Raw genomic sequence first — 115,343 nt, forward strand, 5'->3', positions numbered from 1 at the left:
AAAATTAAAGATTTCAGGAGATCTTTAAGAGGTGTCGTAGATATTGACTTCTTCTTATTTCGGTTAACAAAAATATTCGCCTAATTAGAATCATTATAGAATTAGACCCAACTTTTACCAGTGATCCATAATACTGACGCTTTTTTTTGAATATCAAATTGAGAAAATGGGGTATAAAAAAAGCTCCGATTAAAAATCGAAGCTTAAATAGTGGTTGTCCCATAAGGACTCGAACCTTAAACGTCTGGACCAAAACCAGATGTGTTACCATTACACCATGGGACAATTCCGTCGCTCATTTTCCTTAGAGCACTGCAAATGTAAACATTTTTTTCATTGTGCAAATAAAAAAAATATTTTTTTCAAAGCTTAAGGATCTAGGTGCCTAAAAATGACTATTTTCAGACCTTAAATATTTTTACAAACAAAGTATCCTATTGGCTTAACTATTCGAAGATGAGAAATTTCAATAGAAAATATGCCATCTTTGTTTGTTCTAAATTCAGAAAAACAATAAAAAGAACTCATCGTTCCAATAAATTTTTAATAAAATATGTCGGGAAACAATAAACTATCGAATACAGATTATCGTCGGTATAACATTATTCTGGGCTGGTTAGCTTTTGCTATTGCTGCCATTACCTACGCTTTAACCATAGAGCCTTCTGCCAGTTTATGGGATTGTGGTGAATTTATCACAACGGCATATGGCCTGGAAGTTGGTCACCCACCAGGAGCACCACTCTTCATGATTATAGCTCGTTTCTTCGCACTATTTGCTCCCGAACCATCACAGGCAGCACTTATGGTCAATCTGATGTCTGCTTTGGCTTCTGCCTTCACCATCATGTTCTTATTTTGGACCATCACCCACCTTGCCAAAAAACTTTTTGTGAAAGATGGCGAAATCAGTTTATCAAACGCTGTAGCCGTTTTAGGAGCAGGAATGGTTGGTGCTTTGGCCTACACTTTTTCTGACACCTTCTGGTTTTCAGCTGTTGAAGGTGAAGTTTATGCCCTATCCTCTTTGTTCACAGCCGTTGTCTTCTGGGCTATCCTAAAATGGGAAAATGTTGCTGATGAAAAATATGCCAATCGCTGGATTATTCTGATTGCCTATTTGATGGGCCTTTCAATCGGGGTTCACCTACTAAACCTTCTAGCCATCCCGGCTATCGTCTTTGTTTATTACTTCAAAAAATATAAAACAACCCGAAATGGCGTGCTTGCAGCGCTAGGAATCTCACTTATCCTCTTAGGTTCGATCATGTATGGAGTGATTCCTGGTGTGATAAAAATTGCATCCTGGTTCGAATTAGCTTTTGTCAATGGAATGGGAGCACCTTTCAATACCGGGGTTATGATTTATGGCATTGCCATGATCGCTCTTGTGGTTTGGGCTATTAACTACTCAATCAAACACAATAAGGTTATCCTGAACACCATTGTCACTTCCTTTGTTGTGATCATGATTGGATATTCTTCATTTGCCATGATTGTTATTCGCTCATCAGCTAATCCGCCAATGGACGAGAATAATCCGGATAATGTTTTTGCTCTTCTATCTTACCTAAACCGTGAGCAATATGGCGACAGACCTCTGGTTTTTGGTGAATATTACAATGCCCCTGTAAAAGATGTTAAATACACAGACCCTGTGTATATCCAAAAGGGAGATAAATATGTTATCGCTTCACGCAAGCCCTCATATGAATTCGACTCTCGATTCAACACCATTTTCCCACGAATGTACAGTTCGAATGCAGGACACGTTCGTGATTATGAATATTGGGGAGGCATTTCAAAGAATAACCCAATTACAGTTGATAATGGAAATGGTCCTGAAACAATTTACAAACCAAGCTTCGGCAATAATCTGGCCTTCTTCTTCAGCTATCAATTCAACCACATGTATTGGCGTTATTTTATGTGGAACTTTGCCGGGCGTCAAAATGATATTCAAGGTCATGGTGATTTCCGATATGGAAATTGGATCTCAGGCATCAAGTTTTTAGATGAAATACGACTTGGCAATCAGGACAAATTGTATTCTGAACTGAAAAATAAGAAATCGAGAAATGCCTACTACTTCCTGCCTTTCATTCTGGGATTAATCGGTATTTTCTTTCAATTAAATGCCGGAGAAAAAGGCAAAAAAGATTTTTGGGTTGTCATGTTGCTTTTCTTACTTACCGGTCTGGCAATTGTGGTTTATCTGAATCAATACCCACATCAACCTCGTGAACGTGATTATGCCTACGCAGGTTCGTTCTATGCTTTTGCTATTTGGATTGGATTTGGCGTATTAGGACTCTACAATTTCTTACAAAAGAAAATGCCAAAGCTTGCTTCTTCAGGATTGGTGAGCTTAATTTGTCTTGTTGCAGTTCCTGGCCTTATGGCTCAACAAAACTGGGATGATCACGACAGAGGCGGCCGATATGCGACACTAGCCTACGCCAAAGATTATCTGAACTCATGTGCTCCTAATGCAATTCTGTTCACATACGGCGATAACGACACTTTCCCTCTTTGGTATGCTCAGGAAGTTGAAGGCATCCGTCGCGATATTCGTATTGTCAACATCAGCTTATTGGCTGGCGATTGGTATATCAATCAGATGCGTAGAAAAGCCTATGATTCCGATCCTGTACCAATGAGCTTATCAGCTGAAAAGGTTGAACCTGGTATACGTGACCAGATTCCTGTAATGGATCGCCTGTCAAAAGCGGAAAATCTGGCTGACATGATTAAGTTTGTAGGAAGTGACAATAAAGCAACCCGACTTGAAACCCAATCAGGAAAAATGCTCGACTACTTCCCTGGCAAAAATATCTACTTACCTGTTGATTCTACTAAGGTGATTAATAATGGAACCGTTCAAAAAGAAGACGCTGATCTTATTCTTAATCGTTTAGAGTGGAAATTAAACAACAACTACCTGTACAAGAACAGCATGATGATTTTAGACATCATCGCCTCCAACAATTGGGACCGTCCTATCTATTTCTCAATAGGAATGGGACCTGAAAACTATTTAGGTTTGGAAAAATTCTTCCAATTAGAAGGTGCTGCATATCGTTTGGTTCCAATAGAGGCTGATAATTCATATAATGAATATGGACGAATCAACACGGATCTTCTATATGACAACCTGATGAATAAATTTGAATATGGACGCATTAAAGAACCGGATGTTTATATGGATCAGTTCCACATCATCACCTGTGGTATTATGTCGTTCCGTTCAAATCATGTTCGTTTGGCTGCCCAATTGAATGATGAGAATAAACCAGAAAAAGCAATTAAAGTTCTTGATAGATGCATGGAAGAATTGCCAATTGAAAAATTGCCTATCGAATATTCTTTAGTTGGTTTTATTCAGGAATATTACCGTGCAGGCGCAACTGAAAAAGCCAATAATTTGCTTGAACGTATTGCAAAGAACTCATACGAAAAAATTGAGTATTTCCTTTCGCTGGAACCGATGTACTTCGCTAGTATTGAATCGGAACAACAACGTGAAATCCGAATTGTTCAGATGCTGTTAGGACTTGCTGATTCAGGGGGGCAAAAAGATCTCAAAGAAAAAATCCAAAAAGATTTTGAAACCCTATTTGAGTCCTTTAAACAAAACAGTGGGAAAAACAGATAAGACAAAGGCTGCGAAATTCGCAGCCTTTTCTTTTCAGGACACATTCAAAAATGGAGTATAAACTTAATTCAAATTATTCCTTATTTTTAGTCTATGAAAACATTCAAACGAATTCTACTAGCCATAGTTGTTGTTGGCTTAACCTACTTTATTTACGACGCAAGCCTGAAACTCCCTGTTGTCACATCATATGCAGCCAAAGATGTTTGCTCTGGCCTCTTTGTCGCAAACAGAAGTTTGGAATCCTTAATCAACAACGATATCAATTACTCCTTTATGAGTAAAACCTCTGTTGAAATTAACGAAGATGAAAAATCAGTAACAGCACGTATTTTCGGACTCTTCCCCAGAAAAGCAATTTATCGGGGTGCATTGGGGTGTTGTGTGGCTGATGGCTACAATGAGAATGAATTAAAAAAACAAGCTTTTGATAAACCAGAAATTGACAATATTCCTTTGGATACAAGCATAAACGACATCAGAAATGAAATCAATTTTAAGCTTCTAAATACAGCTCTTGATTCCATTTTCGAACATGAAGAAAGAACCCGAGGTGTTGTTGTTCTTTACAAGAATAAACTGATTGCCGAACGATATGGTGAGGGTTTTAATCAGTCAACACCCCTATTGGGTTGGTCGATGAACAAGAGCATTATCAATGCGATGGTTGGCATCATGAAACAACAAAATCGCCTTGATCTTTCAGATAAAAGCCTATTTAAAGAATGGCAACAGGACGAAAGAAAAAACATCAGCCTAAACGATTTGATGCACATGAGCAGTGGTTTGGAATGGAACGAAGGCTATGGTGATTTATCTGATGTAACCAAGATGCTTTACAAAACAGGTAGCGCTTCAAATTATGCCATAGCAAAACAATTTTCAGTAAAACCAGATTCCATCTGGCTCTATTCGTCTGGAACTTCGAACATCATCAGTAAATATATTCGCAACAAAATAAACAACGATGAGGAATACCACAATTTCCCTTATATGGAGCTGTTTAAGAAAATTGGAGCTAGCTCTTTTTGTTATGAAACCGACGCAGAAGGAACATTTGTGGGTTCTTCATTTGGATACGCAAACACCCGCGACTGGGCTAAGTTTGGTTTATTGTATTTAAATGATGGTATGGCAAACGGAGAACGTATTTTACCCGAAGGCTGGGTCAAATATTCATACACCCCTGCAAAGGCTTCAAATGGCGAGTATGGGGCTCAATTTTGGCTCGATCCTGATTCTGATATTAATGAATTTATATGCATTGGTCATCACGGCCAGATGATAGCCATTATTCCATCCAAAAATCTCGTGATTGTTCGCTTAGGCTTATCGATAGACAAACATTTCAACACCAATAAATTTATTCAGAATGTTGTGAATGCTATAAAAAACCAGAACTAATCACCTCCCGAATTGTTTGAAGCGTAAAAAGTATCAATGGATAAAATGCAAGTAAAAATAAGAACGGAGATAACAGAACATCAATTCGAATCCAAAGCTTTCTGCTGACAAAAGCCATACGATCAATATTTAGCGATACCAATCGATAAAGAAACTGAAAAGTAAAGAATAAATAGATATTCAGAGCATATGGATTAAATTGTTCAGCTAAACTAATTTGTCCTCTCACAAGTGCTGAGAATGCTCTTGACAGGCCTAAAGAGGGACTTGATTGGTGCGTTATATCTGTATAGAAAGATGGGATGAGATGATTGCCATTCTCAGGCAAAAAAAGGCAGGAGTAAATGAACACCAGTCCAATTACTCCTGCAAATATGATATTGATGATTCTATAGGAATCAAAAGCCTTCATAAAAACTATTTTCTCTCAATATGAACTTCAATTTTCGTTGAATCAGTTTCAATATGTATGGTTTTATCAACTTTAATACTATCCAGTTGTTTCTCAAGCTGATTCAATTCATCCTGCAAATCGGAATTACATGAATTTGACTCACGCACAACCTCTTCAATCACATCTTTAACCACTCCTTCAATCTGTTCGTCGTCAAGGGAAGCGATGCCCACAAAAACAAATAACCATACACAGGCAATTAAAGTACCCAAAGCCGATACAACCAAAGCAGCAATATTGATACCTCTGGCACCATTGTTATTATTGGCTTGAACAAGTCCCACTATTGATAAAACAATGGCAATAACACCTGGTCCAATTGCAATTACCCCTATACAAGGTATGAAAGCCATAAACAAACATAAAATACCAAGAATTAGCCCTGCCACGCCAAAACCTTGTCCTGCATTCGTTTTAATCATTTCCATTTTAACTGTATTTATTCGAACATGTTAGAATCCTGATAAAGATAATAAGATTTTCTGTACCTAAAACGCATGGTATTTCAAACCATAAAAAAAGACCCTCAGTTAATTGAGGGTCCTTTTACCGTTTCGCTAATTTATTTGAAAATTAATATAAATCAATCTGGTATGGAATTCTAGCCTGAATACCACCCAAATTCATAATTTCTTTTGTTTTTTCGTAATACTGGTAATTCACACCCAACTCATTCTTAAGAATTCTAACCTTAACATTTCCGGTTAAATCATCAATTATAGCTTGGAATGGGTCTTTTTCTTTAGGCAGTGAACTGATTCTATAATCTTCGATACCAGCTTTTTCTTTTGCAATGGCAATGGCCGTTTCCAGACCTCCCAAAACATCAACCAAGCCATTCTTTTGAGCATCTATTGCATTCCATACACGACCTTGTGCCACTTTATGAATCTCTTCAACAGTCTTATGACGGCCATTCGCTACACGGCTTAAAAACGTATCATAACCATCATTCAAGTACTCCTGAAGAATCAGACGCTCTTGCTTGTTAAACTTGCGAGATGAGAATGGCATAAATGGAATTGGATACCCACCACCAAAAGAAGAATATTTATGTGTTCCAATAGGATCTGTTGTTATCCCTAACTTATCCTTAATTAACTCTTCGCCTGAGAAAAACAAGCCATAAATACCAATAGAACCAGTGATTGTGTTCGGATCAGCAACAATAGTATCAGCAGCACAAGCAATATAATAACCTCCCGAAGCAGCAACATTACCCATTGAAGCAACAACTGGTTTTTCTTGTCTTGCCAAATCTACTTCTCTCCAAATGATATCAGAAATTAATGCACTTCCTCCTGGCGAATTAATTCGCAACACAATCGCTTTAATTGTAGAATCTTGTCTTGCTGTACGAATCGTTTCTGCCAATTCTGGACCAATAGATGTAGATGATTGTTCAAAACCAATCCCTCCCGTTGCATAAATAACCGCAATCTTATTTTTAGAAAAAGTTCTATCCAATTTTGGAGCCTTGATATATTTCTCAATACCAATCTTATTTAGTTTTTTCTTCGATCTTGTACCTGTTAGATCTTTAAGCTTGGCCAGCATCTGATCTTCGTAAATAATCCCATCAATAAGTTTATAATCCAAAGCATGCTGAGGTTTACGAACCGCTAATTCATTGGTCAAATTATTAAAGGCATCAACAGTTATATCACGCTCCTGAGCAATTCCTTCGGCCATCTGATTCCACATTGCTGAAGTGTATGCTAAATTCTGCTCGCGAGAAGCCTCACTCATTTTCTCCAAAAAGTAAGGTTCAGTTGCTGACTTGTATTTACCAACTCTTACAACCTGAGCCTCAACGCCAATCTTCTTCAAAAAGTTTTTGTAAAAGGTCATTTCACCTCCCATACCTGTAAACCAGATATTAGCTTGTGGGTTAAGAAAAATACTATCCGACACAGAAGCTAAATAGTATGCCTTTTGCGAAAATCCCATATTGTTATAAGCAACAATAAACTTACCGCTTGTTTTAAACTCTTTAAGCTTATTACGAATTTCCTGAGCCACCGCATAACCTCCAAAACTTGAAGCAATATCACTGATGTTCAAATAAATTCCTTTGATTTTATCGTCTGTCTTTGCTTTTTCTATACAATCCAATATATCGTTTAGTCCCAATTTAGGTTTAGATTTCAAACTCATAAAATTAAAACCATCCAATGGGTTATCCGAACCTCGATCCATAATCTCTTTATTCAAAGTGATTTCGAGAACAGTATTATTCTTTACAGTAACGGGCTGATCCCCACTGGCTACAATAGCTCCAAATATCCCGATCCCAATAAACAAAAGCAAAACACTGCCAATGATAAAAGCCAAGAGAGAGGCTAGAGTAATTTTAAAAAAATTCTTCATAAATAATTAATTTGATCGTTAGTTTTCTTTTCGGTCAGTTTCAATGTATAAAAGACTAAATTCTCACTTTAAAATAAAGATTTTAGACTCCTAACAAATATATCCATTTTGTAAAAGAAGCTGACTCATAACACTTATTTTTCGACGTATATTTTGCTGAGTAAGATTTCTTTAGTTTTTTTACCGTTTAAATGGATAAATTATGACTAGAGTATATTTTTTATTGGGGGGGAATATTGGAAATCGTGAAGAATTATTGGCTGAAGCGATCAGGAAAATGACAAATCATGTAGGCAAATTTATCAAAGCTTCATCGCTTTACGAAACTGAACCCTGGGGCTTTTCACATGAACAAAATTTTCTGAATCAGGTTGTTGTTTTTGATTCTGAATTTTCTGCCCTTGATATTCTTGACAAAACTCAGGCTATAGAAAAAGAACTGGGGCGCGTTCGCAAAAAAACACAATATTGCGAACGAACCATTGATATTGACATTCTATTTTTCGGCAACGAACAGATTGAGAACGAGAGGCTATCTATTCCTCATCCCAAAATTCAGGAACGTTCTTTTGCACTTCACCCTCTGGCAGAACTTATCCCAAACTTTAAGCACCCTGTATTAAAAACGAGTATTCAAATGCTTAAAGATGAGTGCCCTGATAAACTAAAAGTCATCAAATTCAGTTAATTCTGGCAGACTTTGGCATACTCCAAGGCATGATTGAATGAATCAAAGATTTGATCCTCTCCAATCTTTGAAATCAGGTCATATCTCTTCATATCCTGTAGTACTGACTCATTGACGCCTGACAGAATAATAGTTACATCAGAATTCTGAAGAGTTTGAATCACCGATTTAAAGTTGTGGAAACCCGTTGCATCAATAAAAGGCACATGACGCATTCGAATCACTATCGTTTTGCTCTTTAAACCAATTTGCTGAATCAGCTGTGCGTATTCCTTAGCCGAAGCAAAAAAGAAGGGGCCGCTAATTTCATAAACAGAAATATCTTTGGGCAAGTCGCTGTAATCTTCTATCAGATCGATATTAACATCCTTTTGAATTTGTTCTCCCTTGTCAGCCATCCTTTTCATGAAAAGTACAGCTGATAAAACAACGCCCACCTCAATTGCGATGGTCAAATCAACCAAAACAGTGAGGAAGAAAGTGGATAAAAGAACCAAAATATCAAAACCTGAGCTTTTTAGAATAGATCGGAAAACACGCCACTCACTCATATTGTAAGACACCACAATCAATACTCCTGCCAAACACGACATCGGAATCAATTTTGCCCACTTACCAAAGAAAAGCATAATCAACAGAAGAGTTGCAGCATGAACAATACCTGCTATTGGACTTCTACCTCCATTTTTAATATTGGTTGCAGTTCGGGCAATTGCGCCTGTAGCAGGAATTCCACCAAAGAAAGGGGTTACAATATTAGCAATTCCCTGAGCAATCAATTCAGTATTCGAACGGTGATTTCCCCCAATCATCCCATCAGCTACCACTGCCGACAAAAGCGATTCAATTGCACCAAGCAAAGCAATCGTAACTGCCGGAGCAATATATTGTGGCAAATTGGCCCATTCAATGGCCGGAAAACTAATACTTATACTTGTTGGAATCTCACCAAAGAATGATTCAATTGTGGTAACTGGTAAATCGAACAACTGAACAGACAGCGTAACAACAATAATGGCAATAAATGAGCCTGGAATTTTACTGGTAATTTTCTTTGAATAAATAGTAATTAATATGGTTGCAACAGTTAATATCAACGCGGTTAGATTTAAACTATCAATATGGGTAAAATACATCTCCCATTTTGCCAGAAAATCAGAAGGCACCTTATCTATATCCAAACCCAAAGCATCTTTTATCTGTGTTGAAAAGATAACTAAAGCAATTCCGGAAGTAAACCCAACGATTAGCGGATGAGGAAAATATTTCAGAAGTGTACCCAATTTTAAGCAGCCAAATATGACCAAAAGAATACCGGCCATGATGGTCGAAATAATTAAGCCACCTATACCATGCGTCTCAACAATCCCATAAACAATAACAATAAATGCACCCGTTGGTCCACCAATCTGCACACGACTACCTCCCAAAAATGAAATAATCAAACCCGCAACAATTGCCGTTATCAAACCCTTATCCGGCGATACCCCGGATGCAACAGCAAAAGCAATTGCAAGAGGAAGTGCTACAATACCAACAACAATTCCAGCCATTACATCATTGGAAAGTTGTTTTCTATCTAGACCTGCTTTTAAAAGGCTAAACAGTTTAGGATTAAATAATTTTGACATTGTGTGTTAATTTGATTTTAGACCGCAAAATTAGTTATAATCAAAACAGATTATTCTACAAACAATATGTTTTATGACTTCAATTCTGAAAAATAGAGGAATAAAAAAAGCTTCGAATATAAATTCGAAGCTTTAATATTGGTTGTCCCGTAAGGACTCGAACCTTAAATGCCTGGACCAAAACCAGGTGTGTTACCATTACACCACGGGACAATCACTTTGTCTGTCATTTCTGACTAAGACGCTGCAAATATATGAGATTTTTCTTTCACAGCAAAGACTCTTACTGGAAAATCATCGTTTTTTTTCATCATTGTTTTGTATCTTACTGAGACAAAATATTTTCGTGTCTGCAAAAAAAATTAAGCTTCTGTTATGGATAACCTCAGTGGGAAATGGCTCTATGAAGAGGATTATAGCTATGGGAAAGCTAAAGGGGAGCTCTTTCTCAAGCAGATAGGGAAACGACTTATTGGAAAAATTATTTTCTTAGAAAATATTGATTCTTCCGATTCGATTATGGTGCAGGAATTTCTCGAAGGTGAAATTAATGGGAGTCATATTATCTTACAGGCGACTGAATACGATATCATTCATTCTGACCAAACCGTCTCCTATGAATTAGACTGTTGGAAAGGAATTCTCTTAAACGAATATACAATTGAAGGTGAAAGTCTGGATAGTCAAGGAACATATGGTAGTTTTGTTTTTCAAAAAATCAAATAAAAGAGAGCCTTGTTTCTAAAAAACTAATCCACAAAAAAATACTATTTTTGTTGCATTATTAAGCTTAAAATTTTTCTGTATTCAAAACACAGATCTTAAATAAACAAAGCCAGGGAAAAAGCGATTCAGCCTTTTCCGCAAAAACAATAAACTGTGAAAGAAGGATTAGTCATAAAATCAACAGGTAGCTGGTACACCGTTAAAACCAATGATGGTGAGGTTCATAATTGCAGAATCAAAGGTCGCTTTCGTATGGATGATATACGTACGACTAACCCAATTTCTGTTGGCGATATTGTTGAGTTTAATCAAGAAAAAGATGCCAATGTCATTGTAAAAATCAACGACAGAAAAAATTACATCATCCGAAAATCGACCAATCTCTCAAAAAGCAGTCAGATTATTGCTGCCAATATCGATCACGCTTTTTTAATTGTGACTGTTAACTACCCGCTCACCACCAGCACCTTTATCGACCGTTTCCTCGCTGCAGCTGAAGCCTATGGTATTCCTGTCAATCTGGTTTTCAACAAAATTGATCGTTACAAAAACGGAGACCTGACACAACTGAATGAACTTAAAGACATCTACCAAAAAATTGGGTATAAGTGTTTCGAAGTTTCAGCACGAACAGGATTGAATATAGATCTTCTTAAAGAAGAAATGAAAGATAAGATCAATCTTCTCTCAGGACATTCCGGAGTTGGTAAATCAACACTAATCAATCTCATTCAGCCTGGCTTGGAACTCAAAACGGGTGAAATCTCAGAATCACACGCTTCCGGTAAGCACACCACAACATTCTCAGAAATGTTCGAGCTTGATTTCGGTGGCTATATCATTGATACACCAGGAATTCGTGGCTTTGGAACTTACAATATGGAAAAAGAGGAAATGTTCCACTTCTTCCCTGAAATTTTTAAAATTTCTGAAAAATGCCAATTTCATAATTGCACGCATATGCACGAACCTAAATGTGCTGTTAAAAAAGCTGTCGAAACAGGTGAAATTGCCGAAAGCCGTTATGACAGTTATTGGGGTATGATGTCAGAAGATGAAGAGTTGAAATACAGATAGACTTTAAACCCAAGAAAAGCTATTAAACGTTAAAAATTGAAGTCCTCACTTTAATCCTTTTGACTTTTAGCTAAATCCTTATATATTGAACCTTTATTTCTTTAATCTTAATTTTAAAAATATGCGTTCACACGAAATAGATTATAAAATATATGGCAATGATATTCAATTGGTCGAAATTGAATTGGATCCAAACGAAACGGTAATTGCAGAAGCCGGAGCCATGGCTTATATGGAAGAAGGCATTCAATTTGAAGCCAAGATGGGTGATGGTTCAGAACCCGAAGCAGGTTTGTTTGGCAAATTATTATCTGCAGGCTCCCGAATGATAACCGGCGAATCACTTTTCTTAACGCATTTTACGCATAGAGGTTACGGAAAATCTAAAGTTGCTTTTTCGGCACCTTATCCTGGAACAATTATGCCTATTGATTTAAAACAAGCAGGAGGAACCCTAATTGTTCAAAAGGATGGATTCTTATGTGCGGCTCTTGGAACCAAGGTTAGCATTGCATTTAATAAAAGACTGGGAGCAACATTCTTTGGAGGTGAAGGTTTCATTTTACAAAAACTACAAGGTGATGGGATGGCCTTTGTTCATGCCGGAGGTACCGTTATCGAAAAACAACTCAATAACGAAACCTTAAGAGTAGATACCGGTTGTGTGGTTGCTTTTGAAGAGGGAATAGATTTCTCAATAGAAAAAGCAGGGGGATTAAAATCGATGGTTTTCGGTGGCGAAGGTTTATTTTTGGCGACACTTCGTGGCACAGGGAAAGTCTATTTACAATCGATGCCAATCCGAAAACTGATTCAAGCCATTTCGCCAATGGGAAGCAACACTAGCAAAGGTGGACGATCAATATTAGGTGAATTTCTTGAGGGATAAATCAGACTAGCTCAAGAAAAATATGATTGTCAATCCCGAATATTATTATCTCATAATCCCGCTCTTCAATTAAATGAAGACGGGACAATTTTTATCTAAAAACATGGTCACTAAATTATCAGCACAAGACTTTCTTGAAAAAGGAAAAACAATTCCAATAATAGATGTCAGAACACCTGCTGAGTTTGAACAAGGGCACATTCCTGGTGCCATAAACATCCCAATTTTCACCAACGAAGAACGTGCTCAAGTCGGCACAAAATATAAACGTTCAAGTAAAGATGCCGCAGTACTTTTGGGCTTGGAACTCGTTGGACCCAAGCTGGCTGTGTTTGTCCGTAGAGCAAAGAAAATTGCTGTAGAGGGTGAAATCCTAATCCATTGCTGGCGTGGTGGCATGCGAAGTGGCAGTATGGCCTGGTTATTCGAAACAGCCGGTCTGAAACCTTCTTTATTGGTTGGCGGCTACAAAGCTTACCGCCACCACATCCGTGAATCCTTTGAAAAACCGACGCATTTAGTGGTAATTGGTGGCTATACAGGCAGTGGCAAAACAGAGGTTTTGCATCAACTAAGCAATTTAGGCCAACAAGTTCTCGATCTGGAAGGTGTTGCAAATCATAAAGGATCTGCCTTTGGCGCTTTGGGACAAGCCGATCAGCCTACGACTGAACAATTTGAAAATGATTTGGCTAAAATCTGGTCTGAATTTGATCATACTAAACCTATCTGGACTGAAGATGAAAGTCATTCGGTTGGTTCCGTTTGGATCAACGATGCACTTTTCAATCAGATGAGAAAAGCGCCCCTCTTGGCCATTATTATCCCTAAATCGGAACGGATCAAACGCCTTGTTAAGGAATACGCTTGTTTTGATATCGATTTATTAAAACAGATGGTTAAAAAAATTGAAAAGCGATTGGGAGGCCTGAGAGTCAAACGTGCCTTAGAAAGCTTAGACCTGGAAGATTTTGCAACAGTAGCTGACATCACGCTTGATTACTACGATAAAGCCTACGGACATGGTCTTGATACCCGTAAAACACAAAAAGTTTATCGACTGGAAATTGAAAAAGATGAACCCGAAGCAAACGCAAAATTCCTAATCGACTATTTGAAAACAATCTAATAATAAACATGAGGCTATACGACAGGTACAATAATTAAGGCTAATTCCGGTTTTATATTGTGCCTGTCATTTTTTACAACGAGCTATAAGAAAGATGCAATTTGGAAAATAATGCTCATCTTTAAATGACATTTATACCACGATTTCAAAATGAACTAATTGCTATCAGATGAAAATTTTTCTCAAAAAACGACAATGGAATATCGGTTTTCTGCTTTTTGCAGGATTCATTGTTTTGGGGTCTATTTTCTATACCAGTCGCTTAGTTAAAAAACTTGCTAAGGAAGAAGAAAAAAAGGTTAAGCTATGGGCCGATGCTCTCAACAGTCTCAATTCAGACCTAAATCAGGACATTACTCTTCTCACTGAAATCTTACAACAAAACGAAACCACCCCTATCATCTTAATCAATGAAAAAGGTGAAATCATCGAACATCGCAATCTTAAACTTGCCGATCAAAAATCAAAAAAAGACTTAAAAAAGGCACTGGAAAAAATGAAAAATGGAGGGCTGTTTTTCGAAATTAAGAATGAACATTTTAAGCAAACACTTTATTACGATGATTCGCTACTTTTAAAACAACTTGCTCTCTACCCCTTTATTCAGCTCGGATTAATCACTTTTCTAGCCTTACTGGCATATCTCGTTTTTTCCATCACAAAGAAAGCTGAACAAAATCAGGTTTGGGTAGGCATGTCGAAAGAAACGGCTCATCAACTGGGCACCCCTATTAGTTCCCTTTTGGCATGGATGGAACTTCTCAAAGAATCAGATATAGATAAAAGTCTGACACAAGAAATGGGCAAAGATGTGGAACGACTGGAAGTCATTGCCGAACGATTTTCAAAAATAGGTTCAAAACCGATTCTTCTTTCTCATGATATCAAACAAATATTAGAGGATAGCATTGCCTATCTTAAAAAGAGATTATCCAACAAAATTGAATTCTCGGTGAATATTGATGAGAATATTAAAAGCAAACCAAACCTAAATAAGGAACTGTTTTCGTGGGTAATTGAGAACACCACTAAAAATGCAATTGATGCTATGAGTGGTGAAGGGCGTTTGAGTTTTAATCTTAAACAATTACCTCCCAACTTATGCTTAGATATATGTGATACAGGGAAAGGTATCCCCAAAAAACAATTTCAAACCATCTTCGAACCCGGTTACACAACTAAGAAACGTGGCTGGGGTTTAGGGCTCTCACTTGCCAAGCGTATTATTGAAGAATATCATGGTGGAAAAATATTTGTTTATCGTTCTGAACCGGGCAAAGGCAGCTGTATTCGGATACTATTGCCTACAAATTAGAGCTTTTGCATATTAAAACTTCTCAAAAAGTTTTTGTATCAGTATTTTCTGCCTATTTTTGCACCCCGTTTGAACGAAAAGAAACCTCTTTTTATGGCTTTTTATAGCGTTCAAATAACTAAAATAAATCCATTAAACTGAACACTAAGCCATTTCGGCTTAATCTCTTTGGTCAAAAAACCATTTTTTTTAAGAAAAAAGATGAGCGAGTTTGAGGATAGATATTAGAAATTATATACTTTTGCAAAGTTTTATTTGAGCATTTTGGATTATTTAGCAAAATACACGATTCCTTACAAAGGATTAAAAGACGGCAGTCATGAATTTGAATTCACTGCTGACGGGAAATTCTTTGAGCATTTTCAGTTTGAGAATGATTTTCAGGGTGATATTTCAGTAAAAGCAACGCTTTTAAAGAAAACCCTTGTTATGACACTCGCCCTTGAGGTTGCCGGAGAGATTCAAGTGATTTGCGATCGTTGTTTAGATCGTTTCCCATATCAGGTTGAGGGTGCTTCCACTCTTTACATTAAATTTGGTGAAACATATGAGGAATTGGATGATGACGTTGTTGTTGTTCCGGAATCAGAAAACGAAATTAAAATTGCTCAATACATTTACGAGTTAATCCTGTTGAGTTTCCCTATCAACTTTATCCATCCGGATGACGAAGATGGTTTCAGCACTTGCAACGAAGAAATGATGCAAAAACTAGAAGAACACTCGGAAAAAGAAGAAATTGATCCGAGATGGAATGATTTAAAAAAATTGATTGATAATAAATAGTTTAATAGGTTGAAAAATGGCACATCCAAAACACAGAACATCGAAGCAGAGAAGAAATAAGAGAAGAACTCATATTAAAGCGACTCCTGCTACTTTAGCGTCTTGCTCAAATTGTGGAGCTACAGCTAAATACCACACTGTTTGCCCTGAGTGCGGATACTATAGAGGCAAATTAGCGATTGAAAAAGAAGTTACAGCATAACCTAATTCTTTCGGATAAGGTTTAACGCAATAGTAAATTTGCTCCTTAGACTATTCTTTGGGGCAATTTTGCTTAGTAGTATTTTTGTGTTTAATTCTTTTATCCCCTATGATTATGGGCTTTGCAATTGATAGTCATTTTGATTATTATTGTGGGCTAATTTGATCAAAAGAATAATAAGTAAGCATAGTAATGACAAAAATAAACGCAGTAATTACGGGAGTTGGGGCTTATCTTCCTGACTATATCCTTACCAATGAAGAACTGAGCACCATGGTTGATACAACCGATGAGTGGATCATGACCCGAATTGGTATTAAAGAACGAAGAATTTTAAAAGGTGAAGGCCTGGGTTCTTCTGATTTGGGAGCAAAAGCAGTTGCAGAATTGCTTAAGAAAACCAATACGTCTCCTGAAGAAGTTGACTTGGTGATTTGCGCTACCGTAACACCAGATATGCAATTCCCTGCTACAGCAAACATTATTAGCGACAAATTAGACATAAACAATGCTTTCAGTTTCGACTTGAATGCAGGTTGTTCTGGTTTTCTTTTTGCTTTAGCTACAGGTTCTAAATACATCCAATCCGGCATGTATAAGAAAGTGGTTATTGTTGGATCTGAGAAGATGTCCTCAATAGTTGATTATACTGATCGTCAAACCTGTCCTATTTTTGGTGACGGAGCAGCTGCGGTTCTTCTTGAACCAACAACTGAAAACGTAGGTATCATCGATGAGATTTTGCATACTCAGGGATTTGGTCGCAAACACTTGCACCAAAAAGCCGGAGGCTCTTGCAAACCAGCTAGTCACGAGACCGTTGATAATCGTGAACATTTCATCTACCAGGAAGGTAACCACGTTTTCAAACACGCGGTATCGAACATGGCTGATGTTTCTGTTGAAATGATGGAAAAACACAACATGACTGCCGATGATTTGGCATGGTTGGTTCCACATCAGGCAAACAATCGTATTATCGAAGCCACTGCCAAGCGTATGGGCTTAGCTAAGGAGAAAGTGATGATTAATATTGAAAAATATGGCAACACGACTTCAGCAACAATTCCATTGTGTTTATGGGAATGGGAAAACCAACTGAAAAAAGGCGACAACATTATCCTATCAGGATTTGGTGCCGGTTTTACCTGGGGTTCAATCTTCATCAAGTGGGGATACGATCCTAAATAAACCCAATCTATACCATATAACAAAAAGGGCTTCCAAGCAGGAAGTCCTTTTTTTATACATCAAATCTCTATCATATTACGAAACGGTTTCTTCAGCAACAGCTTCCTCTTTCACATCTTCAATCACAGGTACAGGCTTCGTTTTAATAACAACTGGAGCCTTGGGCTTACGAACTAGCTTTATAATATGAGTAAACATGTAATCTTCACTTTTCTGCTTATCAGCCTTCATTAGCAACTTACCCGTTTTCGATAGATCTGATAATAAGTTCCAAAGCTTATCAAACTCAATATGATTATTCAAAACCAACTCCTTTTTCTCTCTGATTTTCTCTTCCTGAAGCAGATTCAAATCATAAGCTTGTTGGCTCATATCGGCCAGTTTTGTTCCCAAACTTTCCTTATAACCTTTTGCTTTTAAAGCCTCTAAATTATTGGCAATATTCTGCTCAACAACTTTTACTTTCAAGCAATAGCCCTCAATATTTCTTCTTTTGATTTCTTTTTTAGCTTGTTTTACGCCTATGTCAGAAGCTTTTATATTTAAAGCCTTATTGGCGCGTTGCGCATAGGCAGCTATCAAATCGAGTTTGGGAATTATACCATCAACACACTCGTACAGATCTGCTGTGATTCTCTTAATTTCGGCACTTAAGCTTGGGGCTTGAGTCAAATCATTCACTTTTTTAATTTGATTGCCTACTTCACTTAGGAATTCATCGTTGTACTCAGCTGAAAAATCTTCGAAGGCACTACGATCTCTTGTAAACATTTGCAGTAGAATCTCTCCCACTACCGGAAGTTCTTCCTGTCTAAATTTAAAAAAAGTACTCATCTTTTAATGATTAGTTTGATTTATACTATGATGATGAAAATAATTCCAATCGAAATCCTAGTCTCCAATCTCCCCTACCAACATGTTACTTTATCGTTCTTTTCCTTAAAAACGTGCTATATATCAATAATTTTAAAACTTATTTACATTCCCTTTGCCTGGTTCAACATTCCCCCGGAGGTTTACGGCATTCCCCTAATCGTTTTCTGCATTCCCTTTTTGCTTTATTGCTTTCCCCCGATGGTTTTCAGGATTCCCTTAAACAATTTCAGCTTTCCCCCTTTCAACTTCTCTCCTGTTTTAGCCAACTTCCAGAAGTTTAAAGTAAAAACAAAGAAACGAAAGCGAAATAAAAACCCTCGTTTCTTTATAAGCAACTAACATGTTTAACTAAAATCACTCTCTAATTTAGAAAAATATAATTTAATATGTCAACTTTTATTTGTTTTTTTTCAATCGGTTTGTAAAAACACAACTCAATACCATAAACTTATATTACAACCAGGCCTTTATGCCAGGCAAAAGATGTTTCTAAATAAGCTTCAGGAAAAGGGAATACGCTCAGGAAGGAAAAAACATCCTCCTTATAAAAATAAGATGAAAAAAAAGGACTGGTCTAGTTCTCTTTTGGAGTAAAAACGAAGCTCGCACAGATAGGATAATGATCAGAATAACGCTTGCGAATACGATTATATTTCGTGCAAGTAATTCCTTCAGTATGGAGAAGGTAGTCGATGCGGAACGAAGGGAAATCACCCGAATAGGTTGTGCTTATCCCTACCCCTTGTTCCACAAAAGCATCTCTCATACCCTTTGACAATTGATGATAGGTATACGAATTGGGCGTATCGTTAAAATCACCACAAACCAAAGTTTCGTAAGGCGACTGTTTAACCTGCTTTTTAATTTGAAGAGCTTGTTCGGCTCTGCGAGCAAAAGCCTGACTCAAACGTAATGAAATATCTTTAATATCAGCCAGATCTTCTTCATTCCCCTGATATTCTTCTTTTGTAATAAACTTGTAATTTTTCCCAATAAAACGGTTCGATTCCAAATGCAAGTTATAAACTCTAATCGGTTTCCCTTGCACAAGAATATCTGCATATATAGCCTTACACAGATGTCCTTTTCCAAAAGTCAAGCTTTCCTTTTTAATTATTTTATATTTCGAGAAAATAACGACCCCAGTTTTTTTATTGCTGTAATGCACGTATGGCATCCCCAATTCCTTAATTAAACTCTGAAGAGATAAAAAACCAGCGGGGGTACTTCGGTATTCCTGCAAACAAACCACATCGGGCTCCTGCGAATTAATCAATTTAATGATGTTGTTGGGTGTATTGGGGTCTTTTGTCCACTTATACCGATCAAACGAACGTACATTATAGGACAAGACTTTTATGGGCTTTAAATCGGCTGAGAGACTCTTGTCTCCACGACTCAATTGAAAAAAATCGCCCATACTATCATAACCAATCAGAATAATAGCAAGAGGAAGTAAAAAACTCCATTTTCGGCGAAACATCCAATAAAAAACAAAAAGAAGATTGGCAAACAGAAGATAGGGATAAGCCAAACCAAAAAAAGCCGGGAACCCAAGTGTTGCCGGATTGATATGAGCGGCAGAATAGGAAATAAGTAAAGCTCCTGAAAAAATCAGGCTAAACACAACCAATCCTTTATGAAGCAGCTTCTTCAAATTTTGTCTTTTGTATATATTCGGTATAAATACTTAATGTGCCTTGAGTTAAAAGAGCCAAAAGTAATTTCCAACTTATAAATACGCGTAAATACTTTTATACTTCAAGTCCTGGTCCTAATCCTTACTCGACTTGAACAAAATTTCTTTTTCCTCTTTCGATAAACTATCGTAACCCGACTTGGAAATTTTTTCAAGAATCTTATTTAAATTCTCTTGATTTTCTTTCTTAGCTTTATTGTAAGCCCTATCATCCATCGTACGGGCACGCTTATGTGTCACCTTCATCTTTTTTCTCGATTTAAACCAAGAAAAAACGGTATCCATCATTTGGTTAAAACCTGAAGATATATCCTTTCCCTTACGCAGTTGAGTAATAAACAACCAACCATAAAAAGCACCGCCTAAATGTGCCAAATGCCCGCCAGCATTGCCGTTAGGCAATTGAATGATATCTGTTAACACAAAGAAAAGAGCAATATACTTGATCTTAACTGGACCAATGAATACTAAATTTACAATATAATTTGGGGAATAACTAACTGTTGCAAACACGATGGCCATAACTGATGCTGAGGCGCCCAAAGCCACTGCAAAAGGCAATGCATTTTCGAAAACCGGAAAGATATTATATGCAAAAACAAAAATAGCGGCACCAGTTAAACCTCCTATTAAATAAACACTTAATAGTTTTTTCTGATCCAAAAAACTCAGGAAAATTCGTCCAAACCAATATAACCAAAGCATATTGAACAGGATATGAAGAAAGCCCTCGTGCAAAAACATATAAGAGAACACCGACCAGGGTCGATAAAGTAGTTCTGAAGTATCGGCAGGCAGGGTCAACCAATTCAAGACAAAATTTCCCTCAGTAGGAGCCAAACCAAAAAGAAAAGCAAGAACAGCAGCAATCTTCACCAATAAAAACACAGCCAAGTTAATATAAATCAACTTACTAAGATTACTGCCTTCTTTAAATGAATTCTTGATGCCTTCCCAAATACTTTGATGAGAATAGGATTGATATGGATTGTTAAAATTCATGATTTTTTCGGATATCAAATGAGACTGCAAAAAACAAATAAAGCAATTTACAGGCCTTTTAAATGAACGTTAGTTATCGTTTATTAGTATCACTCTCAACTAATAAAATCGATTGGAATGTTTATTCCAGTATTTTATCAGGATAAAACCAAAGAGCATACCGCCCAGGTGAGCAAAGTGAGCCACATTGTCGCCAGCACTCTGTTGGAATCCCAGATAAAGTTCAATGGCACCATAACCAATCACGAAATATTTCGCTTTGATTGGAATAGGAGGAAACAACAACATCAACTCGGTATTGGGGAATAGCATCCCAAAAGCCAGAAGAATACCAAAAACAGCTCCCGAAGCTCCAACTGTTGTTACATTAATACTCTCGGTTATCGCACGACGCGCAATCTCAATTCCTTGATTGGCATAAGCAATACTATCCGGATTGTCAGCCCATTTATCTGCGAATTCGTAGACCCAGGCAGATGGTCTTCCCAATGCATCTTTAATAATAGATGAGAACAATTCAGGCGTAGGTGTGTTTGAGAAAGCTGTGAAAGCCTTCATCATTGAAGCATAATCCAACCACAACACGAAGGTGTGCAAGGCTGCTGCGCCCAGACCCGTTAGCATATAATAGATTAAAAATCGCTTAGGTCCCCAAACTGACTCCAATACCCGCCCAAACATGAAAAGGGCAAACATATTAAAAAACAAGTGGGTAATATCTGCATGCATAAACATATGCGTGACAAACTGAAAGGGCATAAAATACTCCGACTTAAAAAAGTGCAGGCCCAATATCTTGGATAAATCAACCCCTGTTTGGCCTAAAACCCATGTACCCAAAAGCATGAGTGCATTTATTATCAGCAGGTTTTTAACCACTGGTGGCAGATTTAACATTGATGATCTAAAATTACTCATATCTACTATGTTTTTTAATGAAGCTTCAATTCCTCTTATCAAATTGAGACAATCTGAAGCCAAAACTTATTTCTGAAACAGATTATTAGTCTTACAAGAGCCATACCAAGAAATAAACAAGCCGAATTGAAGCCAAGTTGTCAGTATTTATCTGAACCGTTTGTCAAGTTCCTGAGTTTCCAAAACGGAAACAATGGTTTTACCATCAGGCGTGTAATTGGGTGTTTCACAAGCAAAAAGCTGATCGATGATAGCACTCATCTCAGCTGATGTCAACGATTTGCCATAATTGACAGCTGAAGCCTTAGCCAAGGCTTTAGCCAAATTCTCACGAACCTTCACCTTCACATCCAATTGGTTCACCTTGTAGTTCTCCAATAGGTTCTCCAACAGTTCTTTCGGATCGCCATTCTGAATATCAGCAGGTGTTCCATTTATCACAAAAGTTTTCTTACCAAACTCCCTGATATCAAACCCCAGAGCTTTTACATCCTCTAAAATCACTTGTAAAAGCGTGTAATCAGAGGCATTCAATTCCACGGTTTGCGGAAAAAGAGTTTGCTGTGCCACCCCCTGATTATTTTCAACTGAACTTCTGAACTTTTCGAAAAGAATACGTTCGTGTGCCTTTCGTTGATCAATAATCATTAAACCTGAACGAACAGGAGTTAAAATATATTTGTTCTTTAACTGAAAGAAATCTTGTGCCTTAACACTATCCTCGCGCTGAAAAATCTTTTGCTGCATTTGATTTTGAGGGGATTCCTGTGGCTGAAAATAATCAGGTACAGGTGGTCGCTTCACCTCAGTTTGTCCACCAATGGGATAATCAGGAATCAAATCGGGTTCTCTATCCTGATAAAGTTTATCCCAATCCTTTGGCACCACTTTCTTCTGACTTGCCCCGCTTGAAGAACCTGGTTTCGATTTAAATTCCTGATAAAACTGATTATTCTCAATGGAATTCTGCTCATGTTCAAAGGGATTAAAGGTCTTTTCGGCCTCAAAAGGATTGTATGAAGTATCAGCCTCAAAAGGATTAAATTCATGATTCACCTTAATCATTGGCATTTCAACTTCTGTTGAATCCTGATTAGCTACCGGAATTTCAAGACTCCTGTCTTCATCAAAATCGATAGAAGGTACAATGTTGAATTTTCCCAAAGCCTCACGGATTGAAGCCTGAATAATCTGAAAGATTGCCTGTTCATCCTCAAACTTAATTTCAGTTTTGGTTGGATGAATATTGATATCAATAATCTTGGGATCAACTTCGAAAAAAATAAAATATGGTGGTACCGTATCGGGTGGCAGAATTTTATCGTAAGCCAGCAAAACCGCCTTATGAAAATAAGGATGGCGCATATAACGATTATTCACAAAGAAGAACTGCTCATCCGTCTTTCTCTTGGCATTTTTGGGTTTACCAATAAAACCGGAAAGTTTCACAATACTCGTATTGGTATCGATCCCAATCAATCTGGTATTGATACTCCGACCAAACACATTAACAATCCGCTGACGGGTGTTACTCGGGACCAAATTATAAATCTCAGTATCGTTATGAATCAACTTAAACTCAATATCCGGATTGGCCAAAGTGATTCGATGAAATTCAGTGATAATATTTCGTAATTCAGTCGAATTTGCTTTCAGGAATTTTCGTCGGGCGGGTACATTAAAAAAGAGGTTCTTCACTATAAAATTACTCCCCGATGGACAAGCAATCGAATCCTGCGAAACCAACTCCGACCCATCAATAACGATATGGGTCCCCAATTCATCTTCAACACGTTTGGTTTTAAGCTCAACATTGGCAATCGCTGCAATTGATGCTAAAGCCTCACCACGGAAGCCCATAGTGCGGATAGCAAAAAGGTCGTTGGCTGCCTTTATCTTTGATGTAGCATGACGCTCGAAAGCCAATCGGGCATCTGTAGCAGACATTCCGCAACCATTATCAATGATTTGGATTAGCGTTTTACCCGCATCCTTAAGATTAATCTTTATGGAAGTACTCCCCGCATCAATAGCATTCTCCACCAATTCCTTAACAACAGAAGCTGGTCGTTGAACCACCTCGCCTGCAGCAATTTGGTTAGCTACTGAATCCGGAAGTATTTGTATAATATCGGACATATAAAGTTAAATGTGAGATAAATATTCCTTATTCCTACACTTATAAAGGAAAAAACAAAACGAAGCTTTAAGATAAAGTTTCGTTTCAAAATAGTTCGCTAAAATTTTATTGGCAAACTATCCCAACCAAATAAATAAACATAAGCAATAAACAAGAGAATAGCTAAGATTACAACGAGACGAATATTCGACTTTTTGTTCGACCTTCTCACATCAGTATGTTTGTGGCGTAATGATCGTTTCAACTGCCCCTTGATATTGGGAGTGTACTGACCGTTCTCATCTGTTATTCCCAACTCAGCCTTAATGCGATTTTCTCTCTCCTCACGCTCCTCTTTTGCTGGATCCCAATAACGAGGTTGAATATTGAACCTCTTATGCTCTGGCTTTTTAAAAAAACCTGGTAACGCCATAATTCCTTGTGTTAATGCTTTTTATATTTTCTTCGATTGTTAGGCAAATATAAAGATAAATACTGAATTTTGCTCTAGAAATACAATTCAGACATGAAGGTATTTATGATATATTAACACAGTTATTACCAATCAATTCAGTATTCCTTTACAGTTTAAATCAAGCTTTTACAATCAGTATTTTCAGGCTTACTGCAACTTTGCTCCGCAGTATCTGCAATATTGATCATCTATATCATGACCTTCAGACAAACAGTTTTCACAAACCTGACCTGAAGGTTTCCCCCTTGAAGACCTGGATAATTCTGCTGTAACAATCCCGGTAGGTACAGCAATAATGGCATAACCAATGATCATAACAAAAGAGGCTATAAACTGGCCTAAAGCAGTGCCCGGAGAGATATCACCATAACCAACAGTAGTAAGCGTTACTATGGCCCAATAAATTCCTCGTGGTATACTGGTAAAGCCATTCTCAGCCCCCTCAATCAAGTACATTAAAGTTCCAATGATTATAACCATTGTCAATACTGCGAAAAGAAAAACCGAAATTTTTATCCGACTTCGTTTCAATGCTTTGATAATAATAGTGCCTTCGTTCATATAACGGTTCAACTTCAGTATTCGGAAGATCCGTAATAACCGAAGAGCTCTAATGACTATAAAGCCATGTGTTCCCACGAAAAATAAACCCAAATAACTGGGCAGAATCGATAAAAAATCAATAATCCCATAGAAACTAAAAATATACCTCTTTGGTTTTGATACAATCCATATTCTCAAACAATATTCCAAGCTGAAAATCAGTGTAATACTCCACTCCATCAATTGCAATGAAAATCGATATTGTTTCTCAATTGAGGGAACACTCTCAAGCATAACCAGAAGAATGCTGAGCACAATCACAATCAACAAGAGCACATCGAACAATTTTCCTGCTTTTGTATCCGATTCAAATATAATTTCGTAAAGTTTTGATTTAATTCCCATAAGGTTTGGCACTATTGTAAAGTAGAATATTGAAACTGATTCGAAGTTAATTAATTCCTGTGATCTTCGCTAAGTCATTATCTAAAATGCCGTTTACAAAATACGATTTTACTTTTCTTATTGTAAGTTGGCAATTGTTATTGTAGTTTTGAGAAAAATTGAAGCTTATGATTCTTGAAGATATAAAAAATAGTTTTAATGATGCTCACCGGGTTTTGGAAGCATTTATCAACAAAGAGGAAAATTTCATAGCCATTGAAAAAGCCGGTACGGCTATGTCTGAAGCGATTAAGAATGGTGGGAAAATTATTTCATGTGGCAACGGTGGGTCCATGTGCGATGCCATGCATTTTGCAGAAGAACTTACCGGACGTTTTAGAAACGATCGTATTTCGATGCCTGCTGTAGCAATTTCAGATCCCAGCCACATCACCTGCGTGGGGAACGATTATGGTTTCGATTACATCTTCTCCCGCTATGTTGAAGGTATGGGCCAAAAAGGCGATGTTTTTTTAGGAATTAGCACGTCCGGTAATTCGAAAAACATTATTAATGCTATCAAAGCTGCTAAAGAAAAAGGAATGACAGTTGTTGGTCTGACTGGAAAAACCGGAGGCGAAATGGCAAAGCTTTGTGATGTTGAGATCAGAGTACCCTGGACAGGTTATTCAGATCGGGTTCAGGAAATTCACATCAAAATTATTCACTGCTTGATTCAATATATTGAGTCTCAATTTTAGATTCAGGGAAACTGCAAAAAAAATCCAAACTCTCTAAGTTTGGATTTTTTTCATTCTATACCTTAGGTATTTCTGATCGCTTTTACCCGATCGGCAAAACCAGCATCTTCTTCGAGCAACATCAACCTTGTGACACCACTGCCACATTTAGCACATTTCCCTTTAATCAAGACCTCATCAGCATCAGTCAGAACCGGAATAACATTCACAACACCATCGGGGCAAATATTACTACAACTTGGGCAAAATACAGTGTGATTTAATAAATAGCTAAAAGCTTCTTTTTGTTCTTCGTTCAATAAATCTTCGAATTGCTGACTCGCTAATTCGATTTCGTCGTCTTGAGGCATTCTTTCTTTTTATTCTTAATACAGGTTTACTTATCTCTAACGTGGTTTAATTTTCGCCATATAACAACTCATACTCTCGATATTTAGCCTGCTGCCACCATTCTTCAGGGCTCACATTCCAATTGTTATTGCAGCTCACTTCCACCACCTTTTTTTCTTCAATCCACTTCATTAAATAGAAGCGTAAATCTTTTGTTGTCGAATTGACTAATCGCTTAGACAATTCTTCTTTTGATAGACCGGCCCCTTCAGTTAAATGACCGCCGCCGCCATTCCCACGATAGGAATTCAAAGCGACCTTATACATCTTTTTCAAATCAAATGGCTGTCCATTCGTCATTTCATTAATCGTGATTCGATTTCCTTTATCTGCCTTCAAATTCAGAGTATAATCAATTCCTTCAGCCGAATCGTAATTAAAAAACATCGTGCTTAATCGATTTCTATTTTCTGAAGATTCAATAAATAGCATTGGATCATCCTTCTTTTCCATCTGACGAAACCACTTATCGTAACTAAATTCCAGAAAATCTTTGATTTCCTGCCCGGTCAGATTCATGGTATAAAGCAAGTTTTCGAATCTGTACAATTTAAATAAATCCCGAACCTGAAGCATACCCGAATCGATTTGTGCATTAAAGGATAAGGGGGCAGTAAATGATACATCTGCTCCAGTTAAATCGAGTTGAATGTTGTGAATCAGATCCGCAAAAGGAGAATCGCCGAACATGGCATCACTGGTTTTAATACTTCTTGTAAAACGTCCTACCGGGCGTGAAACGTAATTGTTAACCTCGTCAAAATCTGACTGAAAATGTGATTCAAAAGCTTTCGACACAGGTAATGTTTTAACATCTTGTAATTTGGCATCAAGCTTTTTAGTGTAAGTTTTTTTATCCGCGTTTAATTGAAAATGAACCGTCACATCAGCTAAAAACTGAGCTTTTGATTTTGAATTGATGATCAAAACTTTTTGTTTATCAACATTATCAACCCACTTGATTGCTTCCTGGTGATCGTGACCACAAACCATCACATCAAATCCAGGAATCGTTTTTGCAACCTGCCAAACCGCATTTTCTCTTATATCTGATTTTACCTCACCCAGCTCTCCCATACCCGAATGAAACAATCCAATAACAAAATCCGGATGTTCCTTTTCTTTGATGATTGCCATCCATTTTTTAGCAGAGATTTCTAAATCCTCAAACCGGATACCTGACCAAATTTTCTCTGGCAACCAATTTGGTATAGCCGGCGTTATAAAACCAATAACCGCTATCTTAACCCCTTCTTTTTCAAGTATTGTATAAGGCTGAAAATAGGGTTTCCCGTCTGTGACCCGAGTCGCATTAGCTGCCATCCAGGGAAAAGCAAACTCCTTTACCAAACGATCGTAAACCTCATGCCCGGGTTCAATATCATGATTCCCTACAACTCCGGCATCATATCCCATATAATTCATCACCTCAGCACAAATATGCTTCTGTTTGGTTTTCTCAAAATTTGAATAATAGACCATCGGATCTCCCTGAAGAATATCGCCATTATCCAATAACAAAACATGTTGATCTGTCTTGATGCGTTCCTGAGTAATATAAGAATAAGCCTGAGCCAACGAACTTTTAGCTTCTCTGTCATTTACCAAATCGTAAGGAAACAAGGCGCCATGCACATCTGTTGTAGCTAATATTTTAAGAGTCAGATTTTCTTTTCGATCTGTCTGACAAGCAGAAAAGAACAGTAAAATAAGTAGTATATAAAAAGGAGTTGACTTCATATCTTTAATTTAGAATCATAATATTAACATCTGATTTCAGACTAAGCTTTATAAATCAGAATGTCAGAATTTTAAAATGAATCTTCAAAAATAGAAAAAGGTTTCGGAATACCGAAACCTTTTAACAACAGAGAAATTAAGTTCTTATTTAAAACATCTTTGCATTCTTGCCTTACCGTTTTTATGCATATTATATGGTCTCGACAAAAACAAAACCAACTGATCCTTATCTAAAATATCCCGAATCTCTTTCTGATTTTTAACCCGTTCTTTAGCCAATTGATTTTGAATGGCTGAAATTCGATTAAGATTGGATAATATCGCATTCTTATTAGGCTGCTCATCATTTAATAAATGTTTTTGCTTCAAACGAAGTTCCTGCATTTCTTCCCTTAGGTTTTGAGTTGCATTTTGATGTGCCATCCTCAAATCCTTCATTTGGTCCTGCTGTTTTTCTGTCAAACCTAAAGCATTGCAAAAACCTTTTCCTTTTCGGGACATTTGAGGAGCTCCTTCTCCTCTGTGCATTTGACCTCTTCCAGACCTCATGTGCTGATCTTTCATCATTGGGCAGTCTCCTCCCCAATTATTGATATTACACTGCTCATCACTCCAAAGGCCCTTAGTTGCTAATTTCATATTGATTTGCTCTTCCATCAACTGCTTTTTCAAAGCTGTTATTTTATCAATATTTTCAAGAATCTTGCTTTCGTCCAGATTCTCTGCAGACATCAGTGTTCTTTGATAAGCTTTAAGTTCATTCAATTCATTCTTTACATCAATAGTAGCCTTGGCGAACTCAATCCTGGCGGCTTTGAGCTCCTGTTTCTGCTCATCCGTCAATTGAAGACACGCTCTCTGTGGTCTATCCGCTCTATTTCTTCTTTGTGCCTGACTCATGCCGCTAAAAAGCATCAGGGCCACAACAATACAAGTTGTTATTTTAGTTTTCATATCACTATAATTTTACACAGTTGTTCTTCTTAAAAACAAAAGAGCCAACTATCATGAAACATGGATTATATTCTTCGTGATCCTTGGAGATTTAATTATAATGGATCCACTCCCCGTGTATCACACATTTGGAATTTAGACTTTAAGCCTTTCAGAAGGTTTAATTTCTAATCAAAAAAAAAGATCTACCCGTTGGGCAGATCTTAAACTATTAGATTTATTTGAATACGATTAGTCTTTCATATTAATCACATAATCAATGGTATTATCTAATTTTCTGATAATAGGATAAAAACCTTCATCATCAATTAAATCGCGGGCAATGTAAGCCTTGGTCTGAGTTTCAATAATCTCTAATGAACTATTTAAACCTTTTTTATCCGTTTTAACCCCTGCCTCCTGACAATATTTTGTCAATTCTTTTATCAAAGGTTTATTTTTTAGATAGGCTAAAATCTCTTCAAGTTTAGTAAAGTTTTTCATTTCTGATCGATGCACGTCCACATAATGGAATGCAAATCGATAAATCAGACCTTTACGATTTAACTCACGGAAATAGTTGGAATATCCATTGGTGTCAACCGGAATAAAAACATCCGGCATAATACCACCCCCACCATATACAATATGACCAGCTGGGGTTTTAAATTTCAAGGAGTCTGCAAAATGAATGGAGTCTTTCTTTTCGAACTCTCCGTGAACAAATCGTTTTGTTATATCATTATCGTAAGCCTCTTTTCCTTTTGAATAAGACTTTTGAATACAACGACCTGTTGGTGTGTAATATCTGGCGACAGTTAATCTCATGGCTGAACCATCGGGCAACATGCGCTGTTCCTGAACCAAACCTTTTCCAAAAGATCGACGTCCAATAATTTTTCCTCGATCGTTATCCTGTATCGCACCGGCAAAAATCTCACTGGCTGAGGCTGAAAATTCATCGATGAGAATAACAATCGGTAAATCCTGGCAATGTCCTCTTCCCGTTGACACATAGTCGGTTTTGGCTTGAGATTTCCCTTCGGTATACACAATCATTTTACCTTCAGGCAAAAATTCATTAATCATATTGGTTGCGGCAGACAGGTAACCACCTGTATTCCCTCTAAGATCAACAACTAATTTCTTTACGCCTTGACTTTTCAGTTTCTCTAATCCTTTTGAAAATTCATGAAAAGTTGTTGCCCCAAAACGACTCACTTTGATATAACCCAATTCATCATTAATCATATAGGCCACATCCACACTGGCAACAGGAATTGAACCCCGAATAATATCCAGTTCTATTAAATCTTTAACACCACGACGAACAATACTAACTTTCACCCCTGTACCTTTGGGTCCTTTTAGCTTGTCCATTATAAAATCATCATTTATATCCGGCCCAACTATTGAAATACTGTCAACCTTCACAATTCTGTCACCAGCTAAAATCCCACCATACTCAGAAGGTCCGCCTTCCACAACTCTGACAACGGCAACCGTATCACGGTAACGAATAAATTGAACGCCAATCCCTCCAAAATTTCCTTTCAAATCTTCATTGAAACGCTGCAGGTCTTCAGCAGGTATGTATACCGTATGCGGATCTAAATCTTTTAATATAGCAGGTATAGCTTGTTCTACCAATCGCTTGGCAGAAACAGTATCTACATAATCTTCGACAATCATATTCAAAACAGCATCCAATTTATGGCTAGCAGTTGAAGCCGGCGATTTAAAAACACCTGATGTTGAATGAGGCTGAAGAAAAGAATTAATAAACATCCCTAAGATAATAGCCATTGCCAGTAAAATAGGGAGAAACATCTTCATTTTATTATTCATCCTTTATGGTTTTATAAGTTCTTACTATCTATAAATTTAACCTCAATCCCTGCTCTTATCAACAAATCTTTACCATCATTACAATGGTAAGCTTCAGAATAAACAACCCGATTGATACCTGCTTGAATAATCAACTTAGCACACTCAATACAGGGAGTTGCCGTAACATACAAAGTTGCCCCTTCACTACTATTACTTGATTTAGCAACCTTGGTTATAGCATTTGCCTCGGCATGAAGCACATAAGGCTTTGTTTTATTCATATCGTCTTCGCAGATATTTTCAAATCCGGAAGGCGTTCCATTATAACCATCAGAGATAATCATCTTATCCTTCACAATTAAAGCGCCTACTTGCCGACGTTTACAATAAGAATTTTCAGCCCATACAATAGCCATTCTCAGATATCTACAATCAAGCTTCTCTTGCTTTTCTAAAAGTTCCGTACTCAAAGTTTCCTGCATGTTATGGTTTTTATTTAGTAGGTATTAAACAAAAATAGAAAAAATTTAAGCTTGCTGAATTTATTAAGCTCCAAGTTTCCTTATTTATTTTTATCTGCTTAACGAAGTATTGTTTACAAAGACTAAAAGATAAAATAAAAGTCTATTAATCATTACAAAATCATAAGTAAAATCTAAAATCAAGTCTCTTCAAAAAAGAGTCTTCGACAAATTTAATTCTAACGATTTTAATTATATTAGCCAACCAAATATCCGGAAAAAATACGCTTTTTAGAATGGAAATAGTCCCCAAACATTCTTTTAAAAGTAAATTAAATCAATAAAATATGAACCCCAAACACCCAATGATAAGAATCATAACAAACAGCTAAATATATGCCCCTAAATATACGCCTATCCTATACTTTTAAATTTTGCATTTTTCTATTTTATCTAATCTTCCCAGACGCTGAAATCTTCGCTTCACAAACCAAACCCCTGACCTCAATAAGCGTGTCTACAACTGATTCAAAATTATGCCTTGGAGAAACGTGTACTATTCTACTAAACACGACCGAGACAGGTGTGCAATATCAATTGAAAAATATAAATACAGGTAGTTTTGTTTCAAACACAATTACAGGAAACGGTTCAGAAGCAAATTTCAATCCTATTACACCATCTGAAACAACAACTTACACTGTAATAGCAACCCATATTGCCAGTTCTGAGTCTGTAAACTTAAATGCAAACATCAATATTCAAGTTGTACCCTTGCCTATCACGAGCTTAGATGTAATACCCACACACAATTCTTTGTGCGTTGGAGAAAGTACCAGCATTCGAATTGCTGATAGCGAAACTGATGTCTTATATCAGATTGTAGGTGGAGCCAACACCAATGAAAATACACTTTTAGGAAATGGATCAACCCTTTTGATCGAAAATTTTGAACCCTTTCGAAGTGCTACTTACCATGTTAGTGCCATAAAAGAAGGCTGTGAAACAAAGGTTGCATTGACAAAAAATTTCTTATTGGATGTTCGACTTCCACCTGAAACGCAACTACATATCTATTCTGACAAAAGAGCAATTTGTGAAGGTGAAGAAGTTCAACTCTCTCTTTCTCCATCTGACCCGGAGGCTGATTACCAACTGCTTGATAACGCAACACGTATCGGAAAAGCAATAACGGGAAATGGTGGTTATATCGATTTTAATTTAATTAAACCTTCAGCAACCACCACCTACAGTGTGAATGCTAAGGGACATTTTTGTATCGATCCGATTAAAGTAGATTTTACATTTAAGGTAGATGTTCATCTACCTGCTAATCCAAACAAAAATCTGGTTAGTAACAAAACCGAAGTTTGCCAGGGAGAATCTTTAATTATAGGTGTTGAAGATAGTCAGGAAGAGGTCATTTACCAACTTCACGATGGAACTAAATTTCTTGATGCTCAAATTATTGGAAATGGTGAAGAAGCCAATTTCCCGGAAATCTATCCTGAAAAAGACGCTTATTATTTTGTTTACGCAAGAGATATGGTTTGTCCGGATAAATTAAGATTAAATGATCAAATTCATCCAAGATTAATTAAAACCAGAGAGTTTCCGATCGATAACTTTGCCACCCCCGGAGAGATTTGTCTTGGGGAAATGGTTGATATTGAATTACCACTAACCGAAAATCAAGTCACTTATCACCTATACGATAAAAATATCAGTGTAGACCATATTACAAGTAATGGAGGGCCTATTGTTTTTGAAAACCTCTTGGCTGATATTGATTCCAGATACAAAATCTTAATTGACAATTGTGTTGATGAAGTGATTGCGGCAGAGCCAAAATTAGAAATCCATTCTACCCCACATGTTCATATCACCACAAATGATGAAGTCAATGGCTCTGACGGAAAAGTAGATATCCTTGTAAATGGCGGAGTTGCTCCCTATACGTATATCTTTGAAAATTATAAAACAATTGTAAGCGACGAAAACCTTATCGAGCTTAATGAAATGAAAGCGGGCAACTACAAATTAGCTGTTGTTGATGCTAATTCTTGCAAATCAACAGATGTCGGAGACGACTTTACAATTGAATTTAACAACCCGAAAAATTACGAAGTCAATGGTGTGCTTACTCCCAATGGGGATGGTCGGAATGATACCTGGTCAATCAGTTACAATCCTGAATGGGATGCTCCTGAAGTTAGAGTATTCAACATTTACGGACAAAAGGTCTTTCATGCTCATGGCTACCAAAATGATTGGAAAGGAACCTTTAATGGTTCGAAACTCCCCAATGGCTCCTATTTTTATCTCATCAAATTTAACAGAAAAAATGTCGCTCCCATAAAGGGAATACTATCCATTCTTGGAGATTAACACGTATAAAGCTTAATGAATTTGATTTAAACACAAGCCTCATCCATGAGAAAACGCTATACCACAACCCCTCTCTACCGATTTTTATCAACTAGCTTTGTACTGGCATTCTGTTTTTTATTTCAGGTTGATGCCCAGCAGGTTACTCTGGTTGATCAGTATTATATCAATCCTGGTATTTATAATCCTGCTGCTATTGGCTTCAATAATCAATTTCAGGCTTACTTATTAAGAAACGAGAAATTTAGAGATTTTGATGGCGGGCAAACCTTTCATTCCTTTACCCTTGATGCAGGATTGAAAGATGGTAAATACGGTGTTGGCATTAACCTTTTCAACAATAATATTGACATCTTTAATACAACTCAAGCCGAATTTGCATATGCATACCAAATCAAGATAGATGATAATCAATTCCTGCGTTTGGGACTTTCAGTCGGACTTTCAGATTTTCGTCTGAATTTAAGCAAAACCAACGCTGACATGAATGATGTTTTTTTGCAAGCAGGGCATTACAACAATACCGAATTTGTTGCCAACATAGGTGCCTTTTACACCAATAAACAACTCACACTGGGTTTTGCCATACCGCAACTGATCAATCAATCCAATCTTTCGAAATATGATGCCAACGATCTCTACAGACAATCTCGTCATTTTCTTCTGTCAGGAAGCTATGAAATTCCGATATCCCAAATCAAAAATCTCTCATTTGTGCCCAATTTTATGATGCGCTACATCAAAAACAGCCCCTTGCAATTCGATGTTAATACCTTGCTCAAACTTAAAAACAAAGGCTGGTTTGCTGTCAATTACAGGAATAAGTATGCCATCGGTCTGAACCTTGGGGTCAATGTTTTGGAAAACTTCAAAGTTGGCTACTCATACAATGTAAATACCCAGAATACCGCACACATTTCAACAACCAATCATGAATTCCTTATCGGATATTCTTTTAGTAAAACGTCTCATCAAAAAGAAAAAAAAGAAGTGGAATATTTAAGGGATATTCTCAAAGAAAAATATCAGCGAATCAATCGCTTAGAGGAAGAATTAAAGAAGTATGCTGAAGATAGTCGATTTAATGATCAGGACAGAGATGGCGTATTAGACGAAAATGACGATTGCCCCAATACGCCTCCCTTTTATAAAGTTGATGACAGGGGCTGCTCTTTAGACACCGATATGGATGGTATTGCTGACAGTGAAGATATGTGCCCTGACAAACCTGGAAGCTACACCAACAATGGTTGCCCGGAACAAACAGAAATACGTATTCCTCTTGACAAAAATTTAGAAAATTTATTCTTTGAATTTGGGAAAGCCACATTGACTGAACTTTCAAAAGAAAAAGCTGATGCTGTTATTTCCATCATGAAGGAACATAATGACTATGTCTTAAAACTGCATGGGCACACCGACGATATTGGCTCAGAAAAACTCAATAGAGAGTTAGCCTACAAACGCTTGATTACCCTTCACGATTATCTGATTAAACACATTGTCACTGAAAATCGAATTATCATTATGCCACATGGAGAAGGTTCTCCATTAGTTGAAAATACAAATGAAAAAAGTCGTGCGTACAACCGAAGAGTTTACCTGGAAATGTATTCGTATGAATAAAGTTTTTTAGACTAAAAAATCTATTGCAGAATTTCAAGTAAATCAGCCTCTAAGCTTACTTTGGGACTCTCAACAATTCGCCCTATTTCTTTTGTCCCCTTGTAAACAATTAGAGTTGGAACCAATTTCACATCGATAGATTTGAGATCAATCCCCAGAGCTTCCTTGTAGGTGTCCATGGCAAACATTTCCAATTTTGACATTGGAAATTTCATGGTCTCTAACAACTTTATCAAACGTGGTACTTGTTGATGACTATCGTGGCACCATGTTCCCAAAACAAGGGTCATTTTAAGACCGGAGAAGTTCTTTTTCTTTAAATCTGACAACAAGTTGGTATCTATCTTATAAGCCTCAAATTCCGGCTTAAACCAATCCGCACAAAGCGAGTCTTTCAAACCATCTAAGTTGATCTGTCCACAAAGAATTTCACCTTCAACACGATCATCAATTTTAATCTGATTCAGATTTTGTGCCATTCCGGCTAAAGAAAAAAAGCTTAATACAAAAAATATAATTTGAGTTTTCATTAATTATAAATTTGAGTTGTTAGTCAGGTAGCAAGATAATTAAATCCATAAAAAAACCTGCCAGAGAACTGACAGGTTTTTAATATAGTGAATCGGGAGTTGCTTACTCCTGATTGTTTTCGATAAGAAGTTCCAACATTTGGATGGCACAACGTGATACTTTGGTACCAGGACCAAATACACCAACAACACCAGCTTCATATAGGAAATCGTAATCCTGAGCTGGAATCACACCACCTGCAGTCACCATGATATCCTCGCGTCCAAGTTTCTTCAATTCCTCGATAATAGCAGGAACCAAAGTCTTGTGACCGGCAGCCAATGAAGAAACACCAACAATGTGAACATCATTTTCTACAGCTTGCTTAGCAGACTCTTCAGGAGTTTGGAACAATGGTCCCATATCCACGTCGAATCCTATATCGGCAAAACCAGTCGCAACAACTTTACCACCACGGTCGTGACCGTCCTGACCCATTTTTGCAACCATGATACGAGGACGACGTCCTGACATTTCTGCAAATTTATCAGCCAACTCTTTCGCTTTAGCGAAGTCAGCATCTTGTTTTGATTCTGATGAATACACGCCTGATACAGTTCTAATTACAGCTTTATATCTTCCACATACTTCTTCACATGCATCTGAAATCTCACCTAATGAAGCACGTAATTGTGCAGCCTTAACAGCAAGATCCAATAGGTTACCTTCGCCACCATTTGCACATGCAGTAATCGCTTTAAGAGCAGCTTGAACAGCAGCCTCATCTCGATTCGCACGAAGTTTCTTCAATCTTTCGATTTGAGCAATACGTACAGCAGTATTATCTACTTCAAGAATATCCAATGGATCTTCTTTCTCAAGACGATACTTGTTAGTTCCTACAATAGTTTGAGTATTAGCATCAATCTTAGCTTGGGTACGAGCAGCCGCCTCTTCGATACGAAGTTTTGGAATACCAGACTCAATCGCCTTAGCCATACCACCTAATTTCTCAACCTCTTCGATATGAGCCCAAGCTTTATCTACCAACTCCTGAGTCAATGACTCAACGTAATATGAACCAGCCCAAGGATCTACCGCCTTACAGATAGTTGTCTCATCCTGAATATAGATCTGAGTATTACGAGCAATACGTGCAGAGAAGTCAGTTGGCAATGCAATTGCCTCATCCAATGCATTGGTATGCAATGACTGAGTGTGACCCAATGCAGCAGCCATCGCCTCGATACAAGTACGTCCAACGTTGTTGAAAGGATCCTGCTCTGTTAATGACCAACCTGAAGTCTGAGAGTGAGTACGCAATGCCATTGACTTAGGATTCTTAGGATTGAATTGTTTTACAATCTTAGACCATAATAAACGACCCGCACGCATCTTAGCAATCTCCATGAAGTGATTCATTCCAATCGCCCAGAAGAAAGACAAACGAGGTGCAAAAGCATCAATATCCATACCTGCGGCTACACCTTTTTTCAAGTACTCAAGACCATCAGCAAGAGTATAAGCCAACTCGATATCTGCTGTAGCACCTGCTTCCTGCATGTGGTAACCCGAGATCGAAATAGAGTTGAACTTAGGCATCTTCTGTGAAGTAAATTCGAAGATGTCAGCAATAATTTTCATTGAGAACTCTGGTGGGTAAATATATGTGTTACGCACCATGAATTCCTTAAGGATATCATTCTGAATAGTTCCGGAAAGTTGATCCAATCGAGCACCTTGCTCTAAACCTGCAACAATGTAGAAAGCCAATACAGGAAGTACAGCACCATTCATTGTCATAGATACTGACATTTGATCCAATGGAATTTGATCGAAAAGGATCTCCATATCAAGAATAGAGTCGATAGCAACCCCTGCCTTACCCACATCACCAATTACACGAGGATGATCTGAATCGTATCCACGGTGAGTTGCCAAGTCAAATGCTACAGAAAGACCTTTCTGACCAGCAGCAAGGTTACGACGGTAGAATGCATTTGATTCTTCAGCAGTAGAGAAACCTGCGTACTGACGTACAGTCCAAGGACGCAATGGGTACATCGCTGAATAAGGTCCACGTAGGAATGGTGGCAAACCTGAAACATAGTTCAAGTGCTCCATACCTTCTAAATCTTCCTTGTTAAAAGCTGTTTTAACCGGAATTTGCTCTGGTGTCATCCAAGATTTTTCGATGCCGTTTTCCTTTTCCCATTCCTGAGAAGTCGCAGCAGCTCTTTGAGATGACTTGATATTTATATCTTTAAAATTTGGTTTCATTTTCTTCTTTTTTGCAATTAGTGTTTCCTAATAATTAAAATTCACTAATTAAATTCCTAACTCAGCTTGATATGCTTTCAAAGTTTCAAGAACGTTAGATTTCACGTTAACGAAATTCTCAATACCCTTAGCTTTTAACTCGTCAGCACATGCAGGAGCTCCTGCAACAACAAGAATTGCTTTTCCTTCAAGTGCTTCGAAAAGCTCAGGAGCAATAGTTGCGTACTCATCATCCGATGAACAAATCACAACAATCTTAGCATTCTTTTCTGTTACGAATTTCACACCTTCTTCTACTGAAGTAAAACCATTATGGTCTTCAACATCAAATCCGGCACAAGCAAAGAAGTTACACGCAAACTGTGCACGAGCCTTACGCATATTCAAGTTACCGATAGGGAACATCATCACTTTAGGACGACCATTTTCTTTAGCGTAAATATCAGTCTTGTTACGAAGAATTTCAAAAGCCTGAGCACCACGGTATGGCTTCAAAGTTTCGCATACTGCATTCTCAGCAGTTTTATCTTCTGGTGTCAATACTGATTCAGGAATTGTTTCCAAAACTTCACCGAAGTTAGGGAATTGGTTTGTTCCTAAGAAGTTTTCTTTACGAGTCGCAATAGCTAAATCTCTTTTCTGAGCTGTCGCTTTAATCGTTTCCTGAATAAATCCAGCTTTGAAAGCAGCAAGGTATCCACCTTTATCTTCAACAGCTAAGAATAATTTCCATGCCTCATCAGCAATTGATTCAGTTAATGACTCAATATAATATGAACCAGCAGCAGGGTCAGCAATCTTACCCAAGTGCGATTCTTCTTTCAATAATAATTGTTGGTTGCGAGCAATTCTTTCTGAAAATTCAGTTGGTTGTTCGTAAACTGAGTTGAAAGGATTTACGGTGTATGAATCTAAACCACCCAATACTGCAGACATAGCCTCAGTTTGAGTACGCAACATGTTTACATATGGATCGTAAACCGACTTGTTCCAGTTTGAAGTCTCACCGTGTACAAACATTTTGCAAACAGCTTCGTTTGAAGCACCAAATGCTTTTACAATGTTTGCCCAAAGCATACGACCAGCTCTTAGCTTCGCAATCTCCATGAAATACTTAGAGCTTGTTGCAAAGTTAAAACGGATTTTAGGAGCAACCTCATCAACTGAAAGACCAGCTTCGATCATTCGTCCAAGGTATTCAGCACCTGCTGCTAAAGAGAAACCTAATTCTTCAACAATTGAAGATCCTGAGTTGTTGAATAAACTTCCACCAACTGCAATAACCTTATAGTTAGGAAGGTCTTTCGCTGCTTCAATAGCTTCTTTAAGATAGTTGAAAGAGCTTTCTTCAGACTGGCAAAAGTTACCAACTGTACTGAATCCAGAAAGAATGTCAATAGAAACACCACCTTTAACTTTATCCAAAGCGATTCCTTTTTCAGTAGCCAAAGCTTGTAAGTTTTGAATCAACTCAACTGAAGAATGAGATTTTGTGAAGTTAATTTCAACACAATCCATATAGATACCATCCAACAAAGTCGCTAATTCTTCTTTGCTAATTGATTTCCAGTTAAGAACGAATCCTACTGAATCGATACCTTTGTTCAAGATATCAAGTGCCTTTGCATTGGCTACTTTTACATCTTCAACACTAATATCCTGGCGAACTAACCAATCATTGTTATCCTTCTTATTACCACGAACATATGGAAAGTCTCCCGGATAAGTATTCATGAAGGCTTTGTCATCCATGTTCTCCAGTCTGTAGAAAGGCTGCACATTGAATCCTTCATTCGTTCTCCAAACTAACTTTTTATCAAAGTCAGCCCCTTTAAGGTCTTTAGTGATTTTGTCAATCCACTCTTGAGTTGATTGAGGAGCAAAGTCACTAAAAAGTTTATTATCTGCCATAACTGTAACTGTTAATGTAACTGTTTTAAAATTAGAGCCTAAAAATAAGGCCTTTTTATCATTTAGGGATTGAAAAATTTAATGTTTTGTATCATGTTTATCAAACAGCTTATTGATTCCGAATTTTTAATTACGAATAACAAAATAAATTCAACCAAATACAGATCTATTTCACTGACATTGAAATTCTTTTGAAACGCACATTAATTACCTGGCAATTCATAATTAACTGTGATAGGTGCATGATCCGAAGCTTCCATCCAATCCTGAATCGTTGTTCCGGAACCCGAAACAAAATTCCTATTTGTGAAAATATAATCCGTTTTGCGATTCCAAAAGCCGTTTTTATCAGTTGTATGTGTAAAGTGTCTGGCATTATCATTGGAATATTCACCCAAACAAATTGCCGACTCGTAAACTTCATAATAGGGCGTCATCCAATCAGTTTCAGCACTGTAATCATCCGCTTCGTAATCAGCATCCTCACAAACTGAATCATCAAAATTCCGGGTTTGCTTTGTATTTGGAGGTAAAGCATTAAAATCACCTGCCAATATAAAAGGCAATCCCTTAGAGTTTAAAGAATCGGCATAATGCTTAATTATTTCAAGCTGCTGCTTCTTTGTGTTGTCCTTTGCGTAAGCTGATGCATGTGTATTGAGTAAATTCAATTCCCCGCCTGAATATTTCAATTTTGCATGCAAAAGATTCCGCTTCAAATAAAAATAACGAACAATAAAATTCTGTTCGTCAATAAGAGGTAGGGCTATTCTTTTAGCATCTGAAAGTTCCCACTTAGTCAAAATTGCATTACCCGAATTCATCTTACCAATCCCATCGCTGGGAATATACTTCGCCTTCCATTGCGAGGCATAAACGCCATAATTCAGAGCTGTATGATCCAATAAATACTGAACCTGATTGATAAAATCCGACCGTTTGGCATCAATATCTACTTCCTGCAAAAAAAGAATATCAGGATTTACCTCCCGAATCTTTTCAGCCAAAATAGTCAGATTCTGCTCAACCTCCCCCTTTTCCATAATTACCCTATCTCCATGGCAATCGAAAAAGAAATCAATTCTCCCACCACCAAACTTTACATTCCAGGTCATCACTTTAAGTGTATCCGGAAGTGAAACATTTTCAGATTCAGAAGCCTCAAAATAACTGACCTCACGACCTATCCTTGTTCCAAAAGGATCACAAGCAGCCGACAGCATGGATAGAACAACTAAATACATTTTTCCTAAAGTCCTCATCTTATTACTGATCTTTAATTTTAGCATGAATTTTAAAGCTTGATATGGTACCTACCCTCTCACGGGTTAAATCATTTTTTTAGGATCAACCCATTTGTCAAATTCTTCCTGACTGACATAGCCCAATTCAAGAGCTGATTCTCTAAGGCTTTTATTCTCAGCATAAGCTTTTTTAGCTATTTCTGCTGATTTTTCATAACCAATATGCGTGTTTAAAGCCGTTATCAACATCAAGGAATTATCCAGATATCCCTTTATTCTTGCTTTATCAGGACGAAGCCCCTCTACGCAATTCTTAGTAAAGGAAACACAGGCATCACCAAGCAATTGAGCCGATTGTAAGAAATTGTAAATGATAAGGGGTTTAAAAACATTCAACTCAAATTGCCCACTTGATCCGGCTATAGTAATTGTTGTATCATTCCCCATAACCTGAGCACAAACCATACTTAAAGCTTCAACCTGTGTGGGGTTTACTTTTCCGGGCATAATAGACGACCCGGGTTCATTTGATGGAATAATAAGTTCCCCAATACCTGCTCGCGGCCCCGAGGCCATCAATCGAATATCGTTTGCAATTTTCAAAAGTGATACAGCAGTTTGTTTTAGAGCTCCGTGAGCCTCAACTAAAGCATCGTGAGATGCTATGGCTTCAAATTTATTTTCAGCCGACCTAAAAGACAATCCTGTAAATTTTGAAATATAATCAGTAACAATCTCTCCATAATTCGCTGGAGCATTCAATCCTGTACCAACCGCTGTCCCCCCAAGAGCTATTTCACGTAAATGAGACAAACTGTTATGAATCGCCTGTATAGCATGATCCAATTGAGAAACATATCCCGTGAACTCTTGTCCCATAGTCAATGGGGTAGCATCCATCAAATGAGTCCGCCCAACTTTAATAACATCACTCAGTGCTTTTGCCTTATCATCAAGAGCATTTCTTAAAGACTTTATGGATGGAATCGTGAGATTAACCAATTTAATATGGGCTGCAATATGCATTGCAGTTGGAAAAGTGTCATTTGATGATTGAGATTTGTTAACATCATCATTGGAATGTAGAAATGGAACACCCTTCCCCAATTCATTCCCCTTTAATACATGAGCCCGATTCGAAATTACCTCATTAACATTCATATTGGTTTGAGTGCCCGAACCCGTTTGCCAGATAACCAAAGGGAAATGTTCATCAAGATATCCCTGAATTATTTCATCACAAACAGCCGAAATTAAATCTCTTTTATCTAAACTTAAGATTCCTAACTGGTGATTGGTATACGCTGCCGCTTTTTTTACATAGCCATACGCTCTGATCAAATCGATAGGCATTGATGCTTCGGGTCCTATTCGAAAATTTTCAAGGGACCTTTGAGTTTGAGCTCCCCAATATTTATCTATAGGAACCTTAACCTCTCCAAGCGTATCATACTCTACCCTATATTTCATCTTTTATGAGTTTCGGTTAATAACTATAATCGAAAATTAAGCAGCAACAGAATATTATAAAATCGAATCCATCTCTTCAGCTGGTACTGCAAAAATGGCTTTGTGATTGCTCACCACAATTGGGCGTTGGATCAATTCAGGCGACTCCAATAAAATCTTAATCCACTCATCGTGATTAAAAATCTTATCCTTATAATCAGTTTTATACAATTTTTCATGAGTTCGAACAATTTCCTGAGGCTCCTTATTCATACGTTTTAAAACATCCTCCATTTCCTCAACAGTATAAGGCTCTTTTAAATACAAGCGAATCTCTGGTTTCAGTCCTTTTTCTTCTAAATAGGCAAGTGCTGCTCGTGATTTTGAACAGCGTGGATTGTGGTAAATCTTTAACATACTTTGTTTTTAAGGTTTGAATAACAAAGTTAGGCATAAAGTTTTGCTTGAGAAATAAATACTTTAAGGTCTTAAAGAAGAAAAACAATGATAAATTTACCTTCAAATTAATTTTAGATGAAGAAGCTGATCAAAAATAGAAAATTCGAAATCATTGGAGGAATCGTTGGTATCATTGGTGGTTACCTTTACTGGAAATATGTAGGCTGTATTAGTGGCACCTGCCCTATTCAGGCAAATTGGTATTCAATGGTACCATATGGACTGATCATGGGAGTACTCCTTGGCTCCATGTTTAAACCCAAAAAAGAGAAATAAATACTTTCATGTCTGAATTACAAGCATCTTTCGTGAATAATTTCTAATTTTGCTTTCTCAAAACAAAATTATGGACTTCAATCACAAAAAGAAAATACAGATTCGCTTTGGCGATATCGATATCATGGGACACGTAAACAATGGTGTTCAGCTCAGTTATCTTGACCTGGGTCGTTTAGATTATTTCGAGCAGATATATGGGCAAACCATCAATTGGAATGATGCGGCATTAATCGTTGCACACCTCGAAATTGACTACTTATCTCCTATCCTATTAAAAGACCATATTGAAGTACACACTTGTATTCATAAGATTGGAAACAAAAGCGTAGGCATGACTCAAAATATTGTCGATGCCATTACAGGTGAGATCAAAACAAAAACCAGTCAGGTGATGGTTGCCTATAGTCAAAAGCTTGGTGAAAGCATTTCAGTTCCTGAAACATTAAAAATTAGAATCAGAGAGTTTGAAGAAACTACAGTTGGCTAAAATCCATTGTATTCAAGATACTGAAAAAAATGCGCTAACCTTTTTAGATTAGCGCATTTTTTCAAGAACTATACCATCACAAGTTCTTCTTGCTGAATCGTTTCTTGTTCGAGAAAAAGTGTTTCAGATGGGGCATCACAAACCTCACTTGGCCCAAAGTATTGAATCGGTCCAGGATAGATGTATGAGGTATTGGTTGCCCATTCTTTTCGCATTGATCGGAACCTTAAAAATGGTTTACCTTTTAAATCAACCAAAGCTTTTTGGATAACGGGTTTCACATCACCATTTCGTCTTTCCAAATTCATCATCATGGTAATGGGTACGCCACCAGCGATCCAATTCTCCGGACTTTGAGCCGTATTTTTAATAAAGGCCATATAGCCTGTTTTGCCCGCATTAATCAATAATGCTGCCGTATAGCCCAGTGAATAACAATAATCTGCATCAAAATTAGACGGAGCAGCACAACGCCCTTCATAGCCGAAGAAATGGTTCTGCGCATTGAATTTACCGTGAAACGACTGATCCTTATCCAAACGATCAGCAACCATATCAATCAGTAATTTTTCTGTTTCAATTTTAGAAACCTGAACGTTTCCATGCGGATCTCTATCAAGGCTTAATTGTTTTGCAAAAGAAGCGGGTAGGCTTGAATACACCTTGGCCGATTCTTCACTCAAAGCTTCCGTGATTAAAGTTCTTTTTTCCTGACTTGTTTTGAGAAGATAATATTCTGGTTGTGAAGCCAAAATATCATTCAATTCGGCAATCAATTTTTTAATTGAAGGCATAAACTCAACCAATCCTTCAGGAATTAAAACGGTTCCAAAATTCTCCCCTTTATTGGCTCTCTTTTTAACAATCTCAGCAATTTGGCCAACGATTTTATTAAGTGTTAACTTATATTTCTCTATTTCTTCAGAAATAATCGCAATATTAGGCTGGGTTTTAAGAGCACATTCCAAACTGATATGTGAAGCCGAACGCCCCATCAACTTAATAAAATGCCAATATTTCTTTGCCGAGTTAGCATCTCTCTGAATATTGCCAATCAACTCACTATAAACCTTACAAGCTGTATCGAAACCAAAGGAGGTTTCGATAAAGTCGTTTTTTAAATCGCCATCAATGGTTTTCGGGCAACCGATAACCTGAATCCCAACATTTCTCTCTTTAAAATATTCCGCAAGCACACAAGCATTGGTATTCGAATCATCACCTCCAACAATTACAAGTGCGTTAATATTATTTTTTAAACAATTGGCAATTACCCGGTCATAAGAAGCTTCATCCTCAATCTTGGTTCTGCCGGAACCAATAATATCAAAACCACCCGTATTTCGGTAATCATCAACAATATCTTCATCGAGTTCGATAAACGAGTTATTTAGTAAGCCATCGGGACCACCAATAAAACCGAATAGCTGATTTTTTTTATTTAGTTTTTTGAGCGCATCAAAAAGTCCCGAAATGACATTATGCCCGCCCGGAGCTTGCCCGCCTGAAAGCACAACACCCACATTCATAATTTGATTTTCAGTAATATCACTGGGCGAAAAAGTCACCAACGGCAATCCGTAAGTATGAGGAAACATTGCTTTTATAGCTTTCTGATCAGCTATCGATTCGCTCACTTCACCTGTAACCAGGCTTACACTTTTTTCTAATGATTTGGGTAATTTGGGAATGTATCTGGATCTTGCCTTTTGGAGTGGACTCTTAATCATTTCTCAGAAATTAATCTTAAATCAAAAATGGTTGCAAACATTAAAAACACTCAGACTAATCTCCCAAGTGCCTATTTCAAACGTTTGCGACAAATGTCGGTAAAATAAATAGATCTGACAAGATAAAACTAAACAGTTTAGTTACAAATCATAATAATTTCAGGGAAATCTTAATAAAGGGCTTTAGAAAGAATTTAAGCCATCAAAAAATAAGCTTGGAGAAAGTAATTAGAACTCAAATTTAGAGTCGGATAATCAAAATAGGGATAAAAAGAAAGGTTTTTTAATCTTCAAGATAAAGGTCGATCAATCCTTCAGGGGTAGTCATTGTAATGGATTTATCATCCTCATCAATCTCGACGAAGTTTTCATCAGCAAAAGGAATCATCACTTCCTGACCATTTAACTCAAGTACCAAAACTATATTACCCGAAAAGTCTTGAATATCATCAATAATTCCAATTTCTCCTCTTTCTTCATCGATATAAGTAAACCCGATTAAAGCACTAGCTTCAATCTCATCCTTATCTTCGAAATAATTGGGAGCATCCTTGAAAGGGACATAAATATCACAACCAATAAAACGGGTTGCTTTTGCCTCGTTCTCCATATCCTCGAGAAGAATACGAACGGTGGCATGGTTTCTTGGAGTTAAACCATGTGGGGTAATGAAAAAAGGAACCAGTCCTCCGTCTATATCGACAAGGACTGATTCCAATTTATATTTTTCGAGAAGATCGCCAGATTTTTTTGCTACAAGTTCACCTTTTACTCCATGAGTTTTGATAAAACTCCCCACAAAAAAACAATCTTCCTTCTTAAACATGCAAAATAAATTAAGCTTCAGTAGATTCTGTTCCTTCTTCATTTGCAGCTTCTTCCGGAGCATTCTTAGCAGCTTCAGCAGCAGCTAATTCAGCAGCAGCATCTGCAGCTTTTTTTGCAATAGCTTCAGCTCTGTCAGCAGAAACTTTCATCTCAGCTTCTAAACGAGCTTTAGCCGAATCAACAGCAGCTGTAGAAAGACCTTCTTTCTTAGCGTTGATTTTAGCTTCTTTCTCTTTTTTCCAAGCTTCGAATTTTACTTCAGCAGCAGCTTCGTCAAAAGCTCCTTTTTTAACACCACCTAATAAGTGCTTTTTCATCATTACACCTTCGTAAGATAAAATTGCTTTTGCAGTGTCAGTTGGCAATGCACCATTATTTAACCAAGTCAATGCTTTATCAAAGTCAAGGTTAATGGTAGCCGGGTTTGTATTAGGATTGTAAGATCCAATACGCTCAATGTACTTACCATCACGTGGCGCTCTGCTATCTGCTACCACAATGTGGTAAAATGGTCTACCTTTGCGACCATGTCGGGCTAATCTAATCTTTGTTGCCATAGCTTCTTTTAATATAAATAGTTATAAACTTGCTTTTATTAAGCGCGACAAAGATACATGTTTATTTTTGATATAAAATAGCTTTCCCGAATATTTTCAACCCATTAGAAGAGAGACTGATTGCCCAGCCTTTAGTTTCAAAAATACCAACTAAATACTTTCAAGTTTAAATATTCATAAATACTCCAGGTACTTTAAACTTCACAGAATTCACTATTTTTGCTTAATATCAAAAAAACATCAGCATGCTAAAAGGAAAATTCTCACAATTATCGAATTTTAATCAAGTTCTATTAAGCCTATGTGTAGTCGTTGGAACAAGCTTTATTATCCTTTTTGTGGGCTCATTGCTTAGTTACGTATTCTTTGGTATCAATATTATGACAGATGCCAGTGCCCTTGACATACATGGAGAAAACCCCAATATCTCAGCTCTAAAATTCTATCAAGCCATTTATTCAACGGGAATGTTTATTATTCCTCCTTTCATTATTGCTTACCTCTTCTCATCAAACGTAAGAAAGTATCTTCAAATTAACCAACTACCTGAATTTTCAACCTTTCTTCAGGCATTTTTACTAATTGTAGTTTCACTTCCGCTAATCAATATGATGGCCGAATTAAACTCTCATATCCACTTCCCGGATTTTTTAAAAGAACTTGAACAATGGATGCGCCATTCTGAAGAACAAGCAGCTTTGGTCACAGAAAAATTCTTATGCATGAATAATATTGGCGATTTACTTCTCAATCTTGTTTTGATAGCTGTGATTCCAGCATTAGGTGAAGAATTACTTTTTAGAGGGGTTTTACAAAAACAACTTTCAAAATGGACCGGAAGTGTTCATTGGGGAATTTTTATTTCTGCCGCCTGTTTTTCGGCCCTTCATATGCAGTTTTTCGGATTCTTTCCAAGACTTTTTCTGGGCATGCTCTTCGGTTACCTATTGGTTTGGACAGGCTCGTTATGGGTTCCCATTCTTGCCCATTTAGTCAACAACGGCTTGGCTGTTTCTGCCAGCTACTTTATCGATAAAGGGCAATTGCCGGAAAAAGCCGATAGTATTGGTTCTTCTGATCTTATGTGGGGAACAAGTATTATTTCCCTCATCCTGTTCTCAATTTTAACCTATCAATTATTCAAAACTAGAAAAAGGCAAATTGAGAGTTGAACTTTCTACCGATTCTAATTGTTTCTGACGTTCCAATTCTGATTTTCGCCACACATACACCAAGCCATAACGGGTGCATATGTCGCGACGTTCATCTTCCGGCTTGTCTTTATAATACGATTCCACCTCATTCCAAATATCCAAAATAAGCTGATCTGCCTCATGTCGTCTCTGAGCGACTTGTTCGGAAAATCGTTGTGTATTATTTTGCAAAGTCTTTTGGTGCGTATAAGCATCCTTAAACCGATCGCAGTTCACTCTTACCAGTGCAATAGAGGGGCTATAAATGGGATTGCCACCCGCTCCAACACGTAGGCGTTCCCCTTCGATCAACTTCTCTCCCCATTCAATCAATTTCAAATCCTTAACCAAGGACGGGATATTTTGAGAATTTACCTTTAAACCATAAAATTCTCTCACCTCCGGCTTTAATTCCTCGCGTGCAATCGTGAAATTAAGCACCTGAATAAAATGAGAGACATAAAGTCTCGCTTTCTTTTGCCTTTCGTTGTACTCCTTGCTTTTTGCTGATTGCTCAGCTATTGCCTGATGATGATTCCGAATAGCCAATTCAAAATGAGGTAAGAAATCATGGAGCTTTCTAAGGAGATTAAACGAAAACCCCAACTCAGAAGAAGATAAAATCTCTCCCATATCCTGGGCAGAACGCAAAGCTCTTATTCGAGCTAGATCGGTATTTGGTAGTCGACGATAAGGCATATTAGGTATTCTTTAGAGTTGATCTATACGAAGGTATGAAATTTTACTCAAGAGATTAGGGTCTTCGCAATTTAGCAGCATGCCTTTTTATGAACAGCATCTATTTGCTTATCAAAATAACGTCCTATTAAACAAAAAAAGCTGCCCGAGTGGGCAGCTTTTAAATAATTTTATCTGAAATTATTATCTTTCAGGTAATCCTTCAATATAAGTAAACTCTGGAGATGGTCCTGATTTAGTACATTGGAATTTAAGAGTATATTCTCCATCTACATATCCGCTATCGCCTTCTTCAAAAGTGATTACAGTTATATTATAAAAAACATCAATTCCGTTAACTTGAGTTGTTGCATCAGGAAATTTCTTCTCTAACATGATTGCAACTCCTTCTACCATTCTTTCATCCATCAATGCAATGGTTTCTTCATCAGATAACCCATCATATCCAGCAATTTTATAATCCGGATTTCTTCTATTCTTAATTCTCAAGTCAAAATTATCGTAATTTGAACTAGAGCCATAATAATACTCAGATGTGCTATATTTCGAAGTTGCGCCATGCTCAGCGATTGAGTAAACAACAATCAAATGATAATCTTCCTTTGACATTTTAAAACTCACTGTAGGATCAAATACCCATCCTAATTCACCAGCTGCATAAACGTACTGTTCAGTCTTTTCAGGCATTGTTGACCAAACCCCTTCCTTATAGGTATATTCAGATGCAATAGTCTTAGTTCCTCCTGAATAATACTTATAAACCATTACCATCATATCGCCTTCTTGAGCATATGGGTATTTATTCATTAAGAATATTGGTAAATAATCTTCAGGAGCTACACTGCTAGAAAAGTTTCCATACTCACCAGGTTTTCCCATCGAATCATAATCACTTCTTTGTAGATTATAAACACCTTCTGGTGTGCCCCAATTACTTCCATCAAAAGTATAAAATACTTTTGATGTTTCACCTTCTGGGCGACCATAACCTTTAACGCTTAACTGAGAAATTTGCCATGTTGACGCATCATCCGGAGCTTTTGATTTATAAACAAAAGCAATATGTATTTTTTTACCGTTGTATGCAGATAAAGAAATATCCCCAGATTCAACATAGGTGTAACTATTACCGGCTGGTTTGTTTTCATCAGCTAAAACAATTTCATCCCAATCAGCTACATCTAAAGCATCCCCAGCAGTATATCCTTCTCTTACATAAATAAAAGTCTGTTGCCAATCACCTGACAAAAAGTTTTGTGCTTGCGAAAAATTAAGAATTGCATCAGGGGTTTCAGTTAAATCAATTTCGGCTGTAATTAACCAATCTTCATTATCATGTCGAGCCCCACTACTGTATCCACTCATCTTAGCATATCCAGCTCCATTATATGAAGATTGATACCATTCTTGATCTCCAACAATTGAACGGGTTTCAAATTGATTTAGGTTATCAGAAAAATCAGCTTCAAATACGGTTACCACATCTACTTCAGATGGGTCGTAATTTGTGTCTCTTGAATCATAACTTACTAGCACAACATCACCATCTACTGCCTCTGTGTACTCAGCTTTCAAGATATCATTCAAATAATCCTTAGCAGGAAACTTTGGAGTGAAAAAACCAGCTTCTCCAGTAGTAACATCTACTGAAGCATATTCATCATTTCCTAATTTGAAATATGGTGCATCTGTATAAGACATCAAATATTCAGCGTCTCTTGTATCATAACTAAATGTTATATTAGCTGAAGATGTTTTATCAAAATTCTTATACGTATCATTTAAAAAAGCAGGAATGTAATTTGCTGCTGGTCTGTCATCACTAAAACTTAACAATGAAGCAATAGCCTTAGCCTTTGTAGAATCTGCTTCATTTTTAGCGCTCTTCAAAGCCAATTTGCTAATCGCTGAATAATCTTCTACAGATAAGGTACGCTCTAATGCTTGAGCGTTCTCGGTTCCCGTTTTAGCGGCGTCCAATTCATCGTAGAACTCATCATTTACATCACATGATGAAAAAACACCAAGTCCGAAGAAAATGAAGGCTCCTAATAGTATTTTTGAGTATTTCATATTTTCAATTTTATATTTTACTTATTTCGCTTTCAATAATTCTGAAATCCGAAATTCCTAAAATTTGAATTTTAAACTAGCTGTCCAAGTTCTTCCGAAGCCATAAAATACAGTTGCATCCTGCCATTTGTTAGTAGTAGCATAAGAGTCTGCAATATATTCTGCATCGAATAAGTTCATAACCTTAGCTGAAGCAATAGCTGTAAATGGACCTACTGCAAATGTATATTTTACATTAGCGTCAACCACTCCATAATCAGGCACTTCCCAAGTATTTGTCCCAGCTAAGTCAGTCACATTTGTTGGGTTAGAAAATAGACGAGCAAAGTAGTTATAATCAACTCCGATTTTAAGATCCTTTGTCAACTTATAGTTTGCTCCAATAGCGGCTGTTGTTTGAGCAGCATCACCAACACTTACATTAGCGATATTTGCACTCACCTTATTTTGCTTATCTGAACCTGCCTCAACGACATTACCATTTTCATCAACAGGTTTACCATCACGGTCAAAAATCAAAGCTTCTGTATCATCTTGCCACTTCCAATCACCAATCGATAACATTGCATAAATTGATAATCCGTCTGCTGGTTTTGCCTTAATATCAATTTCAATACCTTTGTGTAAAGCATTAACACCTGTCATGTTATAACTACCTGCATCTGGATCTGTTCTGTCAACCAAACCAGTTACAGCCTTATCATTCCACATAGTATAATAAGCATTTACATTTGCTGAAATGATTGAAGATTTATATCCATAACCCAATTCAACAGAATAAATTTTCTCATTTACAGCATCTTCATTGGCTACATTACTAAAATCTTTTGCTGTGAAAACATTACTGAAATATGGTGCTCTTGAAATTGCTCCGATATTAGCAAACACATTATGATACTCATTAATATTATAATTAGCCCCTCCTTTTAAAGTCCCACCAATATAATTGTACGCTTTAGAAGTTTTATCATCATAGTAGAAACGATCTCTACGCTTGTAATTAGTATTGGAAATAGCACCTGAAACAAACGAACTTAAATTTCCAGTTGTATACTCTATTTGAGCAAATCCTCCTGTAGAAAGAACAATTCCATCATAATCTCTACCGATTACATCACCTTCTTTAAGCTTTTCGTCGTTAGCTAAAACATCTGAATCTTCTCTATTGGGATCAATAAAAAATGCCCCTCCTAATAAATCCCCAACAGTTCTAGTATGTTCTCCAATGTAGTAGCGCATGTCAATACCACCAGAAAAATTTAATTCATCAGTTAAATCTTTATTAATAGTAGACAACAAGCCATACCATTGGTGATTGTTATTCGATACTCCAATTATTGCTTGAGATCCATTTGGATCTATTGAATTCTCTTGTTGAATTCGTGCGTAATCTTTATATCCCTCTATAGTTCGATATTCGGTATCAGATCCATATAAACGACTTCTTTCATTTCCTTGTGCACTCCATCCGCCACCTGTAGAAATTGAAGCATACACAGCTGTTGACACTGAAGTTTTTTCATCAATTGTCCAAAAATGATTTAAAGATATTTGAGGTTTGTGATAGAAGTTATGAGACACATTCATATATTCACCATTAACATCAAATCCATAAGTCGCATTAAACTTATAGCCATCCTTAAAATCTCTCCATTCTTCAATTTTACGAGCATCATAACGGGATCTCTGATCATGCCACTGAGGCGCTCCAAATGCTGTAAAAGATAATTGGTGCTTTTCATTGATCTGCTTAGACACATTCAAGAAATAAGAATAACCTTCAAAAGGAGTGCCCATAATATAACCATCTCCTTCGGTTTTAGAACCTGAGAAAGTAATTGCATATCCATTATCCATTAAACCAGTAGATAAGGTAACTGCCGTTTTTTTGTAACCATCATTACCGATTCCTGAGAAAACAGAACCACCTTTTTTCATATCGGTAGTCTTTGTCAAAATATTGATTGATCCTCCAACTGAAGGAGCTGCAATTTTAGCTGCACCTAAACCACGTTGTGTTTGCATAGAACGAGTCACATCGGATAGTCCTGCCCAATTTGACCAATAAACACCTCCCCATTCCATATCATTAACAGGAATACCATTAATCATTACGGCTATGTTTTCTGAAGCAAAACCACGCATATTAATACGAGAGTCACCAAATCCACCACCTTGTTTAGTTGCATATACACCAGGAGTCGATTTTAAAACCTCTGGAAACTCTTGAGTTCCTAATTTTTCCTGAATTATTTCAGGACTAATTGTAGAAACAGCTACAGGAGTTTTGCGCTGAATAGCCACAGAAGCCATTACACTAACTTCGTTCAAACCAACGGCATCTGATTCAAGTTTAATTGTACCAAAATCTTGTGTCCCATTCAATGTCAGTTCCTTATCAAGGAAACCCACAAAACTTACTAAAATTGTTTTGGTTCCATTAGGCACCTCCAAAACAAAGGCTCCATCAAAACCAGTAACAGTTCCTGTTGCTGTACCAGGAATAACAACAGAAGCACCAGGCAAAGTTTCATTGGTACTTCCGTCAACAACCACCCCTTTCACAGTGGTTTGAGCAATAGCTGCAACAGACAGCATCATAAGTGCTGCCATTGACAAAATACTTCTCATCGCTTTTTTCATAAAATGAATTGTTAGATTAGTGATTTTGTAGCCCTCAGGCCACAGAAAAACATTTCACCCTCACTGAGAGATCCGGATCACAAAAATGGTTGTTGAATTCAAACGTTCTCACGCTCTGAATTCGTTCACAAAAATGGTTAGTTAAAAAGAATTTAACAAAAGTTAAGAATCCTATTTTCCAGTATTCATCGCTTTTTTTCAATTGTTTATCGAAAAAAATGTGATTCAGTCATCTATTACAGACTTTTTCCTCCGATTTACCAATTCCAACTAAGAATAAACACGAATTAAAACAAGAATCTTAAAAGGGTGACTGAATATAGTATTTTTTCAGCAAACACAAACGTATCATTTTGATTTAAAGATTTTAAACTTATCAATCATTATTATTAATACATGCTGAAAGGCCTAAATAAATTGATGTTCAAGACCTTTTTTTAAAGCATCTAAATATGTATTACCTGTACGAATTTAACTTCATCCCTCATAAAATTATATTCGTCAATAGTTTATCCTTGAATTTTACTTTTCACTCATTTTTTTAGAACTTCTACAGCACAAAACAATCAAATTAATCGAGCTTTCATGTTAATTCAATCTTAAGATATTAAACAGAAAACGTTTCCTTAAAATTAAATTCATCAAAATTGATATTTTCAAAAAAATAAACTGTACTTTTGCAGCCGCATTTGAAGTAAGACAATCAACTCTAAAACAATGATTTTAATTAAGTTATTGATTGCTAAAAATGTCCAATATTGATTGCAAATTTATTCTGAAAGCTTTTAGGTCATTCAGTTTTTGCATTTGGTATTAAACATCATCATGGAGATAAGTTGTGATAAAGATCTGAAATTTGTGATTATCTCCTTAGTTAAGCCAATAAGAACATGAGAAAACTAAGAAACATTGCCATTATCGCCCACGTAGACCATGGGAAAACAACATTGGTTGATAAAATGATAATGCACAGCGACATTTTCAGAAAGAATGAAACTCCGGGTGAGTTGATTCTAGACAACAACGATTTGGAGCGTGAACGAGGCATTACTATTCTATCGAAAAACGTTTCCTTAGAATATAAAGGTGTTAAAATTAATATTATTGACACTCCAGGTCACTCCGACTTTGGTGGTGAGGTTGAACGTGTATTGAACATGGCTGATGGGGTTTTACTTTTGGTAGATGCCTTTGAAGGAACCATGCCTCAAACCCGTTTTGTATTGCAAAAAGCATTGAACTTAGGTTTGAAGCCAGTTGTTGTTGTCAATAAGGTAGACAAGCCAAACTGTCGCCCTGAAGAAGTTCAGGAGCAAGTATTCGACTTGATGTTCAACCTTGAAGCAAATGAAGAGCAACTTGACTTTCCAACCATTTATGGTTCGGCAAAACAAGGCTGGATGTCTACCGACTGGCAAAAGCCAACTACTGACATTACGGCTATTCTTGATGCTGTTATCGAATTTATTCCTGAGCCTAAAACTATCGAAGGTACACCACAGATGTTGATTACATCTCTTGACTACTCTGCTTATGTTGGTCGTATTGCTGTAGGTCGTCTTCACCGCGGTGAACTTCGCGAAGGTATGGATGTAACTTTGGTTAAACCTGATGGTAGCATTAAAAAACAACGAATTAAAGAACTACACGTCTTTACCGGTCTTGGAAAAGAAAGAGTGCAATCAGTTGCTTCAGGCGAGCTGTGTGCTTTGGTTGGTATCGATGGGTTTGATATTGGAGATTCAATTTGTGATGTAGAGAACCCAGAACCTTTGGAACCAATTGCTATTGATGAGCCAACAATGAGTATGTTATTTACCATTAACAATTCTCCTTTTTACGGACAAGATGGTAAATTCGTTACTTCTCGTCACTTAATTGATCGATTGAATAAAGAGTTGGAAAAAAATCTTGCTCTTAGAGTTGAAGCAACTGATTCTGCTGATTCATACATCGTATTCGGACGTGGTGTCCTTCATTTGTCAGTCTTGATTGAAACCATGCGTCGTGAAGGATATGAATTACAAGTTGGTCAACCACAGGTTATCATCAAAAATATTGGTGGTGAAAAATGTGAACCAATCGAAATTTTATATATCGACCTTCCTGAGGAGGTTTCAGGAAAAGCAATCGAGATTGTGACTCAGCGTAAAGGTGAAATGTTAACCATGGAACGTAAAGCTGATCGTATTCACCTTGAATTCCAGATTCCATCACGTGGTATTATTGGTTTAAGAAACCAAATGTTGACTGCTACAGCAGGTGAAGCAGTTATTTCACACCGTTTTCTTGAATATCAACCTCACAAAGGTGTTATTCCAGGACGAATTAACGGTTCTTTAATCGCTATGGAAACCGGACTTACTTTTGCTTATGCTTTAAATAAACTTCAGGACAGAGGAACTTTCTTTGTTGCTCCAACAACTGAGATTTATGAAGGCCAGGTTATTGGTGAAAACAATCGTGCGGGTGACTTGGTAATAAATGTTACCAAGACTAAAAAGCTAACCAACATGCGTACTTCAGGTACTGACGATAAGGTGAGATTAGCTCCTCCAATCATTCACTCTCTTGAAGAGGCTTTGGAATATATCCAAGGTGATGAGTATGTAGAGGTAACCCCTAACAATATCCGATTGAGAAAAATCATGCTTAAAGAAACAGATCGTAAAAGAGCTGGAAAAGCCTAATAAGATCTTTAGTATACATACAGAAAGAGCCTTTGATTTCTCAAAGGCTCTTTTTATTTGTTAGAGATCGACTAAAAGTCAACAACTACTTTTTAATAATCTTTTTTGCGATTCTCTTGCCATCTTTCATGTCAAAATTAATCAGATACATACCTTTTGAAAGTTTAGACAAATTTATAGTCTCTTCCTTGGTTTTGATATCGATAAGGGTTTTACCGGTGAGACTGAAAATTCGCACTCTAAGAACATCTTCCTGATCTGTGAGATTGACAATATCTTGAACAGGATTTGGGTAAAATCCCGGCTCTTTCTTTACAAAATCATCCAATTGATCTGCAGACTTATTTAAAGAATAAAAGCCATTTACATTTGTGATATCGTAAAAACAGGAATGCACAGCTAACTCTGCTTTTGCAAAGGAAACCGAAGTCAAAAGCAGAACAAGCAATAAGAAGAGATGTTTTTTTACGAGTAAAAGTCTCAGCATATGTTTTTTTTTGAATACAATTCAAACTATCCAACAAAATTGCCAGTGTATAGATATCTTTTGCAAGATAATAATTTATAGTTGAGCATCTCTAACATTCAGAAAATTTCACATTTTTTATTATTCAATTCTTATATATTGGTAAATAGTATTATTTAATTTAAAATATTAAATTTAGTAAGCATATTTCTGACCTAAGACATAAACTCTATCGGGTAATGAGCGAATATAAAAACCTCAGCATAAAAAATTGGGCATTGGAAGATCGTCCACGCGAAAAGATGATGTACAATGGCACAAAGAGCCTCTCTACTGCCGAATTATTAGCCATTATAATTGGGAGTGGTAACAGAAACCAATCTGCTGTAGAAGTTGCTAAAATGCTCCTGTCCGATAATCAGAATGACTTAAACGAACTGGCTAAAAAATCGATTCGAGACTTAATGAAAACGCCAGGTATTGGTTCAGCAAAAGCAATTAGTATTATAGCTGCTTTAGAGTTAGGCTGCCGTCAAAAATCACACCCATCCAAACAAAAGTTGAAAATAACCAGCAGCATGGATGCCTACGAAAGACTGCAAGCCTATGTGGAAAATTTAAATCACGAAGAGTTTTGGGTCGTTTATCTTAACCGGGGCAATAAAATACTGGAGATAAAAAATGTCTCATCTGGCGGAATCACAGGAACAGTTTTCGATATGCGCTTGGTTTTTAAAGATGCCATTCTACTGGAATCAACCAATATCATCCTATGCCACAATCACCCATCAGGTAACCTGACGCCTTCAGAATCAGACAAGGACCTAACTTTTAAAACACGTGAAGCAGGTAAACTGATGAACATTGAGGTACTCGATCATCTGATTATTGCCGATCAGGGATACTACAGCTTTGCAGATGAGGGACTACTTTAATTATAAATTGATAATTATTAATTGCTAGAATCGATAGTACAAGCCTACTGTGAGTGAAGCGGAGGAAATTTTATCAAATCCCAGGTATCTGTATTTTTGAAGATCTGTTAACACGATATTCTCATCAAAACCAGGTTTCAGTTTCTTCTTTTCGAGTTTCTCTTCAAAATTGGGAATATAAGTATACTTCAAATTGACATCCACAGCCAATGTCTTACTTATATTGTACATAAATCCAACATTAGGCATTAAGCCAAACTTATGTGTTGATACTGTATATTCAGATTTTACAGGAGTATATGTGTTGGTTGGAGTTGATTCAACCTGATTTCGATAGAAAAAATATCCAAACCCAATTGATGCATAGGGTCTTAAATCCAAATCGTAGGCCTGAAAGAAATATGTACCCGTAAAGACAATAGGAATTATTTGGTACTTAACATCATTTTTCACACGTGAATCTCCTGCCCAAAGGCCGTCATTCTGTGCAAAGGTCATAAAACCTAATGAGAGTCCGACTGCGATCCTGGGATTTAGGAGAATCTTGGTATTTAAGCTCAAATCTGTTCCTAATTTGCTTTCTTCAGCAAAATCACCCAAGGGTTTTACCAGTCCTCCATTCAAACCAATAATTAGTCGCTCCTCTTTATTGTAATATTGGGCAGAAAGCGGCTGAAGAAAAAATAAAACCAGAAATGTCAGAAATAGAATTCTCATGCCATAAAAAAAAGAAACCTGACAGGTTAAAATATGACCTGTCAGGTTTTATAATAAGGGATTATTCAATCACTTTTAGTTCTTTACCTACTTTGATAAAAGCAGCTAAAGCTTTGTCAAGATGCTCTTTAGTATGAGCCGCTGACAATTGGATTCTAATACGAGCCTGCTCCTTAGGAACAACAGGGAAATAGAATCCGATTACATAAATACCTTCTTCAAGCAGTTTAGCAGCAAATTGCTGAGACAAAACGGCATCGTAAAGCATTAAGGCATTAATTGCCGACTCAGAAGGCTTCACATCGAAACCAGCCTCACGCAATTGTGTACTGAAATATTTTGCATTCCACATCACCTTATCTCTCAATTCAGTTGATTCGCTTAGCATATCGAAAACTGCGATAGAAGCACCAACAATAGCTGGAGATAATGAGTTAGAGAACAAATATGGACGAGAGCGCTGACGCAACATGTCAATCACTTCTTTCTTACCTGTTGTGAATCCACCCAATCCACCACCAAGCGCTTTACCCAAAGTACTTGTGATAATATCAACACGATCCATACAATTGTGATACTCGTGAGTTCCACGACCTGTTTCCCCAATAAATCCTGAAGAGTGACTATCGTCAACCATAACCAGGGCATTGTACTTATCGGCCAAATCGCAAATTTCGTTAAGTTTTGCAATATCACCGTCCATAGAGAAAACACCATCGGTAACGATAATTCTGTAACGCTGAGCTTGAGACACTTTCAGTTGTGCTTCCAAATCAGCCATATCAGCATGTTTGTAACGGTAACGAGCCGATTTAGCCAAACGAACACCATCAATAATTGATGCATGGTTTAGTTCATCAGAGATAATCGCATCATCTTTAGAAAAAAGTGGTTCAAAAACCCCACCATTCGCATCGAAAGCTGCAGCATAAAGAATGGTATCTTCAGTACCAAAAAACTTAGCAATCTTCGCTTCCAATTCTTTGTGAATGTCAGTTGTTCCGCAAATGAAACGAACTGAAGACATACCATAACCATGTGTATCTAAAGCTTTTTTAGCTCCTTCGATTACCTTTGGATGAGATGATAAGCCTAAATAATTATTGGCACAAAAATTTAATACTTCAGCACCCGTTGATACTTTAATTTCAGCACCCTGAGGAGAAGTAATAATTCTCTCGTTTTTATACAAGCCCGATTCTTTAATAGATTCGATCTCACCAGCCAAATAGTCTTTGAATTTTCCGTACATAAGTATTTGTTGTATAGATTGAAATAACAAACCCGAAGCTTATCGGGCACGGATTGAAATTTAGTCTAAGGATTTTCAATCCGGATCAAAATTACAATAAAAATTCTTCAGGTTTATAAATCAAGAACTGATTTTAAACATTTTGTGAAAATCAGATTTTCTTCGATATAGGATGAACAAAAAAACAGCCCTGATACCTTAACGATATCAGGGCCATATTTTACCAGATATAATCTACAAATTCGGGATGATCGATAAAAGGATTTCGATTCCCCTGAATCTCAAAAATTGTTTGATTTCGTTTCTTTTCAAAATCATCAACTGGATCTTGCTTATTCCATTCAATTAGAGTCGAAAGTTTACCAATGTATGGACCACTACTTGAAACATTGTCATTCAACTCCAAATCTGGATTACCATTCTCACCTTCATAACGCACAGCCATATAAAACATCATACGGGCGATATCACCTTTTACGGCATCACGAGGCTCCCATGTTTTGCTTGTATACTTACAACCGGTCGCTTCACTATGTATCGTTCCCCCATTATCAAAATATTTTGTCAATCGATCTGAATTGACCGTACGGTCTACGGGACGAATATGATGAATATCAGTAGAGGCGGGTTTGGATGTATCGGGATACCCCCCAAAACCACGCGACTTGGCCCAAACATGTTCTCTTTCCCATGAATCCGGAGCCATGCTTCCATGATTTTTTTCTGATTTTGACTGTGATCTTCCAGTATAAATCAAAATTACATTATTGGGATTTTTAGGATCTTCATCGGTCTTGTCTAATGCGTCCCAAACATCAAAACCAGACGAGGTATAAGGTAAAACCTTATTCCCATCGATTAAATCATGAAGTTCAGCTTTTAAATCTCTAGAATCAATCCCATTAATAGTCTTATAATATGAATTAAAAGCTGATGGATATTTAAGCTCTATTGTCCCTAATTTACTAGGTTTTGGTTCTCCCGGTGCATCATCAACTTTAGTACATGAAAAAGCAAATATTGTAATTAGGAAAAATAATAGTTTTCTGCGCATAATCTTTGTCTGATTAATATTTATCATCGATCCCTCATTATTTATCGATCATTATTGATTGAATTATTCCTTCCAGATAGCTGTTTTCTTATCTCCAAAAATGTATTTTACCAATTCAGGATGATCAATAAATGGGTTACGATTATTCTGGAAATCATATATCACATTATTGCGTCTGATTTCATATGGGTCAACAGGATCCAATTCGTTCCACTCTAACAAATCAGAAAGTTTGGCATTTTTATCAATTGATAAACCATAACGAATAGCCATATAAAAACACATTCTTGCCACATCACCCTTCGCACTCAAAGGAGGTTCATAATAACCACCTCCGCTGGTTCTGGGACCGTTAACATCAGCAAAAAGTAAGTTTCCTCTTTTCCCATTCTCTCCTGCATCAGAAGCTCTCACATGGTGACCATCTGTTCCAGGACCATTACTTGTATTAAAATCACCATTCGATTGAGCCCAAACGTGTTCACGATTCCATCCATAAGAAACAGAGCTTACTCTATCTTCTTTGGCAATACCGCTTTCTTTATAAATTCGCCACACCTGTGATGCATCAGCAGGATTTTGATCCCCATCCTCACACATAGTCCAAACCATAGAGTATGACAAACTTTTAGCATCACTTGAAATAATAGTCTTAATATGATTTCTCAATTCTGTTCCTGATAAGGACGAAGCTGATGTGTAATAATTTTCAGGAATACGAACCGACATCATATGCTGTCCCTCTTCTACTTTTTCGACATACTCTTTGGGCGTATATTTCACGATAATTTTACCGGAAGCATCCACTTCAGGAGTCAAATAGTTTTCCTGATCGGGATTGGGTGTTATTTCTCCACCATTATCCGGCAATTCAGTTTCATCAGTTACATTATCGCTTGACGAATCACATGAATACAAAGCAATTGACAAGAAAAATAATAGATAAAGTGCTTTTCTCATTTTATTTGATGTTTTAGTTATATTCCTATTGGGCACTAACAATTATCAAAATGACTCGTATCGAAATATTAAATCCGACATATAAAACAATACATAATGATAATTTATTGCGGGATGGGATTTTTGCCATACAGGATGGTATGACATGGGGCATAAAATGGTAGGGCAAAAATAGTGAATATCAACTGATTTTCAATAAATCTCCCAACTATTTGATTGTTAAAAAAAACAGTATAAAAAAGAAAAGCATCCCATAAGGGATGCTTTAGCTTATTCAATTCAAAAGATTTATTTAATTGTAATATCATCAATTAATAAATCGTAAGCTACAGTTTTACCAACTTTTAAAGCAAACAAACTGCTTCCAGCCTCAGTAGCAAGAGCAAGATCTGCAATGTTTAATGTCACTTTTAACCATTCACCAGCTGTATCAATTGCTCCTGTATATGAATTTGAACCAGCAGGTTCAACGGTTGCTGCTGTTGAATAATCACCTAAGTTAAATGGCTTAAATCCATCAGTTGTATAAACATTTAAAGACAATGATTTGCCCGAAGTTCCTTTAATGTAAAAAATAATCTTAGTTTTTCCTGTAGCATCAAAGTTTTCAGGTACTGTAGCAGTAAATACATAATCATTACCAGTTGGAGTTGTGTTGATATACAAAGCCTTAGAACCATCACGACCATTATCACTTTGAACAGCATAATCTTTTAAACCATATTGATTCAAAGCTCCTGTGAATGTTTCCCAAGTTTCAAAATCAGATCCAGGGAAAAGACCCAAACCGTTATCACCGTCATCTACACCAGTATCACCGCCATTATTGTCGCTTTCAACTGTAAAACGTTCTCCTGTTAATTCTAGGCCATCAATACCAGTTAAAGCAATTTGAAAATCAGCACCAAATGTATTTAAGATACCAGAAATAGATCCACTCCCTTCAGGAACAACTTCTTCGTTAAAATTGGCATAATTACTATTGCTAATTGCAATAGTTTTCTTATCAATAGTAGTAAAACCAATAGTTGTATAACCAGAATTATCTTTATCTCCTAACTTTTTACCTTTATCAGTTTCAACAACTTGAACGTTATTTACTTTTACCAAAGTACCCACCATATCGGGAGTTAATGTCGAAAGATCATCAATCTCTTTAGGCGTAATGTTTTTATTTAATTCACCGCCGAAAGCAACAGCTTTTAAATTAACTTCAGGAATACGAGACACTTTATATTTATCATCAGTAGCTTGATATCCTAAAGTATAAGTATCGTAATATTTTGCCATAAATAAACCAGCTGCCTTTACAAAAACTTCTTGACCAGCCACAAAAGTTTGATAAAATTTATCACCTTCTTTTAAACAACTAATTTTTACAGCAACATCACCATCCTGTAAATAAATTGCTTGATAGAAATTATTTGATTCCGCTTGGTTAGAAACAACAATTCCTTTAAAAATAAAATCAGCAGGTACTTCAACCGCATCACCTGTTGTAAGGGCACGAAGATCAGCAATTGTTTTATTTGCTACTGGCAATTCCGGAGTCGGATCAACTGGACTTGGATCGATTGGTGAATCATTATCACTACTACATGATGTAAATGAAACAGCAAGTCCCATAACCATGACAAACAATAAATAATGTAATTTTTTCATTTTACAGTTCTTAGTTAATTAATAATTGGATTTAAATAAAATTAATAGCTAGCTATTGTATAATATCATTAACGGCTAGTCAAGCATTTCAAGATCATCAAGACTGTTGATGACAAACTGAGCATAACCCTCGTGAACACTCAAAACTCCAGTAATATTAAACTTCCCAGATGGTGTTAAAAGATGTGCAAACTTGGAATAATTACTATTGAATAATGGTAATTTTTTACCGTTATTATCAATGATTTCAATAGTCGTTTTAAATGGGAAATCAGGATTATGATCATCCCCTAACAAACCCCATGTTTGATTAGGTTTTACAAACTGAACGTCTTTAAAAGTCATTAATGTGAACTTATAATTTTCGTTTTTAAGCTTAGCCTTTGGCGTGTTAAAACTGTCATAAAATACATCGTAAGCCACATCTTCAATATTCCTAACAGCTGGAACAATATTAACAGGATATTTATCATTAAAAATATGGGCATCTACCGAAGGAGATGGTATAGGAGCTAAACGATATTCCTTTTGGTTATCTCTAGGCTTATAAAAATAGAATGAACCTCCTAATTGAACTTCATTACCATATTTCCCTAGAGTTAAACCCTTACATTTCACATAAATTTTTTGTCCTATAGCATATTTGGTATACAATGAAGATTCTCCAATTGATATACTTATCCCCTGTTCATTACCAGTAAGATCAGACTGAATAATTAAAGTTTTATAGAAATTCCCTGCCTTATCATCAGAAATGACATAACCTGAGATATAAATATCATCTTCAACCGTCATAAAATCATCTGCATTTAGATACTTCCCAGTAGATCCAATTTTAGATGTATATATAGCTTTCAATTCCTCAATAGAGATCAGGCTAGCATCAGCTGGCATTTCAAAAACAGGTTCAACAAAAGTTGGTTCAGCATAATCTTCTTCGTCGCAACTATTAAAAAATAGCAAGCCGAGTAGTGCTGCAATAATATATAATGATATTTTTTTCATCTTGTATTCTTTTTTTATCAACTATTAAAATCTAAAACTCATATTCAAGAAGAAGTTTCTTCCGTACGCATAATACAACTTAGGAGGGAACTGAGAAATATCGTATTCACTCTCAAATTTACTGTCTGTTTTAATTCTTGATTGTTCATAACCACCAGTAATAAAGTCAGTATTATCAAGAACATTAGAAACAGAAAGATTAATGTTGATATAGTATTTGTAATCAATTCTCCAAGATTTACCGATATTAAAATCAAGAGTAAACTGATCGTCAAGTTGAGTCTGAGCAGTTACTTTTTGAAGTAATCCTGTAAATAATTCAGAAGATTCATAGTCATCACCATAATTTTCAGAGGATGCATATCGATCGAAAGCAGCCTTAGTTCTTCTTAATGGGTTATAGCTTAAATACATTTCACGGTAGTAATTAGCATTTACACCCACCCACCAGTATTTATCACTGGAATATTTTAATCCAATAGTATAAGCTTGCTGAGGATATCCTGTCTCCTTAAATCCTTTTACGTAAACAGGTTCATTTTCTACAACAAATTTATCGTCATTATCAGCAATCATAGTTAACATTGGACGGGAATCAATCGTATGATCACCTACTGCAATTGCACCAACCAATGAAAGTTCATCAATAATTTTATAATCAAATCCAAGTTCGATTCCCATATGAGTTTTATCAACTCCAGATTGAATGGAATTCACAAAGGTTCTTGATTCGTCATGATAAAAACCCATGGTTTTAATCTGATCCATGAACTTGGTATAATGAGCATTGGCTTTTAATTTGAAACCTGGAGAACGATAAGCATAACCTATATCTGCAGTCATGATTTTTTCATCGTTATACTGACCTTTGTCATTCAATGAAGTGTGACGGGTACGAGGAGAAAGAAATACATTACGGAATGATTGAGCTTTAGTCATATAACCCGCATTAGCAGAAAAATAGTTCTTCCCATCTTTTTTATAAGTAGCACCTAGCTTAACGCCATAATTGAAATAATTTAGCTTTTTACTTTGTCCAAAAGAATTATCTTTAAACAAGCCTTTTCTTACTTTAGAGTCTCTCCACATAGTGGTTTGAGTCACTCCTAATGACACATAATAATCAAATTTATCATACGAGAAGTTTGCCTGAGTGAATCCGGAAATCTTATCAACATGCGCGTCATAGTCGTGTCCGTAAACATCGCCTTCTTTCAGCTTTTGAGCCTCGCCATGTTCCAAATAATAATCGTAATCATTTTGCACTCTATCAATACGAACTTGCTCTGTTAAAATAATTTTAGGATCCTGGCGGTCAGCAAATTTATCGGTATTCCAGATAAAATCAGCTCCCATTAAATCATCAACCAAAGTGTAAGTGTGTGCTTTGTATGAGTTATAATTTGCACCCCCTACAAGTTGAATATTCTTATTCAGTTCATGCTTGATATTGATATCGGCAATGATCTGATCGATATCTTGTCTTCTATCCTCTACCATGTAACGAGCTTGCTTACCGTAGTTTTTACCATCAGCATCAATATAATCAGGATTGTTATATTGATTGGCTTTATACATAGCATCCCAATTTAATTGAGAATTGTTTTTAAAATCAGCATCAACCTCAGCATTATGAGCATTTGATGGGTAGATACCAAAGTTACGGTAATAATCAGGGCGAGGATCTGCAGCGTCAATCCAGTTTAAGGCAGTACGACCACTTTCACCTTTAATAACAGCGATACTGGTTTCAACTTTAGTCTTTGAGTTTACATCCCAATAATGCTTAAGAATAGCAACTGGTGTATGAGACTTTTGCATTTTGGCATTACGCTTTTTGCCATCTTGCCATCCCCAATTTGGATTGTAATAATTAGACCCAACAAGGTCATAAGCAGCTTGAAAAGATGCTCCAGATCCACCTCTTGTGCTAGGTGCTCCAAATACAGTTAAACCAATACTATGGTGATCGTTAATTTTTTTCAAAGCTGATAAAAAGTAGCCATAAGCATCATATGATGTGCCATCGATATAACCTTCTTCTGACCAACGTTTAGAAACAGATCCTGTTAGAGCCCAACCGTTATCCATCATACCTGTTGAATGAGTGATCATTGCACGGTTACGATAAGAACGATTAGACATTGAGTAAACCAATTTGGTGCCTTTACGGTAAGAATCAGCTTTTGTATTGATATTCGTATTCCCTCCAAAAAGACCAAATCCATTATCAATAGGAGCTAATCCATCACTTACAGTTTGATCACGGGTAACATCATTTAAACCTCCCCATAAAAACCAGTAAGCTCTTCCATTCTCCATATTATTCATTGGAATTCCGTTGAAAAAGATCCCTGATTCTTCTGAACCATATCCACGACGACGAAAACGAGCCGAACTAAACGTATAAGCTGCAGCTGCATTAAAAGGATCTTTCGAAGAATTCAATATTCCAGACACAGCCATATCACCCAAATCAGCGTCAACTTCTTCATCAGTAATAGAAGTTACGTCCAACTCATCAAGCGATGGTAAGAATTTATTCACTTCTAAAACCAAAGTTCCTAGAGACATATTTTTCCCTTCAACAACATCAATTGTCTCAGTTAAACTAATAAAGCCTTCTTGATTTAATTCAATTAAATGTTTTCCTACAGAAACACCGGTAATTAAAAATTGACCATCAGCATCCGTATACACCATATTACTTGTACCTAGAACCTGAACTTGAACACGTTCAAGAAATTGTCCATTTTTAGCACTTTTTACCTTTCCACTTACAGAACCCGTTTGGGCTTGTAAAGTAAAAGACATCAGAACTCCTAGCATTAGGAACAAAAAGATCTTCTTCATAAGAATTATTAAAGTTTGATATAAATAGTCGATGATAGAAATCACTCAATCGTGTCCATGTTTCCCCCGAAACACAATCGATTGCAACAACAAAGACAGTTTGAAATTTTACTTTAAAGTAAGAAAGTGGAGTTTAGTACCCTTAGAACTGCAAGTTCACTCTGTAGGTGAAGATGCATTGATACTGTATGCTATGCCTTTAATGCATAGCCCGCCCATGATTCGAACGGTATAAAATGGTGCTTAGGTGGGGCAAATTTAATATTTTTTTTGAATCTATAACACATATATACACAAAAACCAGCCTGCAATAACTTAAAGACGTTCAGTGAAATAATAACGATTTATCAAAAAATAGAGAGCAAGACCAAAAGAATTAGGCTGTTCTCAAAAAATATCTTAATTTCGCCAACGGAAAACAATCATTTTTAGCAAAACTAGCACAAACTAATTCGATCCCCCCGAATTACAATTACGTTTTCAATCCACTCTATCTGAAGAATCATTTCACAACTTTTGTTTAATATGTCTTTATAGCTTTATTCATTTGGAATAGATATAAGATGATTAAAACAATAGATGTGGAGTTTAATTTTTAAAAATCAAACTTTAATTATAAAATAGGCTGTTACATCGATATGCGTATGAATTAGCTTATTTTAATAGAGATTACAATAGAAAAAATAAACACATGAAGAATTTCAAATTCAAACAGCCAGGTCTATTAGTTCTTTTAGCATGTCTCCTTTTAAATGTAAACGGATTATCTGCTCAGAAAAAACAAAAAGAAGTTTCTTGTATCGCGTTCTACAATCTTGAGAATTTATTCGATACAATCGATGATCCTGAAAAATATGATGAAGAATATACGCCCGAAGGGAAAAACAAATGGACTGAAACGAAATACAATGCCAAACTTTTTAATATGGCTCATGTTATTTCTTTAATTGGGAAAGAGGGCTGTAAAGATGGTTTTTCCATACTGGGTGTATGTGAGATTGAAAACCGTAAGGTTCTTGAAGATTTAATTGCTCAACCTGCCTTAGTCGGTCGTAATCTTCAAATTGTACACTATCCTTCGCCTGACAAACGTGGTATCGATGTGGGTTTACTTTATAATCCCAAACGTTTTGAAGTAATCGAATCAAAAAGTTTCAGATTAAATACTTTCAAAAATAACGGGGATACCCTTTTTACAAGAGATCAACTTTTAGTGACTGGTTTATTAGACAAAGAAAAAGTTCACGTCATTGTAAACCACTGGCCTTCGAGAAGTAGCGGCGAAAAAATTAGTCGTCCATCGAGAAATGCGGCAAGTCAACTTAGTCATTCAATTTGCGATTCATTAAGCAAAGCTGATCCATCTGCAAAAATACTTGTAATGGGTGACTTAAACGATGATCCATTTAACGAGTCAGTAAAAAAATATATGAAAACCAAAGCTAAGATTTCTAAAATGGACTCAGAACATTTTTACAACCCTTGGGAGAATATTTTAGCAAAAGGAATTGGAACATTAGCTTACCGCGATACCTGGAACTTATTCGATCAGATCTTGCTTTCTAATCCTCTTGTTGATAAGAACACAAAGGGTTATAAATTTATCGCCAGCAAGATTTTTAAAGAGAAATTTATGATACAAAGCAAAGGACGATACAAAGGTTACCCTTTAAGAACCCGAGATAATGGTTATAGCGACCATTTACCGGTCTATGTATTCCTTGCAAGAGAAAAGTAGCTCTATTGTAATACCGCTTTTAAAACCGCTCATTTTGCACTGCCCCCAAAAAGTTAGACACTATTTGGGGGTATTTTTATGCCCTTTTAAATCGTAAAACAAAAAAAGCTATTCTGATAATAATCAGAATAGCTTTCGGTATAATATAAAATCAGCTATTAGATAGTCATGATATCTTTTTCCTTAACCACTAGTAGTTCATCAATTTTCTTACCATAAGCATCGGTTAATTTCTGAACATCGTTTTCTGCATCTTTCTCAAGATCTTCAGACAAGCCATCTTTAACCATTTTCTTAAGCTCAACAATTGTGTCGCGACGTGCATTACGCACACTCACCTTTGCATTTTCACATTCAGCCTTGGCCTGTTTTGCCAAATCATTACGACGCTCTTCAGTTAGCGCAGGAATGTTGATACGAATGATTTCCCCATTATTATCAGGGTTAAAACCCAGATTTGAATTCATAATAGCTTTCTCAATAGGTCCAATCATTGCTCTTTCCCATGGCTGAACAGCAAGAGTTCTTGGGTCCGGTACACTTACATTGGCAACCTGGCTCAATGGAACCATGCTCCCATAATAATCAACCGTTACACCCGCTATCATATTAACATTCGCTTTTCCGGCACGAATTTTCACTAATTCTGTTTCAAGATGCGTAATTGCGGCATCCATCTTTTCCTTTGCATCCTCAAGATACATTTGAACTTCTTCATTCATAGGAGGAAGAGTTTAAATATTTTGTTATTATATAATTACATTTCTTATGTCAGCCATCAAGACCACATACAAAAATAATAAAAAAATCGTTATCTGCTTATCTCACAATAAAAGAGACCTCTTGCCTATACGTGCACCAAAGTTCCAATGTTTTCGCCATTGACTACTTTTAACAAGTTGCCTTTAGTATCCATATCAAACACAACAATTGGAAGATTATTTTCCTTACACATTGTTGTGGCAGTTAAATCCATTACTTTCAGATCTTTGTAGTATACCTCATCAAAACTGATGGTATCATACTTTGTTGCGGTTGGATCTTTCTCCGGATCAGCAGTATAAACGCCATCCACACGGGTTCCTTTCAACATTACATCTGCTTCAATCTCTATACCTCGCAATGAAGAACCGGTATCAGTTGTAAAATAAGGGTTTCCTGTCCCTGCTGAGAAAATTGTGACATATCCTTCCTCAAGATAATCAACCGCTTTTTGTTTTGAATAGAACTCCCCAATTGGCTCCATTCTGATTGCTGTAAGTACTCTTGACTTACAATTGATTGCTTCAAGTGCCGAGTTTAGAGCCAGACTGTTAATTACTGTAGCCAACATGCCCATTGAATCACCCTTAACACGATCAAAGCCTTTTGAAGCTCCGCTAAGTCCTCGGAAGATATTACCTCCCCCTATCACAATACCAACTTGCACTCCTTGGACTACAATTTCTTTAATCTGTTCTGCATAGTCATTTAATCTTTGAGAATCGATACCGTATTGTTGCTCTCCCATTAGCGACTCTCCGCTAAGTTTCAGTAGGACACGTTTGTATTGTAACATTTTTAAATATAGTATTTTATTAGATATGAAATAGATGACCCGATAAGTATCGGTAATAATTCAGTTCATAAAAGCAATCCTCAATATAAGAATTAAAAGCTTAATTATTATGCTTTTAGAAAGATCTGAAAAATATAAGTCCAAAAAAAAGAGCTCCTAAAAGGAACTCTTTTTATATGTAATAATAATTGTATTAAGCATTCAAAGTGAAACGCATCATAGCAGTTACAGTTAAATCTTTATCTGCAGTCGCTAAATATTGCTTAACGTTCATCTTACCGTCTTTTACAAAATCTTGGTTTAATAAAGTAGATTCTTTAAAGAATTTACCTAAACGACCTTGTGCAATTTTATCTAGCATTTGCTCAGGCTTACCTTCAAGGCGAGCTTTTTCTTTAGCAATTTCCAATTCTTTTGCAACGATATCTTCAGATACACCATCCTTATCGATAGCAACTGGTGCCATAGCTGCAGCTTGCATAGCAACATCACGACCCATTTGCGCATCAACGTCCTTATTGAAACCAATAAGAGTCGCTAATTTGTTACCTGCATGAATATATGCAACTGTTGATTCAGCCTCAACTTTATCGAAGAAACTTAGATCAATTTTTTCACCGATCACACCAGTTTGTTCTGTTACAAGCTCTTCAATCTTTCTACCATCTAATTCCATAGCTTTTAAAGCTTCAAGGTCAGCTGGCTTATTAGCGATAGCTACATCAAGAATCTTACCTGCAAATTCAACAAAACTATCGTTCTTAGCAACGAAGTCAGTTTCACAGTTCAAAGTAATCATTGCTCCTGATTTCTTATCTTCAGATACTTTTGCTAAAACCACACCTTCAGTTGCTTCTCTGTCAGCACGCTTGTTAGCAATAGCCATCCCTTTTTTACGGATTTCTTCAACCGCTTTGTCGAAATCACCATCGGTTTCAACAAGAGCTTTTTTGCAATCCATCATACCTGCGCCAGTTGCTTTACGCAACTTAGCTACATCTGCTGCTTTTATAGACATCTCAATAGAAATTTATAAGTTAATAATTACTCCTGATCTTCTTTCACATCTTCAGTAGCTGGTGCTTCCGGAGCTGCTTCTTCTTTAGGAGCTTTTTTAGCCTTAGCTGTTTTCTTATCAGCTACTTCTTTCTCTTTCTCATTTTTTCTTTCAGATAAACCTTCCTGAATTGCTCCAGTTACTTTATCTAAAATCACAGAAATTGAGTTTGAAGCATCGTCATTAGCTGGAATTACAAATTCCACACCTTCAGGACTTGAGTTTGTATCTACCATAGCAAATACAGGAATTCCCAAACGGTTAGCTTCTTTAACAGCGATGTATTCTTTCATTACATCAACTACAAACAAAGCTGCTGGCAATCTGGTCAGATCAGCAATGCTACCCAAGTTTTTCTCTAACTTAGCTCTCTGACGAGATACTTGTAGTCTTTCTCTTTTAGAAAGGTGGTTTAATGTACCGTCAGCTTCCATTTTGTCAATAGTTGACATCTTTTTCACTGCCTTTCTGATAGTAGGGAAGTTAGTCAACATACCACCTGGCCAACGCTCAGTTACATATGGCATGTTTACGTTGCTTACTTTTTCAGCTACAATACCTTTAGCTTGTTTTTTAGTCGCAACGAATAAGATTTTTCTACCCGATTTTGCAATTTGTTTCAATGCTGCAGCAGCATCGTCTACTTTTACGGCGGTTTTGTGCAAGTCGATAATGTGAATACCGTTACGCTCCATAAAAATATAAGGAGCCATTTTTGGATTCCATTTTCTGGTCAAGTGACCAAAGTGACAACCTGCTTCTAATAATTCTTCAAATGTAGTATTAGACATTTTGTTTTTTTTAAAATTGTTTACATTCATCTTAATGGCAATTACTAGGTAGTTCTATAGTTTAAAACCGATAGAAGTCTTAGTAATTTTGATACTAAACCTGCCACAAAAATATTAACGCTTGCTAAATTGAAATTTCTTACGAGCTTTTGGTTGACCTGGTTTTTTACGTTCAACTTCACGTGGATCACGTGTCATGAATCCAGCTGCTCTCAATGCTGATTTATCTTCAGCGTCGATTTTTACCAGAGCTCTAGAAATAGCCAAACGAAGTGCTTCCGCTTGACCAGTAACTCCTCCTCCATCAAGGTTAACCTTGATATCATACTTATCAGCAACCTCAAGAAGGTTTAATGGCTGAGTAACGATATATTGAAGAGTCCCGGTAGTAAAGTACTCTTTAAGCTCTTTTTTATTGATGGTAATCTGACCTTTACCTTCGCTAACGTATACACGAGCAACTGCTGCTTTTCTACGTCCAATAGCATTAATAACTTCCATACCTATTATTTAATAGTGTTTAAATCTAATTTCTTAGGCTGCTGAGCTTCGTGCTTGTGCTCAGGACCTGCATATACGTTAAGGTTTCTGTAAAGTTGACTACCTAAACGATTTTTAGGAAGCATACCTTTTACAGCCATCTCAATCACTCTCTCAGGGTGCTTTGCAAGAACAATTTCCGGATTTGCAAAACGCTGTCCCCCTGGGTAACCAGTGTAACGGATATACTGCTTATCAGACATTTTCTTACCTGTCAAACGGATTTTCTCAGCATTGATAATAATCACGTTATCTCCACAATCAACATGAGGAGTGTAGTTTGGCTTCAACTTACCTCTTAGCAACAATGCTACTTTAGAAGCAAGACGTCCCAATACTTCATTTTCTGCATCAATAACAACCCACTCTTTAGTAGCAGTTGCTTTATTGGCAGAAACTGTTTTGTAACTTAATGTATCCACTTTATAAAGTTTTAATAATTAATACTTCAATACAATTATTCAATTTGGCCTGCAAAAGTATCTGTTTCCAATAAATACACCAATTTTTCAACGATTTATTTATGAATAACTTAAACCCTGTGTGGATAATCGGGGCAATATTGGATTTTTAAGTTATTCCCACAAATCAAATTCGTGTACCTTAAGTAAATCGACTTAATTACTTGCTAAGGGTAGTAAAATCAACCTATTAAGATGAAAAAACAGCACCGTCAATGACCACATTGCACAAATGCTCTGCAAAAGTATAAAATTTATTTGGGATAGAAACTTTATTTTTCTAAATATTTTATCCTTACTGAGTTGGACAATTGAATTCGAAGATAGATTTTCTGATATGGGATATAATGGATCTTAACAAATACTCAGGTTTACGGCCTTAATTCCATTTTATTTTTTTCAGAAAAAATTCACCATTTATTCTAACAAAGACTGAAGTTGCAAAAGAAAAATCGTGTTCGGAATTCATATCCAGGTAGGCATCAATTTGTCCCCCCAGCAAAATACCTGTGGCAATTGACTTTTGAATTCTATACTTCCCGGTAAACATATCACGTCGGGCTTTAGTGTATGTGTTATCGATAACAGACAACGATTGAAATAAAGCAGAACCCCGTGCAGAGTTAAACTTATTACTGATCCAATAACCCAGTTTGAGATCGGAATGTTTAGTTGTTGCACCAAGTCTGAAATGAAAAGCAGTACCGTCTCCAAAGACAAATTCCTTTACAGATGAATTATCTTTAAACTTAAAACCTAAAACTTCTAATTCATATTTTTTTAATCGGGCATTATGAATCGTCTTCTTAAAAGAAACACCGGCAACAAGATTCCTTATTGTCTGCTTATTTTTATTTGACGTATCAATTTCGCCGCCTCTGTGTGTAAATAAAACCTGCATAGGCACTGATAACGAATAATCAGATGTTGGATTATTTAAACGCAAATCAGCAACAAAGCCAAAACTAAAAACCTCATTAAATGGATCATTTTGAAAAATAAATTTCTCCCAATTAATCCACGCATCTGCTTTTAAAAATGTTGAATTGTACAAGACCTGGAGCCCATTCTCAACTTTATCCGTAAAATACCTTTCAGGTTCAAACAAGGCTTCATGTAAATGGTGATTATCTTCTTGATTTAAACTACCCAGGTTAAAAGACAAACGATCATTGGTTTGATAATGGATAGAAAATACCGGCTCGGCTTCAGAAAAGTTAGATAAACCAGAATATTTTTGAAGACGTACACCCGCCTCTATTCTAAAATCGGAACTTGGATAATAAACCAATTTTGGTGTTGTTACATAACCAATGTAGGTTTCCCCTTTCGCAAATTTCCCACTGTACTCGTTATTCTTAATAAAATTAAGATTCTCAACTCGAAAGAACAAATGGTCTTTAGCATCCGTTTTAAATTCTCCAAAGTGAGAATAAAACGGGTTATATTGTTGAGCCTGTATAAACTGATTAGAAAAAACAAGTAGGAATTGTAATATCAGGCAAAGTCTCTTTAGTTGCATAATTATTATCGGTTTGACTCCGGCAATATATGAAAAGATCTACATTCTTTTAAGGAATTTTAACATTCCGTTAATAAGGCAAAAAGCTTTAAACACCCTGAGTTCACACAATATATTTAAAACTAATGCTTAAGATAGGATAGAAAGAAACAGGCTCAAATCATTTAATTATTCATTATGAATATTAGCACCTTCAAAAATCACAAAAAGAGGTCATGACAATTGCCAAATGCAAAGAGAAAATAACCTTAAATCGGAAAAAACAAGAGAGAGAGACTGCTTCCCATTAATCGATCATTTTTTTTAAGTTAAAAAATATTAAGTAAAAATTATATTAATAAACATTCAATAAAATTCAACCATATCATTTAGTAATATAAAACAATCAGTCTGTATAACAAAGAATAAGGCATCTTAAATTTTACAGAACAATGTCAAATATTAGGATTTCATCATATAAAAATAACAAATCAACCCATTTATCTAAACTTAAAATTTATCTAATTAATAAAGCAATTTAAATTCTTACAAGCTCTGCAACAAAAGAAAATATCAGGTCGAAAACAAGAGCAAGCAAAAAAAATCCTCACCTTTTTGGGTGAGGATACAGCAAAAATTATTTTTAATATTTTATTGAGAAAGAGCGTTGGCTCCAGAAACAATCTCAAGAATTTCATTCGTAATTGCAGCCTGACGGGCCTGATTGTAATGAAGTTTAAGATCCTGAATCAGGTCGCTGGCATTATCGGTTGCCTTATGCATCGATGTCATTCGAGCCCCATGCTCTGAAGCAACAGAATCAAGCATCGCACCAAAGAATTGTGTTTTTAATGACTTAGGAACTAATTCACTAACAATAGCTTCTTTTCCTGGTTCGAAAATATAGTCTGAATGCGCATTCGCATCATCATTCTCCTCATTAACAATAGGTAAAAATTGCTCGTTAGTCAAGATCTGAACGCCTGCATTTTTAAAGCGATTGTACACCAGTTCAACCCTATCGTAATTCCCCTCAACATACTCTTTCATGATTGAACTTGCAATCGCTGAAGTATTTTCGAAGCTCATATCATCAAAAAGCTCATTATGATGGCCAATAACCTGATAAGCCTTAGATAAGTCTTTAAACCCCTTTTTACCGATGGCAAGAATCTTCAAACCTCCTTGTGCTCTCTGATTAGAATAAACTCCGTTAGCAAGTTCATTTACACGCTTAATCACGTTAGAATTGAAAGCACCACACAAACCCTTATTTGAGGTTATAGCAACCAATAAAACATTTTCAGCCTTACGTTCGCTACCATAAATATTATCCTCCGAATCACTCAAACTTCCTGATAAACTTCCAAGAATCTCCTGCAATTTGTCGGCATAGGGGCGAATTTGCAAAATCGCATCCTGAGCTTTCTTCAGCTTGGCAGCCGACACCATTTTCATCGCAGCAGTTACCTGTTTGGTTTTCTCTACGGATGAAATTCGGGTACGTATTTCTTTTAAATTGGCCATTCTATAATCAAATTAAATGGCTTTTGTAAATACCATTGACTTCCAAAACTTAAAAGCCAATGGTGTTATACTAAAGCTAGTTTTTATATTTCTCAGACACTTCTGCAGCAACCTGACGCATTGTATCTTGCGCTTGATCTGTATATTTTCCCGTTGCCAATTCGGCTAAAACATCTTTGTATTTCAACTCCATCATATCCAGGAAATCTTTCTCGAATTCCTTTGTTTTCTCAACAGGTACACTACGAAGTAAGCCCTGGCTACCACAGTATAAAATAGCAACTTGTCTTTCAACGGAGTATGGTGAATATTGTCCTTGCTTCAAAATCTCAACATTCTTAGCACCCTTATTAAGTACCGATAAGGTCGCCGCATCCATATCAGAACCAAATTTAGCAAAAGCTTCAAGTTCACGATATTGTGCCTGATCTAATTTCAAGGTTCCCGCCACTTTCTTCATCGACTTAATCTGAGCATTACCTCCAACACGAGATACTGAAATACCAACATTGATCGCTGGACGAATCCCTGCATTAAATAAGTCAGATTCAAGGAAAATCTGTCCATCAGTAATGGAAATTACATTGGTTGGGATATAAGCCGATACATCACCTGCCTGAGTTTCAATAATTGGCAAAGCGGTTAATGACCCTCCTCCTCTAATGATAGACTCTCCATTCTCATCCTTTGCATCAATCAAACTCTGAGGCAAATCATTCATTTGACGTGCAATATCATCAGAATTAATAATCTTAGCTGCGCGCTCTAATAAACGAGAGTGAAGGTAAAAAACATCACCTGGATAAGCTTCACGTCCTGGTGGGCGACGAAGTAGTAGGGACACCTCACGGTACGAAACCGCCTGTTTCGATAAATCATCATAAATAATCAGTGCAGGACGTCCCGTATCACGGAAAAATTCACCGATTGAAGCACCTGCAAATGGTGCGTAAAATTGGAGAGCAGCAGGATCAGAGGCAGTTGCCATTACAATAACCGTATAAGCCATTGCGCCATGATCCTCAAGTACTTTAGCAATATTAGCTACAGTAGAACCTTTCTGTCCGATTGCAACATAGATACAATAAACGGGCTCACCTTTATCGTAAAATTCTTTTTGATTGATAATGGTATCAATCGCAATGGCTGTTTTACCTGTCTGACGGTCACCAATAATTAACTCACGCTGTCCACGTCCAATAGGAATCATGGCATCAACTGATTTCAAACCTGTCTGAAGAGGCTCGTTAACGGGCTGACGATACAAAACCCCCGGAGCCTTACGTTCCAAAGGCATTTCATAAGTTTTACCTTGTATCGCACCCTTACCATCTACGGGTTCACCAATGGTATTGATCACACGCCCTAACATGCCTTCACCAACATTGATAGAAGCAATTCTATTGGTCCGTTTTACCGTATCACCTTCTTTAATCCCTCGGGTTTCACCAAGCAATACCGCTCCAACATTATCCTCTTCAAGATTAAGAACGATACCTAAAACACCATTCTGAAATTCGATCAGTTCATTTGATCCAACGTGTGACAAACCGTAAATACGGGCAATTCCATCACCCACTTGTAGTACGGTTCCAACTTCTTCAAGTTGCGCTTCGGTTTTTAGACCTTCTAATTGCTGCTTTAGAATTTCCGAAACTTCAGCAGGTTTAATACTAGCCATATTTTTTATTGCTTTTGTTACGATTCAAGACTTATGTATGAGATTCAAGACCCGCAAAATGCGATATTAAGGCTGATACAACCTCGTCTCAAACTTCAAAATTCTTTATTTATTTCTAATTTATAAGAGCTCGCTTAAACTTAAGTTAAATCTTATACTAATGCTCTTTTAATTCGATTCAATTGTGTAGAAACACTGGTGTCTAACTCCTGATCATCAACCCGAAGAATAAACCCACCTATGATATCCTTATCCAGAACTTCTTCTAATTCAATTTTTAAATTAAAAGCCTGTTTAAGCATTTCACCTAGCTTTGTTTTGCCTTCCTCATCAATCTGAACAGCAGTTGTTAATTTTGCAGATACAATGCCCTGATCTTTTCGGCATAAGGCCAAAAAATTACGAACCATATCTTTCATGAAAATTTCACGACGGTTTTGAAAAACCATATCCAGAAAGTTAAGCGTGAGGGCATCAAGCTTATCAGATAAGATCAATTTGACAGTCTTTCTTTTTTGAGACGTTTTAATCACCGGACTTTCAATCATCAACCAGAAATCCTTCACTGTATTGCAAAGTTCTCCAACAAGCTTCATGTCAGCCACAATCGTATCTAACATGCTTTTTTCTTTTCCCAATTGGAAAAGAGCTTTTGCATATCGAACCGAGATTTTACTTTCGTTCATATCTTCTAATTAATTGCAATCCCAAAGGGATAGATGTTCGACTTTCAGAGAATTAATTGATATTGACGTCCTTCATCAACTCCTGGAAATAATCCTTCTGTTGCTGATCATCTTCAAACTGATGACGTAAAACCTTTTCTGCAATCTCTACAGAAAGGGAAGCCACCTGTTTTTTTATCTCTCCTAAGGCAGCTACCTTATCATTTTCGATAGCTTTACGTGCTGATGAAACGACCTTTTCTGCTTCTTCAGTCGCTTTTGATTTAGCTTCCCTCACAATTTGGTCGCCCAACTCTTTAGCTTCCTTCAACATCAATTCTCTTTCTCGTCTGGCTGCTTTCAAAATCTCTTGATTGTCAGCCTGCAATTTAGCCATCTCTTCTTTTGCATTCTCAGCAGAAAGAAGCGCCTCCTTAATAGAATTATTGCGTTCCTCAATTGCATCAACAATTGAAGGCCAGGCATATTTCTTTAAAAGAAAAAAGACACTTGCAAAAGCAATAAACATCCAAATGAAAGTCCCCAATTCGGGAGTTACTAAGCCCATAGTATTCTATATTTTTTAATTACTGCTTGTAATTAATGATTTTTAATTGACATGTTGGGTCCCACAATTTGTCGCCGACAACCTCATTGAACAAATTGTGGGATAATACTATTAAAGTACGATAGCCAACAAACAAATAATGATTGCAAAGAAAGCAGCACCTTCAATAAGGGCAGCCGAAACAATCATGTTTGAACGGATATCTCCAGCAGCTTCTGGTTGACGGGCGATACTCTCAAGAGCAGATCCACCAATCTTACCAATACCGATACCAGCAGCAATAGCAGCTAATCCAGCGCCAATTGCAGCACCAAATTTTGCAAGAGCCACATTCGCAGCAGCTTGAAGAAGAATTGATAATGTAATCATGATAATTTAGTTTAAAATTTATAAAACTATAATGTCTCCCAAAAGGAGTTTGATTCAAATTTAAAAAACATAAAATCCAAGCTATTAATGATGTTCTTCCACTGCCATTCCAAAATAAAGGGCAGATAAAAGAGTGAACACATAAGCCTGAATTAAGGCAACCAATAACTCCAGTACATCCATGAAAATAACAAAGAAGACCGAAACAACTGATGTTCCCATTCCGAGTGCCGGATTCATTTCTCCAAATATGAAAATCAGTGAAATGAAGGCCAATACAATCATGTGCCCGGCTGTTATATTAGCAAAAAGTCGGACCATCAACACAAATGGTTTTGTGAAAACACCCATAAGTTCAACTAATGGCATCAAAGGCACAGGAAATTTCAACCACCAAGGTACTCCCGGCGTGTTGAAAATATGTTTCCAATAGTTTTTATTTCCATTTATTGTTGTAATAATAAAAGTAAACAGTGCTAAAACCATAGTAATAGTAATATTCCCTGTTACATTGGCCCCACCTGGTAAGAATGGCACCAATCCCATCATATTATTCAACCAAATAAAGAAAAAGATGGTCAACAAAAAGGGAACAAATTTTTTGTATTTTTTCTCACCAATAGCTGGCTTAGCAATCTCATCAATTACAAAAACGATGATAGGCTCTAAAAATGCTTGAAGTCCCTTAGGCTCCTGTCCTTTTCTCCTCGTGTAAGTTTTAGCAACTGAAATAAAAATTAACAGAAGAAATAACATTGATATTAACATGGCGACAACATTCTTTGTCATAGAAATATCAAAAGGTCTGACTTGATGACCATCAACCAGCTCAACCACTTTCCCTCTGTATTCACCCTCTTTAGCCAATTCGAATCCTTTATAAGATGAATGCCCATGATGAAAATTACTCGACATGAATATATGGAAGCCTGAGTGCTGAGAGTAAACAATTACAGGTAAGGGGGCAGTAAAATGAAAATCGCCATATGAAAAAACATGCCAATCGTACGCATCAGCAATGTGATCCATTATAAAGTTTCCAGGTTCAAATTTCTCTTTTTTGTGGCTCTCTTGATGAGTCTCGTGTTGTTGCTCATCGCTAACTGAAGCAAAAGCCGGAGTTAGACAGGTAAAAAAGAATGCGATAAGTAAAAGTCGATGAATGTGCTTCATTCCATTCGAAAATATCAGATTAATAAAACGGCATGTCACTTGCTTATGAAACAAGTTCCAACCGGAAATAACTTAAAATCAGTTCGGAACAAAACATGATAAAAACACCATGTTTTTCCCTTGGTACAAGGCCCTTTTTTTAAGCCCTCCAAATTTAATAAAAAAAAGACATAAGATACCAACTTGTCTTTATTTATCTCACTTTGACTTTAGACTCTTCACTAAAGACGTGACCTCGAATACTGTATAAAAAATATAACAGCTTGCAAAATACAAGATAAAACTCAGAGCTTCTGACCTATTCAAAAACACAAAAGCGATTACAATAGTCAAATTTAAAAATAGCTTGATAGAAAACCATGCCATAAAACTTGTATTAAATGCCATTGGACTTTTTTCTTTCTTTTTTAATAAGGCCGAATGCTGCACCAAATTAAAGATGAAAAAGTAGAGAATAATAAAGGGGAATATTGGATTAAACCAGGGGTTCAAAACCTCGTAAAATAATCCGGCAGTTAAAATCAGAAGAACCAAAGATAGTAATCCCAACTGAGAGATATGTTTTTTCATGTATTTCATTTTAAAATTATAATCCGTGTTTTGATTTTCTCAAAATCTTCATGAAAATACAGAAAGTCTGAGGATTTTAACTATCCTTCTTAAAAAAATCCTTGAGGGCTATATACAAAGAAAGTATCACCCCCAGAAATGCACCAAAAACTGTGAATCCTGGAAAATCGTTTTCCAGATATTTATCAGCTTGCATGCCCGCGAATAATACTAACAATATAACGGCAATCATTTGAAATGCCAGACCAGAATATCTGGCAGCTTCTCTCAATTGCCTTTTTTTCTTTTCAGCATCTACCTTATTTGACTGCTTTTTTTTCATCTTTTACGGCTGCTTCATTTCCCATTTTACATGTTCCTGTAAATTTAGCCCCAGGCTCAACAGAGATTTTTGCCGTATTGATATTACCCAAAATTAAAGCGGATGATTTAAGACTAATCAGTTCACTTACGTAAATATTCCCTTCAATACGACCAGAAACGTCAATTGTCTGACAAGTGATATCACCTTCAACTTTCCCTGTTGGGCCAACAACAACCTTGCCTTTTACAATGATTTTACCTTTTACAAAACCATCAATTCGGATGTCTCTTGAAGCTTCAATATCTCCATTAATAGAAGTTCCATCGCAAACTAAATTGACTGCTGTAGCCTGTACTTCGTTATTTCTGCTCATTTTATTTTTGCTTTTAAACATTTTAGTAATCAATTTTTAATCCCAACTTCATAATCCATTAAAAAAAATCAAGTCTTATAAAGATAGAATCTAATCCCACAAAAACAGAACACTTATCTATTCTGATTGATCGTTAATCAAAATATCGCATTCAATTTTTCAAGTTCCACAAATATAAAAAAAGCATACAGACCTACATCTTTTTTTAGCTTTTTTTAATTTTCTCACCACACTTTATATCAATCGAATTCAAATTCTAATGGCTTTCTCCCGGGATGAAACTCGAAACCTAAACGCGATGGATTGATTATTTATTGAATACATAACAAGAAAAAAGATGTCCGAAATATGGACATCTTAAATTTGAAATAAAAAATAACTCCAGCGAATTAAACTTAAAGATCACTTAGCATATCAGCGATTTCTTTTTCAAAATCTTTAGGCGGAACATTAGGCTCAATACGACGAACCAGCTTGCCACTTCTATCAATTATAAATTTGGTAAAATTCCATTTAATACCATTGCCTTCATAAATTTCCGGAAATTTCTCACTCAAAAAAGATTTGAATTTCTGCCCAGATGCTGAATCATCAAAACCCATAAATGGTTTTTGTGAGGTGAGCATTTTATAAAGTGGATGAGCATTTTCGCCCCTCACTTCCATTTTTTCAAACATGGGGAAACTAACCCCGTAATTCTTATGGCAAAACTCAGCTATTTCAGTTGCATTACCCGGCTCCTGTCCTAAAAACTGATTACAAGGGATACCCAATATAACCAGCCCCTGATTTTTATATTTTTCATACATGGCCTCCAATCCTTCGTACTGAGGTGTTAAACCACATTTACTGGCCGTGTTCACAATAAGAACCACTTTACCTTTAAAAGAACTCATTGGCACTTCCTCTCCCGATAAAGCATTCAATTTAAAATCATAAAATTTAGCCGGCTTTTGCTGAGCCTGTAAAGGCATTACAAAGAGACTCATCAGAATTATAGTACACATACTTATTGCTTTCATCTTTCTATTTATTTTATATTTATCAGGCAAGTTATTCATAAAAGATGAAATAAAAGACAAAATCATCCTAAATATTATTTCTCTAAACTCAATCTTATTAATCATAGAAAATAAAAACCATTTTAAGAGAAATATAACTAAGCGATGAACATTCACAAAAAAAGATATCTTTGTATGATTCAGTATAGATTTTGAAGAACAACCAAGTCATAATATTATGAATAAAGAAGCTCTAATAGATAAATATAACGTCCCCGTACCACGATATACCAGTTATCCAACGGTTCCGTTCTGGGGAAACGAAACACCTGATGTCAAGCAATGGTTCAAACATGTAAAACGTTGTTTTTCAGAATCGAACCAAACAAAAGGGATCAGTATTTATATTCATTTGCCATACTGCGAAAGACTTTGTACTTATTGTGCCTGCACTAAAGTTATCACTCGTAATCACAAAGTTGAGGATTCATATATTGATGCACTTCTACAGGAATGGCAAATCTATTTGAATGAATTCGATGAAAAACCTATACTTAGAGAACTTCATCTTGGTGGAGGAACGCCAACCTTCTTCAGTCCTGAAAATCTGAAACGATTAATAAATGGAATCAAGTCAGGTTCAACCTTGCACACCGAATATGAGTTCAGTTTTGAAGGTCACCCCAACAATACAACCCGTGAGCACATGCAAGCTCTATACGAAGTTGGTTTCAGAAGAGTGAGTTTTGGTGTTCAGGATTTTGACCCGGAGGTTCAGAGAGTCATCAACCGACTTCAATCCTACGAAACGGTTAAAGAAGTTACTGAAATTGCACGAGAAATCGGCTATCATTCGGTTAATTACGATTTGATTTATGGTCTTCCTAAACAAAAATTAAGCTCGATAAAAGATACGTTTGATAAAGTTTCTGAATTGAAACCTGACAGAATCGCCTATTATTCATACGCTCATGTACCCTGGAAAAGCAAAGGACAACGTTTGTTTACTGAAGAAGATATTCCAAACAGTGCCGGCAAAAGAGCGCTATACGACCTGGGAAAAGAAAAACTTGCTGAACTGGGCTACGATGATGTAGGAATGGATCACTTCTCACTACCACATGATAACTTATATCAAGCCAAAATTGAGAAGCGTCTCCACCGAAACTTCATGGGATATAACACGTCTCATACTGAACTTTTGATTGGTTTAGGGGCCTCATCTATCTCAGATGCAAAATATGCATATGCTCAAAATCCAAAAGAAATACACCTTTACAAAGCCGCCTCAGAAAAAGGCGAATTAAACTTGGTTAAAGCCTGTAACCTTACGGATGAAGATTTGCAAGTGAAAAAAGCCATCCTTGACATTTCGTGCAGAAGAGAGTTGGTGTTCTCAGATGAATTGAAACCTTATCTGGCTGAAACCATTGAGAGTGAGTTGCAGATTATGGCTGACGAAGGCATCTTAACGTTCGACACTGAGAAATTAGAAGTGACTGATTTGGGTATGACTTTCTTGCGAAATATCTGTAAGTTATTCGATAATCGACTTAGAAATGCCAAAGCAGGCGAGAGCAATATGTTTTCAAAAGCCATCTAATTTTGTAGCTTTACATAGCAATAGTGTATTGTTATTTAAAACGTCAGCAAAATGATCATTAAATTAAAGACCCGCTTCAATCAACTTATGAACTTCCTAAGTCAGGGTGTTTGGAGTATGCGTTTAAAAGATTTATCCGGTTCTCGTTATTTTTTGATGAGACAGTTGCGAATCTATTTATTGGCAATCAAAGGGTTTTACGAGGATAAGTGTCAGTTGAGAGCTTCTGCCCTCACCTTTTATTCTCTGCTATCTGTTGTTCCCGTTTTAGCGATGTTTTTTGGTATTGCCAAAGGTTTCGGTTTAGATCAGCGTCTGGAAAAAGAGCTTACCAAAAGTTTGGCTGGTCAGGAAGAAGTTCTTACCTGGCTGATTCAGTTTGCCAATAAAATGCTGGAAAATACCAAAGGAACTCTAATTGCGGGTTTAGGCTTTATTATTCTATTTTGGGCTGTTATCAAGGTTCTGAGCAATATTGAGGAGGCATTTAATGATGTTTGGCAAATAAAAAAAGGCCGAAGCTGGGGACGTAAATTTTCTGACTATACGTCCATCATGATTTTTGGACCGATTCTTCTCATTGGCTCCAGTGCTGTCACTGTTTTCATCAAATCAAAGGTCAGTGGGTTTATCGATGGGAATACCATGCTCGAAGCGGTTGGTCCCCTGCTGTTTTTCCTAATTAACCTGATTCCTTATGTTCTTGTTTGGGTTCTTTTCACAATCATATATGTGTTTATGCCCAACACGCGGGTTAATGTAAAATCAGGTATTCTGGCAGGAATTGTGGCAGGTACAATTTACCAGCTACTTCAGATTGTTTACATCGAATTTCAGGGAAGCGTCACCTCATACAACGCGATATATGGTAGTTTTGCAGCTTTACCTCTGTTCCTTATTTGGCTACAACTGAGTTGGCTTGTCGTCCTCTTTGGGGCTGAAATATCCTTTGCTGAACAGAATGTTGAGAGTTATGAATTTGAGGCTGAATCAACTCAAATTTCACACAGTTTCCGACGATTACTTAGTATAATCCTTGTTCATAAAATTGTCCGAAACTTTACACAGGATAAACGTCCATACCGTGCCAAAGATATCTCCCAGGAACTCGAAATGCCTATTCGTTTAACCCGTGAAATTATTTTTGATTTGGTTAATTGCGGACTCATATCAGAACTCACCACAGGAAGAGATAAGGAAACAGCTTACGCACCAGCCTTTGATATTGCAGATATGAGCCTAAACAGAGTCATCACCTCCTTGGAAGAATATGGCTCTGATGATATTCCTGTAAAAAAGGATAGGGTATATGACACCTTAACTCATCATATAAATGAGTATAAGATAAAATTTGAAAAAGAAAGTGGAAATGTGCTGTTGAAAGATGTTGAGATGGATTGATAATTTGTTTAACTATAAGTATGATGTAAATGGGAAAACTCAATATCTAAATTGAAACAACTGGACCCAACACATTTCCATCTATTGAATTGATTTAAAAGACAAGGACATAAAATTTAAATATTAATCCTAAATTAAATCCTCATGATTCGACTCCTATCAGTACTCATAGCAAGCGTTCTGCTCAACACATCCTGTTGTCTCAAAAATGATACAAAAGTTGAAACGCCTTGCCCCCAGAAGAAAAAACAATGTCCGGAACTGGTTGAATTTTATGCTCCGGATTCGCTTAAAATCTCAGCTCAACTTTATCAAATTGATGACAGTTCTCCTTTTATTTTACTTTGCCATCAGGCACGTTTTAATAAATTTGAATATGCTGGTATTGCTGAACGCCTGAACAATATGGGATTCAACTGTATGGCCATAGACCAGCGATCAGGAGGACCAATTGGCAATCAACAAAACCTCACCTGCTTAAGAGCTTTAAAGCTCGGCAAATCCATTGATTATCTTGATGCCGAACAGGATATCAAAGCTGCCATTCGTTATGCCAATACGAAACTCAACACCAGAGTTATTCTCTGGGGAAGCTCCTATTCATCAACTCTAGCCTTGTATTTGGCTGCCGAAATGGATGAAATTAGCGCTGTATTGGCCTTTAGCCCCGGTAATTATTTTGCCGATACAAAGGGTAGTCTCATCGATATCTTAAGTGACTTTAATAAGCCAATGTTCCTGACGAGTTCAAAACAAGAAGCAGAAGCGGTTAGCCAATTAATCGGCAAACACAAACTTGTCGAAAATCAAACCCAATTTATTCCCAAAGGCAATGGTCATCATGGATCAAAAGCTATGTGGATCAACCAAATTGACAGTGAAGAATATTGGCTTGCAGTCGCCCTTTTCTTAAAACAAGTGAAATAAAAAAGAGGGCGTTCATGCAGAACGCCCTCTCCTGTTTTATATCTCGAATGAATTAAAATTCGATGATCGTATTCCAGTTATGCTTGTCTTCAATCGTTCCGTACTGAATACCACGCAAAGTTTCATACAATTTAAAGCTTGTTTCTCCAGCCTCATCACCGTAGAAATAATCCACCTTATTATCCGCATCAACAATCTTACGAATTGGAGAAATAACAGCAGCAGTACCACAAGCTCCAGCTTCAGTGAAGTCAGCTAGTTCCTCTACAGTAATCTGTCTGCGCTCTACCTTCATTCCCAAATCTTCAGCAATCTGGCACAAACTTTTGTTTGTAATAGATGGCAAAATTGAATTCGACTTAGGAGTCACATAAGTGTTATCTTTAATTCCGAAGAAGTTAGCAGGACCACACTCATCAATGTATTTCTTTTCTTTTGCATCAAGGAATAATACTGCAGAATATCCCTCATCATGAGCACGTGTTCCACCTCTTAAAGATGAAGCATAGTTTCCACCCACTTTGATGGTACCTGTTCCCTGAGGAGCTGCACGATCGTACTCGCGATAAATCACATAATCAGTTGGTTTGAAACCTTCTTTGAAATATGGGCCTACCGGCATTACAAATACAGCAAAGGTATATTCCTTCGCAGGACTTACACCAACTTGTGCACCATTTCCAAAAAGAACCGGGCGAATATAAAGAGAAGCACCTGACTCATATGGAGGAATCCATCTTGCATTCAGTTTGATGGCTTTAATTACAGCCTCTTCAAACAATTCCAATGGCATTTCGGCCATCATGATACCATGAGACGAACTTTGAAGACGCTTTCCGTTCTCATCGATACGGAACACTCTTACTTTTCCATCAGGACCTTTAAATGCTTTTAAACCTTCGAAAGCTTGCTGTCCGTAATGTAATCCGGTAGCTGCAATATGTACATTTACCTGATCAGATGAAGAAACTTCTAATTCTCCCCATTTTCCATCACGATAGTGACAACGAACATTATAATCAGTTTTGGTATAACCAAAGCCAAATTCTTTCCAGTTTATATTTTCCATCTTTCGTTAAGAATTTTACGATTAGTAAAGGATATTTGTTGTGTTTTGTTCTTTTTAAGTATAAAATATACAACACAAAGATATCAAGATATTTGGTCTTTTCACCTTCAATTTGTTTGATTTTCGTCTATTCTACTTTCAATTCAACAAAATATCCGTTGTGTTTCCGAATATTTATAACTTTACCGTCTTCAAACATTAAATACTGCCCTTTTATCCCCTTCAACTCGCCTTCATACAAATCAAGTTTATCGAAACTAAGGCTAGTTATTTTTTCAGGATATTGCGCTACCGGATAATTCAATTCCCAAATATCATCTTCAGGACTCAAGTATTGCTGAAGTTCAGGATGCAACAAACCTGCAGCTTTTTGTTTCTCCATTTTTAAATCCACGGAGATCTCTCCCTCATCTTTAAGCATAGCTCTCCAATTGGTTTTATCAGCAAAATGCTCTTTCAGGGCAACCTCAATCACACCGGCAATATGTCGGTTTGGCGTTTTAGCAAGCTTTATAGCCCTTACTGCACCTTGGTCAATCCAACGGGTAGGAATCTGCGATTCACGCGTTACACCCACTTTTAAATTACTTGAATAAGCCAAATATACATAGTGAGGTTTCAATGCATGTTCTTTCGACCACTCCATATCTCTCGAAATGCCCAAATACGATTCATCCAGCTCCGGATTCATAATGCTGGTATCGGTTTCGGGCAAAGATTTAAAGCAAGTATAACAATAGCCTTGCGAAAATGAAGTCTTGGTTTGCTTGCCACAATGCACACAATTAATCTGATGCAGATACGTCCAGGTTAACTTTTTGCCAATAAGCCCGTTCATATCAACAAAAGCATCTCCAATAGGAAGTTCATAAGTAATCACATCCTTAAGTTGAGTTCGCATTTTAAGCAAGTTCCCTTTATATAGCATCAGTCTATCGAATTTATCAGTGTCTCTTTTTTACTTTAAATCTATTCTTTTATAGCCTTTTCAATAATTTCCATCATCTCATCCAGCTCTTTTTGAGAAAAGCCTTTCGCTTGAAATATGATCTTCCCTGTTTTATCGATAATGTAATTTCTAGGAATATATTTCTCGGCATACTTCTCGTAAATATGACGCTGAGGGTCAGCAGCTATAGGAAACGTAAATTTCTTTTTTGATTGAAACTTGTTCAACTCTGCCTTGGTATGCTGACGCCCGATTGATATCATCTTAAAATTCGCATTCTTAAATCGAGGCCAAAGCTGCTTTTCCAATTCAGGTAACTCTTGCATACAAGGACCACACCAGGTTGCAAAAAAATTGACCAAAACAACTTTACCTTTCAAATCGGATAGCTTAAAAACCTGGCCATCCAAGCTCGTCACCTCAAAATCCGGTGCAATTTGTCCTTTTGTCGTACGATCGCCTTCGGTTTCATCAGCCCACAAGCTGGTAGTAAAAACTAAAGCCAGTAATAGTAATGTCAATCTTTTCATCAGATGGGTTTTAAATTATTTAGTGGTCGGTTAATTCATTTTTATTGCAACAGATCATCATTGACGTCAACAATCTTATAAAGCTTATCTGATCGGCGAATCACCGTATCCAGGGCAATAGAAAAACTATCTCCTTTTACGGCTTTCTCAACAGGTTTCAAATCCACACGAATCTCTTCAATGGTTGTTTCCACCACGCCGGTTGTCGGTCCGGTAATTAAAATTTTATCGCCAACACACAATTCCTGTGATTCCAATAAAAACTCTGCGACCTTTATCTTATTAAAATAATTGGTTCCCTTTCCAATCAGCATCTTACGCTTGGTCGCACGATTACCATATTCAGAACTCCACTCACCAAGCTTTTGTCCCATATAGTAACCATCCCAGAAACCACGATTAAAAACCGTTGACAATTCTTCTTTCCAAACGGCAATCTTCTCCTCACCATAAGTCCCTTCCAAATAGGCATCAACAGCTTCACTATAACAATTCAATACGGTTTTTACATATTCCGGAGAGCGAGCCCGGCCTTCAAACTTAAGCACACGAACTCCGGCATCAATCAATTTATTTACAAAACCAATAGTACACAAATCCTTTGGCGACATGATGTATTGGTTATCAATCTCTAACTCGTTACCCGACTCTTTTTCAGTGACAGTGTAAGCCTTTCGACAGGTCTGCATGCAAGCGCCGCGATTGGCCGAAGATGCTTTTTCGTGAAGACTTAAATAACATTTACCCGATACGGCCATGCATAAAGCACCGTGAGCAAACATCTCAATCTGTACCAATTCGCCTTTCGGACCACGCACATCCTGTTTCTGAATTTGATAATGGATATTTGCCACCTGATCCAAGTTTAGTTCACGAGCCAAAACCACCACATCGGCAAACTGAGAATAGAATTTAACCGACTCGATATTGGTGATATTACACTGGGTTGAAATATGAACCTCAACGCCAATAGAACGCGCATATAAAATGGCTGATATATCAGAAGCAATAACTGCCGTCACACCATTCTCTTTTGCTGAATCAATCACCTCGTGCATCAGGTTAAGCTCGTTATCATACAAAACCGTATTCACAGTCAAGTAGGTTTTCACCTGATTTTCTTTACAGATCTTCACGATCTCACGCAGGTCGTCTTTTGTGAAATTATTCGACGATCGGGCACGCATGTTCAATTGTTCAATGCCAAAATAAATGGAGTTGGCGCCTCCCTGAATGGCAGCCATCAAGGATTCGTATGATCCAACGGGTGCCATTAATTCTATATCTGTTCGCTTCATGTGTTTCTAAAATGAACTGCCCCTTTATAAACCGGACAGCTTGTGGACTGAGATAAGAGAATCAATATCTCAACTTCGTTTTAATGATAGAATTCGTCTGAATTCCTGATTTTCAGCAAAAGTAATCTTTATCAAGCACTCATGCAATATATTAAAAGAAAGATGAGTCTTTTATTTTAGTCTAAACCTCACGCTCATACTTATTTAAGATCAGCATTCTATTTTTTCAGATTAAAACCAACTTCGTTTAATAAAATGAAAGCCATCGCTCTTTTTTTTAAGAACGATGGCTTTTTATATATTCGAGTTAATCCGCTTTCAATTACTGATCTTCTTCCTCCGCTTCAATCTCTACAATCTCAGGAGCAATCATATAATAGTCTACATAGTCCTGAATTCGCACATTCATTTCCGTTGTGAAAATAATCCGTTGACATTCCGGAACATTAGTTGTCAATCGATCGATCTGAGATGTAATTTCGTGCTTAAACACAGCCTGTGCATCGTCGATGATATACATTTTCAGACGATTCAAATTCATTCCCGAATTGGAATAAAGCTCATTCAGGAATTTAGCCGGTCCAATCAACACATCGCAACCCGCATACACTCTATCGCGCTGTTTTAAAATATTCTCGCCCTGATAAACCGGAAAAACACGCAAATCAGTATGACCACCCAACAAATCGAACTGCTCCTTTATCGCATCGGCCTTTGCTCTGTCTTCCACAACAATTAGGGCACGGGGAACATCTTCAAACGCCTCTTTCAATTGCTGAATAACAGCAATCACGATAGCAGAAGTTTTACCCGATTTTTCCGGCGCAATAAAGAGACCATCACGTCCACTTTTCATCTTTCCAATACTTTGTTTTTGTATGGGAGTTGGCTTTTCAAATCCCTCCTGTTCAAGGGCTATCAATAGCTGTTCGTCTAGTTTCTTTAAAAACATATTTTCTAATTAATCAGTACCATCAATCAAAATCCTTAAAAAAGACTATTGATGTAAAATTCAGCTACAAAGATGGCAATTATCCCAAGGAAAGTGAAATTTAGATGGAAAATAGCTGACATTGAATTATAAAATATAAGATGAGTAATTAAAGATAAATGCATGAAAATGCAAAAACATCTAATTGTATTTAATATAAATAACCGAAATCAAACCCATTCAAGTAAAATAGATAAGATTTACTTGCCTTGGGCGTGAGCTTTGGCTTCTAGTCGATTCTATTTAGATCGTGTTGTTAACCATATCTATATTCATACCAAAGCGCTAGCTTAATTGAATCGTTAAACTCTGACGGGTCTGCGCCTCCGTCAGGTTTCAAACTAAACCAAACGGAAACCTACCAGAGTCCGAAGGACCTGATAGAGTTGACAATCTTACACAAATAAAACCAGTCAGATCAAACTCACAAGCTTATTTTGTTAATCATATAATTTCTCGTTAAATTCATACTTGCTTTAACCTAAACACAAAGCAATATGACAACAACTCATATTCCCTTAGAGTTTGAATCCTATTATCATATTTATAATAGAGGTATCAACCGATGTGATTTATTTCGAGAATCAAAAGACTATAAACATTTCTTAAGACTGTATGAGAAGTATATTGAGCCTATTGCAGATACTTTTGCTTGGGTTTTGATGCCTAATCATTTTCATTTGCTGATTAGAATAAAATCGGAGAAGGAAATTGGAATCTACAAAAATTTAAACTCTGACGGGGCTAAAGACTCTGTCAGGTTTCAAACTAAACCAAACGGAAACCTATCAGAGTCCGAAGGACCCGATAGAGTTGGTATTAAAAAGCCAAATCCCACAAAACACTTTTCACATCTTTTTAATGCTTACGCAAAATATATTAACAAAAAATACCAGCGAACGGGGTCTCTATTTGAACACCCGTTCAGAAGAAAACGGGTAGAAGATGAAACTTATCTCAGGACATTGGTCCTATACATCCACAACAATCCAATCCATCACAATTTTACTGATATGGCAGTAGATTACCCTTGGAGTAGCTATCTAACTTGCATATCGGTAAAACCAACAAAATTACAAAAAAACGAAGTTATTGGTTGGTTCGATGATGAAGCTAATTTTAAGTTCATGCATCAGCAACATGTCGACTTTATGAAACTAGAGGAATGGTTGGATATTTAATACTTCATCTCTTTGACGGGTCTAAAGACTCCGTCAGGTTTCACCAAAGAAAAAGCCTGACAAGTTTTATCTACATCGTGTAAATAAATTTGTCAGGCTTCAAATATTATAAGCGACAAGATTATTTCTTCAATCTCTCGTTTAGTTTTTTAATGATTTGCTTGGCATCGCCCACAATACCCAAGTCAGCTACCTGAAAAATAGGTGCGTGCTTATCTTTATTTACAGCGATGATCAAATCAGAATCTTCCATCCCCGCAACGTGCTGAATGGCTCCTGAGATACCAAATGCGAAGTAAAGATCCGGACGAACTGTTTTACCGGTTTGTCCTACCTGACGATCGTGACCAATATAACCTGCATCAACCATAGCACGAGACGCTGAAACCTCGGCATCAAGTGTTTTTGCCAAAGCATCCATCGCTTCGAAACCTTCCTGGTTACCAATACCACGACCTCCTGAAACCAAAATACGGGCTTCGGTAATATCGATAAGATCAGTTTGTTCTTTAACGGTTTTAACCAATTTCACCTTAATCTTTGATGCATCAAAATCAACTTTATAATCTGTAATGATTCCTTCACGACTTGTATCAGTATCCATCGCGAATAATACACCCGGACGAACTGTTCCCATTTGCGGACGGTGATTCTTACAAACAATAGTTGCCATTAGGTTACCCCCAAAAGCCGGACGTGTCATCAATAATTCGCGGTTCGCTCCTACCTCAATCTTTGTACAGTCTGCGGTCAAACCTGTTTTAACACGAGCTGAAATACGAGGTCCCAAATCACGACCAATAGTGGTTGCTCCAATTAGGACTGATTCCGGTTTTCTATCACCAATGATCTTGCAAATAGCCTGAGCATAAGGTTCAGTGGTATAATCAGCCAATTCAGGCGCATCAACGACCAAAACCTCATCGGCACCCGCAGCAATTAATCCTTGAGCTTTATCGGCAATATGATGCCCCAAAAGCATAGCGTAAACCTTATCGTTTAATTCATCAGCCAATCGTCGTGCTTGTCCCAAAAGTTCCAATGCCACATTCTGAACAAGACCTTCGCGTTGCTCAACAAATACGTATATGCCTTTGTAATCTTCTAAATTCATAGTCTCAACGATTTATAGAATGAATTTTTCTTTCATCTTGTTAATAATGATTCCTACAGCCTCATCGGTTTCCACTTCGTAAAGTTCACCTGCTGGTTTCAAACCACGGGCAAAAGCTTTGTGAACACTGGTTGGCGATCCCTTAAGACCCAAAAGAGTCTCATCCACTTCGATTTGGTCTTTACCCCAGATCTCAACTTCTTTTTGGTAAGCGTCTACTATACCACCAACACTCATGTAACGAGGGTTGTTAGCCGAAGCAAGTACAGTCACCACACAAGGTGCTTCCACTTCAAGAATCTGGTAACCCTCTTCGATATGACGTTTCATGGTGAAGGTTTTATCGCCATCAAACTTCAAATCCTCAAGGTATGATACCTGAGGTAAATCAAGATGCTCAGCAATCTGAGGCCCCACCTGAGCTGTATCACCATCAATCGCCTGACGACCGGTAATCAAAAGGTCAAAATCAAGCTTTTTAAGCGCTCCTGCAAGCGCATATGATGTTGCAAGGGTATCTGCTCCTGCAAATTTTCTATCGGTCAAAAGGATAGCTCTATCGGCTCCCATTGCGAATGCTTCACGAAGGATCAAATCCGCTTGCGGAGGCCCCATCGTAATTACAGTAACGTGAGCACCCTGTTCTTCTTTTAACTGTAGCGCCATTTCCAAACCACCCTTATCATCCGGGTTCATAATGCTTGGTACGCCTTCTCTGATTAGTGTTCCTGTTTTTGGATCGATTTTAATCTCAGTGGTATCAGGAACCTGCTTTATACAGACAACTATTTTCATTTTCTTATTCTTTTAGATTCTCGTAACTGTTTTCAGATATCAGTTTTCGGATATCGGTAAACTGACAACAGAAAACCGACAACTGATAGCGTGTACGCCAAATACTTACTTAAGCATATTAGCTGAAATCACCATTCTTTGAACTTCAGAAGTTCCTTCGTAGATCTCAGTAATTTTAGCATCACGCATCATACGTTCAACCGGGTATTCGCGAGTGTAACCATAACCCCCGTGCAATTGAACGGCTTTATTTGTTACTTCCATAGCTGTTTCGGCTGCATAAAGCTTAGCCATAGCTGCATCAACAGAATAAGGAATTTTCTGATCTTTTTTGTAAGCTGCTTTGCGAACCAACATACGTGAAGCCTCAGTCTTGGTGTTCATATCAGCCAACTGGAATTGTGTATTCTGGAAAGCAGAAATGGCACGACCAAACTGTTTTCTTTCTTTCACATATTTCACCGTCTCATTAATTGCTCCCTGAGCTAAACCAAGAGCCTGAGCTGCGATACCAATACGACCACCATCAAGGGTTTTCATCGCAATACCAAAACCCTTACTCAATTTACCCAGCATGTTTGTTTTAGGCAATACGCAGTTTTCGAAGATTAGCTCACAAGTTGCAGAACCTTTGATTCCCATTTTCTTCTCTTTCTTACCGATAGAAAAACCAGGTGTTCCTTTTTCAATGATGAAAGCTGTGATTCCACGAGTTCCCTGCGACTTATCAGTCATGGCAAAAATCACATAAACATGTGCATATTCTGCATTGGTAATGAAAATCTTAGATCCATTAATGATATAATTATCACCATCTTCAACCGCAGTTGTTTGCTGACCAGCAGCATCCGTACCTGCATTGGGTTCAGTTAAACCAAAAGCACCAATCCACTCACCCGAAGCAAGCTTTGGTAAATACTTTTGTTTCTGTTCTTCAGTTCCGTTCTCCAGAATAGGCGCTGCACACAAGGATGTATGAGCTGAAACAATAACACCAGTTGTTCCACAAACCGCTGAAAGTTCTTCAACAGCCATAGAATACATCAGGTTATTACCTCCTGCACCACCATATTGTTTGGGGATAGGAATACCCATGATTCCAATCTTCGCCATTTTCTCAACCGTTTCGATTGGGAAACGCTCTTGCTCATCAATCTCTGCAGCAAGTGGTTTCACTTCGTTTTCAGCAAAATCCCTAATCATTTGCTGGAACAATTCCTGTTCTTTTGTAAGGCTAAAGTTCATTAATGTATTGTTACAAAATTTAAATTTCAAATCAAGTGTAAAACCTAATCCGGAAAAAATTCTTTAATTGCTAATTTTCACTACAAAGAAAGCTTAGGAAAAACGAATTTCGATACAACATGATATGTTATATATCAGAAAATTACATTTTCTCAACACAAACATTACAAGTTGTTAAATACTTAACAATACGTCGAACAAATAACTCTTTCAACCAAAATATAAAGTTCCTCTCCTATTTTGTTTCTCCAACTCCTCTTTCACACAATCAAAAAAAAAATCGGCTGTTAGTTTTTTACAAACCAACAACCGATTATATATGATACAATTAAGACTAAAGTTAGTCTCAACACATACTTAGAACTTCTTAAACGTTTTTAAGAATCAAAGCCGTTCCCATACCACCACCAATACAAAGTGATGCTAATCCAAATTGCTTGTTCGTACGTTTCATTTCGTGAATCAAACTAACTGTGATACGAGTTCCTGATGCACCAATTGGATGACCTAAAGCAATCGCTCCACCATTCATATTGCATCTTTCCTGAAAGAACTCAGGCGCAACACCATGATCTTCGCACAACTGCTTAACCACACCCAATGATTGTGCAGCAAAAGCTTCATTCAACTCCAACACTTCCATGTCAGTTAATTTCATATTTGCCTTTTTCAAAGCGCTGGCAATAGCAGGAACGGGTCCCATACCCATGATAGCTGGATCAACACCCCCCTGACCCGTTGCTACAATTTCAGCAAGAGGTGTTAAGTTGTGCTCTTTTACAGCTTCTTCAGATGCAACAAGAACGAATGCTGCACCATCGTTAATACCCGAAGCATTACCGGCAGTTACCGTACCATCCTTTTTGAAAGCCGGACGTAAACCACCTAATTTTTCTTCGCTGGTTCTACGATTGATAAACTCATCCGCATCGAAAATAATGGTTTCTTTACGTGATTTGATCTCAACCGGAACAATCTCATTTTTAAAATGACCAGCATCCTGAGCTGCGATCGCTTTTTGTTGCGAAGCAAATGCAAAAGCATCCTGCTCTTCACGTGTCAAGTTATATTTTGAAGCGATATTCTCAGCCGTAATACCCATATGGTAACCTTCAAAAGCATCAGTCAAACCATCGAATACCATGTGGTCGATAGCCTTAAGATCCATCATTCTATGTCCCATTCGAACATTTCCCGGCATAACAAAACCAGCAGCTGACATATTCTCAGTACCACCGGCAATAATCAGATTCGCTTCACCTGATTTGATATTTGCATAAGCCAAATTGATGGTCTTCATTCCTGAACCACAAATCATATTGATTCCGTAGGCTGGCACCTCTTGAGGCACACCTGCTTTAATTGAAGCCTGACGAGCAACTCCCTGACCTTGTCCTGCCATAAGAATATTTCCTACAACAACTTCGTCAAGTTTAGATGCATCGATCTTAGTTTCTTCAATGATATTTTTGATAACGCCCGCAGCCAAATCAGCAGCAGTAACCGGAGTTAAACTTCCTAAAAATTTTCCTAAAGCCGTTCTTTTGGCTGCAACGATATATACTTTACTCATGATGTTTGTAATTGACAATTAGTGATTAGCAATTATTAATTTAAAAGTAAATTGTTTGAATGAGATGAATAGTGAATTGAAATTATTGCTAATTACTCATCACTAATCGTTAAACATTCTATATTAGGCTTGTTTCATTTCAGCTAGATCCTCAGCAATAATCAATTTTGCATCGGTCGCTTCCTGTACTTGTTCAACTGTGAACACCGGATTAATCTCAGTTAAAAGAATGCCTTCCGGAGTAATTTTCATCACACCCATTTCAGTGATAATCATCTCAACTTGTCCTGCAGCAGTTAATGGCAAATCACATTGTGTCATGATCTTATGATTTCCTCGTGCAGTGTGCTCCATCGATAGGATAACACGTTTAGCACCAACGATAAGGTCCATTGCACCACCCATTCCCGGAGTTTTCTTGCCTGGAATCATCCAGTTAGCAAGATTTCCTTTTTCATCAACCTGAAGAGCACCTAGAAAAGTAACATCAACATGTCCGCCTCGGATAATAGCAAAAGAAGTTGCAGAGTCAAAACTACTGGCACCTTGCTTGTATGTAATATGTCCGCCACCAGCATTTACAAAATCCTTATCTTCTTCACCTTCGGCTGGAACAGCACCCATGCCAAGCAAACCATTCTCCGATTGAAGAATGACGTTAATATTTTCAGGGACATAATTAGGAATAAATGTAGGCAAACCAATTCCTAAGTTTACTACATCACCATCTTGTAATTCGAGAGCAGATCGCTTTGCAATAATCTCTCTGATTTCTTTTTTATCCATTGTGGTATGTTGTTGTTTTTATTTTTTCGCAGAGACGCACGGTCGTGCGTCTTTACGAAATTATAAGTCTATTGGTTAATTCTTCTATCAAGTTCCTGAGCCAAATATGAAGCGACATCATCAGCATATTTATTCATGCCGAAACCTGCATCATAACCAAGCTCTTTTGCTAATTCATGAGAAATACGAGGACCTCCGCAAATTAAAATCACCTTATCACGTAAACCTTCTGCCTCAAGCATTTCAACCAATTCAACAAGATTTTGAATGTGAACATCTTTTTGGGTAACGGTTTGCGAAACCAAAAGTACATCAGCTTTCATTTCGATAGCCTTAGCAATGAACTCCTCGTTTGGTACCTGAGATCCCATATTTAGAGCCTCAATCATCTCGTAACGCTCCAAACCGTAGTGACCTGCAAAACCTTTCATATTCATAATTGCATCGATACCCACAGTGTGCGCATCAGTACCTGTACTGGCACCAACTACGACAACCTGACGTCCGATATGTTCTTTAATGAAATCATCCGTCTCGTGCATATCCATAGTCGTTGACTCAACCTTTGGTACAACGATGCTTGTATAATCAACCGTGTGAATTGAACTACCATAGCAGTTGAAAAAAGTAAAACCTTCCATAAGTTCCTGTACAAAAACAACCTGTACATCTTCGAAACCCATTTTTCTCATCATTTGCTTAGCAGCTTCAATAGCCTCCTCGCCTTTAGCGACAGGAAGTGTGAAACTTACCTGTGTTTTACCATCATTCATGGTATCGCCGTAAGGCTTAATTTTAGTTAGATCTAAGGTCTTATCGAAATCATTCGAACTGGTAGAATAAAGTCCTCCACTCATTTTGCTTATCTCCTATATTTTATTTGAGTCGATCCTTATTGGCAATCGACTCTTTATCATTATCAAATAACTAGTTTTTCTTCATTAAAGCCACAAAAGGATTGAAGTAGTTGCTTCCTTTTTCCACAACACCATCAAGACCTTTACCACCATTCTTTGGACGCTTGATATCAGCGAAAATTCCTTTTTCAAGTGCAGTAAACATCCCTTCTTTTTCAATCTTCTCAAGCAATTCAATTGAATCAGCAAGAATTTTTTGAGCTCTCTTACGAATGATACCATCCTCCTTAAACTCAACCTCATCGCCAATATTCTTCATATTGTTGAAGATATATTTTGCATTCTCAAGAGAAAGGTAACGGTCAGACATGAATGGAGTATGAATTGCTTCAGTCAACATACCCAATAATTGGATTCCCTGACCAGTCCAAATTGAAATCTGATTAAACAAAGCATCCTGTACGTTTCCTTTGAAGATATTACCCGTCATGAATTTTGTAGGAGGCATATACTTTAGAGGTGCCTTAGGGAAGATCTCACGAGTCATTTGTGCTTGTGCCAATTCGTAAAGGAAACCATTCTCAAGGCCTGGCTCCATTTCGAAAGCATGACCTAATCCCATTTGCTCTTCAGGAAGATCAGCGATAAGCGCTAACTGTTCATTGATAAAGTCAGAAGCCAATACAGTATGAGCCTCATCGAATGCATCAGCAGTTGTTAGGTAATTATCTTCACCTGTATTGATGATTACACCTGCGAAACCGTTCAATACTCTTGAGAAGTATTGGTCTACAAGCGTACGTTGCATATTGATGTCACGGAAAAGGATACCGTAAAGGGCATCATTCAACATCACATCCAAACCTTCCAAAGCACCCATGGCTGCAATCTCAGGCATACACAAACCAGAACAGTAGTTACAAAGACGAATATAACGGCCTTCTTCTTCACCAATCTTATCAAGGTGAGTACGCATGATACGGAAGTTCTCCTGAGTCGCCACAGTACCACCGAAACCTTCAGTCGTTGCACCATAAGGCACATAATCAAGTAGTGACTGACCTGTTGTACGAATTACAGCGATAATATCAGCACCCTGACGAGCTGCAGCTTCAGCCTGAACCACATCTTCGTAGATGTTACCAGTCGCTACAATTACGTATAAGTAAGGCTTAGGACCTTCACCAATGGTTTTGATATAGTTATCTCTTTTGGCTTTACGAGCCTTGATTTTATCAATACAATCGTTGATGTATGGCTTAAGAGCTTCATGAGCCTCTTCAACTGAATGACTAGGCAATTGTGTGATATCCAATTCCCCTGCTGCAATTTTCTCAGCAGCTTGTTGCGGATTTAATCCTGCTTCAATCACTGCATTTCCTAGAAAATACATCACCCCTTGGTTAAGAACACCTTTGTCCTTAATCTCATCAACAACAACATTAGGAAGAGGTACTTCGTTGTTATCAACACCATCAATCCCCAAAAGACGACACAAGGTACGCTCTACAGCTACTGTTGTGTAGCCCTCAACAAATTCCTGAACGTTGTCAGCAATTTTTCTCGAAACGCCCTTTGCGTAGTTAACTTTATCAAAGTCAAGACCTAGTTTACTCCTTTGCATTTTTGTTCTATGTTTAGATATTTGATTCTGTTTTCTTTTCTCTAAAATCAAGCTTCACAGCTTTGATTTTCACGACAGAAAATACTGTCGGGTTTAAGCAAATTTTTATTCGCCTTCGCTATAATTTGTTGGTTTATTCCTAAAATTCCGGCGATACGTAGTGCTTCATGCGGCACACTTGAGGCATCGTCTTCAATCAGGGAATAATCCATATAATCGTTTATATTATTTTTATTTATCTCACCAGACTTAAAGTCTTTATCCAAGCCTTTCACTCTCAATTTTCGACAACGGGAATCCAATCCGCTGTAGTGAGTCGTAATCACCGACTGGGTTTGATTCTCATTAAAAATTTCTGCCACAGCATTCACAATCGCACGTCCCTCTGTTGGATTCGTTGTTCTGGCCAATTCATCTACAAGAATTAAAACATTCTCCTTTTTAATAGATGCTTCCACCATCTCGTTAATCTTCACCATTTCGGATGCAAAAGACGACAAGCCATTTTGTTCGGACTGATCATCCCCAACCGAAACCAAAATCCTGTCAACTAAAGCAATACGAGCCGATTGTGCCGGCACAAAAAAACCAAATTGCAAAAGATATTGGCAAAGGGCTAAGGTTTTTAAAATAACTGTTTTTCCAGCCATATTCGCACCTGTTATAAAACAAACAGATTGATTTAAAGCGATGTCAATGGCTTGAAACTTTCTTTTTGATAATGCTAATGTTTCCTTTATTTGCGGATGAAACATGCCCTTATATTCTGTCGTTGAATCGCTAAGTCGGGCTCTGGTGAAACCTAAATTCTCAGCAAGCAGGGCTTTAGCCACAATCACATCAAGGTGTGCAATTTGATTCAAGGCTTTTTCCAAGTCTGTTGCATAAGGATACAGCCTCTCACAAACCTGTGCTCTGACATCAGCCTCAATTGCTTCAGCCTGGCAAAGTAAATCATCTAAAGGTTGTCCATCCCCTGTTTCAGGATCTGCTTTTATCGCCGCCTTTAATTCTTTAATTTCTTTTCGAACTGTTGCAAGCTCATCTGAATAGGAATCATATATATAAAAAGATGGAATTCTATTATTTTCAGGATCCAGAATTGAGATCATAGGATTCAAGTCCGGAATCTCCATCAATGTGCTTTCAAACTCATTTTGAAGCTTAAGTATCTCATCAGAGACCAATGCGAAAGATTTGATCTCGAAAAGCTCAATATCATCCAAAACCAAATTGGCTTTCATGTTTTTAACGCTTCCCTTGATGTCTCGCACCTGCATCAGTTTGGTCTGAATTTTACTGATCAGACCTGCCTTTTTTCCACTTAAAATAGAATAAGCACGAGTCACCAAATCAAGCTCACGATTGATCTCCTCTGCCTGATAAAGCATAGGCATATCAAGTAAGTAGCGCTTTCCCAAACCGGATTGCAGCTGCATACTCTCCACCAAATGTTGAAGACCTTTTACCTGAGGTATGGCAGTTCGTAATTTCATCAATTCTTATTCAATTTTCTCACATCATAAACAGGCAATTTCAGTTTCTCTTCCATTGCTTGTTTTAACTCATCCGAATTCAGACAATAACCATCGGGTGATACCGGATTGATGCAAACCGCTATCAGCTTGGTTTTCTGGAGCACCTTAATGCGTCCTCCACGCTTAATAAAAGCATAATATGTTTCAGGCGAGGCAAAAATTCTCGTAAAGTCCCGAACAATAATTTCAATTTCTTTAATCTGTTTTTGAACCCTTAAAAAGTTTAAAAACTTATCGGTAATCGCCCCGTTAACAAAGATCCGATTGCCTTTTGTAAATAGCTTATCTTTTGCCTTCTCAATCAGTAAAACCGATTCTATTTCCAAGTCGACAAGTTCATCACGATCTGAGATAGCCCAAATACCTTTTTGAATAGGCAATAAGCACTCTTTTAATTCGTCTTCTACGGCCTCCAAATTGATGAGATCGTAGATGTAGTTGGTTTTATAAACCAATTGCGGGATATTAGCCGAAAGAGCTGCACCTGTAGCCAAAATCATGGCATCGGTTACTGCTGGCGACCCCAAACTTTTCCGTGACAAAGCTCCGTCAACCAGAGTCAAATCGACATCAAAGTTTCTCATCTGAGAAATCAGATCTTTGATAGCCGCATTATTGGCCGGACCTGAAATCATCACCTTATCGCTTGATTTTGCTCTTGCCGTTACCAAACGTCCCAAAGAGGTCGTTTGTGTACTGACATCCAAAACTTCAGCAATCAGATTTTTCTTGTGATAATGCAATTCAGAAGTCACAAAAATCATCCCTTCATAAACCTCAATTTCAGGCTTATGTGTTTGAGTCACTATGTCGGTATTCTCTCCATCAACACCAATCGAAGTAAGAGCAATTTGTTTAGTGCTGCCGCTCAATCGCGACAGCACATAATTCAAACACTCGGTTTTCCCGGTATTTTTTTCAAGTCCAACTATAGACAGACTTTTGTATTTCTCTATTTCCTTTATGAAAGGCATTCAGTTTTTTTATTTCTCTCTTTACGTTGTAACAGAGATGGCTCAATTGCCAATCGACTACCTTCAAGCAGAGATGCAACGCCCTCAGGTTGTTTGTGATCAGAACATTCCGGACAATGGCAATTTTCTGTATAACCTTTAGGTTCGGTATACGTTGTAATTACCCCCTCGAAGTTACGCAAAATCACTTTAGTAGGACTCTGAGAAACCACATACTGAGGCATTACCGGAATCTTTCCACCTCCACCTGGAGCATCTACTACGAAAGTTGGAACTGCAAATCCGGAGGTATGACCACGAAGACTCTCAATAATCTCGATACCCTTAGAAACAGGTGTTCTAAAGTGCTCAAGTCCCATTGATAGGTCACATTGGTAAATGTAATAAGGACGAATACGGTTCATTACCAAGTTGTGAACCAACTTTTTCATCACGTGTACACAATCGTTAACTCCTTTCAATAATACCGATTGGTTACCCAAAGGCACACCTGCATCAGCCAAACGAGCTACAGCCTGCTTCGCTTCAGGAGTCATCTCATTAGAGTGATTAAAATGCGTGTTTACCCAAACCGGATGGTATTTCTTAAGCATGTTTACCAAACCTTCGGTAATACGCTGTGGCAATACAACTGGTGTACGTGTACCGATACGAATAATCTCAACATGAGGAATAGCACGTAATGAGCTGATAATGTATTCCAATTTATCATCACCAATCAATAATGCATCACCACCAGAAAGAACAACGTCACGAACCTGAGGTGTATTTTTGATATACTCAATAGCTTTCTCGATATTGTCTTGTGGCGTAGACGCATCAGATTGTCCAGCAAAACGACGACGGGTACAGTGACGACAATACATTGAACACATATCAGTGATCAGGAATAATACACGATCCGGATAACGGTGAGTTAATCCTGGAACCGGAGAATCCTCATCCTCATGCAATGGATCCAAAAGATCGGCATCAGCATGGTGAACTTCCAAACCTGTAGGAATAGCCTGCTTACGAACCGGACATTCCGGATTGTTTACATCTACAAGAGATAAATAGTAAGGTGTAATGGCCATACGCAATGTAGCCAACGACTTTTTAACTCCTTCTTCTTCATCAGCAGTTAGATTGATGTACTTTTTTAGATCTTCCAGAGTTTCAATACGGTTTCTTACCTGCCATCTCCAGTCATTCCACTGCTCGTCTGTAACCTCAGGAAACATTTCCTTACGTCCCTTATTTTCAATCATCATATTTTGTTTTAGTATCAAGATTTAGAATCAAGTATCAAGGAGGAATTCTCTGTGTATCAAAAATTAAGTCTTGATACTCGATACTCTTATCTTAATTCTATAATCTACACGTATAATTTTTCAAATAACTCTCTAATTCCAGCTGATTCTCTAATGATTTCAAGTGTTAGATCAGCATGCCCCATTGCATAACCGTTTCCAACGATCATATCAACATCTTTACCTACACCTTCGGCACCCAAAGCTGCCTTAGAGAAAGAAGTTGCCATAGAGAAGAAATACACACAACCACGATCTTTAGTGATTAGGATTGATGACATTTCAGTAGAAGCAACATTCACATTGTTGATTACCACATCACAACCTTGTTCACCAGTAATTGCAGTTACTCTTGTGTAAACATCCATCACATCAGTTGCATCGCCAACAATTACATCAGTAGCCAAACCAAGATCCTTAATACGTTTTGCATTCTCTTCAGAATACTCAACCACGATTACTTTTCCTTTAGGTCCTACTTTTTTCATTGCCTGATAACAGCAAAGTACACCTGATTTTCCACCACCACCGATGATGCAAACGGTATCGCCTTCCTGAACCAAACGATCAACCTGAGCAGGAGCACCAGCTACATCAAGAGCAGCTAAAGCCAATTTCTCTGGTAAATCAGATGGAAGAACAGCATATAAACCTGAAGCAAACAAAATTGCCTGAGCATCAACGTCAACCTGATCGTTTGATAAGTTGATATTCTTGATTTTATTAATTTTAAGTGGTGTCAATGATAAAGAAACCAAAGTCGCTACTTTATCTCCAACTTTAAGATCCTGATTTGGGAAATTCGGTCCAACTTCCTTAACGGTTCCGATCAACATTCCACCAGAACCCGTAACAGGATTTTGCATCTTCCCACGGCTATCTACGATAGACAGAATCATCTCTTCCATCTTAGCGGTATCCGCATCACAAGCCCCTTTTACCTGAGTAAAACTTGCCGAATCAATGTTTAATGTTTCAACATCGATTAAAACCTCGTTGTCATAAATTGACATGGTATTGTCCAACTTTTGAGCTGGCTGTGGAAGCGTTCCTTTTGGCTCAAGAACTCTATGAGTTCCGTATTTGTTTCCTACTTTCATTCTATATTAATTATCTTGCTTTTAAACCTAAAATTTCTCTTGCTTCTGCTGGTGTAGCAATTTCGCGACCTAACTCATTAGCCAAACGAACCACTTTTTCAACCAACTGACCATTCGATTCAGCCACAACGCCTCTCGAAATCATAGTATTGTCCTCGAACCCAACACGAACGTGACCACCATCGATAATGGCAGCTGCAGCCAATGGGAATTCGAAACGGCCAATACCCGCAACGGTATAAGTTGCATCAGCAGGAATACTGCCACGCATGAATACAAAATCGCGAAGTGTACCAGAGATTCCACCATTAACACCCATCACAAAATCAAAGTGCATAGGCGATTTGATAAAACCTTTTTTACCCAAACGCAAAGCCATGTCAATCATCGATTTATCGAAAACTTCCAACTCAGGTTTAATCCCTCTTTCAATCATTTTCTCACCGAAATACTTGATTGTATTTTCAGTATTCTCAAAAATCTCATCACCTCCAAAATTCAATGTGCCACAGTCAAGTGTAGCCATTTCCGGATTCAACTCGGTTGGCTGAAGTCTTTCATCGTTGGTCATCCCAACAGCACCACCTGTTGATGGCTGAATAATAACATCAGGATATTGAGCATGAATGGCATCCATAACCAATTTGAAACGGTTTTTATCTTGCGTTGGAGTTCCATCATCTTCACGAACGTGAAGGTGGATGATACTAGCACCTGCTTCGATAGCTGATCCGGCTTCGCGAACACACTCTTCAACTGTATATGGAACAGCAGGATTGTGCTCTTTTGTTACTTCGGCGCCACAAATAGCGGCGGTGATAATTAACTTTTCCATGGCTTAAGTATTTTAAAATATGAGTCTAAAGTGAAAAAAATAGTTAGTCGGCATTTCTTTTGGTCAACACTTCAGACTCATATTATATAGAATCAAATATTATTTACGCTGATTTGCTTTTGGAGTCACACAAGTTCCCACTGCACGACAAGTCACGATAGGCTCTTCAAGCACATCACATGCTGAATCAGAAATATCTGTTCTTGGAACGATAACCTTACGAGCTTCAAATTTCATTTTACGGCTAGAGTTACCTTCTTTAATGATCTCACCAACAGCCTCAATATAATCGCCTGCATAAACCGGAGCCAAGAATTCAACGCTTTCGTAGCCTGCAAACAAACCTTCATCGCCATCACGACGAATCAACAATTCAGTTGCTACATCGCCAAAAAGCTGAAGCATTTTTGCACCATCAACCAGGTTTCCACCATAATGTGCATCGTGTGAACTCATACGTACTCTAATAATTGCCTGTTCCATAATAGTATAGTGTTAGTATTTTATATTTTCTGAATTAAAATAGGAAGTCTGAAAACTTCTATCAAAATCGAGTTAGTTTGCTCTTACAATAAAGTCAACGTAGATTGAAGGAGTTTTAACTTCCTCAGGTTTAAACGTTCCAGCCTCTACAATTTCTTCCGGCTCAACAATAACCAAATCCCCGGCTGTCGCCATTATTGGATTAAAATTTTGAGAGGTACCACGGTAAGTTAGGTTTCCGTGTGTATCACTCACACTTGCGCCAATTAAAGCAACATCAGCCTTTAAAGGTTTTTCAAGGATAAATTCCTTACCATCAACTGTAATAATGTCTTTCCCTTCAGCAACCATGGTTCCTAATCCGGTTGGTGTCAATACACCACCTAATCCGGCTCCACCTGCACGAACACGTTCAGCTAAAGTTCCCTGAGGACTAAATTCAACGATTAATTCACCATTATTCATTTGCTCAATTGAAGCTGAATTGGCTCCCACATAAGAAGTGATAACCTTGTCAACTTGCTTATTTGCGATCAATTTTCCTAAACCTTTATCGGCAAAAGCAGTATCGTTACAAATGATTGTTAAATTTTTAACATTCGAGGCTACAATACCATCAACCATTTGGTTGGCAGTTCCAACCGATAAAAAGCCGCCAATCATGATAGTCATACCATCTTTAATCTTGGCAACAGCCTCTTCAAATGAAATTATCTTGTTCATTACAGGATTCGTTTTAAATTAATTGCAAAGCATTTCTTAACAGTCATTTACACCTATAAAATGTAAATTCTAACAGCAAATATAATCTTATTTTCCATGCCTGAAAAGGCTTACAGATCTGCGCACTAGCCTCTCTTATTCGGAATAATTCTAACTTAGCCCAATTGCTTAAAGTCATTCTAAATAGTCCCGAAAACCTTTTCGAAATCCGTATTAAAAACAAACTCTATGTTAATATATAAACACAACGCTTCATATTTCACACTGCTGTATTTTAAAACAGCAACCATTTACCTGCTTAATAACATGGCGAGCAAAGAAAAAAAAGTCCAACGAACCTAAATTTAGATTCATTCTTAAATACAATCCATGTCTATCCACCTATTTTTCAGTCCAAGAGACTGCCTGTTCATTTTTACAATTTTTCACATAATCATGATAAGTGCTTCATAATTATTTCCCTAAATTCGTTGACATAATTTCAACTCATCTTCACATGTCAAAATTTCAAAAATTCAATATAATTGGTGGCTGGCTCATTTTTGCGGTTTCAGCTCTTGTTTACCTTCTTACGCTTGAACCTTCAGTCAGTTTTTGGGACTGTGGCGAATTCATTACGGCAGCCTATAAATTAGAAATCGCCCACCCTCCGGGAGCTCCTGTTTTTATGCTATTAGGCCGATTTTTTTCACTTTTTGCATCAGACAAATCTCAGGTTGCATTGATGCTAAACAGCCTGTCTGCTCTTGCATCAGCCTTTACAATTATGTTTTTGTTTTGGAGCATTATGCACATGGCACGCAAACTGGTTAAATCAAAACAGGAACAATACAGTTTGTCCGAAACGGGTAAAACTCTAAGTGCAGGTGTCATTGGTGCTTTGGCTTATGCCTTCTCAGATACTTTTTGGTTTTCTGCCGTAGAAGCTGAAGTTTATGCACTTTCATCACTGTTCACAGCGGTCGTTTTTTGGGCTATTCTCAAGTGGGAAAGTGAGGCTGATTCGCCACATGCCAACCGATGGTTGATCTTAATCGCTTACCTGATGGGCCTATCTATTGGGGTTCACCTATTAAATCTTCTGGCTATTCCAGCCATTGTGATTCTCTATTATTTCAAAAAATATCCAATAACCCCAAAAGGAATTCTCATTGCCTTATCTGCTGCCATACTCATATTAGCCAGTATGATGTATCTGATTATTCCAGGAATTGTTAAAATTGGAATCTGGTTCGAATTTGCCTTTGTCAACGGGCTTTCTCTACCCTTTAATTCGGGCCTGATGTTCTACCTAATCCTCTTATTTGCTGGACTAATTCTTGCTATTCGATACAGTATCAAGCATCAGAAAGTGCTGTTAAATATTGGGCTTACTGTTATCAGTGTCATTCTAATTGGTTATTCATCGTACAGCTTAATCATGATTCGGGCTGCTGCAAATCCTGCTTTAAATCAGAACAATCCCGAAGACGTTTTCTCGCTTCTCTCCTATCTCAATCGCGAGCAATATGGTTCAAACCCTCTGATTTATGGCCAGTATTTCAATGCTCCTATTGATGAAGAGAATCCAACTCGGGTGGATAAAAAAATCTACATTAAAAAAGATGGAAAATATGTACTTTCGTATGAACTTGAACGCAACAATTTTAGCTCATCCTACAAGACTATCTTTCCAAGAATGTATACCAAAGGCATGTCAGGACGTGCTCCAATGGAATATGCCAAATGGACGGGACTCAATCCCAAACAAAAGGAAAAACCCAGCTTTATCCAGAATCTGAACTTTTTCTTCTCCTATCAAATTAACCACATGTATATCCGTTATTTCATGTGGAATTTTGCCGGACGACAAAATGATGTGCAATCCTATGGCGACAAAACAAACGGAGCCTGGATTTCGGGAATACCCTTTATCGACAATCTCAGGTTAGGCGACCAGTCGCTTCGTTCCGATGATATGAAATCGAATAAAGCCCACAACACCTACTATTTTCTGCCCTTGATTCTGGGCCTTTTAGGCATGCTTTATCAATACAGAAAAAATAAGAAGGGGAAAAAAGATTTTTATGTCGTTCTGCTGCTATTCCTATTTACGGGTCTGGCGATAGTGGTTTACTTAAATCAACCCCCTTTACAGCCCCGTGAACGCGATTACGCCTACGCCGGATCGTTTTATGCTTTTGCCATTTGGATTGGGTTAGGTGTTTTAGCCGTGATCAATGGCCTGGAAAAATACATGAGTCCCAAACTCAGCCTCATTCTGGCTTCATCTCTATGTTTTCTGGCTGTTCCGGCTTTGCTCGCTCAGCAGAATTGGGATGATCATGATCGATCTGATCGCTACTTTGCTCACGATTTGGCCTACAATTATCTGAATTCGTGCGCTCCCAATGCGATTTTATTTACCATGGGTGATAACGACACCTTCCCGCTTTGGTATTTGCAAGAAGTTGAGGGCATCAGAACCGACGTTCGGGTTTGCAACCTAAGTTATCTTTCTACAGATTGGTATATCGATCAAATGAAGCGAGACAATTACGATTCTAAAAGCTTGCCTATTTCGATGAAGAAAGAGAAATACCTGATGGGGAATCGCGATGTCATTTACCTTGTGGATGATCCCCGATTTGAAGCCTGGGTTGAAAAAAATAAGGGCCTGAATCTTAAAGATGCCTTAGAGTACGTACTTTCTGATAAAGAAAGTACAAAAACAATTTATGGCTACGATCAGAAAATCGATTACATTCCTGCTCGAAAATTCAGAATGCCGATAGATAAACAACAGGTTTTGTCAACGCATACAGTCGCCTTGAAAGATTCAACTGATATCGTCACCCAAATGGAATGGAAACTGGATCAAAATGCCATTGAAAAAGCAGGTTTAGCGCTTTACGATCTGATTTTGACCAATAATTGGGAACGTCCCATTTACTTCTCACAAACCGTCCCTAAATCGGGTTATTATGGCCTTCAGGACTACTTCCAACTGGAAGGTCTGGCTTATCGATTAATCCCAATTAAAGCAAAGGATACAGAAATTAATTTGGGACAAATTGACAGCGATATTTTATACCAAAATATGATGGAGAAATTCAAATGGGGCAACATCAATCAAGAAGAGATTTATGTCGATGAAAACATCCAACGCATGTGCCTGAATCTAAGAAATAACTTTTTAAACTTATCGAATGCATTAATCGCTGAAAACAAAAAAGAGAAAGCTCTGGAAGTTCTGGATAAAAGCAGAGAAATATTACCCAATGAACTAAGTCCTTATGACTACATCGCCTTGCTGATGGCTGAAAACTATCTGAAACTTGGGAAAGAGCAAATTGCCATGGAAATGATGGCGAAAATTCAGCCGCGATTAAATCAGGAAATTACCTATTATGAGAGTTTAAAACCTACCAGTTTATCCGAATTTGTTCGCTCAGCAAGACGAAATCATGCTTTGATTCAGGAGATGAATCGAATTATCGATTTATACAAAAACGAAGGGAATGAACAATAGTTCGGTATAAAAACAAAGTCGGAATGTTAATACATTCCGACTTTGATTTTTTAGATCTGATCTAACTCACCAATCGCTTTCAGATAAACTGAATACTTTTGCTGACAAGCAATTTTTGCATCAATAAAATTACTGTAAGACTTTTGCCACGAAACTTGTGCATCTAGCACCTGAGTAACAGAAGCCACTCCCACATTGAAATTATTGCGGGTGACATCCAAATTCTCTTCAGCTTGTTCCAATGAGGTCTCCATAAAACTCATCTTCGAAATCGCTTCCTTTAGAGCATATAAAGATTGTTGGACATCAAGGGCAATTAAATCTTTATTCTTCTCCAATTCCAAAACAGCCTGCTCGTGCTGCATTTTACTGCGTTTCACGGCTTGTCTTTTCTCGCCCCAGTGCAGAACCGGAATTTTAACCATTGCTGTCGCATTCCATGATTTCTCCCCCTCATCAACACCAAAATGATTGGGGTTCCCATAATAGCCATTCACGCCAACATTCAAACTTGGTAATTGATCAGCTCGGGTCATTTTAACCCCCAACTCCCTCATATCAACAGCAAGCTGACTCATCTTTAACTCAGGGCGTTGTGCCAAAGCTTTTTTATGTGCCACTTCAAAATCAGGAAGAGTGGCTTTATTCACCACAGAATCCTCTAATAGCACCTTCTCCCAAAGAGGTAATCCAATCAAACGATTAAGAGACATATTGGCCAAATCGAATCCATTTTCAGCTTCAATATTCGCTAAAGTCACGTGATTCAGATTCACCTGAGCCTGTAGTACATCATTCTTAGTTGCCAGTCCAACTTCATAAAAGTTGTTGATGTCCTTCTTAAATTCTTCAAGGAATTTAATACTCTCACGGGTCAAAATCAGTTTTTCCTTCAGAGAAACAATCGTCCAATAGGTATCATCAGTTGTCAATAAAAGATCAGATTGCTCCAATCGCAAATTCTCTTTTGAAAGATCGACTTGCTTTTGGCTGAGCTTATTCAGATTTCTTAATTTTCCTCCCATATAGATGGGCTGAATCAAAGACAAATTCAATTTATACAAATTTTCCGGGGCTTCGTAAAGTTGACCTCCGGGAAAAAGCACCCCACTTGGACTGAAATCCACTTTGGGTAATTCAAAAGCCGGCATCTGAATCACCTGAGGATCTCCCAAGCGAGTCAATGAGGCCGAAAAATCGAGCTTCGGCAATAAATTGGTTTTATTCGATTTCAGTTGACTCTCGTAAATGGCAACATTAATTGCTGCATTTCTCACATCCTGATTGTGTTCTTTTGCCAGTGTTCTGCATTTATCCAAGCTCAAAACCTCCTGTGAGATTGATGGCTTTGTCATGCAAATAGCAAGCAGAACTACTAATATTATCTTATATCGCATTGTATTATCAATTTTAATGTAGATGTGAAACAATACATCTCACATCTATCGCTTATATCCTATTAGTCAACAATCTTAATTTTGTAGAACAAACAAAAGAACAAAGGCACTACAAATAAGGTTAAGATGGTTGCGAAAAGCAATCCAAACATGATGGTCGCTGCCATCGATCCGTACATGGCGTCGTTGATCAATGGAATCATCCCCAAAATAGTTGTTAGGGCTGCCATCATAACCGGGCGCATTCTTGAAACAGCAGACTCAACCACAGCTTCAAGCGGCGACTTATCCACAATCAAAACATTAACCTGATCGATCAGAACGACCGCATTTTTTATCACCATTCCCAATAGTCCCAGAAAACCAACTATAGCCATAAATCCGAAAGCCTTGTCGAATACAAAAAGTCCATTGGCCACACCAATAAACGAAAGGGGCAACATCAGGAATATGATCAGAGTTTGACGGAACGAATTGAAAAGAATCACAATAATGATCATCATCAGGATAATTGCCAATGGAAGAAAGGCACCCACATTCTCATTCCCCTCGACTTGTTTTCTGTGCTCACCATCCCACATCATATAGTAGCCTTCAGGCAGAGGAATCGCTTCAATCTTATCCTTCAGTTTGGCCAACAACTGATCCCCGGTTACATCGGAGCTTATAGGGTCGCACTGTGCTGTAATAGAACGGCGACGGTTGTAACGACGAATCACCGGATCTTCCCATCCCATTTGCGATCCATCCAAAACCTGATCGAGTATGGTAGAAGTCGGACCACCACCCCAAACAGGTAAGTATTGCAGCTGATTGTTTTGATCATGCGTATCGTCCACCATTTTAAGTAGAATACTCTGCGCACGCTCCCCATCATAAAAGCGACCAACTACGGCACCATCATTAGCCGTTTGCAATGCAATCGACATTTGCTGACGGGTTACATTGGCACGTCGGCCTTTTTCCTGATTGTAAACAGGTTCCCAGGTCATCACCTTTTGTCTCCAGTCGTCTCTGACATTGATCGCCAATTTTTCCTGACGCATGATGTCTTTGGCCTGATCGGCTAAATTGTGTAAAACTTCAGGATCGGGTCCCATAAATCGGGCTTCAACCTTAAACTCCAACGGAGGCCCACCCAGCAAAAGTTTTGAATGCTCATTGGCTGCCGGATAATTCTCTTTGATATAGCTATCAATCTTCTTTCTAACCCCATCCAAATTGTCAAATTCATCGGTTCTGACCAGTAGTTGAGCATAAGACGAATTGTTTTTGACCACTTCAGCCATCAGGATATAACGCGGTAAAGACTCACCAATTGCAGCAGTCACACTGGTCACATGCTCTAAGCCCATTACATATTTCTCAATCTCTTTAATATCAGCTTCGACCTTTTGAATATCGGTTCCTTCGGGCAACCAGTAATTCACAGTCACCAATGGCTTGGTCAGTTCAACAAAGAAAGGCTTCTTCACTTTGCTAAAAACCATTAAACTACCAATCAGAATAAGCAAAATAACAGTCAATGAAATATAACGATGACGCAAAACCTTCATCAATAGCCTCTCAAATATTTTATAGCCCTTTCCGGAAAAAGGTTCTTTATCCTTGGAATTTTTACTCACCTTGAGAAAAACATCACTAAAAAGAACATTTTGAGTCACAGCAAAAAGCCAGCTCAAACCAAGTGAAATTGCCAAAACCTGGAACATCGATTTACAAATTTCACCCACACTCCCCGGAGCCAGGAAAATTGGCAAGAAAGCCAGAATGGCAATCAAAGTCGCCCCAAACAAAGGCCAGATGGTTGACTCAGCTCCCATTAAAGCTGATTTTCGTCTGGAATGCCCTCTTTGCAGAGCAACCAGTGCCCCATCGGTCACAACAATGGCATTATCAACCAACATCCCCATTGCCACAATAATAGCGGCCAGAGAAGTTCGCTGAAGAGCAATGTCTCCAGCCAGCATCACGATAAAAGTTGCTAAGATTGTTAAGATCAATCCACTTCCAATCAGTAAACCCGATCGCAATCCCATAAACAAAAGAAGAATCACAACAACAATGGTTAC

The 115,343-nt window shown here is 37.3% G+C and carries 99 protein-coding genes and 2 tRNA genes (1 of these 101 running past the window's edge); 25 read left to right on the forward strand and 76 right to left on the reverse strand.

Annotated elements, in window-relative coordinates; all coding sequences use genetic code 11:
* Positions 1-211: 211 nt before the first annotated feature.
* Positions 212-285: transfer RNA gene (locus EO244_RS07715), tRNA-Gln, on the reverse strand.
* Positions 286-553: 268 nt separating this feature from the next.
* On the opposite strand from EO244_RS07715, the gene EO244_RS07720 reads away from it, so the two are divergent.
* Both EO244_RS07720 and EO244_RS07725 read left to right on the forward strand, forming a co-directional pair.
* Positions 554-3,655, forward strand: a complete 3,102-nt coding sequence (locus EO244_RS07720; RefSeq protein WP_129254090.1) for a glycosyltransferase family 117 protein — start codon at positions 554-556, stop codon at positions 3,653-3,655.
* A 93-nt stretch (positions 3,656-3,748) separates the two neighbouring features.
* A complete protein-coding gene (locus EO244_RS07725) occupies positions 3,749-5,059 on the forward strand; it encodes a serine hydrolase domain-containing protein (protein ID WP_129254091.1) in 1,311 nt (436 codons plus the stop codon).
* Here EO244_RS07725 and EO244_RS07730 read toward each other — a convergent pair.
* The 3 genes from EO244_RS07730 to sppA all read right to left on the reverse strand — a co-directional run bounded on the left by EO244_RS07730 (position 5,040) and on the right by sppA (position 7,883).
* Entirely contained in the window at positions 5,040-5,471 is a 432-nt protein-coding gene (locus EO244_RS07730) for a hypothetical protein (RefSeq protein ID WP_129254092.1), read from the reverse strand. The two genes, EO244_RS07725 and EO244_RS07730, sit on opposite strands and share 20 nt — an antisense overlap.
* Before the next feature lie 5 nt (positions 5,472-5,476).
* Positions 5,477-5,941 carry a DUF4190 domain-containing protein gene (locus EO244_RS07735; RefSeq protein ID WP_129254093.1) on the reverse strand — a complete coding sequence of 155 codons (465 nt, stop codon included), beginning with the start codon at positions 5,939-5,941 and terminating at the stop codon, positions 5,477-5,479.
* Between the two features lie 145 nt (positions 5,942-6,086).
* A complete protein-coding gene (gene sppA, locus EO244_RS07740; protein ID WP_129254094.1) occupies positions 6,087-7,883 on the reverse strand; it encodes a signal peptide peptidase SppA in 1,797 nt (598 codons plus the stop codon).
* Between the two features lie 202 nt (positions 7,884-8,085).
* Here sppA and folK point away from each other — a divergent pair, with 202 nt between their 5' ends.
* Entirely contained in the window at positions 8,086-8,571 is a 486-nt protein-coding gene (gene folK / locus EO244_RS07745) for a 2-amino-4-hydroxy-6-hydroxymethyldihydropteridine diphosphokinase (protein ID WP_129254095.1), read from the forward strand.
* Here the strand turns inward: folK and EO244_RS07750 are convergent.
* Entirely contained in the window at positions 8,568-10,202 is a 1,635-nt protein-coding gene (locus EO244_RS07750) for a SulP family inorganic anion transporter (protein WP_129254096.1), read from the reverse strand. The genes folK and EO244_RS07750 overlap by 4 nt on opposite strands.
* Positions 10,203-10,341: 139 nt before the next feature.
* A tRNA-Gln gene (locus tag EO244_RS07755) sits at positions 10,342-10,415 on the reverse strand.
* Between the two features lie 162 nt (positions 10,416-10,577).
* Here EO244_RS07755 and EO244_RS07760 point away from each other — a divergent pair.
* The 8 genes from EO244_RS07760 (at position 10,578) to EO244_RS07795 (ending at position 17,517) form a co-directional block, all read left to right on the forward strand.
* The gene (locus EO244_RS07760; RefSeq protein ID WP_129254097.1) at positions 10,578-10,928 is read left to right on the forward strand and encodes a hypothetical protein; all 351 of its coding nucleotides are present in this window, start codon (positions 10,578-10,580) and stop codon (positions 10,926-10,928) included.
* Positions 10,929-11,081: 153 nt separating this feature from the next.
* Positions 11,082-12,005, forward strand: a complete 924-nt coding sequence (rsgA, locus tag EO244_RS07765; protein ID WP_129254098.1) for a ribosome small subunit-dependent GTPase A — start codon at positions 11,082-11,084, stop codon at positions 12,003-12,005.
* Between the two features lie 121 nt (positions 12,006-12,126).
* The gene (locus EO244_RS07770; RefSeq protein WP_129254099.1) at positions 12,127-12,894 is read left to right on the forward strand and encodes a TIGR00266 family protein; all 768 of its coding nucleotides are present in this window, start codon (positions 12,127-12,129) and stop codon (positions 12,892-12,894) included.
* A 103-nt stretch (positions 12,895-12,997) separates the two neighbouring features.
* A complete protein-coding gene (mnmH, locus tag EO244_RS07775) occupies positions 12,998-14,023 on the forward strand; it encodes a tRNA 2-selenouridine(34) synthase MnmH (RefSeq protein WP_129254100.1) in 1,026 nt (341 codons plus the stop codon).
* 169 nt (positions 14,024-14,192) lie between these two features.
* Positions 14,193-15,338 (forward strand): sensor histidine kinase, encoded by a 1,146-nt coding sequence (locus EO244_RS07780; protein ID WP_129254101.1) that lies wholly within the window; start codon positions 14,193-14,195, stop codon positions 15,336-15,338.
* 264 nt (positions 15,339-15,602) lie between these two features.
* Positions 15,603-16,124, forward strand: coding sequence for a YceD family protein (locus EO244_RS07785; RefSeq protein WP_129254102.1), 522 nt, complete (start codon positions 15,603-15,605; stop codon positions 16,122-16,124).
* Positions 16,125-16,140: 16 nt separating this feature from the next.
* On the forward strand, positions 16,141-16,326 hold the full coding sequence (gene rpmF, locus EO244_RS07790; RefSeq protein ID WP_129254103.1) for a 50S ribosomal protein L32: 186 nt from the start codon (positions 16,141-16,143) through the stop codon (positions 16,324-16,326).
* Between the two features lie 192 nt (positions 16,327-16,518).
* Complete coding sequence (locus EO244_RS07795; protein ID WP_129254104.1) at positions 16,519-17,517, forward strand: beta-ketoacyl-ACP synthase III; 999 nt, start codon at positions 16,519-16,521, stop codon at positions 17,515-17,517.
* 75 nt (positions 17,518-17,592) lie between these two features.
* Here the strand turns inward: EO244_RS07795 and EO244_RS07800 are convergent, their stop codons facing one another.
* The 7 genes from EO244_RS07800 to EO244_RS07830 form a co-directional block, all read right to left on the reverse strand.
* Positions 17,593-18,351: a hypothetical protein gene (locus EO244_RS07800; RefSeq protein WP_129254105.1), complete on the reverse strand. Its 759-nt coding sequence runs from the start codon at positions 18,349-18,351 to the stop codon at positions 17,593-17,595.
* A 616-nt stretch (positions 18,352-18,967) separates the two neighbouring features.
* Positions 18,968-20,050 (reverse strand): endonuclease/exonuclease/phosphatase family protein, encoded by a 1,083-nt coding sequence (locus tag EO244_RS07805; protein ID WP_129254106.1) that lies wholly within the window; start codon positions 20,048-20,050, stop codon positions 18,968-18,970.
* A gap of 117 nt (positions 20,051-20,167) precedes the next feature.
* A complete protein-coding gene (locus EO244_RS07810) occupies positions 20,168-21,094 on the reverse strand; it encodes a rhomboid family protein (RefSeq protein ID WP_129254107.1) in 927 nt (308 codons plus the stop codon).
* A gap of 99 nt (positions 21,095-21,193) precedes the next feature.
* The gene (locus EO244_RS07815; RefSeq protein WP_129254108.1) at positions 21,194-22,012 is read right to left on the reverse strand and encodes a rhomboid family intramembrane serine protease; all 819 of its coding nucleotides are present in this window, start codon (positions 22,010-22,012) and stop codon (positions 21,194-21,196) included.
* Positions 22,013-22,159: 147 nt separating this feature from the next.
* A complete protein-coding gene (gene mutL, locus EO244_RS07820; protein ID WP_129254109.1) occupies positions 22,160-24,151 on the reverse strand; it encodes a DNA mismatch repair endonuclease MutL in 1,992 nt (663 codons plus the stop codon).
* A 98-nt stretch (positions 24,152-24,249) separates the two neighbouring features.
* Entirely contained in the window at positions 24,250-24,564 is a 315-nt protein-coding gene (locus EO244_RS07825; RefSeq protein WP_129254110.1) for a hypothetical protein, read from the reverse strand.
* A 189-nt stretch (positions 24,565-24,753) separates the two neighbouring features.
* Positions 24,754-25,554: an ion transporter gene (locus EO244_RS07830; protein ID WP_129254111.1), complete on the reverse strand. Its 801-nt coding sequence runs from the start codon at positions 25,552-25,554 to the stop codon at positions 24,754-24,756.
* A 167-nt stretch (positions 25,555-25,721) separates the two neighbouring features.
* Here EO244_RS07830 and lpcA point away from each other — a divergent pair, with 167 nt between their 5' ends.
* A complete protein-coding gene (gene lpcA / locus EO244_RS07835) occupies positions 25,722-26,294 on the forward strand; it encodes a D-sedoheptulose 7-phosphate isomerase (RefSeq protein ID WP_129254112.1) in 573 nt (190 codons plus the stop codon).
* Between the two features lie 62 nt (positions 26,295-26,356).
* On the opposite strand, the gene EO244_RS07840 is transcribed toward lpcA, so the two are convergent.
* From EO244_RS07840 to EO244_RS07860, 5 genes are all read right to left on the reverse strand, one after another.
* Positions 26,357-26,644, reverse strand: a complete 288-nt coding sequence (locus EO244_RS07840; protein WP_129254113.1) for a hypothetical protein — start codon at positions 26,642-26,644, stop codon at positions 26,357-26,359.
* A 46-nt stretch (positions 26,645-26,690) separates the two neighbouring features.
* The gene (locus EO244_RS07845) at positions 26,691-28,424 is read right to left on the reverse strand and encodes a bifunctional metallophosphatase/5'-nucleotidase (protein WP_129254114.1); all 1,734 of its coding nucleotides are present in this window, start codon (positions 28,422-28,424) and stop codon (positions 26,691-26,693) included.
* A 144-nt stretch (positions 28,425-28,568) separates the two neighbouring features.
* Positions 28,569-29,378 carry a Spy/CpxP family protein refolding chaperone gene (locus tag EO244_RS07850; RefSeq protein ID WP_129254115.1) on the reverse strand — a complete coding sequence of 270 codons (810 nt, stop codon included), beginning with the start codon at positions 29,376-29,378 and terminating at the stop codon, positions 28,569-28,571.
* Positions 29,379-29,609: 231 nt separating this feature from the next.
* Complete coding sequence (locus tag EO244_RS07855; protein ID WP_129254116.1) at positions 29,610-31,205, reverse strand: S41 family peptidase; 1,596 nt, start codon at positions 31,203-31,205, stop codon at positions 29,610-29,612.
* Between the two features lie 11 nt (positions 31,206-31,216).
* Positions 31,217-31,669 (reverse strand): deoxycytidylate deaminase, encoded by a 453-nt coding sequence (locus EO244_RS07860; protein WP_129254117.1) that lies wholly within the window; start codon positions 31,667-31,669, stop codon positions 31,217-31,219.
* 492 nt (positions 31,670-32,161) lie between these two features.
* Here EO244_RS07860 and EO244_RS07865 point away from each other — a divergent pair, with 492 nt between their 5' ends.
* Together EO244_RS07865 and EO244_RS07870 are read left to right on the forward strand one after the other, a co-directional pair.
* Complete coding sequence (locus EO244_RS07865; protein WP_164977443.1) at positions 32,162-34,036, forward strand: gliding motility-associated C-terminal domain-containing protein; 1,875 nt, start codon at positions 32,162-32,164, stop codon at positions 34,034-34,036.
* A gap of 45 nt (positions 34,037-34,081) precedes the next feature.
* On the forward strand, positions 34,082-35,662 hold the full coding sequence (locus EO244_RS07870) for a PorP/SprF family type IX secretion system membrane protein (RefSeq protein WP_129254119.1): 1,581 nt from the start codon (positions 34,082-34,084) through the stop codon (positions 35,660-35,662).
* 20 nt (positions 35,663-35,682) lie between these two features.
* Here the strand turns inward: EO244_RS07870 and EO244_RS07875 are convergent, their stop codons facing one another.
* From EO244_RS07875 to arsC, 6 genes are all read right to left on the reverse strand, one after another.
* The gene (locus EO244_RS07875) at positions 35,683-36,192 is read right to left on the reverse strand and encodes a thioredoxin domain-containing protein (RefSeq protein WP_129254120.1); all 510 of its coding nucleotides are present in this window, start codon (positions 36,190-36,192) and stop codon (positions 35,683-35,685) included.
* 103 nt (positions 36,193-36,295) lie between these two features.
* Positions 36,296-38,452 (reverse strand): methylmalonyl-CoA mutase, encoded by a 2,157-nt coding sequence (gene scpA, locus EO244_RS07880; RefSeq protein WP_129254121.1) that lies wholly within the window; start codon positions 38,450-38,452, stop codon positions 36,296-36,298.
* 48 nt (positions 38,453-38,500) lie between these two features.
* A complete protein-coding gene (locus EO244_RS07885; protein WP_129254122.1) occupies positions 38,501-40,363 on the reverse strand; it encodes a methylmalonyl-CoA mutase family protein in 1,863 nt (620 codons plus the stop codon).
* A 203-nt stretch (positions 40,364-40,566) separates the two neighbouring features.
* Positions 40,567-41,652: an endonuclease/exonuclease/phosphatase family protein gene (locus tag EO244_RS07890; protein ID WP_129254123.1), complete on the reverse strand. Its 1,086-nt coding sequence runs from the start codon at positions 41,650-41,652 to the stop codon at positions 40,567-40,569.
* Between the two features lie 39 nt (positions 41,653-41,691).
* Positions 41,692-43,077 (reverse strand): class II fumarate hydratase, encoded by a 1,386-nt coding sequence (fumC, locus tag EO244_RS07895; RefSeq protein ID WP_129254124.1) that lies wholly within the window; start codon positions 43,075-43,077, stop codon positions 41,692-41,694.
* 54 nt (positions 43,078-43,131) lie between these two features.
* Positions 43,132-43,473, reverse strand: coding sequence for an arsenate reductase (glutaredoxin) (gene arsC, locus EO244_RS07900; RefSeq protein WP_129254125.1), 342 nt, complete (start codon positions 43,471-43,473; stop codon positions 43,132-43,134).
* 117 nt (positions 43,474-43,590) lie between these two features.
* Here arsC and EO244_RS07905 point away from each other — a divergent pair, with 117 nt between their 5' ends.
* The gene (locus tag EO244_RS07905; protein WP_129254126.1) at positions 43,591-43,791 is read left to right on the forward strand and encodes a DUF6132 family protein; all 201 of its coding nucleotides are present in this window, start codon (positions 43,591-43,593) and stop codon (positions 43,789-43,791) included.
* A 70-nt stretch (positions 43,792-43,861) separates the two neighbouring features.
* A complete protein-coding gene (locus EO244_RS07910) occupies positions 43,862-44,281 on the forward strand; it encodes an acyl-CoA thioesterase (protein ID WP_129254127.1) in 420 nt (139 codons plus the stop codon).
* 68 nt (positions 44,282-44,349) lie between these two features.
* On the opposite strand, the gene EO244_RS07915 is transcribed toward EO244_RS07910, so the two are convergent.
* From EO244_RS07915 to EO244_RS07925, 3 genes are all read right to left on the reverse strand, one after another.
* Entirely contained in the window at positions 44,350-46,011 is a 1,662-nt protein-coding gene (locus EO244_RS07915; RefSeq protein ID WP_129254128.1) for a diphosphate--fructose-6-phosphate 1-phosphotransferase, read from the reverse strand.
* Between the two features lie 283 nt (positions 46,012-46,294).
* Entirely contained in the window at positions 46,295-46,837 is a 543-nt protein-coding gene (gene rimM / locus EO244_RS07920) for a ribosome maturation factor RimM (RefSeq protein ID WP_164977444.1), read from the reverse strand.
* Positions 46,838-46,847: 10 nt separating this feature from the next.
* Positions 46,848-47,396 carry a 30S ribosomal protein S16 gene (locus EO244_RS07925; RefSeq protein ID WP_129254130.1) on the reverse strand — a complete coding sequence of 183 codons (549 nt, stop codon included), beginning with the start codon at positions 47,394-47,396 and terminating at the stop codon, positions 46,848-46,850.
* A 245-nt stretch (positions 47,397-47,641) separates the two neighbouring features.
* Here EO244_RS07925 and EO244_RS07930 point away from each other — a divergent pair, with 245 nt between their 5' ends.
* The gene (locus EO244_RS07930; RefSeq protein ID WP_129254131.1) at positions 47,642-48,568 is read left to right on the forward strand and encodes a CPBP family intramembrane glutamic endopeptidase; all 927 of its coding nucleotides are present in this window, start codon (positions 47,642-47,644) and stop codon (positions 48,566-48,568) included.
* Here the strand turns inward: EO244_RS07930 and EO244_RS07935 are convergent.
* The 3 genes from EO244_RS07935 to EO244_RS07945 all read right to left on the reverse strand — a co-directional run bounded on the left by EO244_RS07935 (position 48,533) and on the right by EO244_RS07945 (position 54,004).
* The gene (locus EO244_RS07935) at positions 48,533-49,288 is read right to left on the reverse strand and encodes a hypothetical protein (RefSeq protein ID WP_129254132.1); all 756 of its coding nucleotides are present in this window, start codon (positions 49,286-49,288) and stop codon (positions 48,533-48,535) included. The two genes, EO244_RS07930 and EO244_RS07935, sit on opposite strands and share 36 nt — an antisense overlap.
* A 183-nt stretch (positions 49,289-49,471) precedes the next feature.
* Positions 49,472-51,361 (reverse strand): choice-of-anchor J domain-containing protein, encoded by a 1,890-nt coding sequence (locus EO244_RS07940; protein ID WP_129254133.1) that lies wholly within the window; start codon positions 51,359-51,361, stop codon positions 49,472-49,474.
* Positions 51,362-51,418: 57 nt separating this feature from the next.
* The gene (locus EO244_RS07945; protein ID WP_129254134.1) at positions 51,419-54,004 is read right to left on the reverse strand and encodes a TonB-dependent receptor; all 2,586 of its coding nucleotides are present in this window, start codon (positions 54,002-54,004) and stop codon (positions 51,419-51,421) included.
* Positions 54,005-54,894: 890 nt separating this feature from the next.
* Between EO244_RS07945 and typA the strand changes: the two genes are divergently transcribed.
* Positions 54,895-56,694 carry a translational GTPase TypA gene (typA, locus tag EO244_RS07950; RefSeq protein ID WP_129254135.1) on the forward strand — a complete coding sequence of 600 codons (1,800 nt, stop codon included), beginning with the start codon at positions 54,895-54,897 and terminating at the stop codon, positions 56,692-56,694.
* Between the two features lie 85 nt (positions 56,695-56,779).
* On the opposite strand, the gene EO244_RS07955 is transcribed toward typA, so the two are convergent.
* Positions 56,780-57,181, reverse strand: a complete 402-nt coding sequence (locus EO244_RS07955; RefSeq protein ID WP_129254136.1) for a T9SS type A sorting domain-containing protein — start codon at positions 57,179-57,181, stop codon at positions 56,780-56,782.
* A 218-nt stretch (positions 57,182-57,399) separates the two neighbouring features.
* On the opposite strand from EO244_RS07955, the gene radC reads away from it, so the two are divergent.
* Complete coding sequence (gene radC / locus EO244_RS07960) at positions 57,400-58,095, forward strand: RadC family protein (RefSeq protein WP_129254137.1); 696 nt, start codon at positions 57,400-57,402, stop codon at positions 58,093-58,095.
* 24 nt (positions 58,096-58,119) lie between these two features.
* Here radC and EO244_RS07965 read toward each other — a convergent pair whose 3' ends face one another.
* The 7 genes from EO244_RS07965 to EO244_RS07995 form a co-directional block, all read right to left on the reverse strand.
* A complete protein-coding gene (locus EO244_RS07965) occupies positions 58,120-58,812 on the reverse strand; it encodes an OmpW family outer membrane protein (RefSeq protein WP_129254138.1) in 693 nt (230 codons plus the stop codon).
* A 61-nt stretch (positions 58,813-58,873) separates the two neighbouring features.
* On the reverse strand, positions 58,874-60,064 hold the full coding sequence (gene kbl / locus EO244_RS07970) for a glycine C-acetyltransferase (RefSeq protein ID WP_129254139.1): 1,191 nt from the start codon (positions 60,062-60,064) through the stop codon (positions 58,874-58,876).
* A gap of 220 nt (positions 60,065-60,284) precedes the next feature.
* On the reverse strand, positions 60,285-61,118 hold the full coding sequence (locus EO244_RS07975; RefSeq protein ID WP_129254140.1) for an endonuclease I family protein: 834 nt from the start codon (positions 61,116-61,118) through the stop codon (positions 60,285-60,287).
* Between the two features lie 63 nt (positions 61,119-61,181).
* On the reverse strand, positions 61,182-62,078 hold the full coding sequence (locus EO244_RS07980; protein ID WP_129254141.1) for an endonuclease I family protein: 897 nt from the start codon (positions 62,076-62,078) through the stop codon (positions 61,182-61,184).
* Between the two features lie 288 nt (positions 62,079-62,366).
* On the reverse strand, positions 62,367-63,740 hold the full coding sequence (locus tag EO244_RS07985; RefSeq protein ID WP_129254142.1) for a DUF5689 domain-containing protein: 1,374 nt from the start codon (positions 63,738-63,740) through the stop codon (positions 62,367-62,369).
* A 75-nt stretch (positions 63,741-63,815) separates the two neighbouring features.
* A complete protein-coding gene (locus tag EO244_RS07990) occupies positions 63,816-64,745 on the reverse strand; it encodes a DUF5689 domain-containing protein (RefSeq protein ID WP_129254143.1) in 930 nt (309 codons plus the stop codon).
* Positions 64,746-64,769: 24 nt separating this feature from the next.
* Entirely contained in the window at positions 64,770-67,598 is a 2,829-nt protein-coding gene (locus EO244_RS07995; RefSeq protein WP_129254144.1) for a carboxypeptidase regulatory-like domain-containing protein, read from the reverse strand.
* Positions 67,599-68,289: 691 nt separating this feature from the next.
* On the opposite strand from EO244_RS07995, the gene EO244_RS08000 reads away from it, so the two are divergent.
* Positions 68,290-69,336, forward strand: a complete 1,047-nt coding sequence (locus EO244_RS08000) for an endonuclease/exonuclease/phosphatase family protein (protein ID WP_129254145.1) — start codon at positions 68,290-68,292, stop codon at positions 69,334-69,336.
* Positions 69,337-69,494: 158 nt separating this feature from the next.
* Here EO244_RS08000 and frr read toward each other — a convergent pair whose 3' ends face one another.
* The 17 genes from frr to EO244_RS08085 all read right to left on the reverse strand — a co-directional run bounded on the left by frr (position 69,495) and on the right by EO244_RS08085 (position 83,448).
* A complete protein-coding gene (frr, locus tag EO244_RS08005; RefSeq protein ID WP_129254146.1) occupies positions 69,495-70,058 on the reverse strand; it encodes a ribosome recycling factor in 564 nt (187 codons plus the stop codon).
* Positions 70,059-70,183: 125 nt separating this feature from the next.
* Complete coding sequence (gene pyrH / locus EO244_RS08010) at positions 70,184-70,894, reverse strand: UMP kinase (RefSeq protein WP_129254147.1); 711 nt, start codon at positions 70,892-70,894, stop codon at positions 70,184-70,186.
* Positions 70,895-71,087: 193 nt separating this feature from the next.
* Entirely contained in the window at positions 71,088-71,912 is an 825-nt protein-coding gene (tsf, locus tag EO244_RS08015; RefSeq protein WP_129254148.1) for a translation elongation factor Ts, read from the reverse strand.
* Between the two features lie 26 nt (positions 71,913-71,938).
* On the reverse strand, positions 71,939-72,742 hold the full coding sequence (gene rpsB / locus EO244_RS08020; RefSeq protein WP_129254149.1) for a 30S ribosomal protein S2: 804 nt from the start codon (positions 72,740-72,742) through the stop codon (positions 71,939-71,941).
* Positions 72,743-72,856: 114 nt separating this feature from the next.
* Positions 72,857-73,243: a 30S ribosomal protein S9 gene (rpsI, locus tag EO244_RS08025; protein WP_129254150.1), complete on the reverse strand. Its 387-nt coding sequence runs from the start codon at positions 73,241-73,243 to the stop codon at positions 72,857-72,859.
* Positions 73,244-73,248: 5 nt separating this feature from the next.
* The gene (gene rplM, locus EO244_RS08030) at positions 73,249-73,704 is read right to left on the reverse strand and encodes a 50S ribosomal protein L13 (protein ID WP_129254151.1); all 456 of its coding nucleotides are present in this window, start codon (positions 73,702-73,704) and stop codon (positions 73,249-73,251) included.
* A gap of 418 nt (positions 73,705-74,122) precedes the next feature.
* Positions 74,123-75,265: a hypothetical protein gene (locus tag EO244_RS08035; RefSeq protein ID WP_129254152.1), complete on the reverse strand. Its 1,143-nt coding sequence runs from the start codon at positions 75,263-75,265 to the stop codon at positions 74,123-74,125.
* A gap of 630 nt (positions 75,266-75,895) precedes the next feature.
* Positions 75,896-76,771, reverse strand: coding sequence for an ATP synthase F1 subunit gamma (atpG, locus tag EO244_RS08040; RefSeq protein ID WP_129254153.1), 876 nt, complete (start codon positions 76,769-76,771; stop codon positions 75,896-75,898).
* A 76-nt stretch (positions 76,772-76,847) separates the two neighbouring features.
* Positions 76,848-78,452, reverse strand: coding sequence for a F0F1 ATP synthase subunit alpha (gene atpA / locus EO244_RS08045; RefSeq protein ID WP_129254154.1), 1,605 nt, complete (start codon positions 78,450-78,452; stop codon positions 76,848-76,850).
* Positions 78,453-78,604: 152 nt separating this feature from the next.
* Positions 78,605-79,138, reverse strand: coding sequence for an ATP synthase F1 subunit delta (atpH, locus tag EO244_RS08050; RefSeq protein ID WP_129254155.1), 534 nt, complete (start codon positions 79,136-79,138; stop codon positions 78,605-78,607).
* A 52-nt stretch (positions 79,139-79,190) separates the two neighbouring features.
* Positions 79,191-79,685: a F0F1 ATP synthase subunit B gene (atpF, locus tag EO244_RS08055; protein ID WP_129254156.1), complete on the reverse strand. Its 495-nt coding sequence runs from the start codon at positions 79,683-79,685 to the stop codon at positions 79,191-79,193.
* A gap of 111 nt (positions 79,686-79,796) precedes the next feature.
* Complete coding sequence (atpE, locus tag EO244_RS08060; protein ID WP_206734518.1) at positions 79,797-80,054, reverse strand: ATP synthase F0 subunit C; 258 nt, start codon at positions 80,052-80,054, stop codon at positions 79,797-79,799.
* An 84-nt stretch (positions 80,055-80,138) separates the two neighbouring features.
* Positions 80,139-81,227 (reverse strand): F0F1 ATP synthase subunit A, encoded by a 1,089-nt coding sequence (gene atpB / locus EO244_RS08065; protein ID WP_129254157.1) that lies wholly within the window; start codon positions 81,225-81,227, stop codon positions 80,139-80,141.
* A 198-nt stretch (positions 81,228-81,425) separates the two neighbouring features.
* A complete protein-coding gene (locus EO244_RS08070; RefSeq protein WP_129254158.1) occupies positions 81,426-81,797 on the reverse strand; it encodes a hypothetical protein in 372 nt (123 codons plus the stop codon).
* A 76-nt stretch (positions 81,798-81,873) separates the two neighbouring features.
* Complete coding sequence (locus EO244_RS08075; protein ID WP_129254159.1) at positions 81,874-82,119, reverse strand: AtpZ/AtpI family protein; 246 nt, start codon at positions 82,117-82,119, stop codon at positions 81,874-81,876.
* Positions 82,097-82,474: a bactofilin family protein gene (locus EO244_RS08080; protein ID WP_129254160.1), complete on the reverse strand. Its 378-nt coding sequence runs from the start codon at positions 82,472-82,474 to the stop codon at positions 82,097-82,099. The genes EO244_RS08075 and EO244_RS08080 overlap by 23 nt, the downstream gene beginning before the upstream one ends.
* Positions 82,475-82,869: 395 nt before the next feature.
* Positions 82,870-83,448 carry a glutathione peroxidase gene (locus EO244_RS08085; protein WP_129254285.1) on the reverse strand — a complete coding sequence of 193 codons (579 nt, stop codon included), beginning with the start codon at positions 83,446-83,448 and terminating at the stop codon, positions 82,870-82,872.
* A 265-nt stretch (positions 83,449-83,713) separates the two neighbouring features.
* On the opposite strand from EO244_RS08085, the gene hemN reads away from it, so the two are divergent.
* The 3 genes from hemN (at position 83,714) to EO244_RS08100 (ending at position 87,406) form a co-directional block, all read left to right on the forward strand.
* On the forward strand, positions 83,714-85,078 hold the full coding sequence (gene hemN, locus EO244_RS08090) for an oxygen-independent coproporphyrinogen III oxidase (protein WP_129254161.1): 1,365 nt from the start codon (positions 83,714-83,716) through the stop codon (positions 85,076-85,078).
* A 51-nt stretch (positions 85,079-85,129) separates the two neighbouring features.
* Positions 85,130-86,479 (forward strand): YihY/virulence factor BrkB family protein, encoded by a 1,350-nt coding sequence (locus EO244_RS08095; protein ID WP_129254162.1) that lies wholly within the window; start codon positions 85,130-85,132, stop codon positions 86,477-86,479.
* Between the two features lie 144 nt (positions 86,480-86,623).
* Complete coding sequence (locus EO244_RS08100; protein WP_129254163.1) at positions 86,624-87,406, forward strand: alpha/beta hydrolase; 783 nt, start codon at positions 86,624-86,626, stop codon at positions 87,404-87,406.
* A gap of 52 nt (positions 87,407-87,458) precedes the next feature.
* Here EO244_RS08100 and EO244_RS08105 read toward each other — a convergent pair whose 3' ends face one another.
* The 5 genes from EO244_RS08105 to EO244_RS08125 all read right to left on the reverse strand — a co-directional run bounded on the left by EO244_RS08105 (position 87,459) and on the right by EO244_RS08125 (position 92,204).
* Complete coding sequence (locus EO244_RS08105) at positions 87,459-88,475, reverse strand: branched-chain amino acid aminotransferase (protein WP_129254164.1); 1,017 nt, start codon at positions 88,473-88,475, stop codon at positions 87,459-87,461.
* Between the two features lie 127 nt (positions 88,476-88,602).
* Positions 88,603-89,376, reverse strand: coding sequence for a DUF2797 domain-containing protein (locus EO244_RS08110; protein ID WP_241687959.1), 774 nt, complete (start codon positions 89,374-89,376; stop codon positions 88,603-88,605).
* Between the two features lie 68 nt (positions 89,377-89,444).
* The gene (locus EO244_RS08115) at positions 89,445-89,954 is read right to left on the reverse strand and encodes a peroxiredoxin family protein (RefSeq protein WP_129254166.1); all 510 of its coding nucleotides are present in this window, start codon (positions 89,952-89,954) and stop codon (positions 89,445-89,447) included.
* 41 nt (positions 89,955-89,995) lie between these two features.
* Positions 89,996-91,252, reverse strand: coding sequence for a peptidase U32 family protein (locus EO244_RS08120; RefSeq protein WP_129254167.1), 1,257 nt, complete (start codon positions 91,250-91,252; stop codon positions 89,996-89,998).
* A gap of 322 nt (positions 91,253-91,574) precedes the next feature.
* On the reverse strand, positions 91,575-92,204 hold the full coding sequence (locus EO244_RS08125; RefSeq protein ID WP_129254168.1) for a DEAD/DEAH box helicase: 630 nt from the start codon (positions 92,202-92,204) through the stop codon (positions 91,575-91,577).
* Between the two features lie 536 nt (positions 92,205-92,740).
* On the opposite strand from EO244_RS08125, the gene EO244_RS08130 reads away from it, so the two are divergent.
* Positions 92,741-93,424, forward strand: coding sequence for a transposase (locus tag EO244_RS08130; protein WP_129254169.1), 684 nt, complete (start codon positions 92,741-92,743; stop codon positions 93,422-93,424).
* A gap of 121 nt (positions 93,425-93,545) precedes the next feature.
* Here the strand turns inward: EO244_RS08130 and EO244_RS08135 are convergent, their stop codons facing one another.
* The 14 genes from EO244_RS08135 to EO244_RS08200 all read right to left on the reverse strand — a co-directional run bounded on the left by EO244_RS08135 (position 93,546) and on the right by EO244_RS08200 (position 108,363).
* Complete coding sequence (locus EO244_RS08135; protein ID WP_129254170.1) at positions 93,546-94,538, reverse strand: electron transfer flavoprotein subunit alpha/FixB family protein; 993 nt, start codon at positions 94,536-94,538, stop codon at positions 93,546-93,548.
* Between the two features lie 12 nt (positions 94,539-94,550).
* Positions 94,551-95,333 carry an electron transfer flavoprotein subunit beta/FixA family protein gene (locus EO244_RS08140; protein ID WP_129254171.1) on the reverse strand — a complete coding sequence of 261 codons (783 nt, stop codon included), beginning with the start codon at positions 95,331-95,333 and terminating at the stop codon, positions 94,551-94,553.
* 105 nt (positions 95,334-95,438) lie between these two features.
* Positions 95,439-96,578, reverse strand: a complete 1,140-nt coding sequence (locus tag EO244_RS08145; protein ID WP_129254172.1) for an acyl-CoA dehydrogenase — start codon at positions 96,576-96,578, stop codon at positions 95,439-95,441.
* A gap of 367 nt (positions 96,579-96,945) precedes the next feature.
* Positions 96,946-98,151 carry an acetyl-CoA C-acetyltransferase gene (locus tag EO244_RS08150; protein WP_129254173.1) on the reverse strand — a complete coding sequence of 402 codons (1,206 nt, stop codon included), beginning with the start codon at positions 98,149-98,151 and terminating at the stop codon, positions 96,946-96,948.
* Positions 98,152-98,274: 123 nt separating this feature from the next.
* Positions 98,275-98,937, reverse strand: a complete 663-nt coding sequence (locus EO244_RS08155) for a 3-oxoacid CoA-transferase subunit B (protein ID WP_129254174.1) — start codon at positions 98,935-98,937, stop codon at positions 98,275-98,277.
* 68 nt (positions 98,938-99,005) lie between these two features.
* On the reverse strand, positions 99,006-99,794 hold the full coding sequence (gene kamE / locus EO244_RS08160) for a lysine 5,6-aminomutase subunit beta (RefSeq protein ID WP_129254175.1): 789 nt from the start codon (positions 99,792-99,794) through the stop codon (positions 99,006-99,008).
* Between the two features lie 70 nt (positions 99,795-99,864).
* Positions 99,865-101,418, reverse strand: coding sequence for a lysine 5,6-aminomutase subunit alpha (kamD, locus tag EO244_RS08165; RefSeq protein ID WP_129254176.1), 1,554 nt, complete (start codon positions 101,416-101,418; stop codon positions 99,865-99,867).
* Positions 101,419-101,465: 47 nt separating this feature from the next.
* Positions 101,466-102,914 carry a lysine 5,6-aminomutase reactivase ATPase KamC gene (gene kamC, locus EO244_RS08170; protein ID WP_129254177.1) on the reverse strand — a complete coding sequence of 483 codons (1,449 nt, stop codon included), beginning with the start codon at positions 102,912-102,914 and terminating at the stop codon, positions 101,466-101,468.
* Positions 102,914-103,930 (reverse strand): lysine 5,6-aminomutase reactivase subunit KamB, encoded by a 1,017-nt coding sequence (gene kamB, locus EO244_RS08175; protein ID WP_129254178.1) that lies wholly within the window; start codon positions 103,928-103,930, stop codon positions 102,914-102,916. Before kamB ends, kamC begins: the two co-directional genes overlap by 1 nt.
* On the reverse strand, positions 103,918-105,180 hold the full coding sequence (kamA, locus tag EO244_RS08180) for a lysine 2,3-aminomutase (RefSeq protein ID WP_129254179.1): 1,263 nt from the start codon (positions 105,178-105,180) through the stop codon (positions 103,918-103,920). The genes kamB and kamA overlap by 13 nt, the downstream gene beginning before the upstream one ends.
* Before the next feature lie 107 nt (positions 105,181-105,287).
* On the reverse strand, positions 105,288-106,322 hold the full coding sequence (gene kdd, locus EO244_RS08185; RefSeq protein ID WP_129254180.1) for an L-erythro-3,5-diaminohexanoate dehydrogenase: 1,035 nt from the start codon (positions 106,320-106,322) through the stop codon (positions 105,288-105,290).
* A gap of 10 nt (positions 106,323-106,332) precedes the next feature.
* Complete coding sequence (gene kce / locus EO244_RS08190; RefSeq protein WP_129254181.1) at positions 106,333-107,157, reverse strand: 3-keto-5-aminohexanoate cleavage enzyme; 825 nt, start codon at positions 107,155-107,157, stop codon at positions 106,333-106,335.
* Between the two features lie 99 nt (positions 107,158-107,256).
* Positions 107,257-107,640: a 3-aminobutyryl-CoA ammonia lyase gene (gene kal, locus EO244_RS08195; protein WP_129254182.1), complete on the reverse strand. Its 384-nt coding sequence runs from the start codon at positions 107,638-107,640 to the stop codon at positions 107,257-107,259.
* Positions 107,641-107,712: 72 nt separating this feature from the next.
* Positions 107,713-108,363 (reverse strand): CoA transferase subunit A, encoded by a 651-nt coding sequence (locus tag EO244_RS08200; RefSeq protein WP_129254183.1) that lies wholly within the window; start codon positions 108,361-108,363, stop codon positions 107,713-107,715.
* 496 nt (positions 108,364-108,859) lie between these two features.
* On the opposite strand from EO244_RS08200, the gene EO244_RS08205 reads away from it, so the two are divergent.
* Positions 108,860-111,874, forward strand: a complete 3,015-nt coding sequence (locus EO244_RS08205; protein ID WP_129254184.1) for a glycosyltransferase family 117 protein — start codon at positions 108,860-108,862, stop codon at positions 111,872-111,874.
* Between the two features lie 50 nt (positions 111,875-111,924).
* On the opposite strand, the gene EO244_RS08210 is transcribed toward EO244_RS08205, so the two are convergent.
* Positions 111,925-113,271, reverse strand: coding sequence for a TolC family protein (locus EO244_RS08210; protein WP_129254185.1), 1,347 nt, complete (start codon positions 113,269-113,271; stop codon positions 111,925-111,927).
* Positions 113,272-113,333: 62 nt separating this feature from the next.
* Positions 113,334-115,343, reverse strand: the 3' portion of a protein-coding gene (locus tag EO244_RS08215) for an efflux RND transporter permease subunit (RefSeq protein WP_129254186.1). Its footprint extends 1,023 nt past the window's final position; the window shows 2,010 of its 3,033 coding nt (coding positions 1,024-3,033); its start codon lies beyond the right edge, outside the window; its stop codon occupies positions 113,334-113,336.

The organism is Ancylomarina salipaludis (assembly GCF_004122035.1).
Taxonomy (GTDB): Bacteria; Bacteroidota; Bacteroidia; order Bacteroidales; family Marinifilaceae; genus Ancylomarina; species Ancylomarina salipaludis.

Bases quoted from the DNA above. Each gene is read 5' to 3' on its own strand.
- EO244_RS07845 (WP_129254114.1), bottom strand. From the start codon at position 28,424: ATGAAGTCAACTCCTTTTTATATACTACTTATTTTACTGTTCTTTTCT.
- tsf (WP_129254148.1), bottom strand. From the start codon at position 71,912: ATGTCTATAAAAGCAGCAGATGTAGCTAAGTTGCGTAAAGCAACTGGC.
- EO244_RS07725 (WP_129254091.1), top strand. From the start codon at position 3,749: ATGAAAACATTCAAACGAATTCTACTAGCCATAGTTGTTGTTGGCTTA.
- EO244_RS08130 (WP_129254169.1), top strand. From the start codon at position 92,741: ATGACAACAACTCATATTCCCTTAGAGTTTGAATCCTATTATCATATT.
- EO244_RS08135 (WP_129254170.1), bottom strand. From the start codon at position 94,538: ATGAATTTAGAAGATTACAAAGGCATATACGTATTTGTTGAGCAACGC.
- lpcA (WP_129254112.1), top strand. From the start codon at position 25,722: ATGATTCTTGAAGATATAAAAAATAGTTTTAATGATGCTCACCGGGTT.
- EO244_RS07735 (WP_129254093.1), bottom strand. From the start codon at position 5,941: ATGGAAATGATTAAAACGAATGCAGGACAAGGTTTTGGCGTGGCAGGG.
- atpG (WP_129254153.1), bottom strand. From the start codon at position 76,771: ATGGCCAATTTAAAAGAAATACGTACCCGAATTTCATCCGTAGAGAAA.
- EO244_RS07905 (WP_129254126.1), top strand. From the start codon at position 43,591: ATGAAGAAGCTGATCAAAAATAGAAAATTCGAAATCATTGGAGGAATC.
- EO244_RS07875 (WP_129254120.1), bottom strand. From the start codon at position 36,192: ATGAAAACTCAAATTATATTTTTTGTATTAAGCTTTTTTTCTTTAGCC.
- mnmH (WP_129254100.1), top strand. From the start codon at position 12,998: ATGGTCACTAAATTATCAGCACAAGACTTTCTTGAAAAAGGAAAAACA.
- EO244_RS07840 (WP_129254113.1), bottom strand. From the start codon at position 26,644: ATGCCTCAAGACGACGAAATCGAATTAGCGAGTCAGCAATTCGAAGAT.
- arsC (WP_129254125.1), bottom strand. From the start codon at position 43,473: ATGTTAAAGATTTACCACAATCCACGCTGTTCAAAATCACGAGCAGCA.
- EO244_RS08080 (WP_129254160.1), bottom strand. From the start codon at position 82,474: ATGAGCAGAAATAACGAAGTACAGGCTACAGCAGTCAATTTAGTTTGC.
- EO244_RS08070 (WP_129254158.1), bottom strand. From the start codon at position 81,797: ATGAAAAAACATATCTCTCAGTTGGGATTACTATCTTTGGTTCTTCTG.
- atpE (WP_206734518.1), bottom strand. From the start codon at position 80,054: ATGATTACATTATCAATTCTTCTTCAAGCTGCTGCGAATGTGGCTCTT.
- kamA (WP_129254179.1), bottom strand. From the start codon at position 105,180: ATGATTGAAAATAAGGGACGTAAGGAAATGTTTCCTGAGGTTACAGAC.
- kamC (WP_129254177.1), bottom strand. From the start codon at position 102,914: ATGAAATTACGAACTGCCATACCTCAGGTAAAAGGTCTTCAACATTTG.
- kbl (WP_129254139.1), bottom strand. From the start codon at position 60,064: ATGTACGGAAAATTCAAAGACTATTTGGCTGGTGAGATCGAATCTATT.
- frr (WP_129254146.1), bottom strand. From the start codon at position 70,058: ATGAATGAAGAAGTTCAAATGTATCTTGAGGATGCAAAGGAAAAGATG.
- EO244_RS07925 (WP_129254130.1), bottom strand. From the start codon at position 47,396: ATGGCAACAAAGATTAGATTAGCCCGACATGGTCGCAAAGGTAGACCA.
- EO244_RS07830 (WP_129254111.1), bottom strand. From the start codon at position 25,554: ATGGGAATTAAATCAAAACTTTACGAAATTATATTTGAATCGGATACA.
- EO244_RS08120 (WP_129254167.1), bottom strand. From the start codon at position 91,252: ATGAAGCGAACAGATATAGAATTAATGGCACCCGTTGGATCATACGAA.
- typA (WP_129254135.1), top strand. From the start codon at position 54,895: ATGAGAAAACTAAGAAACATTGCCATTATCGCCCACGTAGACCATGGG.
- EO244_RS07760 (WP_129254097.1), top strand. From the start codon at position 10,578: ATGGATAACCTCAGTGGGAAATGGCTCTATGAAGAGGATTATAGCTAT.
- EO244_RS07910 (WP_129254127.1), top strand. From the start codon at position 43,862: ATGGACTTCAATCACAAAAAGAAAATACAGATTCGCTTTGGCGATATC.
- EO244_RS07935 (WP_129254132.1), bottom strand. From the start codon at position 49,288: ATGCCTTATCGTCGACTACCAAATACCGATCTAGCTCGAATAAGAGCT.
- rpmF (WP_129254103.1), top strand. From the start codon at position 16,141: ATGGCACATCCAAAACACAGAACATCGAAGCAGAGAAGAAATAAGAGA.
- EO244_RS07800 (WP_129254105.1), bottom strand. From the start codon at position 18,351: ATGAGTACTTTTTTTAAATTTAGACAGGAAGAACTTCCGGTAGTGGGA.
- EO244_RS07890 (WP_129254123.1), bottom strand. From the start codon at position 41,652: ATGCTAAAATTAAAGATCAGTAATAAGATGAGGACTTTAGGAAAAATG.
- atpH (WP_129254155.1), bottom strand. From the start codon at position 79,138: ATGAACGAAAGTAAAATCTCGGTTCGATATGCAAAAGCTCTTTTCCAA.
- kdd (WP_129254180.1), bottom strand. From the start codon at position 106,322: ATGAAAGTAGGAAACAAATACGGAACTCATAGAGTTCTTGAGCCAAAA.
- EO244_RS07975 (WP_129254140.1), bottom strand. From the start codon at position 61,118: ATGCGCAGAAAACTATTATTTTTCCTAATTACAATATTTGCTTTTTCA.
- EO244_RS07815 (WP_129254108.1), bottom strand. From the start codon at position 22,012: ATGAGTAATTTTAGATCATCAATGTTAAATCTGCCACCAGTGGTTAAA.
- EO244_RS07885 (WP_129254122.1), bottom strand. From the start codon at position 40,363: ATGGCAGATAATAAACTTTTTAGTGACTTTGCTCCTCAATCAACTCAA.
- EO244_RS08200 (WP_129254183.1), bottom strand. From the start codon at position 108,363: ATGAACAAGATAATTTCATTTGAAGAGGCTGTTGCCAAGATTAAAGAT.
- EO244_RS07750 (WP_129254096.1), bottom strand. From the start codon at position 10,202: ATGTCAAAATTATTTAATCCTAAACTGTTTAGCCTTTTAAAAGCAGGT.
- scpA (WP_129254121.1), bottom strand. From the start codon at position 38,452: ATGAAACCAAATTTTAAAGATATAAATATCAAGTCATCTCAAAGAGCT.
- EO244_RS08000 (WP_129254145.1), top strand. From the start codon at position 68,290: ATGAAGAATTTCAAATTCAAACAGCCAGGTCTATTAGTTCTTTTAGCA.
- hemN (WP_129254161.1), top strand. From the start codon at position 83,714: ATGAATAAAGAAGCTCTAATAGATAAATATAACGTCCCCGTACCACGA.
- EO244_RS07770 (WP_129254099.1), top strand. From the start codon at position 12,127: ATGCGTTCACACGAAATAGATTATAAAATATATGGCAATGATATTCAA.
- EO244_RS07985 (WP_129254142.1), bottom strand. From the start codon at position 63,740: ATGAAAAAATTACATTATTTATTGTTTGTCATGGTTATGGGACTTGCT.
- EO244_RS07995 (WP_129254144.1), bottom strand. From the start codon at position 67,598: ATGAAGAAGATCTTTTTGTTCCTAATGCTAGGAGTTCTGATGTCTTTT.
- EO244_RS08150 (WP_129254173.1), bottom strand. From the start codon at position 98,151: ATGAGTAAAGTATATATCGTTGCAGCCAAAAGAACGGCTTTAGGAAAA.
- EO244_RS08205 (WP_129254184.1), top strand. From the start codon at position 108,860: ATGTCAAAATTTCAAAAATTCAATATAATTGGTGGCTGGCTCATTTTT.
- EO244_RS08140 (WP_129254171.1), bottom strand. From the start codon at position 95,333: ATGAAAATAGTTGTCTGTATAAAGCAGGTTCCTGATACCACTGAGATT.
- EO244_RS07955 (WP_129254136.1), bottom strand. From the start codon at position 57,181: ATGCTGAGACTTTTACTCGTAAAAAAACATCTCTTCTTATTGCTTGTT.
- EO244_RS08125 (WP_129254168.1), bottom strand. From the start codon at position 92,204: ATGTTTTTAAAGAAACTAGACGAACAGCTATTGATAGCCCTTGAACAG.
- EO244_RS07720 (WP_129254090.1), top strand. From the start codon at position 554: ATGTCGGGAAACAATAAACTATCGAATACAGATTATCGTCGGTATAAC.
- EO244_RS07980 (WP_129254141.1), bottom strand. From the start codon at position 62,078: ATGAGAAAAGCACTTTATCTATTATTTTTCTTGTCAATTGCTTTGTAT.
- EO244_RS07730 (WP_129254092.1), bottom strand. From the start codon at position 5,471: ATGAAGGCTTTTGATTCCTATAGAATCATCAATATCATATTTGCAGGA.
- mutL (WP_129254109.1), bottom strand. From the start codon at position 24,151: ATGTCCGATATTATACAAATACTTCCGGATTCAGTAGCTAACCAAATT.
- EO244_RS08105 (WP_129254164.1), bottom strand. From the start codon at position 88,475: ATGGAAAATATAAACTGGAAAGAATTTGGCTTTGGTTATACCAAAACT.
- EO244_RS07940 (WP_129254133.1), bottom strand. From the start codon at position 51,361: ATGAAATACTCAAAAATACTATTAGGAGCCTTCATTTTCTTCGGACTT.
- EO244_RS08155 (WP_129254174.1), bottom strand. From the start codon at position 98,937: ATGGATAAAAAAGAAATCAGAGAGATTATTGCAAAGCGATCTGCTCTC.
- EO244_RS07825 (WP_129254110.1), bottom strand. From the start codon at position 24,564: ATGGCGTTACCAGGTTTTTTTAAAAAGCCAGAGCATAAGAGGTTCAAT.
- pyrH (WP_129254147.1), bottom strand. From the start codon at position 70,894: ATGTTACAATACAAACGTGTCCTACTGAAACTTAGCGGAGAGTCGCTA.
- EO244_RS07965 (WP_129254138.1), bottom strand. From the start codon at position 58,812: ATGAGAATTCTATTTCTGACATTTCTGGTTTTATTTTTTCTTCAGCCG.
- EO244_RS07850 (WP_129254115.1), bottom strand. From the start codon at position 29,378: ATGAAAACTAAAATAACAACTTGTATTGTTGTGGCCCTGATGCTTTTT.
- fumC (WP_129254124.1), bottom strand. From the start codon at position 43,077: ATGAAATATAGGGTAGAGTATGATACGCTTGGAGAGGTTAAGGTTCCT.
- sppA (WP_129254094.1), bottom strand. From the start codon at position 7,883: ATGAAGAATTTTTTTAAAATTACTCTAGCCTCTCTCTTGGCTTTTATC.
- rpsB (WP_129254149.1), bottom strand. From the start codon at position 72,742: ATGTCTAATACTACATTTGAAGAATTATTAGAAGCAGGTTGTCACTTT.
- EO244_RS08035 (WP_129254152.1), bottom strand. From the start codon at position 75,265: ATGCAACTAAAGAGACTTTGCCTGATATTACAATTCCTACTTGTTTTT.
- EO244_RS08095 (WP_129254162.1), top strand. From the start codon at position 85,130: ATGATCATTAAATTAAAGACCCGCTTCAATCAACTTATGAACTTCCTA.
- atpA (WP_129254154.1), bottom strand. From the start codon at position 78,452: ATGGCTAGTATTAAACCTGCTGAAGTTTCGGAAATTCTAAAGCAGCAA.
- rpsI (WP_129254150.1), bottom strand. From the start codon at position 73,243: ATGGAAGTTATTAATGCTATTGGACGTAGAAAAGCAGCAGTTGCTCGT.
- EO244_RS08110 (WP_241687959.1), bottom strand. From the start codon at position 89,376: ATGCGAACTCAACTTAAGGATGTGATTACTTATGAACTTCCTATTGGA.
- kal (WP_129254182.1), bottom strand. From the start codon at position 107,640: ATGGAACAGGCAATTATTAGAGTACGTATGAGTTCACACGATGCACAT.
- rimM (WP_164977444.1), bottom strand. From the start codon at position 46,837: ATGTTTAAGAAGGAAGATTGTTTTTTTGTGGGGAGTTTTATCAAAACT.
- folK (WP_129254095.1), top strand. From the start codon at position 8,086: ATGACTAGAGTATATTTTTTATTGGGGGGGAATATTGGAAATCGTGAA.
- kce (WP_129254181.1), bottom strand. From the start codon at position 107,157: ATGGAAAAGTTAATTATCACCGCCGCTATTTGTGGCGCCGAAGTAACA.
- kamD (WP_129254176.1), bottom strand. From the start codon at position 101,418: ATGCAAAGGAGTAAACTAGGTCTTGACTTTGATAAAGTTAACTACGCA.
- EO244_RS07945 (WP_129254134.1), bottom strand. From the start codon at position 54,004: ATGAAAAAAGCGATGAGAAGTATTTTGTCAATGGCAGCACTTATGATG.
- EO244_RS08075 (WP_129254159.1), bottom strand. From the start codon at position 82,119: ATGAAAAAAAAGCAGTCAAATAAGGTAGATGCTGAAAAGAAAAAAAGG.
- EO244_RS07930 (WP_129254131.1), top strand. From the start codon at position 47,642: ATGCTAAAAGGAAAATTCTCACAATTATCGAATTTTAATCAAGTTCTA.
- EO244_RS08115 (WP_129254166.1), bottom strand. From the start codon at position 89,954: ATGAAAAGATTGACATTACTATTACTGGCTTTAGTTTTTACTACCAGC.
- EO244_RS07860 (WP_129254117.1), bottom strand. From the start codon at position 31,669: ATGCAGGAAACTTTGAGTACGGAACTTTTAGAAAAGCAAGAGAAGCTT.
- atpB (WP_129254157.1), bottom strand. From the start codon at position 81,227: ATGAAGCACATTCATCGACTTTTACTTATCGCATTCTTTTTTACCTGT.
- EO244_RS07915 (WP_129254128.1), bottom strand. From the start codon at position 46,011: ATGATTAAGAGTCCACTCCAAAAGGCAAGATCCAGATACATTCCCAAA.
- EO244_RS08210 (WP_129254185.1), bottom strand. From the start codon at position 113,271: ATGCGATATAAGATAATATTAGTAGTTCTGCTTGCTATTTGCATGACA.
- EO244_RS08100 (WP_129254163.1), top strand. From the start codon at position 86,624: ATGATTCGACTCCTATCAGTACTCATAGCAAGCGTTCTGCTCAACACA.
- EO244_RS07780 (WP_129254101.1), top strand. From the start codon at position 14,193: ATGAAAATTTTTCTCAAAAAACGACAATGGAATATCGGTTTTCTGCTT.
- EO244_RS07990 (WP_129254143.1), bottom strand. From the start codon at position 64,745: ATGAAAAAAATATCATTATATATTATTGCAGCACTACTCGGCTTGCTA.
- kamB (WP_129254178.1), bottom strand. From the start codon at position 103,930: ATGCCTTTCATAAAGGAAATAGAGAAATACAAAAGTCTGTCTATAGTT.
- EO244_RS08085 (WP_129254285.1), bottom strand. From the start codon at position 83,448: ATGCCTTTACAGGCTCAGCAAAAGCCGGCTAAATTTTATGATTTTAAA.
- EO244_RS07795 (WP_129254104.1), top strand. From the start codon at position 16,519: ATGACAAAAATAAACGCAGTAATTACGGGAGTTGGGGCTTATCTTCCT.
- EO244_RS07870 (WP_129254119.1), top strand. From the start codon at position 34,082: ATGAGAAAACGCTATACCACAACCCCTCTCTACCGATTTTTATCAACT.
- EO244_RS08145 (WP_129254172.1), bottom strand. From the start codon at position 96,578: ATGAACTTTAGCCTTACAAAAGAACAGGAATTGTTCCAGCAAATGATT.
- atpF (WP_129254156.1), bottom strand. From the start codon at position 79,685: ATGGGCTTAGTAACTCCCGAATTGGGGACTTTCATTTGGATGTTTATT.
- EO244_RS07855 (WP_129254116.1), bottom strand. From the start codon at position 31,205: ATGAATAATAAAATGAAGATGTTTCTCCCTATTTTACTGGCAATGGCT.
- kamE (WP_129254175.1), bottom strand. From the start codon at position 99,794: ATGAGTGGAGGACTTTATTCTACCAGTTCGAATGATTTCGATAAGACC.
- EO244_RS07810 (WP_129254107.1), bottom strand. From the start codon at position 21,094: ATGAATTTTAACAATCCATATCAATCCTATTCTCATCAAAGTATTTGG.
- radC (WP_129254137.1), top strand. From the start codon at position 57,400: ATGAGCGAATATAAAAACCTCAGCATAAAAAATTGGGCATTGGAAGAT.